The organism is Andreprevotia lacus DSM 23236 (assembly GCF_900176275.1).
Taxonomy (GTDB): Bacteria; Pseudomonadota; Gammaproteobacteria; order Burkholderiales; family Chitinibacteraceae; genus Andreprevotia; species Andreprevotia lacus.
In genome coordinates this window covers 1-112,508 of the sequence record NZ_FWXD01000004.1, presented here as the reverse complement: position 1 = coordinate 112,508, position 112,508 = coordinate 1, and the positions used below count along the sequence as shown (strand labels likewise).

114 protein-coding genes are annotated in these 112,508 nt (G+C 63.4%); 65 read left to right on the top strand and 49 right to left on the bottom strand.

Annotated features, from left to right (window positions below):
* Positions 1-499: 499 nt before the first annotated feature.
* Together B9A19_RS04705 and B9A19_RS04700 are read left to right on the top strand one after the other, a co-directional pair.
* Complete coding sequence (locus B9A19_RS04705) at positions 500-4,003, top strand: Dyp-type peroxidase (RefSeq protein ID WP_084089408.1); 3,504 nt, start codon at positions 500-502, stop codon at positions 4,001-4,003.
* 135 nt (positions 4,004-4,138) lie between these two features.
* Positions 4,139-5,392 carry a hypothetical protein gene (locus tag B9A19_RS04700; RefSeq protein ID WP_139798657.1) on the top strand — a complete coding sequence of 418 codons (1,254 nt, stop codon included), beginning with the start codon at positions 4,139-4,141 and terminating at the stop codon, positions 5,390-5,392.
* 176 nt (positions 5,393-5,568) lie between these two features.
* On the opposite strand, the gene B9A19_RS04695 is transcribed toward B9A19_RS04700, so the two are convergent.
* Positions 5,569-6,882, bottom strand: a complete 1,314-nt coding sequence (locus B9A19_RS04695) for an ABC transporter ATP-binding protein (RefSeq protein ID WP_084089406.1) — start codon at positions 6,880-6,882, stop codon at positions 5,569-5,571.
* A gap of 138 nt (positions 6,883-7,020) precedes the next feature.
* Entirely contained in the window at positions 7,021-8,748 is a 1,728-nt protein-coding gene (locus B9A19_RS04690; RefSeq protein ID WP_084089405.1) for an ABC transporter permease, read from the bottom strand.
* Between the two features lie 437 nt (positions 8,749-9,185).
* On the opposite strand from B9A19_RS04690, the gene B9A19_RS04685 reads away from it, so the two are divergent.
* Positions 9,186-9,638: a hypothetical protein gene (locus B9A19_RS04685; RefSeq protein ID WP_084089404.1), complete on the top strand. Its 453-nt coding sequence runs from the start codon at positions 9,186-9,188 to the stop codon at positions 9,636-9,638.
* Positions 9,639-9,657: 19 nt separating this feature from the next.
* Here B9A19_RS04685 and B9A19_RS04680 read toward each other — a convergent pair whose 3' ends face one another.
* Positions 9,658-11,367 (bottom strand): ankyrin repeat domain-containing protein, encoded by a 1,710-nt coding sequence (locus tag B9A19_RS04680; protein WP_084089402.1) that lies wholly within the window; start codon positions 11,365-11,367, stop codon positions 9,658-9,660.
* A gap of 198 nt (positions 11,368-11,565) precedes the next feature.
* Here B9A19_RS04680 and B9A19_RS22465 point away from each other — a divergent pair, with 198 nt between their 5' ends.
* The 10 genes from B9A19_RS22465 to B9A19_RS04635 all read left to right on the top strand — a co-directional run bounded on the left by B9A19_RS22465 (position 11,566) and on the right by B9A19_RS04635 (position 20,961).
* Positions 11,566-11,709 carry a hypothetical protein gene (locus B9A19_RS22465; protein WP_176216774.1) on the top strand — a complete coding sequence of 48 codons (144 nt, stop codon included), beginning with the start codon at positions 11,566-11,568 and terminating at the stop codon, positions 11,707-11,709.
* A 58-nt stretch (positions 11,710-11,767) separates the two neighbouring features.
* Positions 11,768-12,043, top strand: a complete 276-nt coding sequence (locus tag B9A19_RS04675; RefSeq protein ID WP_084089400.1) for a hypothetical protein — start codon at positions 11,768-11,770, stop codon at positions 12,041-12,043.
* 79 nt (positions 12,044-12,122) lie between these two features.
* Positions 12,123-12,992, top strand: a complete 870-nt coding sequence (locus B9A19_RS04670) for a hypothetical protein (RefSeq protein WP_084089398.1) — start codon at positions 12,123-12,125, stop codon at positions 12,990-12,992.
* Between the two features lie 5 nt (positions 12,993-12,997).
* Positions 12,998-13,534: a 2'-5' RNA ligase family protein gene (locus tag B9A19_RS04665; RefSeq protein ID WP_176216773.1), complete on the top strand. Its 537-nt coding sequence runs from the start codon at positions 12,998-13,000 to the stop codon at positions 13,532-13,534.
* Entirely contained in the window at positions 13,531-14,073 is a 543-nt protein-coding gene (locus tag B9A19_RS04660; RefSeq protein ID WP_084089394.1) for a DUF4240 domain-containing protein, read from the top strand. Before B9A19_RS04665 ends, B9A19_RS04660 begins: the two co-directional genes overlap by 4 nt.
* Positions 14,070-14,933, top strand: a complete 864-nt coding sequence (locus B9A19_RS04655) for a hypothetical protein (protein ID WP_084089392.1) — start codon at positions 14,070-14,072, stop codon at positions 14,931-14,933. The genes B9A19_RS04660 and B9A19_RS04655 overlap by 4 nt, the downstream gene beginning before the upstream one ends.
* Before the next feature lie 9 nt (positions 14,934-14,942).
* A complete protein-coding gene (locus B9A19_RS04650) occupies positions 14,943-15,416 on the top strand; it encodes a DUF4188 domain-containing protein (RefSeq protein WP_084089390.1) in 474 nt (157 codons plus the stop codon).
* A gap of 18 nt (positions 15,417-15,434) precedes the next feature.
* Complete coding sequence (locus tag B9A19_RS04645; protein WP_084089388.1) at positions 15,435-16,214, top strand: hypothetical protein; 780 nt, start codon at positions 15,435-15,437, stop codon at positions 16,212-16,214.
* Positions 16,215-16,237: 23 nt separating this feature from the next.
* Entirely contained in the window at positions 16,238-17,059 is an 822-nt protein-coding gene (locus tag B9A19_RS04640; RefSeq protein ID WP_084089386.1) for a hypothetical protein, read from the top strand.
* 329 nt (positions 17,060-17,388) lie between these two features.
* Positions 17,389-20,961, top strand: coding sequence for an EAL domain-containing protein (locus tag B9A19_RS04635; protein ID WP_176216772.1), 3,573 nt, complete (start codon positions 17,389-17,391; stop codon positions 20,959-20,961).
* On the opposite strand, the gene B9A19_RS04630 is transcribed toward B9A19_RS04635, so the two are convergent.
* Positions 20,868-21,383 carry a cyclic di-GMP-binding domain-containing protein, MshE-related gene (locus B9A19_RS04630; RefSeq protein ID WP_084089382.1) on the bottom strand — a complete coding sequence of 172 codons (516 nt, stop codon included), beginning with the start codon at positions 21,381-21,383 and terminating at the stop codon, positions 20,868-20,870. The two genes, B9A19_RS04635 and B9A19_RS04630, sit on opposite strands and share 94 nt — an antisense overlap.
* Positions 21,384-21,714: 331 nt before the next feature.
* Between B9A19_RS04630 and B9A19_RS23245 the strand changes: the two genes are divergently transcribed.
* Together B9A19_RS23245 and B9A19_RS04620 are read left to right on the top strand one after the other, a co-directional pair.
* Positions 21,715-23,418, top strand: a complete 1,704-nt coding sequence (locus B9A19_RS23245) for a methyl-accepting chemotaxis protein (protein WP_084089380.1) — start codon at positions 21,715-21,717, stop codon at positions 23,416-23,418.
* 42 nt (positions 23,419-23,460) lie between these two features.
* Positions 23,461-24,060 carry a hypothetical protein gene (locus B9A19_RS04620; protein ID WP_084089378.1) on the top strand — a complete coding sequence of 200 codons (600 nt, stop codon included), beginning with the start codon at positions 23,461-23,463 and terminating at the stop codon, positions 24,058-24,060.
* A gap of 126 nt (positions 24,061-24,186) precedes the next feature.
* Here the strand turns inward: B9A19_RS04620 and B9A19_RS04615 are convergent, their stop codons facing one another.
* A complete protein-coding gene (locus B9A19_RS04615) occupies positions 24,187-25,608 on the bottom strand; it encodes a glycerophosphodiester phosphodiesterase family protein (protein ID WP_084089376.1) in 1,422 nt (473 codons plus the stop codon).
* Between the two features lie 333 nt (positions 25,609-25,941).
* Between B9A19_RS04615 and B9A19_RS04610 the strand changes: the two genes are divergently transcribed.
* From B9A19_RS04610 to B9A19_RS04600, 3 genes are all read left to right on the top strand, one after another.
* Positions 25,942-26,397 carry an SgcJ/EcaC family oxidoreductase gene (locus B9A19_RS04610; RefSeq protein ID WP_084089374.1) on the top strand — a complete coding sequence of 152 codons (456 nt, stop codon included), beginning with the start codon at positions 25,942-25,944 and terminating at the stop codon, positions 26,395-26,397.
* Positions 26,398-26,876: 479 nt separating this feature from the next.
* Entirely contained in the window at positions 26,877-28,814 is a 1,938-nt protein-coding gene (locus B9A19_RS04605) for a methyl-accepting chemotaxis protein (protein WP_084089372.1), read from the top strand.
* Between the two features lie 8 nt (positions 28,815-28,822).
* Positions 28,823-29,659: a substrate-binding periplasmic protein gene (locus B9A19_RS04600; RefSeq protein ID WP_084089370.1), complete on the top strand. Its 837-nt coding sequence runs from the start codon at positions 28,823-28,825 to the stop codon at positions 29,657-29,659.
* Positions 29,660-29,666: 7 nt separating this feature from the next.
* Here the strand turns inward: B9A19_RS04600 and B9A19_RS04595 are convergent, their stop codons facing one another.
* The 6 genes from B9A19_RS04595 to B9A19_RS04570 all read right to left on the bottom strand — a co-directional run bounded on the left by B9A19_RS04595 (position 29,667) and on the right by B9A19_RS04570 (position 40,528).
* A complete protein-coding gene (locus B9A19_RS04595; RefSeq protein ID WP_084089368.1) occupies positions 29,667-30,548 on the bottom strand; it encodes a diguanylate cyclase domain-containing protein in 882 nt (293 codons plus the stop codon).
* Between the two features lie 44 nt (positions 30,549-30,592).
* Complete coding sequence (locus tag B9A19_RS04590; protein WP_084089367.1) at positions 30,593-35,482, bottom strand: PAS domain S-box protein; 4,890 nt, start codon at positions 35,480-35,482, stop codon at positions 30,593-30,595.
* Between the two features lie 12 nt (positions 35,483-35,494).
* Complete coding sequence (locus tag B9A19_RS04585; RefSeq protein ID WP_084089365.1) at positions 35,495-37,996, bottom strand: two-component system response regulator; 2,502 nt, start codon at positions 37,994-37,996, stop codon at positions 35,495-35,497.
* 260 nt (positions 37,997-38,256) lie between these two features.
* Positions 38,257-39,480, bottom strand: a complete 1,224-nt coding sequence (locus tag B9A19_RS04580; RefSeq protein WP_084089363.1) for an MFS transporter — start codon at positions 39,478-39,480, stop codon at positions 38,257-38,259.
* A gap of 15 nt (positions 39,481-39,495) precedes the next feature.
* A complete protein-coding gene (locus B9A19_RS04575; protein WP_084089361.1) occupies positions 39,496-40,068 on the bottom strand; it encodes an isochorismatase family protein in 573 nt (190 codons plus the stop codon).
* A gap of 4 nt (positions 40,069-40,072) precedes the next feature.
* Positions 40,073-40,528, bottom strand: a complete 456-nt coding sequence (locus B9A19_RS04570) for a MarR family winged helix-turn-helix transcriptional regulator (RefSeq protein WP_084089360.1) — start codon at positions 40,526-40,528, stop codon at positions 40,073-40,075.
* Positions 40,529-40,714: 186 nt separating this feature from the next.
* Between B9A19_RS04570 and B9A19_RS04565 the strand changes: the two genes are divergently transcribed.
* Positions 40,715-41,173: a GNAT family N-acetyltransferase gene (locus B9A19_RS04565; protein ID WP_084089359.1), complete on the top strand. Its 459-nt coding sequence runs from the start codon at positions 40,715-40,717 to the stop codon at positions 41,171-41,173.
* A 114-nt stretch (positions 41,174-41,287) separates the two neighbouring features.
* On the opposite strand, the gene B9A19_RS04560 is transcribed toward B9A19_RS04565, so the two are convergent.
* Positions 41,288-41,965 (bottom strand): hypothetical protein, encoded by a 678-nt coding sequence (locus tag B9A19_RS04560; RefSeq protein WP_139798656.1) that lies wholly within the window; start codon positions 41,963-41,965, stop codon positions 41,288-41,290.
* A 179-nt stretch (positions 41,966-42,144) separates the two neighbouring features.
* On the opposite strand from B9A19_RS04560, the gene B9A19_RS04555 reads away from it, so the two are divergent.
* From B9A19_RS04555 to B9A19_RS04535, 5 genes are all read left to right on the top strand, one after another.
* Positions 42,145-43,188 (top strand): alginate lyase family protein, encoded by a 1,044-nt coding sequence (locus B9A19_RS04555; RefSeq protein WP_084089357.1) that lies wholly within the window; start codon positions 42,145-42,147, stop codon positions 43,186-43,188.
* 334 nt (positions 43,189-43,522) lie between these two features.
* Positions 43,523-46,252, top strand: a complete 2,730-nt coding sequence (locus B9A19_RS04550) for a M16 family metallopeptidase (RefSeq protein ID WP_176216771.1) — start codon at positions 43,523-43,525, stop codon at positions 46,250-46,252.
* Positions 46,253-46,299: 47 nt separating this feature from the next.
* A complete protein-coding gene (locus tag B9A19_RS04545; protein ID WP_084089355.1) occupies positions 46,300-46,872 on the top strand; it encodes a DUF6817 domain-containing protein in 573 nt (190 codons plus the stop codon).
* On the top strand, positions 46,869-47,429 hold the full coding sequence (locus B9A19_RS04540; protein ID WP_084089354.1) for a GNAT family N-acetyltransferase: 561 nt from the start codon (positions 46,869-46,871) through the stop codon (positions 47,427-47,429). Before B9A19_RS04545 ends, B9A19_RS04540 begins: the two co-directional genes overlap by 4 nt.
* Positions 47,426-48,259 (top strand): DUF8616 domain-containing protein, encoded by an 834-nt coding sequence (locus tag B9A19_RS04535; protein ID WP_084089353.1) that lies wholly within the window; start codon positions 47,426-47,428, stop codon positions 48,257-48,259. The genes B9A19_RS04540 and B9A19_RS04535 overlap by 4 nt, the downstream gene beginning before the upstream one ends.
* A gap of 112 nt (positions 48,260-48,371) precedes the next feature.
* On the opposite strand, the gene B9A19_RS04530 is transcribed toward B9A19_RS04535, so the two are convergent.
* Both B9A19_RS04530 and B9A19_RS04525 read right to left on the bottom strand, forming a co-directional pair.
* On the bottom strand, positions 48,372-49,262 hold the full coding sequence (locus B9A19_RS04530) for a haloalkane dehalogenase (protein WP_084089352.1): 891 nt from the start codon (positions 49,260-49,262) through the stop codon (positions 48,372-48,374).
* The gene (locus tag B9A19_RS04525; protein ID WP_084089351.1) at positions 49,246-49,851 is read right to left on the bottom strand and encodes a TetR family transcriptional regulator C-terminal domain-containing protein; all 606 of its coding nucleotides are present in this window, start codon (positions 49,849-49,851) and stop codon (positions 49,246-49,248) included. The genes B9A19_RS04530 and B9A19_RS04525 overlap by 17 nt, the downstream gene beginning before the upstream one ends.
* A 207-nt stretch (positions 49,852-50,058) precedes the next feature.
* On the opposite strand from B9A19_RS04525, the gene B9A19_RS04520 reads away from it, so the two are divergent.
* The gene (locus B9A19_RS04520) at positions 50,059-50,511 is read left to right on the top strand and encodes a WapI family immunity protein (RefSeq protein ID WP_084089350.1); all 453 of its coding nucleotides are present in this window, start codon (positions 50,059-50,061) and stop codon (positions 50,509-50,511) included.
* On the opposite strand, the gene B9A19_RS04515 is transcribed toward B9A19_RS04520, so the two are convergent.
* The 5 genes from B9A19_RS04515 to B9A19_RS04495 all read right to left on the bottom strand — a co-directional run bounded on the left by B9A19_RS04515 (position 50,508) and on the right by B9A19_RS04495 (position 53,094).
* Positions 50,508-50,846 (bottom strand): hypothetical protein, encoded by a 339-nt coding sequence (locus B9A19_RS04515; protein WP_139798655.1) that lies wholly within the window; start codon positions 50,844-50,846, stop codon positions 50,508-50,510. The genes B9A19_RS04520 and B9A19_RS04515 overlap by 4 nt on opposite strands.
* 34 nt (positions 50,847-50,880) lie before the next feature.
* The gene (locus B9A19_RS04510) at positions 50,881-51,369 is read right to left on the bottom strand and encodes a hypothetical protein (protein ID WP_139798654.1); all 489 of its coding nucleotides are present in this window, start codon (positions 51,367-51,369) and stop codon (positions 50,881-50,883) included.
* A 38-nt stretch (positions 51,370-51,407) separates the two neighbouring features.
* Complete coding sequence (locus B9A19_RS04505) at positions 51,408-51,749, bottom strand: hypothetical protein (protein ID WP_139798653.1); 342 nt, start codon at positions 51,747-51,749, stop codon at positions 51,408-51,410.
* Positions 51,750-51,756: 7 nt separating this feature from the next.
* On the bottom strand, positions 51,757-52,059 hold the full coding sequence (locus tag B9A19_RS04500; RefSeq protein ID WP_139798652.1) for a hypothetical protein: 303 nt from the start codon (positions 52,057-52,059) through the stop codon (positions 51,757-51,759).
* Between the two features lie 81 nt (positions 52,060-52,140).
* Positions 52,141-53,094: a DUF4034 domain-containing protein gene (locus tag B9A19_RS04495; protein WP_176216770.1), complete on the bottom strand. Its 954-nt coding sequence runs from the start codon at positions 53,092-53,094 to the stop codon at positions 52,141-52,143.
* 23 nt (positions 53,095-53,117) lie between these two features.
* Here B9A19_RS04495 and B9A19_RS22460 point away from each other — a divergent pair, with 23 nt between their 5' ends.
* Together B9A19_RS22460 and B9A19_RS04490 are read left to right on the top strand one after the other, a co-directional pair.
* Complete coding sequence (locus tag B9A19_RS22460; RefSeq protein WP_176216769.1) at positions 53,118-53,270, top strand: hypothetical protein; 153 nt, start codon at positions 53,118-53,120, stop codon at positions 53,268-53,270.
* Positions 53,271-53,377: 107 nt separating this feature from the next.
* Positions 53,378-53,854: an ankyrin repeat domain-containing protein gene (locus B9A19_RS04490; RefSeq protein WP_084089344.1), complete on the top strand. Its 477-nt coding sequence runs from the start codon at positions 53,378-53,380 to the stop codon at positions 53,852-53,854.
* Positions 53,855-53,924: 70 nt separating this feature from the next.
* On the opposite strand, the gene B9A19_RS04485 is transcribed toward B9A19_RS04490, so the two are convergent.
* The gene (locus tag B9A19_RS04485) at positions 53,925-54,350 is read right to left on the bottom strand and encodes a winged helix-turn-helix transcriptional regulator (RefSeq protein ID WP_084089568.1); all 426 of its coding nucleotides are present in this window, start codon (positions 54,348-54,350) and stop codon (positions 53,925-53,927) included.
* 98 nt (positions 54,351-54,448) lie between these two features.
* Here B9A19_RS04485 and B9A19_RS04480 point away from each other — a divergent pair, with 98 nt between their 5' ends.
* The 11 genes from B9A19_RS04480 to B9A19_RS04380 all read left to right on the top strand — a co-directional run bounded on the left by B9A19_RS04480 (position 54,449) and on the right by B9A19_RS04380 (position 62,081).
* A complete protein-coding gene (locus tag B9A19_RS04480) occupies positions 54,449-55,036 on the top strand; it encodes a dihydrofolate reductase family protein (RefSeq protein WP_084089343.1) in 588 nt (195 codons plus the stop codon).
* 70 nt (positions 55,037-55,106) lie between these two features.
* Positions 55,107-55,628 carry a hypothetical protein gene (locus B9A19_RS04475; protein WP_084089342.1) on the top strand — a complete coding sequence of 174 codons (522 nt, stop codon included), beginning with the start codon at positions 55,107-55,109 and terminating at the stop codon, positions 55,626-55,628.
* Between the two features lie 19 nt (positions 55,629-55,647).
* Positions 55,648-56,085, top strand: coding sequence for a hypothetical protein (locus B9A19_RS04470; protein WP_084089341.1), 438 nt, complete (start codon positions 55,648-55,650; stop codon positions 56,083-56,085).
* 9 nt (positions 56,086-56,094) lie between these two features.
* Complete coding sequence (gene fosX / locus B9A19_RS04465; protein WP_084089340.1) at positions 56,095-56,508, top strand: FosX/FosE/FosI family fosfomycin resistance hydrolase; 414 nt, start codon at positions 56,095-56,097, stop codon at positions 56,506-56,508.
* Positions 56,509-56,606: 98 nt separating this feature from the next.
* Complete coding sequence (locus B9A19_RS22455) at positions 56,607-56,783, top strand: hypothetical protein (protein ID WP_176216768.1); 177 nt, start codon at positions 56,607-56,609, stop codon at positions 56,781-56,783.
* 27 nt (positions 56,784-56,810) lie between these two features.
* Positions 56,811-57,446, top strand: a complete 636-nt coding sequence (locus tag B9A19_RS04460; protein WP_084089339.1) for a CPBP family intramembrane glutamic endopeptidase — start codon at positions 56,811-56,813, stop codon at positions 57,444-57,446.
* A gap of 45 nt (positions 57,447-57,491) precedes the next feature.
* Entirely contained in the window at positions 57,492-57,920 is a 429-nt protein-coding gene (locus B9A19_RS04455) for a hypothetical protein (RefSeq protein WP_139798651.1), read from the top strand.
* A gap of 18 nt (positions 57,921-57,938) precedes the next feature.
* The gene (locus B9A19_RS04450; protein ID WP_084089337.1) at positions 57,939-58,577 is read left to right on the top strand and encodes an FMN-binding negative transcriptional regulator; all 639 of its coding nucleotides are present in this window, start codon (positions 57,939-57,941) and stop codon (positions 58,575-58,577) included.
* A gap of 94 nt (positions 58,578-58,671) precedes the next feature.
* The gene (locus B9A19_RS21990) at positions 58,672-61,134 is read left to right on the top strand and encodes an SEL1-like repeat protein (protein ID WP_139798650.1); all 2,463 of its coding nucleotides are present in this window, start codon (positions 58,672-58,674) and stop codon (positions 61,132-61,134) included.
* Positions 61,131-61,628 (top strand): YqhG/Tai3 family protein, encoded by a 498-nt coding sequence (locus B9A19_RS04385; protein WP_084089336.1) that lies wholly within the window; start codon positions 61,131-61,133, stop codon positions 61,626-61,628. The genes B9A19_RS21990 and B9A19_RS04385 overlap by 4 nt, the downstream gene beginning before the upstream one ends.
* 3 nt (positions 61,629-61,631) lie before the next feature.
* Positions 61,632-62,081 carry a GNAT family N-acetyltransferase gene (locus B9A19_RS04380; RefSeq protein ID WP_084089335.1) on the top strand — a complete coding sequence of 150 codons (450 nt, stop codon included), beginning with the start codon at positions 61,632-61,634 and terminating at the stop codon, positions 62,079-62,081.
* On the opposite strand, the gene B9A19_RS04375 is transcribed toward B9A19_RS04380, so the two are convergent.
* The 3 genes from B9A19_RS04375 to B9A19_RS04365 are packed head-to-tail and all read right to left on the bottom strand — an operon-like array spanning position 62,063 to position 64,022.
* Complete coding sequence (locus tag B9A19_RS04375; protein WP_084089334.1) at positions 62,063-62,344, bottom strand: hypothetical protein; 282 nt, start codon at positions 62,342-62,344, stop codon at positions 62,063-62,065. The two genes, B9A19_RS04380 and B9A19_RS04375, sit on opposite strands and share 19 nt — an antisense overlap.
* Before the next feature lies 1 nt (position 62,345).
* Positions 62,346-62,945: a GNAT family N-acetyltransferase gene (locus B9A19_RS04370; RefSeq protein ID WP_084089333.1), complete on the bottom strand. Its 600-nt coding sequence runs from the start codon at positions 62,943-62,945 to the stop codon at positions 62,346-62,348.
* 36 nt (positions 62,946-62,981) lie between these two features.
* On the bottom strand, positions 62,982-64,022 hold the full coding sequence (locus B9A19_RS04365; protein WP_084089332.1) for a phosphotransferase enzyme family protein: 1,041 nt from the start codon (positions 64,020-64,022) through the stop codon (positions 62,982-62,984).
* A gap of 239 nt (positions 64,023-64,261) precedes the next feature.
* On the opposite strand from B9A19_RS04365, the gene B9A19_RS04360 reads away from it, so the two are divergent.
* Entirely contained in the window at positions 64,262-65,536 is a 1,275-nt protein-coding gene (locus tag B9A19_RS04360; protein WP_176216767.1) for a PLAT/LH2 domain-containing protein, read from the top strand.
* A 33-nt stretch (positions 65,537-65,569) separates the two neighbouring features.
* Here the strand turns inward: B9A19_RS04360 and B9A19_RS04355 are convergent, their stop codons facing one another.
* The 5 genes from B9A19_RS04355 to B9A19_RS04335 form a co-directional block, all read right to left on the bottom strand.
* On the bottom strand, positions 65,570-66,154 hold the full coding sequence (locus tag B9A19_RS04355; protein ID WP_084089330.1) for a hypothetical protein: 585 nt from the start codon (positions 66,152-66,154) through the stop codon (positions 65,570-65,572).
* A gap of 1 nt (position 66,155) precedes the next feature.
* Positions 66,156-67,739, bottom strand: coding sequence for a phage tail sheath family protein (locus B9A19_RS04350; RefSeq protein WP_084089329.1), 1,584 nt, complete (start codon positions 67,737-67,739; stop codon positions 66,156-66,158).
* Between the two features lie 59 nt (positions 67,740-67,798).
* Complete coding sequence (locus tag B9A19_RS04345) at positions 67,799-68,668, bottom strand: ribonuclease T2 family protein (RefSeq protein ID WP_176216766.1); 870 nt, start codon at positions 68,666-68,668, stop codon at positions 67,799-67,801.
* Between the two features lie 180 nt (positions 68,669-68,848).
* Positions 68,849-70,207: a beta-1,3-glucanase family protein gene (locus B9A19_RS04340; RefSeq protein ID WP_084089327.1), complete on the bottom strand. Its 1,359-nt coding sequence runs from the start codon at positions 70,205-70,207 to the stop codon at positions 68,849-68,851.
* A gap of 85 nt (positions 70,208-70,292) precedes the next feature.
* Positions 70,293-71,024 (bottom strand): protein-tyrosine phosphatase family protein, encoded by a 732-nt coding sequence (locus tag B9A19_RS04335; protein WP_084089326.1) that lies wholly within the window; start codon positions 71,022-71,024, stop codon positions 70,293-70,295.
* Between the two features lie 186 nt (positions 71,025-71,210).
* Here B9A19_RS04335 and B9A19_RS04330 point away from each other — a divergent pair, with 186 nt between their 5' ends.
* From B9A19_RS04330 to B9A19_RS04285, 12 genes are all read left to right on the top strand, one after another.
* Positions 71,211-71,729 carry an SMI1/KNR4 family protein gene (locus tag B9A19_RS04330; RefSeq protein ID WP_084089325.1) on the top strand — a complete coding sequence of 173 codons (519 nt, stop codon included), beginning with the start codon at positions 71,211-71,213 and terminating at the stop codon, positions 71,727-71,729.
* Between the two features lie 46 nt (positions 71,730-71,775).
* A complete protein-coding gene (locus B9A19_RS04325) occupies positions 71,776-72,039 on the top strand; it encodes a hypothetical protein (RefSeq protein ID WP_084089324.1) in 264 nt (87 codons plus the stop codon).
* A 10-nt stretch (positions 72,040-72,049) separates the two neighbouring features.
* Complete coding sequence (locus B9A19_RS04320; RefSeq protein ID WP_176216765.1) at positions 72,050-72,574, top strand: GNAT family N-acetyltransferase; 525 nt, start codon at positions 72,050-72,052, stop codon at positions 72,572-72,574.
* A gap of 71 nt (positions 72,575-72,645) precedes the next feature.
* Positions 72,646-73,341, top strand: coding sequence for a hypothetical protein (locus B9A19_RS21985; RefSeq protein WP_139798649.1), 696 nt, complete (start codon positions 72,646-72,648; stop codon positions 73,339-73,341).
* A 113-nt stretch (positions 73,342-73,454) separates the two neighbouring features.
* Positions 73,455-73,772, top strand: a complete 318-nt coding sequence (locus B9A19_RS22450) for a hypothetical protein (RefSeq protein ID WP_176216764.1) — start codon at positions 73,455-73,457, stop codon at positions 73,770-73,772.
* Between the two features lie 167 nt (positions 73,773-73,939).
* Entirely contained in the window at positions 73,940-74,296 is a 357-nt protein-coding gene (locus B9A19_RS04315) for a GNAT family N-acetyltransferase (RefSeq protein WP_217806984.1), read from the top strand.
* A gap of 117 nt (positions 74,297-74,413) precedes the next feature.
* A complete protein-coding gene (locus B9A19_RS04310) occupies positions 74,414-74,785 on the top strand; it encodes a hypothetical protein (RefSeq protein WP_084089322.1) in 372 nt (123 codons plus the stop codon).
* A 165-nt stretch (positions 74,786-74,950) separates the two neighbouring features.
* Positions 74,951-75,976 (top strand): DUF6709 family protein, encoded by a 1,026-nt coding sequence (locus tag B9A19_RS04305; protein WP_084089321.1) that lies wholly within the window; start codon positions 74,951-74,953, stop codon positions 75,974-75,976.
* Between the two features lie 83 nt (positions 75,977-76,059).
* Positions 76,060-76,725 carry a DUF6709 family protein gene (locus tag B9A19_RS04300; protein WP_084089320.1) on the top strand — a complete coding sequence of 222 codons (666 nt, stop codon included), beginning with the start codon at positions 76,060-76,062 and terminating at the stop codon, positions 76,723-76,725.
* A gap of 85 nt (positions 76,726-76,810) precedes the next feature.
* A complete protein-coding gene (locus tag B9A19_RS04295) occupies positions 76,811-77,650 on the top strand; it encodes a PA3715 family protein (RefSeq protein WP_084089319.1) in 840 nt (279 codons plus the stop codon).
* Positions 77,651-77,751: 101 nt separating this feature from the next.
* On the top strand, positions 77,752-78,282 hold the full coding sequence (locus B9A19_RS04290; protein ID WP_084089318.1) for a DUF4337 domain-containing protein: 531 nt from the start codon (positions 77,752-77,754) through the stop codon (positions 78,280-78,282).
* Positions 78,283-78,403: 121 nt separating this feature from the next.
* Positions 78,404-78,823: a hypothetical protein gene (locus tag B9A19_RS04285; RefSeq protein WP_139798648.1), complete on the top strand. Its 420-nt coding sequence runs from the start codon at positions 78,404-78,406 to the stop codon at positions 78,821-78,823.
* Positions 78,824-78,830: 7 nt separating this feature from the next.
* Here the strand turns inward: B9A19_RS04285 and B9A19_RS04280 are convergent, their stop codons facing one another.
* Positions 78,831-79,436 carry a LysE family translocator gene (locus tag B9A19_RS04280; protein ID WP_084089563.1) on the bottom strand — a complete coding sequence of 202 codons (606 nt, stop codon included), beginning with the start codon at positions 79,434-79,436 and terminating at the stop codon, positions 78,831-78,833.
* A gap of 74 nt (positions 79,437-79,510) precedes the next feature.
* On the bottom strand, positions 79,511-80,212 hold the full coding sequence (locus B9A19_RS04275; RefSeq protein WP_176216763.1) for a substrate-binding periplasmic protein: 702 nt from the start codon (positions 80,210-80,212) through the stop codon (positions 79,511-79,513).
* Between the two features lie 294 nt (positions 80,213-80,506).
* Here B9A19_RS04275 and B9A19_RS04270 point away from each other — a divergent pair, with 294 nt between their 5' ends.
* Positions 80,507-82,531 carry a methyl-accepting chemotaxis protein gene (locus B9A19_RS04270; protein ID WP_084089315.1) on the top strand — a complete coding sequence of 675 codons (2,025 nt, stop codon included), beginning with the start codon at positions 80,507-80,509 and terminating at the stop codon, positions 82,529-82,531.
* Positions 82,532-82,578: 47 nt separating this feature from the next.
* Here the strand turns inward: B9A19_RS04270 and B9A19_RS04265 are convergent, their stop codons facing one another.
* The 6 genes from B9A19_RS04265 to B9A19_RS23425 all read right to left on the bottom strand — a co-directional run bounded on the left by B9A19_RS04265 (position 82,579) and on the right by B9A19_RS23425 (position 86,500).
* Positions 82,579-83,016, bottom strand: a complete 438-nt coding sequence (locus B9A19_RS04265; protein WP_084089314.1) for a DUF4304 domain-containing protein — start codon at positions 83,014-83,016, stop codon at positions 82,579-82,581.
* A gap of 39 nt (positions 83,017-83,055) precedes the next feature.
* Positions 83,056-85,062 carry a M48 family metallopeptidase gene (locus B9A19_RS04260; protein WP_084089313.1) on the bottom strand — a complete coding sequence of 669 codons (2,007 nt, stop codon included), beginning with the start codon at positions 85,060-85,062 and terminating at the stop codon, positions 83,056-83,058.
* Positions 85,063-85,246: 184 nt separating this feature from the next.
* Positions 85,247-85,396 (bottom strand): hypothetical protein, encoded by a 150-nt coding sequence (locus B9A19_RS22445; protein ID WP_176216762.1) that lies wholly within the window; start codon positions 85,394-85,396, stop codon positions 85,247-85,249.
* The gene (locus tag B9A19_RS04255) at positions 85,384-85,620 is read right to left on the bottom strand and encodes a hypothetical protein (protein ID WP_084089312.1); all 237 of its coding nucleotides are present in this window, start codon (positions 85,618-85,620) and stop codon (positions 85,384-85,386) included. The genes B9A19_RS22445 and B9A19_RS04255 overlap by 13 nt, the downstream gene beginning before the upstream one ends.
* Positions 85,617-85,838, bottom strand: coding sequence for a hypothetical protein (locus B9A19_RS04250; RefSeq protein WP_084089311.1), 222 nt, complete (start codon positions 85,836-85,838; stop codon positions 85,617-85,619). Before B9A19_RS04250 ends, B9A19_RS04255 begins: the two co-directional genes overlap by 4 nt.
* Positions 85,839-86,356: 518 nt before the next feature.
* Positions 86,357-86,500, bottom strand: a complete 144-nt coding sequence (locus B9A19_RS23425; protein ID WP_373277996.1) for a hypothetical protein — start codon at positions 86,498-86,500, stop codon at positions 86,357-86,359.
* 42 nt (positions 86,501-86,542) lie between these two features.
* Here B9A19_RS23425 and B9A19_RS23420 point away from each other — a divergent pair, with 42 nt between their 5' ends.
* Positions 86,543-87,004, top strand: a complete 462-nt coding sequence (locus tag B9A19_RS23420; RefSeq protein ID WP_373277995.1) for a hypothetical protein — start codon at positions 86,543-86,545, stop codon at positions 87,002-87,004.
* 15 nt (positions 87,005-87,019) lie between these two features.
* Here the strand turns inward: B9A19_RS23420 and B9A19_RS04240 are convergent, their stop codons facing one another.
* The 4 genes from B9A19_RS04240 to B9A19_RS04225 form a co-directional block, all read right to left on the bottom strand.
* Positions 87,020-90,484: a hypothetical protein gene (locus B9A19_RS04240; RefSeq protein ID WP_084089309.1), complete on the bottom strand. Its 3,465-nt coding sequence runs from the start codon at positions 90,482-90,484 to the stop codon at positions 87,020-87,022.
* On the bottom strand, positions 90,481-91,149 hold the full coding sequence (locus B9A19_RS04235) for a peptidoglycan-binding domain-containing protein (protein WP_084089308.1): 669 nt from the start codon (positions 91,147-91,149) through the stop codon (positions 90,481-90,483). The genes B9A19_RS04240 and B9A19_RS04235 overlap by 4 nt, the downstream gene beginning before the upstream one ends.
* A 103-nt stretch (positions 91,150-91,252) precedes the next feature.
* Positions 91,253-91,768, bottom strand: a complete 516-nt coding sequence (locus B9A19_RS04230) for a 6,7-dimethyl-8-ribityllumazine synthase (RefSeq protein ID WP_084089307.1) — start codon at positions 91,766-91,768, stop codon at positions 91,253-91,255.
* A 555-nt stretch (positions 91,769-92,323) separates the two neighbouring features.
* Positions 92,324-93,043 (bottom strand): helix-turn-helix domain-containing protein, encoded by a 720-nt coding sequence (locus B9A19_RS04225; RefSeq protein ID WP_084089306.1) that lies wholly within the window; start codon positions 93,041-93,043, stop codon positions 92,324-92,326.
* Between the two features lie 99 nt (positions 93,044-93,142).
* Between B9A19_RS04225 and B9A19_RS04220 the strand changes: the two genes are divergently transcribed.
* From B9A19_RS04220 to B9A19_RS21980, 4 genes are all read left to right on the top strand, one after another.
* A complete protein-coding gene (locus tag B9A19_RS04220; protein WP_084089305.1) occupies positions 93,143-93,394 on the top strand; it encodes a hypothetical protein in 252 nt (83 codons plus the stop codon).
* 65 nt (positions 93,395-93,459) lie between these two features.
* Complete coding sequence (gene nfi / locus B9A19_RS04215) at positions 93,460-94,155, top strand: deoxyribonuclease V (protein WP_084089304.1); 696 nt, start codon at positions 93,460-93,462, stop codon at positions 94,153-94,155.
* Between the two features lie 28 nt (positions 94,156-94,183).
* Positions 94,184-94,423 (top strand): hypothetical protein, encoded by a 240-nt coding sequence (locus tag B9A19_RS04210; RefSeq protein WP_139798646.1) that lies wholly within the window; start codon positions 94,184-94,186, stop codon positions 94,421-94,423.
* A 220-nt stretch (positions 94,424-94,643) separates the two neighbouring features.
* Positions 94,644-94,994 carry a hypothetical protein gene (locus B9A19_RS21980; RefSeq protein WP_139798645.1) on the top strand — a complete coding sequence of 117 codons (351 nt, stop codon included), beginning with the start codon at positions 94,644-94,646 and terminating at the stop codon, positions 94,992-94,994.
* A 105-nt stretch (positions 94,995-95,099) separates the two neighbouring features.
* Here the strand turns inward: B9A19_RS21980 and B9A19_RS04205 are convergent, their stop codons facing one another.
* Positions 95,100-95,597: a hypothetical protein gene (locus B9A19_RS04205; protein ID WP_084089302.1), complete on the bottom strand. Its 498-nt coding sequence runs from the start codon at positions 95,595-95,597 to the stop codon at positions 95,100-95,102.
* Positions 95,598-95,669: 72 nt separating this feature from the next.
* A complete protein-coding gene (locus B9A19_RS04200; protein WP_084089301.1) occupies positions 95,670-96,569 on the bottom strand; it encodes a LysR family transcriptional regulator in 900 nt (299 codons plus the stop codon).
* 125 nt (positions 96,570-96,694) lie between these two features.
* Between B9A19_RS04200 and B9A19_RS04195 the strand changes: the two genes are divergently transcribed.
* Positions 96,695-98,107 carry an MFS transporter gene (locus tag B9A19_RS04195; RefSeq protein WP_084089561.1) on the top strand — a complete coding sequence of 471 codons (1,413 nt, stop codon included), beginning with the start codon at positions 96,695-96,697 and terminating at the stop codon, positions 98,105-98,107.
* 174 nt (positions 98,108-98,281) lie between these two features.
* Here the strand turns inward: B9A19_RS04195 and B9A19_RS04190 are convergent, their stop codons facing one another.
* From B9A19_RS04190 to B9A19_RS04170, 5 genes are all read right to left on the bottom strand, one after another.
* Positions 98,282-101,920, bottom strand: coding sequence for a carboxypeptidase-like regulatory domain-containing protein (locus B9A19_RS04190; RefSeq protein WP_084089300.1), 3,639 nt, complete (start codon positions 101,918-101,920; stop codon positions 98,282-98,284).
* Between the two features lie 685 nt (positions 101,921-102,605).
* A complete protein-coding gene (locus B9A19_RS04185; RefSeq protein ID WP_084089299.1) occupies positions 102,606-103,028 on the bottom strand; it encodes a hypothetical protein in 423 nt (140 codons plus the stop codon).
* Positions 103,029-103,078: 50 nt separating this feature from the next.
* On the bottom strand, positions 103,079-103,783 hold the full coding sequence (locus B9A19_RS04180; RefSeq protein ID WP_084089298.1) for a hypothetical protein: 705 nt from the start codon (positions 103,781-103,783) through the stop codon (positions 103,079-103,081).
* A gap of 134 nt (positions 103,784-103,917) precedes the next feature.
* The gene (locus B9A19_RS04175) at positions 103,918-104,511 is read right to left on the bottom strand and encodes a hypothetical protein (protein WP_084089297.1); all 594 of its coding nucleotides are present in this window, start codon (positions 104,509-104,511) and stop codon (positions 103,918-103,920) included.
* A gap of 49 nt (positions 104,512-104,560) precedes the next feature.
* On the bottom strand, positions 104,561-104,827 hold the full coding sequence (locus B9A19_RS04170) for a hypothetical protein (RefSeq protein WP_176216761.1): 267 nt from the start codon (positions 104,825-104,827) through the stop codon (positions 104,561-104,563).
* Positions 104,828-105,078: 251 nt separating this feature from the next.
* Here B9A19_RS04170 and B9A19_RS22440 point away from each other — a divergent pair, with 251 nt between their 5' ends.
* Both B9A19_RS22440 and B9A19_RS04160 read left to right on the top strand, forming a co-directional pair.
* Positions 105,079-105,495 (top strand): T6SS amidase immunity protein Tai4 family protein, encoded by a 417-nt coding sequence (locus B9A19_RS22440; RefSeq protein ID WP_176216760.1) that lies wholly within the window; start codon positions 105,079-105,081, stop codon positions 105,493-105,495.
* A gap of 251 nt (positions 105,496-105,746) precedes the next feature.
* A complete protein-coding gene (locus tag B9A19_RS04160) occupies positions 105,747-106,181 on the top strand; it encodes a hypothetical protein (protein ID WP_084089294.1) in 435 nt (144 codons plus the stop codon).
* Positions 106,182-106,242: 61 nt separating this feature from the next.
* Here B9A19_RS04160 and B9A19_RS04155 read toward each other — a convergent pair whose 3' ends face one another.
* Positions 106,243-108,558, bottom strand: coding sequence for a BACON domain-containing protein (locus B9A19_RS04155; protein WP_084089293.1), 2,316 nt, complete (start codon positions 108,556-108,558; stop codon positions 106,243-106,245).
* A 244-nt stretch (positions 108,559-108,802) separates the two neighbouring features.
* On the opposite strand from B9A19_RS04155, the gene B9A19_RS04150 reads away from it, so the two are divergent.
* The 5 genes from B9A19_RS04150 to B9A19_RS04130 all read left to right on the top strand — a co-directional run bounded on the left by B9A19_RS04150 (position 108,803) and on the right by B9A19_RS04130 (position 111,815).
* On the top strand, positions 108,803-109,783 hold the full coding sequence (locus tag B9A19_RS04150; RefSeq protein ID WP_084089292.1) for a hypothetical protein: 981 nt from the start codon (positions 108,803-108,805) through the stop codon (positions 109,781-109,783).
* Positions 109,783-110,163: a hypothetical protein gene (locus B9A19_RS04145; RefSeq protein WP_084089291.1), complete on the top strand. Its 381-nt coding sequence runs from the start codon at positions 109,783-109,785 to the stop codon at positions 110,161-110,163. The genes B9A19_RS04150 and B9A19_RS04145 overlap by 1 nt, the downstream gene beginning before the upstream one ends.
* Before the next feature lie 122 nt (positions 110,164-110,285).
* Positions 110,286-110,693 (top strand): DUF2251 domain-containing protein, encoded by a 408-nt coding sequence (locus B9A19_RS04140; protein WP_084089290.1) that lies wholly within the window; start codon positions 110,286-110,288, stop codon positions 110,691-110,693.
* A gap of 68 nt (positions 110,694-110,761) precedes the next feature.
* Positions 110,762-111,190 carry a hypothetical protein gene (locus tag B9A19_RS04135; RefSeq protein ID WP_084089289.1) on the top strand — a complete coding sequence of 143 codons (429 nt, stop codon included), beginning with the start codon at positions 110,762-110,764 and terminating at the stop codon, positions 111,188-111,190.
* 148 nt (positions 111,191-111,338) lie between these two features.
* Positions 111,339-111,815: a polymorphic toxin-type HINT domain-containing protein gene (locus B9A19_RS04130; RefSeq protein WP_084089288.1), complete on the top strand. Its 477-nt coding sequence runs from the start codon at positions 111,339-111,341 to the stop codon at positions 111,813-111,815.
* Between the two features lie 504 nt (positions 111,816-112,319).
* Here B9A19_RS04130 and B9A19_RS22920 read toward each other — a convergent pair.
* Positions 112,320-112,508: transposase (locus tag B9A19_RS22920; RefSeq protein WP_139798643.1), on the bottom strand; the 189-nt coding region annotated here is incomplete at its 5' end.

Genomic DNA, 112,508 nt, shown 5'->3' with positions numbered 1-112,508 from the left:
AACCCAGCAGAATCAAGGCTTCCAGCGTTATATACCCTTGCCGTTGGCAAGACGGGTTCGCATTCCGCTCGCCCTTGCTGTGCGCTGCACCACGCTATTGAAGCCCGGCCGGCTCGCGCATGGCAGCGGCCAGACTTGTCATATAACGGTTACATTCTGCCGCTATGCTGCGCAGCATCCGTAACGGATGACTTGCGCAAGGCTGAGTCCGAAATGCCTTGCACCAATACCCAAGCCCCGCTTTTGCGGGGCTTTTGCTTGGGCGCCGCCCGCTGTTGTGCTGCCGGCGTCAAGCGCTGGCGTGCCCCGCCGTGAGCAGCTTCACGCTACCGCCGTATTCCTTTCGCATAAACGCAACCATTACAGCGATTGTCTTGCGTTTTAAACGCCACTGACTTACACCTAGCGCCAAGGGTTTTAGCCCCTCATCCAGCCTGCCGCAAGACAGCAGCGCGGACCTGCCTGCCCCTTTCCTCCACGTCCCCGTTCAGGAGTCACGATGTATACCGAGATTCTGCAAGGCGCCCAGCGCGGCCTGCTTGTTCCCGCCATTTTTGGCCAGGTCGTCACGCTGACCCTGCGCCACCATGACCCTGAAACCCACGCAGCACTGCTCAAGCTGGTGCGCGATCTGGCTGCAGCGGCCGATGCCGCCGGCGAGGGCTGTGGCCTGGTGGCTGCGTTCTCGCCCGAGCTGTGGGGCCGCTGGAATGATCGGCACATCCCCGTCAGCCGCAAGGTGCTGAATCACTCGCCCAAGCTGCGCGATACCGGCGGCGATGCACTGCTCTACCTCAAGGGCACCGACCCGGCCGTGGCTGCCGCGCTGATCGCCCCCTTCCGTGGCGAGCTGGAACGACTGGCCTCGCAGCTCGATATCCTGCCGGTGGGCAAGCGCCCGGATGGCCGCGTGATCGGTGGCCGCTATCTTGATGGCATCACCAACCCGAATGACCCGATCAGCCTGGCCGAAGACATCCTCGTCGATGGCGAATACCGTGGCGCGGCGTTCGGCTTTACGCAGAAATTTCTGTTCGACTGGACCAGCATCAGCGCCATGGCCCCGGATACCGAAGACGCCATGCTGGGCCGCGACACCACGGGCGCCATCCTGCCGCAGAACGCCACCAATGCACACATCCACCGCGCGCACGTGCTGGATGCCAATGGCGACAACCGCAAGTTGCTGCGCCAGGCGCTGCCGTTTGGCGAGCATGCCAGCAGCGCCGCGCGCGAAAACGGCCTGATGTTCGTCGCCTTCTGTAACGAGCAGGAACGCTTCGAGGTCATCCTGCATCATCTGATGGGCGACATGCCCGACCGCCCGGCCGACCGCCTGATGAGCGTGGTGCAAGGGATTGCCGGTGCCTACTGGTATGTGCCGGCCGCCAAGGAGCTGGCCGTGCCGGCCGTCGACCATCCGCGCGATGCCTACGAAGACCCGCACTGGCGCGTGCGCAGCCCCAATGGCTACATGTTCTACAACTCGCAGGACTATCTGCACCAGATGGCCGCCGGCAACTATGTGGCGGGCGATCCGCCCAATGCGCGCCTGCTGTCGCTCCTGGGCCGCGCCTTCTCGCACTGGAATGACGGCTGGCTGGACCGCAAGCCCTTCCCGCGCCTGCCGCAGCTCTCCACCTTGGTGCAGGGCGACGAGGTCAAGGCACTGAGCGGCTCGGCGGCGCTGCGCAAGGGCATGGCCAACAAGAAGACGCTGGACAGCCTGCTGTCCGGCCCCAATTCGCATATCGCGCACGAGAACGAACTGCTGCGCATTTACCCGGAAGAATTGATCGTTGGCATCATTCCCGACTTCACGCTCGGCCGTGGCAAGGAAGTGGTGCCCTACCTGAGCGAAGACGAAACCGTTGCTGCATGGCTGAAGGGTGAGCTGAACGAATGGTCGGCCATGGGCCATGTGGTGCCGCACTATGGCGTGCTGGTGCAGCAGGGCTTGGGTGGGCTGCTGGCCACCTTGCACAGCAAGCTGCAGGCAGCCAGCGGCAATGCCGCGCAGGCGGATTTCTATCAATCGGCCATCTGGTCGCTGGAGGGTGTGCAGGGCTATCTGCGCAACTGGGCCACGCTGGCCGATGCCGCAGCCGCCAAGGCCAAGCCTGCCGATCAGCAAAACATGCACGACGTGGCCGCGCGGCTGCGCCGGCTGGTCACTGAAAAACCGGCCAGCTTCCACGATGGCGTGCAGCTGATCTATTCCTTCCACTGCTGCCTGCATCTGGTGGGCGAGCTGACCGCGCTGGGCCGGCTGGACCAGATTCTGTGGCCGTTGCTGCAGCAATCGAACGAGGACGACGCACGCGCACAGGAAATCATCGACTGCCTGTGGCTGAAGATCGGCGAGAACGCCTTCGTCAACCGTGCCAACATCACCGACTACGTGAACTACGGCACCACAGCCGTGTGCGGCCTGGGCGGCAACTTCCCGCAGGGTGGCGGCATCAACCAGTGGGTGCAGCAGATCACCGTCGGCGGTTATCTGCCCAACGACAGCGCCGTGCCGCAAGGCGGCGCCAACCCGGTGACCTTGCTGTGCCTGAAGGCCGCGCGGCGCATTCCGGTGAACGCACCAACGCTGTCGCTGCGTGTATACAAGGACATGCCGGACGAGTACCTGGACGAGGCCGCACGCTCGCTGCTGGCCGGTGGCGCACACCCCATTCTGTATAACGATGATCGCCTGTGCGAAGCGCTGCATCGCTCGGGCAGCGAAGTCTCGCTGGCGTGGTCACGCGACTATGCCGCCGACGGCTGCTACGAACCCATGCTGGCCGGTGCCACCGAGTTCGCCTTCAACAACGTCACACCAATGACAGCGCTGGAGCAGGCGCTGAACCAGGGCGCCACCTATGGCTCGGCCGGCCCGGTGTACCTGCGCGGCCTGAAGCAGACCTTCCGCTCACCGCACGTCGAGGAGATCACCAGCTTCGAGCAACTGCAGGCGCAGTTCCTCAAGCAGCTGGAATGGCTGGTGATCCAGAGCTACAACGTCATCCTCGGTGCCTATGGCAATCTGGGCGGCATCTGCCCCAGCCCGCTGCTGTCCAACCTGATCGATGGCTGCGTCGATTCCGGCCGCGATCTGACCAATGCCGGCGCACGCTTCCACATGATTGCCCCGCTGTGCGTCGGTGCATCCAATGCCATTGATTCGCTGTTTGCGATCAAGAAGCTGGTGTTCGATCCGGCTACCGCCATCACCACCCTGCCCGAGTTGCTCGATTGCCTGATCAACGATTGGGGCTACACCATGATCGAGCCTTACCAGAACACGCTGATGGGCCCGGCCGATGCCGAAGAACGCGGCCGCCGCTATCAGGAATGGCGCAACACCGCACTGGCGCTGCCCAAGTGGGGCAGCGGCAATGCCGAGGTGAACGAGCTGGGCAACTGGCTGATGGAGAAGATGGTGGCGCTGTGCGTGGACGTGATCCGCAAGCCCAACCCGGCACTCAAGCCGGTGCTGGACGGCATTGCGAGCACCTACGGCCAGTTCGAGTTCGTGGTCACGCCGGGTATCGGTACCTTCGAGGGCTATGTGGGCGATGGCTTGCCCTGCGGTGCCTCGGCCGATGGTCGCCGCAACGGCATGCCGATTGCGTCCGACCTGTCGCCGGTACCGGCCCCGCAAGACCTGCCGGCCGCGCCTGCCTTCCGCAACATTTATCAGTCGCTGGAGAGCTATCGCAGCGAGGCCATCGAGTATGGGCTGTCCAACGCCTCGCCGGTGGACATGAACATCAGCGAAACCTTCCCGCTGGCTGATCTGCAACGCTTCGTGAAGGCGTATGCACGTGGCGAAACCGGCTCCAACCTGATCACGCTGACCTGCGCCGACCTCGGCACCTATCAGGCCGCATCGCAAGACCCGGAGCAGTACAACCTGGTACGCGTGCGCATGGGTGGCTGGACCGAGTTCTATGCAGCGATGTTCCCGGCCCATCAGGAACAGCATCAGCGCCGCCAGTACTTCACGCCGTAAACGTGGCCGACAAAACCCGGCCGGCAACATTGCACCGGGTTTTGTCATCCGCCACAGCTTCATTGCTATCCCCGGCAGCCATTCCCTTGCAGGCAATGGCTGCTGTTCCGCTCATTCGCTTCGGAATACATGCTCATGAAGATACGCATTCTGCTGCTGGCACTGTGCTGGCTGCTGGCCGGCACCGCCCTGGCGCAATCGCAACCGCCGCTCAATGCCAACGACTGGAATTTCGTGCTGATTCCGCAACTGGAAAGCCAGAGCGGCAAGGGCAACAACCTGTCGGTGACGGGCCTCAACCACGCGCTGCGCATCGGCCAGCAGCTCAACAGCCTGACCGCCGGCCGCATGAATCAGGTGCAGCAGGTGTACGCGCTCACCATGGCGGGCGACGCCAACAATATGGCCACGCTGGAGAGCATCGAGCCATATGCGCTGCTCAACAACCTGGGCGTCTCGGTGCAGAAGCTGCAGCCGGGCGATGCCTCGGCCTACAACTCGCCGGCGTGGTTTGCCCAGCAGATCGTCGCCAACCAGCCGCGCGGCACCTATATCCTGAGCATGCCGGCCGACGTGCTGCAACAGTTTGTCGGCAGCCTGAGCAACTCATCCGTCGACCTGCAGGGCGCGCATCAATACGTAGTGCTGTCCGGCCGCGATCAGCCATTTGCGCTCAGCAGCTATGACGACCAGACTCCCGACGCCAAGGAATACCCGCTGGCACCGCTGCGCCTGCGCAGCGCCTGCCCGCAAACCCCGGTGGAAATCCACGCCAAGGCACCGAAAGACCTGCGCCCGTACACCGCGCAATCGGTCTATCTGGTGCGCCACGTCGAGGCTCACCCGAGCGGCAATTTTGAAAACGGCAACTACGTCTGCCAGGGCCAGTGGCGTGCACTCGGCGCCAATGCACGCCTGCTGGAGAAAATGCGCGACCGCAAGCCGGACTACATTTTTACCTCCAACCCGGCCAACATCATCGGCTGCAGCGGCACTTGCTCGTATATTCGCCCGTCACTCACCGTGGCGCCGTTCGCCATCCAGCACGACCTGCCGCTGACCCTGGCCGAATTCCAGTGGAACGACGCTGCCGACCTCGCTCAATCGCTGTTCAACCGTGACTCGCCCTACTTCAGGCATGCTGCCAGCGGCAACAGCATCCTGGTGGGCTGGGAACACGCGCACATCGAGAAAGCAGTGAAATACCTGTTCACCACCATCTACCAGAACCCGCAAGCCGCCAGCCAGATCCCGGCCTGGAGCTTTGACGATTACGACACGGTGTGGGAGCTGAGCACCAGCAAGGACGGCGAATTGACCTTCAAGAACACTTGCGAGGGCATTGCCAGCGCCTCGCTGCCGAGTACTTGCCCGGCGTTTTTCCAGTAAGGCTGGACTGAGCTGGCAGCAGGGCTTGCTGCCAGCTCATATTACAAGTCGCATGCCACTCGGTGTGGCCTTGCCCTTGGGCAGCGGCAAAGCCCTGGCAAGGCGTGGGAACCGCGCGGCGCGAGTCGCAGGGCAAGTGAGCACAGCCAGCGGGGGTTTGCTGGCCGTTGCTGGCGTCAGCCCTGCCCTTCGTCCTCATCCTCACCCTCGGGCAGATGAATCATCCCGGTGTGGTAGTTGTACTCGAACACCTCGCCATAGCGGCCCCATTCGATGGCGACCTTGAGCACGCGTTCGGCTTCTTCGGCATCCAGCGATTCGCGCAGCAGCTTGAGGAACGGGCCTTCCGGCAGCTCGCCGGACGGTTCCTGCTCCAGGCTGTGGCGGATATGCGCGGCCAGCGGCACATGCGCCAGCAGTTGCTGGCCGAACACTTCCTGGCGCACGTCCTCGCCTTCCACATAACGCTTGCCCAGCGGGGTCATCACGATGTCGCCATGGGCCAGTTGCGCCAGCCCCAACAGGTGCAGCGCATCGGCGGCCGGCAGCAGCTCGTCGTCGGTAAGGTCGGTTTCTTCGGCCAGTTGCGGCAGGTCGGCGCGGCCGTGGAAGGGGTCGTCGGCCAGCAATTCCAGCAGGCCCTCGATCCGGCTGACGTCGGCTTCCGGCAGGCGGTACCCCAGGTGCAGGCTGACCGCTTCTTCGGTGGCCTTGCCGGCACGCGGGGCGCGGGCGGTCATCAAGGCATAGACCTGATCGATCAGCGCGCGGACTTCAACGCTGTCTGCATCGCGCGGGCGCGGCAGCGAGATGCGCAGCTCGGCGCGCACGCGGCCGGGGTCGCTGGCGAAGATCAGGATGCGGTCAGCCATCAGCACCGCTTCCTCGATATTGTGCGAGACGATGAGCATGCCGCGCATGGGTGTGTCCTTGCCGTCCCACAGTTCCAGCATGTCGTCGCGCAGCTGCTCGCCGGTCAGTACGTCCAGCGCCGAGAATGCTTCGTCCATCAGCAGCACGTCCGGCTCCATCACCAGCGCACGGGCGATGCCGACCCGCTGCTTCATGCCGCCGGAGAGCTCGCGCGGCAGCGCGCCTTCAAAGCCCGACAGGCCGATCAGCTCGATGGCGGCCTCGGCACGCTTGGCGCGTTCATCCTGGCTCACGCCGCGTGCTTCCAGCCCCAGCTCGACGTTCTGCTGCACCGTCAGCCACGGGAACAGCGCAAACGACTGGAACACCATGCTCACGCCGTTGGCCGGGCCATACAGCGGCTGCTGGCGGTATTTCACCTCGCCGCCATCGGCCGAAATCAGGCCGGCGATGATGCGCAGCAAAGTGGACTTGCCCGAGCCGGACTGGCCCAGCAGCGCCACGATTTCGCCATCAGCCAGCTCGAAGTCGACGCCTTCCAGCACCGAGCGGGCGCTGCCGTCGGCCGACTTGAAGCGCTTGGCGACATTTTTCAGTTCTATCAGTTTGGCGGTCATGGTGTTTCCAACTTCCATTCTTTTAAGTAAGGCGACTGCACCCCATTCCCGGAGGCAGACATTCGCTGGTCAGGCACAGACAGTACATTCGGTACGGCAAGCGCCTGCAACAACGCCAGCGGATGTCTGCGGGCAGGATCAGAAATGCATGCGGTCTTCGGCCAGGCTGTACAGCTTGCGCCAGACAAAGTGATTCAGCCCCATCACGAACACGCACATCACGCCGATGCCCAGCGCAATGCGCGGAAAGTCGCCGGCAGTAGTCATTTGCGCGATATAGCTGCCCAGGCCCTGCGCCTGCAACGTGGTATCGCCCCAGCTCACATATTCGGCCACGATGCTGGCGTTCCACGAGCCGCCGCTGGCGGTAATCGCGCCGGTGACAAAGCTGGGGAACACAGCCGGCAACAGATAGCGCTTCCAGCGCAACCAGCCCTTCAGGCCAAGATTGCGCGAGGCATAGCGCAGCTCGGTGGGAATATTGGAGGCGCCGGCAATCACGTTGAACAGGATGTACCACTGCGTGCCCAGCACCATCAGCGGCGACAGCCACAGATTGGGGCTGAGCTTGAAGTGGACGATGAACATCACCGCCAGCGGGAACATCAGGTTGGCCGGGAAGGCCGCCAGCAACTGCGCCAGCGCCTGCAGCCGCTCGGCCCAGCGCGGGTTCATGCCGATCCAGATGCCCACCGGCACCCACACCAGCGCCGCCAGTGCAATCAGCACCAGCACACGGATCAGGGTGTAGATGCCCAGCACGAATACATGCCCCACCTCGGCCAGCCCGACTTCGCCCAGGATGAAGTTCACCAGCCGCCAGCCGGCAAACAGCACCAGCGCGGCAATCACCGCATCCCACGCGCGCGACCACAGCTCGTTGGGCGGCTGCGGGCGGGCGCGGATGGATGTGCCATCGTATTCGCGGCGGAACAGGCTGAACGAGCGCTCCACCACACGCAGAGCGGCACGCACCAGCGTCTGCAGCTTGTCGGTGCGGCGCAGCAGGGTGAGCAGCCAGGACGACTGGCCGGCCTCGCTGCCATCGGCCTCGAAGCGGAACTTGTCGGCCCAGGCCAGCAATGGGCGGAAGAACAGCTGGTCATACAGCAGGATGCCGATGGCCATGGCGGCAATGGCCCAGCCGATGGCGCCCATGTCGCGCGCCTCGATGGCGGTAGCGATGTAGGAACCAATGCCCGGCAGCTTGATGTTCTGGTTGGAGACAGAAATCGCCTCGGACGCCACCACGAAGAACCAGCCGCCGGACATGGACATCATCATGTTCCACAGCAGCTGCGGCATGGCAAACGGCAGCTCCAGCCGCCAGAAACGCTGCCAGCCCGACAGCTGGAAGATGCGCGACGCCTCTTTCAGCTCGCCCGGCACGGTGCGCAGCGACTGGTACAGCGAGAACGCCATATTCCACGCCTGCGAGGTAAAGATGGCGAAAATCGCCGCGCATTCCACGCCTAGCAGATTGCCCGGAAACAGCGCGATGAAGCCGGTGACGGTAATCGACAGAAAGCCAAGAATGGGAATGGATTGCAGGATGTCCAGCAGCGGCACCAGCACCTTCTCGGCCGCACGGACTTTGGCCGCCAGCGCGGCAAACACACAGGCAAACACCAGTGATGCCGCCAGCGCAATGAACATGCGCAAGGTGGTACGCAGCAGGTAATACGGCAGATAGAGCGTATCGAGCGAGATGGGCAGCGGCGCCCCCACCTGATACGGATGCGCCATCTGGCGAGCGCCGAAGGCCATCAGCACCAGCACTGCCAGCACCAAGGGCAGCAGCGCCCAGTCCCAGCGGTTACCGCTGGATTCAACCACCTGACGGGGCAGATATTGGAATTTGATCATGCAAAAACTCAAGAAGACGTACGTTTGACGCCATCGGCAGCGCCCATGGCCTGATCCTGGGCAAGCCAAGCACACGCAACAATGCGTGGCAGGTTTGCGCGATAAGGCCAACGGTTTATCGATAACGCTTACAGCGTGTTTGGCCCTGTAACGCTTTATTGTCCCGCACGGTTGTCCAGCGGGCGTGACAGCGATGTGACGAAATGTTTTCGTAACAATTCTAGCGGGCTGGCTGCGGCATTGCTGTCCTTCATATGCCACTGCGCCGGACACCCCCTGCGTGGGGCCACGGCGATGGTGAGTGGCCGCATTGTCGTTTTTCGATCAGTGCGATACAGCTTGATTTGCCGGAATTCTTTCACAAATGGCAAGCTGTAGCGTATCCCATATCAGCGGCAAGGCCGTGCCTGCCCCACTCGCCAGAGGATCCTGGGCGCATGAGCAAGAAACTTGAATTCGGCAATCTCTATGTTGAAGTGCCCGACGACCACATCCTGGCCAGCCGGGCAGCCAGCAGCACGCCGGCCACGCGCGCAGCCGAAAAATCCGACACACCGGAGCCGCTGGAAGAACAACCCTATATCTTCCAGCCCAATGACCCGTTCCGCGCGTCAATCGACCGGGTGCAGGCGATATCCAGCCTGGAACGCACCGACAAAGCGTGGCTGCGCCACAGCGTACTGTTTTTTATGGTGCTGCTGCCGGTGGGCTCGCTGCTGGTGGGTGGACTGGTGCTGGAAGCAACCAGCACCAAGCCGCACGACATCCCCCTCTCCCTGTTCATGCCGCTCCTGGGGCTTGTACTGACCTCGCCCTGGCTCTATTTCTGGGTACGCGCTCATCGCAAAGCCAAGGCTGCCGCCAGGCAGAAGGCAGCCAAGGCGCGCTGAAGGGCTGCGGTCCTTCAACCTAACTGGTTGGCACTTGATCCGGCAGTCGCGTCCAGTGCAAACGCTCCAGATCGAGCCGGTAACGACGGCCGTGGTCAGCGCGGTAATCCATTTCGCCGTGCTCGTCGGCCAGCAAAAGTTCGCCCCCCATCAACTCTATGGCGCCATCATGCCAGCGGGCCCGATGCCTGATCAGTCGCCCGGGCGGTTCGCCACTGCAATCAAGCGCCTCTACCTGCAAGCTGTCGACATGCAGGCGGTAGACCGGGGTATGCCTGAAACTATCATCGCCGGCATACCCCTGCCCGCCGATGATGTAGATATGGTCACCGACCAGCGTGGCACTGTGCTGATCGCGGGGCGGAAACAGATCACGCGGATAGCCGTAGATCACGTGCCGGCCATCCGGATGGTGCACCACCACGTCATTGAAGATACAGAAATCGTGGTGGTAGTAGTCCTCATGCTCGCCAGCGATCTCGATGACCCGGCCATTCGGCAGCAGGGTGATCGAGCAGCCAAAGCGCCGCCACGTCCAGACCTCGCGCATCTCCTCCCGACGAACGAATTTCCGCGCGGTTTCCGCTGGCCAGCCGCAGGCCAGCATCGCCTGCCATCCCGGTTCTTCCATGATTTCCGGGTTGGCGCTGCCAAAGCGGCGTTGCAGGCCATCCTGCCGCCTGACATACAAGCCGTGCAGGCGTGGCACGCCAGTCAATGCGGCGCGCATTTTTACGCTGATTGCGTTCGGATTGGCCCCCAAGGCCAGCAAGTGTTGCACCACCTGCAGTGTGGACGCGGCTGCGATCGCCTCGTCACCGAGCACCGCAGGCGCGTGCAGATCAGCGCCAGCCGCCACCAGAAGGCTGATTGCCTGCAAGTGGCCTGCTTCGGCAGCCGTAGCGAGTGGTGAGCCGCCAACCGGGTGTTCTCCGTCCAGCGGCAAACCCAGGCCGATCAACCATTCCAGCAAGGGAAGATGGTTTGCTCGCACAGCCAGATTGAGCGCGTTCTGATTCATGTAATCGGGCACGGGGACAACGGCACCGGCAGCAAACAGCTTTTGTGCCATGGAAAACTCACCCGCCATCACCGCGACCAGAAAAGCGGTTTGCTTCCTGCGGTTGCGGGCTTCCAGATCGACACCGGCATCAAGCAAGGTTTCAAACTGAGCCATATCGCCATCAATGATGGCCCGCATCAGCGGCGTCCATTCGGCTGCAACCGGGTCAACGCCAGCGGCCAACAGCCAGCGCAGGGTGGCGATGTCCCCATCTGCACTGGCAGCAAGCAACGCATCGGGCCCGGCTGTCGCCATGTCCAGGCCACCGGCCGGGCCGAACAACAAGCGCAGCAGCGGCAGGTTTGCTGCATGGCCTGATCCTGGACGAAAACGTATGGCTTCTGCGGTATGGCTACGCCCCCAACCACTCAGCGCCGCAGCATTCGCCCCGGCCGCCAACAGCAGCGCAACCTTGGTTTGATCGCCCGCACGTAACGCATACCCCAAAGGCGTAGCACCATGGTCGTATTTCCGCGTGTTGCCTGCGTTGGGGTCTGCGCCAGCATCCAGCAACAGTTGCAACATGGCCGGGCTGGCCAGCTCGCGCTGGGCAGCGAGCATCAAGGGGGTCATTCCGTAAAAGCGGGCATCTACCGGCACGCCGGCGGCCAACTTGGCTGCCACGCCCGCCAGGCGGTCGTCAGCAGCGTAATGATGTATCCACATGGTTCAGGCCCGTGGGCGGGCGGGTTATGGCCGCACAGATGCATGCAACTGCTGCATTTGTGGGTTGGGTTCCGTGCAGTTTGCACTATAGCACGGCATGTTAACTTTCAAAAATACATCACTTTCTTTTGCAAAGTTGAAAGAAAAACCGTGTCTCAGTATGCTGACGCAGTTGGTCAATCCAGCAAAGCCTAAGCGATGAGCACGCCCGAACAAGACTTCGCGCAGACCCCCTCCGGCCCGCAGGCAGCCCCACCGCAAAAACGCCGCAAGACCTTCCTGGTCTATGCGCTGGCAGCGGTTGCCGCATACATCACCAGCCGGCTGTTCCTGCATCACTGAACGACATTCCACCGCTGCAGACCCGTGTGCCGCAGCCATGCCTGAAAGGACAAGATCAATGAAACGCATCCTTATTGCCGCCGCCACCGCCCTGCTGCTGGCCGCCTGTTCCAACCCGCATGATGTGGTGATTCCCAAGGACATGAGCCAATGGGACAGCACCCTCAAGTCGGCCACCGAGAAGCTGCCGGATGAGGAAAAGAAGCTGCTGGCTGGCTATCTGGTCCGCACCAAGCTGGCCGAGGCATTCAGCGGCAAGACGTCGGATGACAAGGTCACCATCGGCGAGGCGATTGAAGCGCAGCGCAAGTGGATGGATGCGCAAAAGAAATAGCGTAGTGCGCGGGGTCTCACAGATTAATGCCAAGACAGCTTGTCTGACTCTATTGGCTCCACCAGCCTGGAAATCTTGAATGGGAACCTGGGGAGCGAACCTGTATGACAGTGATGCCGCGCTGGACTTGAAGAATTGTATTGCGCAACTGTCCCGGTTCCCCTTTGACGGGGAACGCATTCTTGCGCTCGTATTGGCCCAATTCGGCGCTTTCTCGCTCGCAGACGAGGATGGTGCCGCCATGTGGCTGGTTCTCGCAGATCAATTCGAAAAACGCGGTCTGTTCAGCCAGCAAGTGCTCGACTTTGCGCTGCAAAGCATCAATGAAAAGTTGATTGAGAACGCATGGCCCCAACTCACCGCACGGCAAGCCGCCAAACAACGCGCCGAGCTGGACACGCTGTTGGCCCGCTTGCAGAGCCCGCGTCCGCTGCGTAAACAGCCCAGCAACGCCAAGCCACCGACACCAGTACTGCTTCAAGGAGAGGTTTACGCCTTTCCCACCTATGGCGGGCAGGTGCCTAACGCATGGGTCAAGGAAAACCCGCTTTGTTCTCCCGCCAGCGACGGTTGGGGCGCGCTGCTCGTGGTCGCTCATGGCCGAGCCTATGACTGGCTACCCTGGTGCGCGCTGGCCTCGATCACGGTTGCGCCGGACCGGCGCCCAACCCTCGACGATGTCAGGCACGCCAACTTGCTGCTGCACCTGCAAACCGAGGGTGCAACCATCTGTATACCCAAAGCTGTCCATGCAGCTAGGCTGCGGCTGGAGAAAATTGGCATATTGCAGCTGGATCAAACCCGGGCCAGCCAAGTGATAAGCACCTGGTGCAGCATCGAAAGTGCCGTTGCAATGGAGTGGTCCATCGGGACTGCTTGCTTTGGCATGCACTTCCCTACAATCGCCAAGCTGCCCGTAGGATGCCCAGTACAAGACTTGCTGGAATGATGACCATGCCACTGCGCTCCATCGCCATCTACCCCCGCCTGCCCGGCGATGCCGCCATCGAGGCCTTGCGCTGGAAATACGACCACCTTGCCGACAAGGTGGCCTATCACGTCACGCTGGTGTTTCCGTTCGCGTCTGATCTGGGTGTCGGCGAGTTGGGGGCGCATGTGCGCCAGGCATGCGCCGGCGTGGCGCCGTTTGCGCTGTCGCTGGGGCCGGCCATTGTGCAGGATGATGGCGTGGTGATGCTGCCAGTGGATGAGGGCGCAACGCAGATCGCGGCGCTGCATCAACGCTTGTACAGCGGGCCGCTGGCGGCGTTTCTGGATTTGCGCTTCAGCTACCGGCCGCACGTCACCATCGGCCGTTGCGCCGATGCCGCAGCCGTCGCCGCCTGCCTGCACGATGCCACACAACTGCCACCGCTGGCTGGTAACGTGGCGGGTATCGGCATCGAAGTCATCGCAGCCGATGCATCATCGCAACTGGAATTGATTGTGCCGTTTTCGTCCGTCCCTGCACCACTTGGAGCTTACGCATGAAACACTCGCAATTCTGGCAAATCATCGCACAAAGCCTGGCCGCCGCCGATGGCGATGCCGAAACCCAGCTCGACACGCTGCGCGACGCGCTGGATGCGCTGCCGGCGGACGACATCCTCGCTTTTGATCGCCTGTTTCACTTTTATCACCAGCGTGCCGATCGCGGCCTGCTGTGGGGTGCGGCCTATCTGATTGGTGGTGGTTGCTCGGACGACGGCTTCATGGATTTCCGTGGCTGGCTGGTGGCACGCGGGCAAGAGGTCTACGAGGCCGCGCTGGCCAACCCGGACAGCCTGGCCGATGTGCCCGCCGTGGTCGAAGGCGACGATGGCCAGATCGAGGGCTTTCTGTATCTGGCCGGCGATGCCTGGCTGGACAAGACCGACAGCGACAGCGAAACCTTCTACGAGCTGGTGAACCAGTTGCCGGCCGGCGACGACGCCCCGCCCCCGCTGCCGGACGACAACGGCCCGGAATGGGAAGACGACGATCTGGATGCGCTGTTCCCGCGTCTGGCCGCCTTGCTGGAGGAGGCTTGAGCGCAGCAGCCACACCAACAGGGCAGACCAGCCGGCGTGCGGCCTGCCCTTGCTGCGGCACCAGCCTGTATGGTGGGCGGGGGCTGCACGTCAGCTTTGCCGATGGCCGCAAGGCGCGCTGGTACCAGATCGGCCAACGGCATCTTTTTTGCAGCGCATGCGGCGCACAACTCGAGCGTGAAGCAGGCTGGATGTATCTGGTCTACCTGATGGCCGGATATGTGCTGATCTTCATTGTGCGGCACCAATTGAAACAACTGCATGTGCATTGGCTGTGGGAATTGCTGATTCCGCTCGCGGTTTTGGCACCCATTTTGCCTCTATTGCTGTACCAGTTCTGGTATCGCTGCGTACTGCAAGCCCCGGCACCAGATCAGTCGGACTTGCTCAAGCGCAAACACGCTGCGGCCCATGCTGCACAACTGCCACCACCCCGGCATACCGCGCCGGACAACGACGCACTAGCAGCGCTGACCGCGCAATTCGGCCCGCTGCCAGCCAGCTACCGTGACACCGTCACCACCGTGGGTATTGCAGAGTGGGCCACGCCGCAAGGTGGCATGCTGCAATTGCTGGCACCGTCGGCCATTGCGACCGAATACGCAGCGCTGCAGCAGCAGGTGGACAGGCTGGATGACCTGCGCGCCACCGTCCTGAGCGATGAGCGCATCGACTTTGCCCGCTTGCTGCCAGTGCTGGCGCGTGACGGCAGCGACTGGCGCGCCCTGCTAGATCTGGACAGCGGCCGGGTATATGGCTGGCAGCCGGCCGAGGCGGCCTATTTCGATGACGTATACCTGAGCCTGCCGCAGTGCATCTGCACACTGCTGGACACCACCGTGCCCGCCGAACAGGGCTGAGGAGACCCCATGCTGCACCGCCACCGCATGAGTGCCACGCTGGATGATGAATTTGTCGTGTTCCTGATCGGCATGCGCATCAACCAGTGGTGGCGCGTGCCGGACTGGTGGCAGGTTGGTACCGCCATGCCGCGCATGATCAGCGAGCTGATGCGCCAGCCTGAACTGGGCCTGCTGCACGCCGAGAGCTGGTTCGGCCGCACCACGCTGATGGTGCAATACTGGCGCTCGCTCGACCAGCTGCTGGCCTATGCCAAGAACCGCGAGGCCACCCACCTGCCCGCTTGGGCAGAATTCAACCGCAAGCTGGCCGCGCGCGCCTCGGTAGGCATCTGGCATGAAACCTATCTGGTGAAACCGGGCAGCTACGAGAACATTTACGTCAACATGCCTACCTTCGGCCTTGGTGCCGCCGGCACACTGCAGCAAGTCGGCACCGGCCGGCACGGCGCAGCAGAGCGCATGCAGTCAAACCAGTCATAAACACCCGGGAGTGTTCGCATGATCGATGGCAGCGCCACAGCAGCACGCAATATCGTCGAGATGATGAAGCGCAACTATGGCCGCCTGCAAACGCAGCGCCAGGTTGCATTGCGCGACTTCGGCCACCTTGATCTGGCTGCGTATCAACGATTTGCGGACAGAATGACCGACCTGGGGTTTGTTCAAGTGGCCGATTATGAGATTCCGGAGGTTTCCAACTCGCCCGGCAGCCTGATAATGCCCACGGTCGTGCGCTGTTTTGCCAGTGGCGACGGGCAGATCGTCGCCTATTACTACCAGATCAAACCGCATATGGGCCGGCGTTGGCGTACGCTGCTGCGCGGCCTGCTCAACCTGCGCTGGATCGATGCCCCGCTGGATTTTTTCGGCAATCTGGCCACACGCGAGATCGTGGAATTCGGCACCGAATTCAGCCAGGGTGACTGGGTGATGACCAGCACGGCCCAGCAGGCCGGCATGATCGGCCAGCCGGCCAGCTACGACCAGTGCTTTCTGCCCGCCAACACTACGCCGACAGCCTTGCTGGAGCGCCACCGCCAGCGCCTTGCCGCGCGCCTGCAGACCACGCCCACGCTGCAGTTCAAGCCGATCCGCAACTTTGCCGACGTGCAGGCACTGTCGGCCCGCCTGAACGCCATCAAGAACGCCCACCGCGCCGCCATCGGCTGGATCACGCGTGAGGAATTGCTGGCGTTTTGCAAGGGTAATGCCGAGCAGGCCGATGCCGTTTATGCCGAAGTATTGAAACTGCGCGTCGCCGACAACGCCGCCAGATAAGCACAGCAAGGCAAGGAGTGAAAATGCGCTCAGGCTGGAACCCGGGTCGTCGCAATCGCCACTGTGGCACCAAAGCCCATGGCCATGGCCAGGACAACCGCATGGTGGTGCCCATGTCATGGCATCGGGATTCGCTCTATATCGAGCAACTGGGCCCGCATGTCAGCCTGGAGCGGGATATCGGCACGCACCGGATGCGCTTTCTGGTGCAGCCCAGCAACCGGGGCTACTTTTACCCCTGCAGCATCGACGATATCGTGCAGGTCTTGCGGCATTGCAAACCCGAGCACCTGCAATATGTCGATGCCGTGGTGCTGCGGCAGCCTACGCGCAAGCAGTCCGTGCTGGTGCCTGTGTGGGGAAGAGCACAGTGGCTGTACGAGACGACCACATTTTCAGGCAGCGCCATCGTGCTGGAAGCACAGTCCTTGGCACCGTATCCCTGGCCGGCAAATCAGGGGCCGGAAGGGCAGCGCGAGCTGCAGCGATTGCGGCGTGACGGTCACCCCGTCGAGCGCACGCGCCGCAACATCATCCTGCACCCTACGGTGGCAAGCCTGCGCAACACCCAGCTGTATCGCACGCTGCTGCACGAGCTGGGCCATCATGTGGATTACCAGCGCAGCAGCAGTGAAGAATGGGCCGGCAAGACGCGCAGCACCAAGGAAGATTTTGCCCACCGCTACGCCGACGAAGCCCAGGCGGCAATACGCGCGCTCGGCCACATTCCTTTTGCCCCGCTGCAGGATCGTGAGGCGATGCTGACGCAGGGGCTGGACCCGGCCTGGTTCAGCCCGCCCGATGCAAGCACAGACCCGGAGCACATGCCATCGCTGGCCGGATAAGCCCCCTGCCAGGGCATGCCCAAGCTGCGAATACGCCCTCCTGACAAGGCGAAATGCTGCACTGCCACAATCTCCGCAGTGGCGCAGCACACTGTTATCCCGCCTGCGCTTGCCGTACGGAAAAAATCCCTGCTGCTGCCAGCAGAAATGCGTTCGACTTTGTTCTATATCAAACATACAAGTCAGCTTATTTAGCGGCGATTCATTACGGCATTTCCGGCCGATTACAGCAACGGAAAAAAACAAGCAATCGCCATTCAGGACAATTTTGCAGAAAGTCTGCGCGTTGCATGCCATGCCGCGCGTGCACATTCCGGAGGGGCGGGACGGTGCTACAGGGAGTCGACATTCTGGTGGTGGAGGACAGCGCCAGCCAGGCTGCATTGCTGTGCGGACAGCTGGAGGCGCACGGCTGCAGGGTGCGCGTGGCGGCCAACGGCCTGCAGGCGCTGGACCTGGTGGCCGAGCGGCGGCCCACGCTGATCGTCAGCGACATCATGATGCCGCGCATGGATGGCTACGAGCTGTGCCGGCACCTCAAGCTCGACCCGGCCACGCGGGATATCCCGGTCATCCTGGTCACCCATCTGTCCGATGCACGCGACGTGGTGCGCGGCCTGGCCTGCGGGGCCGATACCTTCATCCTCAAGCCGTATGAAGAAAAGTACCTGATCGCCCGCATACGTTATTTCCTGGCCAATCTGGCGCTGCGCCAGCAGGATCAAGCCAATAAGGGCGTCGAAGTCGTACTCAGTGGTGAGCGCCACTTCATTACGGCGGCACGCCAGCAAATTCTCGACCTGCTGATTTCCACCTACGAACAGGGCATACAGCTCAACTCGCAGCTGCGTAACAAGCATCAGGAGCTGACCCAGTCGCACCATCTGCTGGACAGCCTGTTTCATTTTTCTGCCAGCCTGACCGACCAGCAGAGCGAACGGCAGGTGATCGACAAGGCGCTGGCCACGCTGTTGCGCTTCCCCAATTTCCGCAGTGCGTGGCTGATGCTGGTCGAGGATGGCAATCCGCCGCAGCGCTTCCGCCTGGTTGGCAGTTGCGGCCAGATCAGCGAGCCCGATCTGGCCAGCAAGCTGGGCGCGCTCTGCCCGTGCCAGCATGCCGGCCTGAATGATCACCCGGTGGCGGCCTTCAACGTCGGCGAGTGCACGGCCCTGCCCGATACATGGGCACATGCCTGCGTGCCGATCCGCATCGGCAACGATCTGGCCGGGCTGCTGAATGTGGTACGCACCGACGGCGACGCCTGGCCGGAGGCCGAGCTCAATACCCTCACCGCGGTGGGGCACCAGCTGGCGGTGACCTTGGCGCGGGCGCGCTTCTTCCAACGGCTGGAAGAGCTGGTGAGCGAGCGCACGGCCGCATTGCGCATCGAGGTGACCGAGCGCGAGCGCGCCGAGCTGGCCTTGCGCCAGAGCGAAACCCTGCTGGTGCAGGTGCTCAATTCGCTGCCGATCGGCGTGTGGGTGACCGATCAGCGCGGCAATGTGTCGCTGCACAACCCGGAGGCACTGCGCATCTGGGGCGGGCCGGCCCCCTTTGCCAACGGCAAGGCTGCCAGCCCCGAGCAGGAAGCATCACCCGCCGAACGCAGCATACGCCAGGCCCTGCAGCGCGCGGTGACGCTGGGCAAGGTTTCGCCGCAGGAAGTGCTGCATATCGAGGCCCAAGACGGCGAGGGGCGCACTGCGCTCAATTCCGTGGTGCCGCTCACCGATGAGCGCCAGCACATCCACGGGGCAATCGTCGTCACGCAGGACATTACCTCGCAGCAGGTCATCGATATCGAGCTGCGCATCCGCGAACGGGCCATCGAGGCCAGCGTCAATGCCGTGGTGATCACCGATCACCGCCGCCCCGGCCACCCCATCGTCTACGTCAACCCGGCTTTCGAGCGCATCACCGGTTACAGCAGCGAGCAGGTCATTGGCCAGAATTGCCGGTTCCTGCAGGGCACCGACCTCGACCAGCCCGAGCTGATGGCCGTGCGCCGGGCGCTGGAGCAAGGCACCGACGGCCGCGCCCTGCTGCGCAACTACCGCAAGGACGGGTCGATGTTCTGGAACGACCTGCGCCTGTCGCCATCGCGCGATGCGGAGGGACGGATCAGCCACTTTGTCGGCGTGCTCAATGACATTACCGAGACCAAGCGTTATCAGGATGAACTGGAACACCAGGCCAACTTCGATACGCTGACCGGCTTGCCCAACCGCAATCTGGCACAAGACCGCATCCAGCAAGCGGCCGCGTGGGCGCAGCGCAACAAGCAGCGCTTTGCGCTGGCGCTGCTTGATCTGGACAATTTCAAGTATGTGAACGACAGCCTGGGGCACTCGGTGGGCGACGCGCTGCTGGTCGAGGTGGCCAAGCGCCTGCGTGCCTGCGTGGGCGACTACGACACGCTGGCGCGTGCCGGCGGCGACGAGTTCATGCTGCTGCTGCCCGAGGCACGCAGCAACGAGGATGTCGAAGCGGTGCTGCAGGTCATCAACCAGAGTCTGTCCGTGCCGGTGGAGCTGGCCGGAGAGGTCAAGCTGCACATTTCCGCCAGCATCGGCTACTGTTTTTACCCCACCGATGGCAGCCGCGCCGACGAGCTGATCCGCAATGCCGATACCGCGATGTACAAGGCCAAGGAGCGCGGCAAGAGCCAGAGCAGCCGCTTCGAGCTGACCATGAACGTGGTGATCCAGCGCCGGGTGGCGCTGGAGCGCAATCTGCGCCAGGCGCTGACGGCCGGCGCACTGGTCATGCATTACCAGCCGCAGCTGGAACTGGAAAGCTCTACGCTGTGCGGCTTTGAGGCACTGGTGCGCTGGCAGGTGGACGGCAGCTACATTCCCACGCCCGAGTTCATCCACGTGGCCGAGGAAACCGGCCTGATCAAGGAGCTGGACCACTATGTGATCGAGCAGGTGTTCATGCAGGTGGCCGCGTGGCTCAAGGCCGGCTATGACCCGGGCGAGGTGGCGATCAATGTATCGACCTACAGCCTGCAGGACTACAGCATCGTGGCGCACCTCGAATCCGCGCTGGCACGGCACGGCATTCCGCCGGCGCGCATCAAGCTGGAGGTGACCGAAGGGCTGCTGATGAAGAATGTCGATATCGCGCAGCGCATCATGCAGGCGCTGCGTGCCGTCGGCATCAAATGGTCTATCGATGACTTCGGCACCGGTTATTCGGCGCTGAGTTACCTGCGTCGCTACCCCTTCCAGCAGCTCAAGATCGACAAGGCTTTTGTCGATGACGTGCACATCAATATCGAGAATGCCTCGATGACGCGCGCCATCATCAGCATGGCGCATTCGCTCGGGATTGCCGTGGTGGCCGAGGGCGTGGAAACGGTCGAGCAGCTCAGTTTCCTGCTGCAAGCCGGGTGCGAGCAAATCCAGGGCTACTATTACTCGCCGCCGCTGCCAGCGGCCAGCTGCACCCAGTTGCTGGCCAACGACGGAGGGCTGCGCCTGCCCGAAGTGCTGCTGCACCGCAACCCGCGCACGCTGCTGATCGTCGATGAAGACCTGCGGGTGCACTCCTATCTGTTCCGCGAGCTGGCACAGCAGGGTTACCACATCCTGAATGTGGACAGCGCCGAGGCCGCGCTGAATGTGCTCGCCATCAATGCGGTCGGTGTGGTGCTTGCCGATACCGGCATCCACGGCCCGCAAGACGGCGACTTCATGCACACGCTCAAGACCCTCTACCCCCGGCTGGTACGCATCGCCATGAGCAGCTATCTCGATGTCGATACCGTGCTGCAGGCCATCAACGAGGGTGCGGTGTTCCGCTACCTGACCAAGCCCTGGCAACCGGAGCAGCTCAAGCACCAGGTCAGGGAAGCCTTCCACCAGCACGAGCTGAACCTGCTGCAGACCAACTGACCGCCACCCGGCAGGCGCTGCCGCTGCGCACTGCAGGGCTGGCCGGCACCCTGCCCTGCACTACTGCCGGGCAGCGGCGCCAAATTGCGACAGGCGCTCGGGTCGCACATGGCCACCAGCAGCTGCCCGTCGCGCTCCTCCAGCGGCAGCGCACGGGCGCGGCGGGCCAGCGGCTCGGGCAGGCGCCGGGCCAGCGGCGGGTCCAGCGTGAAATGCTGCAGGCTGATGAAGGGAATATTGAGCTGCACCGCCAGTGCCTGGCAGATGTCCTGCTCGGTGGCAAAGCCGCGCTCGGCCAGCACCTTGCCCAGCCGCCGGCCGGTGGCATGCTGCTCCTCCAGCGCCTGCTTGAGCTGCTCGGGCGAGATGACCCGATGCTGGACCAGCAGCTCACCCAGGCGCAGCTTGATCTTTCTGGCCACGTCGCCCCCTTGCCACCCGCAACGCGCGGCAAATACTTACGTCAAATCAACAAATTCAAACTGCTTCAATCATTTTCTATTAGCACTATCGTCATGGTTTGTCTCCCATGCTGAGGCTGCCGTAGCGTCGATGTTTGTGCCTCGCAGCCCCTGTGCATGCCAGCCGTCCATCCTGGCGCGCAAATTTGCCTGTTATCGGCGCAATGGCGAGCTATGTTGACAGAGCGCAATCGCGTACCTTCCACGCCATGAATGAAAGAAATCAGGGATGCGTATGAATGCAATGCACATTTCGCCAGCCATTTGCACCGCTTTCGCAGGATAGTCGGGCATGAAAAACAAGCTGACCGTTGCAGGCATGCTGGGAATGGGGTTCAGCCTGGTCATTGGCCTGCTGCTGACGCTGGTAGGGCTGGCCTACTACAACGTGCAACAGCTGTCGGAAAGTGTGCGCTGGAATACGCACACCTACGAGGTCATCAGCGAAGGGCGTGAAATCGTCACCGCCACGCTGCGAATGCAATCCAGCGTGCGCGGCTATCTGCTGAATCACAACGCCCGCTTTGCCGAAGGCTTTAGCCGTGGCCGGGACGACATGCTGACACATCTGGCCAAGGCCAGGACGCTTTCTGCCGACAACCCTGCTCAGCAGGACAGACTGGCGCTGCTGGCCACGCTGGAAAATCGTTTCGTGACCACACGTCAGGCCCTGATGGAGCGGCGCAACATCATCGGCAACGATGCGCGCAAGCTGCAGCAATTGACAGCCAGCATAGGCGAAGGTGAAGACCGCGAACTGCTCGACAACGTCTATCGCTCCGTGGATGACTTCATCAATGTCGAAATGCAATTGCTGGTAGTGCGGGCCGCAGAGGTCAGTACGCTGGAGCAGCGTACCAAGGGCTTCCTGTTGCTGGGCGGGCTGACAGCGGTATTGCTGGCCATGCTGATCGGTTTCATCATCACGCGCACACTTACCCGACAGCTTGGCGGTGAGCCGGCCTATGCCTCGACCGTAGTGCAACGTATTGCACTGGGTGATTTCAGCAGCACGATTGCATTGCAGCCAGGCGACAACAGCAGCCTGCTGGCCAATATGTCGCAAATGCAATCCGAGTTGGCGCAACTGATTGCGCAAATCAAACTGTCCGCCGAGACCATCAGTGTTGGCGCCCAGCAAATTGCCATGGGCAATAACGACCTCTCCCGCCGCACCGAGCAACAAGCGAGTGCGCTGGAAGAAACCGCTTCGTCGATGGAAGAACTCACCACCATGGTTCAGCAAAATGCCGAGAGCAGCCGCCAGGGGCGCACGGTGTCGGATCAGGCTTCGAGCGTGGCCGGTAATGGCGGCGAGATGATGCGCCAGGTGGTCAGCACCATGGCGACGATTACCGAAAGTTCGCGCAAGATCGTCGACATCATCGGTGTGATCGACACCATTGCCTTTCAGACCAATATCCTGGCGCTGAATGCAGCGGTAGAGGCTGCAAGAGCCGGTGAGCAAGGCCGTGGCTTTGCCGTGGTGGCCGGCGAAGTACGCACGCTGGCGCAGCGCTCGGCTGCCGCTGCCAAGGAAATCAAGGGGCTGATCGGCGCATCGGTCGAACGGGTGGAAGCAGGCAACAGGCAGGTAGATACCGCTGGCAAGACGATCGGTGACGTCGTTCGCTCCATCCATCAGGTCAACGAGTTGATGAGCGATATTTCGGATGCCTCGTACGAGCAGGCCAACGGCATTCAGCAGATCAATACTTCTGTAATCCAGATGGATGAAGTAACGCAGCAAAACGCCTCGCTGGTGGAGGAAATTGCGGCCGCCAGCGAATCACTGGCACAGCAGGCGCGCATGCTCACCGAATCGGTCAGCCGCTTTCACCTGCCGGATCTGAGGCCGGCCAGCCTGGCTCCGCCCGGCGATTTCACACCTGCGCCAGCACCCATCTATATCCGGCGTCCACCACCGCTGTTCTCGTCCGCAAGCCGCAGCAGCAACGATATGCGGCAATCGGCAGGCAATGAGCGACATGGCTAGCAACACAGGCAACGCTGCGCTGATTGTCGTGGCATACCCGCCATGACCATCCTTTACGGCAGGCAGCAGCGCCCGCAGCGCTATTTTGATGCTCATTTCCAGACCGATGCCATCAAGGTGTTGCCGGCGCAATACTGCGCCACCGATGAAGACCTGATGCTGGTAACGGTGTTGGGCTCCTGCGTTTCGGTCTGCCTGCATGACCCGCAGGCCGGAGTTGGCGGGATGAATCATTTCATCCTGCCCGGCAAGGGCCACGATACCCGTATGGAGCCAGCCCGCTTTGGCACCGGGGCAATGGCACTGCTGCTGAGCGCGCTGTTCGAGCTGGGTGCCCGGCGGCAACGACTGCAGGCCACGCTGTGCGGCGCCGGCAACGTCTTGAGCGGCTTGTCATCTGCGCGCATCGGCCAGGCCAATGCCGACTTTGTGCACACCTTTCTGCGCGATGAGCATATCCGCGTCATTGCACAGGACCTGCTGGGCCAGCACGCCCGCCGCCTGCATTTTTTTCCCGCTCGCGGCAACGCCTTGGTCTATCGCGTCGAGCCCCTGCCCGATGCCCCCAATGGCACCGATCTGCCCGCCGGACTATCGCACCCGGCACGGCGCAAATCAGACCGCAGGCCGGATTCGGCATGACGCGGCAACCCATTGGCCTGGGGTAATCAAGCGCTGCAGTTCAGCCGGCAACAAAAGGCCAGCACCCGGCGATGCCGGGCACTGGCCTTTTAGCCACGCATGACGTACCGAAGGTACAGCCGACGCTTAGCGGCCCAGTTCCTTCAGGTACGCAGTACGGGCAGCAAAGCCGGTGTTGGCGAAGTCGGTGAATACGCCATCGACGCCGGCACGGTAGAAGGTCAGGTATTCGTTGACCGGATCACCCTTGTAGACGCCAGCCAGGTACTTGGCTTCGTTGCGGAAGGTGTACACGTGCACGAAAAGGCCGGCCGCGTGGGCGTTGGCAATCACGCTGTTGGGCACCGCCGAGGTCACGTCGGCCAGTGCGCCGGGGTAGGCGGTACCGTCGGCGTTCTTGTCCTTCCACGGCGAGACGGTCAGCGTCATCACTTGCGGCTTCCACGGGCCGATGCCGTCGGCATAGGTCTTGATCTCGGCCAGACCAGCCGGGGTCAGCATGTCGCCGAAATAGCGGCCATCGCCAGCCAAGGTCCAGCTGTACGGGCGGCCGTCGACAAAGGTGTACTCGTCATTGGTCTGGTAAATCATTTCACCGGTTTTGTAGTTGACGTCGTTGCCGTCAATCAGCTGCACCACGCGGGCCTTCAGGCCGATGGAGCGCATGTACTTCAAGCTGGCCGGGTCAAAGCTCTGCACCAGAATCGGCGCGGTCTTGCTGTTCATGCCGTTGTCGTTGATCAGCTTGACGATGGCGTCTTCAAACGGATGGGTGCTGCCGCCGCCGCAACCGTTGGCAATCGCCTGTGCATTGTTCCAGTACGGGTTCTTGGCTTCCGGGTAGACCGTAATGGTACGGCCACTGGTGGCGCTGCGCGCCTTGGCGATGTTGATGATTTCCTGCATGGTCAGCACGGGGAACAGACCATTGAGGTTGCTCGGGCGCAGGGTGCGTGCGTCGTAGGTGGTACCGCCGATCCAGGCCTTGAGCTCGGCCACGGTGAAGTCGGTAATCGACCAATCCTTGGTATGGTCTTCACCATCCACCACCAGCGACTTCAGTACCGATTTCGGGTCTTTCGGATCGGTCAGGTCGCTCAGGTAGGTGGCCGGGCCACCATAGGTGGCCAGCGAATACTTCACCGGCACCTGCACACCCGGCACGGTGCGCATGCGCGCGGCCACGGTCGGGTTGGTCTTGGCCACATCCTGGATATTGGTGTTGTCGCTCAACCACGGGTTGTGACGCGCTACCAGCACGCAATCCTTGGTCAGGTGCAGGTCTTCTTCGAGCGAATCGGCGCCGGCATCGGCAGCACCTTCATAGGCCGGCTGGGTTTCCTCCGGGTACAGGCCCGGCAGGCCACGATGACCAATGACCAGTGGCTGCTTGCCGTCCAGTGTCTTGAACGGCGCCGGCGCAATGTTGTTGTTCGTCGACGTGCTGCTGTCGCTGCCACCGCCACAAGCGGCCAGCAGTACGGTGGTGGTCAGCAGGCCGATGGCCGCCAGCGGGCGCAGTTTGAAACCGGGGTGCGAAATGCTCATGACGGAACCTCATGGGAAAGAGGCCTGCATGATTGCCCAGTTGCATGACGCTGGCGTTAATACGTATACATTTGTGAATGCAACTTTTCAATCAGATGACAGATCAATGTGTTGCGTTTTTGTTACTCCAGGCTTGAATGCCTGTTGGTCCACCAGGCGCAACGATGCCCGGCACAAATACCGGAATCGACTAGATTGAATATGGAATTTGCGCAGTGCATCAGCGCCGCCCAAGCTCGGACAGGACATTCAGACAGGTTTTGACAGCCAGGCGGCAACGCACCCACCCCGCATGACGGGATGGGTCAACACAAAAGCAAACAGAGGGAATACATGAAACAAATCCTGATCACCGCCGTCATCGCTGCCGCAGCCGTGGCTGCAGCCCCGCAGGCCATGGCGCGTGGCACCAGCTGCCACAAGACCTCCGAGCGCGAGATCGCCGGCCTGTTCGACCGCTGGAATGCCTCGCTGCAAACCGGCGAGCCGGCCAAGGTCGTCGCCAACTATGCGGCCGATTCCATCCTGCTGCCCACCGTATCCAACCAGCCACGTGTAACGCGCGAGGAAAAGCTCGATTACTTCGAGCATTTCCTGCCCAAGAAGCCGGCCGGCAAGATCGATTTCCGCAAGGTCTTCATCGACTGCAACACCGCCGTCGATGCCGGCCTGTACACCTTTACCTTTGGGGATGGCAGCGTCGTCAAGGCGCGTTACACCTACACCTACAAGTGGAACGGCAAGCAGTGGCTGATTACCAGCCACCATTCCTCGCGCATGCCGGAGTAAGCGGCCACGCCGGTACGGCATGCCATCATGCCGTGCGGTCTAGGGCCTGTTAACACTTATTTCACGCTTGCGTTCGGGGTAGTTCGGGATGGAGCGCAAGGCGCAGAACGCGCCGCGGTACGGGTACCGCAAGCGGTTTGCAACGCAGCGAACCGCCCGAAATCCCCCGAACCCGCAGGGCTGGGCCGCAAAGAGGCCATCTACGGCGTTACGCGCCTTGGCAATAACCGGTTATTGCCTGCGTTGCGTGCCTTGTAGCTGACCTCTTTGCGGCCCAGCGCAAGCGCGAAATAAGTGTTAACAGGCCCTAACACAGCAAGAACCCGGCCCTGCCGGGTTCTTGTTTTTGGCGCCGCCAACCCAAGCCTGCCAGCGGCTCTTGGGGTAACCGATGCGTCCTTGCGCATCGTCAGGCAGCACCGCTGCAATGCGCTAGATTGAAGGTATTGCCACGGACAGGCCGCGCTGCGGGACACGCCATGTTCAATACCTGGTCGATACGACGGAAACTGCTGGTCAGCGTCGGGCTGATCCTGTTCATCTCGCAATTGATTGCCGCGCTGGTGCTGGGCGGGGTGCTGCGCGCCAGCATGACCGAGCGGCTGGAACAGGGCGAGCTGCGCCAGACCGTGGCGGCGATCCGCAATGATCTGGACCGGTCGATGTCGCGCCCGGTGCAGGTGGCAGCCGACATGGCGTCCAACACCTATCTGATGGACTGGCTGGCCGCCGGCGAGCCGGAAAGCGGCATTGCTGCCTGGCAGAAATACGCCAAGTCGATCAAGGCGGCCACCGGCTACCCCATCGTCTCCTTCGTCAGCGCCGGCACGCACAATTACTACGATGACGAGCGCGGCCTGCTGCGCAAGCTCGATCCCGCCCACGATGGCTGGTTTGATGCCTTCATGAACAGCGGAAAACGCTACGACTTCAACCTGGGCACCGAGCCCGGCAAGCCGGTGATGATGTTCATCAACCATGTGGTGGATGACGGCCAGGGCCACCGCGCCAATGCCAGCGTGGGGCTGGATGTAACCGCCATGGCCGACCGCATCCGCAAGATGACGGTAGGCAAGTCGGGCCAGGTGTTCGTGGTGAACCAGTCCGGGCAAATCCAGATCCACCGCGATGCATCGCTGGTGAAAGTGGACGACAAGGTGGGCCTGGCCGGCCTGCCCGGCATGGCCACCGTCGCGCCGGAATTGCTCAAGCAGGGCGACTTCAATCTGGCGCACTATGATGGCCCGCAAGGCGCCATGGTGGTGGCGTCCAGTTATCTGCCGCTGGCCGGCTGGTTTGTGCTGGTGGAAATGCCGCGCGCCGAGATCAACGCACTGGTGGACCGCAACCTGATGTGGCTGGCGGTGGTGGACGTGATTGCGCTGCTGGTCTCGCTGGCACTGGTGATTGCGCTGGTGGGCACCATCACCCGCCCGCTGGCGCGGCTGCGCGATGCCATGCAGGCGCTGACCAGCGGCCAGGGCGACCTGACCGTGCGACTGGACGAAAGCCGTGGTGACGAGATCGGCCATATCGGCCGCAGTTTCAACGCCTTCATGGCGCAGTTACGCACCATGTTCCTGACCGTGCGCGAGGAAACTGCGCAACTGACCGCCAGCGTGGCCAGCATCAACGACATGACTGCGCGGCTGGCCGACGATGCCCATGCCAACGCCGACATGGCCGGCACCACGGCAGCCACCATCGAAGAAATCACTGTCTCAATCGGCGTGATTGCCGACAACAGCCAGAACGCGTCGGACAGCGTGGCGCAGGCCAGCAGCGCATCGGCTACCAGTGCCCAATCGGTCGGCCGTGTGGCGGGCGAGATCGAGCAGGTGGCGCAATCAGTAGAAGAATTGTCCGGCGTGATGACCGGGCTGCAGGCGCGCAGTGAAACCATTGCCACCATTGCCGACGTGATCAAGGAGATTGCCGGCCAGACCAATCTGCTGGCGCTCAATGCCGCCATCGAGGCCGCGCGTGCCGGCGAGCAGGGGCGCGGCTTTGCCGTGGTGGCCGACGAGGTACGCAAGCTGGCCGAGCGCACCGGCCAGGCCACGGTGGAGATTGCCGACATGGTGCAGGCCATCCGCCAGGAATCGGGTGCGGCCGTCGCACATGCGCACCAGACCGACAGCGCGGTTAAAGCCGGCGTGCAGCAAATGGGCCAGGCGATCAGCGAGATCGAATCGATCCAGGGGCTGATGCAGCAGGTGGCGCGCACCACTGATGACATCCGCGATGCGGCGCTGGAGCAATCGCGCGCCACCGAGGCCATGGCCGGCGGGGCCGAGCAGCTGTCCAGCCGTGCAGCACAAGCCGACCAGCGCATTCACGCCATGCAGGATGTGGCATCCGAGCTGGGCCGGCTGGCCGACCAGTTGCGCGGGCTGGTGGCCCGTTTCCGTCTTTAGGTCATGCCATGGCTGCGCAGCCCGGTGTGCCTGTTTGCCTGCTGCTGGCCGGCCTGTGCCTGACAGGGCCGGCGCATGGCGGGGATTACAGCGTGGCGGTGGAGGCGCTCGACTATCAGCCGCTGTACGACGGCAGCCACCCGCCCGCCTACACCGGCTTTGCGCGTGATCTGCTCGACCTGTTCGGCCGGCATTACGGCCATACCTTCCACTATGTGCCACTGCCCATCAACCGGCTGTTTGCAGAGATGTACCGCAGCCAGCGCTACGACTTCAAGTTTCCCGACAGCCCGCGCTGGCAGGTCGAGCAAAAGCGTGGCGTGATCTACAGCGAGCCGGTACTGGCGCTGACCGAGGGGATATTCGTGCCGCAACGGCGCTTGACCCAGGCCGGCAAGCCGGTACGCTATATCGGCATCCTGGCCGGCTTTTCACCCACACCGTATCAGGCGCAGATCGCCAGCGGCCGCATGGTGGTCTACCCCAGCAACAACTTTGCCGAGCTGTTCCGCATGCGCACGGTGGAGCGGGTGGATGGCGTATATGCCAATGCCTTTGCGGTGCGGCACTTCCAGCCGCCCGGCACACCCCCGGAGGACCGGCTGGTGCTGGCGCGCAACCTGCCCTATGTCACCTCGCAATTTTGCCTGGCTACGCTGAAATACCCGGCGGTGATTGCGCAGTTCAACCGCTTTTTGCGCGAGCAGCGCGACGAAATCTCACGGCTGAAGCAGCGCTACGGGGTAGATGAAGTGTTGCAGCAAGACGCTACCATGCCGCAGCAAAACTGGAGCATTACATCAGCGACAAACGCTGCGTCGTCCGGAAAACCCGCAGAGAAATGACAGGCGCTCAGGCCGCGCTTTCCAGCCTTGCGCGCCCTTGCTGCTTGGCGCGGTAAAGGCGCTGGTCAGCCAGCGCAATCAGCAAGGCCGGGTCTTGCCCCGGCTCGGGCAGCACGCTGGCGCAGCCCGCGCTGACGGTGATCCACTCCGCCACATCCGACTGCGCATGAGGCAGGCGCAAGGCGCGGATTCGTTCCAGCATCAGCTCGCCGATATGCGCCGCGCCGTCGGCATCGGTATCGGGCAGCAGGCAGACGAATTCCTCGCCCCCATAGCGGGCCAGCAGATCGTGCGAGCGGTGCACGGCATCGGCCAGCGCGTGCGCCACCTGCCGCAAGCAGGTATCCCCCATCTGGTGGCCGTAGTGGTCGTTGTAGCGCTTGAAGAAATCGACATCGATCAGGATCAGCGACAGTGGCTCGCCCTGTCGTGCGCAGCGCAGCCACTCGGCACTGAGCATTTCATCAAAGCGGCGCCGGTTGGCAATGCCGGTCAGGCCATCCACCTGCGCCAGCACGCGCAACTGGTCTGCCTGGCGCTTGATGGTAAGCTGGGTGCGCACGCGGGCGCGCACGATGGCGGGCTTGATGGGCTTGGTGATGAAATCGACCGCCCCCAAGGCCAAGCCGGCCTCTTCATCCGCCTCTTCCTGGGTGGCGGTGACGAACACCACCGGGATGGTTCGCGTTGCGTCATCCTGCTGCAGCTGGCGCAGCACGGCATAGCCATCCATGTCCGGCATGACCAGATCGAGCAGGATCAGATCCGGCAGCAACTGCTGCGCCAGCGCCAGCGCCTGGGCGCCCGACGTGGCCATGTAGAGGTCGTAGTCACCCTGCAGCAACTCGTGCAGCACGCGGATATTCAACGGCTGGTCGTCCACCAGCATGATTCTTGCTCGTCGTTCGACTGGCTCGCGCAATGCAGTCCCCTTCAGCTACCCTGCAATTCAGTCATCAGTTTGCGTAATGTTTGCGCAGCCTGCCGAAAATCCAGCGACTCCACTTCGGCAATCAGCGGCTGCATGCTGGCCAGCCGGTCTTTGCCGCCGCGCTGCTGCAACTCTTTCAGGATATCGAGCGCGCGCATATTGCCACTATCGAGCAAATGCGCCAGTTCAACCAGTTTTTGCTGCCATTCTTCTTCGCCCAGCAGCGTGCCGGGCACATTGGCCGGCATGCCGATACCCAGCGAGCGCAGGGCAGTCTGCAGCAAGGCATGATCAGCCTGACCCTGCGCCAGCAAGGCGGCCTGCAGTTGCTCGCCAGCCAGATCGGCCAGTACGTCGCCCTCACCCGGCTGGCGCAGGCGCTTTTCTGCCGCCGCGCATTGCTGGCCCAGGCGCGCCGCGCCCAGCGTGGTCGCCACACCCTTGAGCGTATGCAGCGTTGCCGCTGCCCGGGTTGCATCATCGGCGGCAACGGCCTTGGCCAGCTCGCCCAGCAAGCGGGTGTATTCGCCTTCGAAGGTGGCCAGCATCTGCACATAGAGCTTGCTGTTGCCGCCAAAGCGCGCCAGGGTGCCACGCAGGTCGATCCGGGCCGATTCGCTGTCGGCGGCTGCGGCTGCGGCAGCCGCCAGTGCGGCCTGTGCGCTTTGCCGCTCGGTCAGCCGGTGCAGCAGCGGCACCACCTCCTGCATGTCGATGGGCTTGCCGATATGCTCGGACATGCCGGCGTCCAGGCAGGCCTGCCGGTCAGCCTTGGAGGCATTGGCAGTCATGGCCAGGATGGGCAGCGCGGCAAAACGCTTGTCAGCACGGATACGGCGGGTGGCTTCCAGACCATCGATGTCGGGCATCTGTACATCCATGATCACCACATCGAATTCGCTTGCGCCGTCGATCACGCAGGCCACGCCGGGCAGGCCGCCATCGGCCAGCGTCACCTGGGCGCCTTCGCCACTGAGCAGCTCGAACGCCACCTGGCGATTGAGCGCGTTGTCCTCCACCACCAGCAAGCGCATGCCCTCCAGCCGCAAGGGGCGTGGCGCGGCTGGCTGCGGTCTGGAGGAACCATTGAGTGCCCGCTCCAGCGTTTCGAGCAACTGGTTGGGCGTCACCGGCTTGGTGAGGAAATCGGCAAAGGGGGCATCGGCATTGCGCTGTGCACCGGCCAGCACCTCGCGCCCATAGGCGGTCACCATGATGATGAGCGGCGGCCGCCCGCCTTGCTGCAGCTGGTTGATGCGGCTTGCCGCGCTCAGCCCATCCAGCACCGGCATGCGCCAGTCCATCAACACGATGTCGTAGGGCTTGCCCATCTGCAGGGCGGCGTTGGCGGCTTCGCAAGCTTCATCACCGTCGACCACACGATCGGCCTGCCAACCAAAGGAGCGCACGGTTTCGCTCATCACCTGCGCGGCAATCGGATTGTCGTCGGCAATCAGGATGCGCAGCGGCTGATCGCGCAAGCTGGAGGGGCTGAGTATCGCTTGCGATTCGATCAGCGGCAGCGTGAGCGAGAAGGTAAAGCAACTGCCCTTGCCCGGCACGCTGCTGACAGTGATACGCCCGCCCATCAGCTCCACCAGCCTGCGGCTGATGGCCAGGCCCAGCCCGGTACCGCCGAAACGGCGCGTGGTCGATGCTTCGGCCTGGCTGAAACCATCGAAAATGCGCGAGAGCTGTTCGGGTGCAATGCCGATGCCGGTATCGCGCACCGAGATTTCCAGCGTCACCGTCGCCGCCGTGCTGCTGGCACGGCGCAGGCCGACCAGCACTTCGCCACTCTGGGTGAACTTGATGGCATTACCGGCCAGGTTGATCATGACCTGCTGGATGCGCAAGCGGTCGCCCACCAGGCTGCCGGGCAGGCTGGGGTCGATGGTGAACAGCAGCTCGATGTCCTTGGCGCCGACATTGCCCGACAGCACCACGGCCAGATCGCGCATCATGGCATCCAGCTCGAAAGGGTGCGGGTCCAGCTCCAGCTTGCCGGCATCGATCTTGGAGAAATCCAGGATATCGTTCAGCAAGCCCAGCAGCGCCCGGGCGGCCACTTCAGTCTTGGTGACATAGTCTTGCTGGCGTGCATCCAGCGTGGTGTGCTGCAGCAACTGCAGCAAGCCCAGCACCGCATTCATCGGCGTGCGGATTTCGTGGCTCATATTGGCCAGGAAGCTCGACTTGGCCGCGCTGGCGGCATCGGCATGCTCCTTGGCCTCGCGCAGCGTGGTTTCCACCTCCAGCTGCGTGGTGATGTCGCGGTTGATGCCGGTCACGCGCAGCGCCCTGCCCTGCGCATCGCGCTCGACCTGCGCGCCGGCCTGGATGTGCCGCACGCTGCCGTCCGCACGCACCACGCGGAAGACCGGATCATAAACACCGGTGCCGGCCACTGCGGCCATCAGGCTGGCCTCGGTCGCGGGCAGATCATCCGGGTGTACGCGGTCACGCCAGTGCAGATAGGACAAACCCGTTTCACGCAGCGACAGCGGCTGGTCGTAAAACTCGTACATGCGGTCGTTCCAGTCCAGCGCGTTGCTGTCCAGCTCCCAGGTCCAGATGCCCAGCTCGGCCACCTCGGCAGCCATCAGCAACTGGTCGCGCGCGGCCAGCAGCGATTCACGCTGTTGCTGCAGCTCGGTCAGATCGGTCACGATGCCGACATAGCGATAGCTCTGCCCGACCCGCATGGCGCCGATCGATATCTGCATCGGGAACAGGCTGCCATCCTTGCGGCGTGCATTGGCCTCGCGGAAGCCGCCCACCGGGCGGGCGCCAGTGCGCAGCGCCAGTGCGGCATGGCGCAAATAGCCGTCGTGCTCGCTCAACAGCGGCTCGGGCATCAGCATGCTGACGTTCTGGCCCTCCAGCTCGGCCTCGCTATAGCCGAACACGCGCTGGCAGGCCGGATTGGCTGACAGGATGCGGCCGACTTCATCAATGGCAATGATGGGGTTACCGGCAGTTTCCAGCACCGCGCGCGTGGTAGCCAGGCTGGTTTCCAGCCGCTCGAGCGTGGCCTTGCGTTCGGTGATGTCCACTGCAATGCCGAGGTAACCGACGATTTCGCCCTGCTCGTTGCGCATGGCGGTCACCGACAGCAATACCGGAAGGCGTGAGCCATCGCGGCGGATATACGTCCATTCGCGCGTTTCCGCCCCCTCGCGCTCCGGGCGATAGACAAAGACGCGGAATCCGTCGATCTGCTCGCCATAGGTTTCGCTCAGGTCGGCCCCGCGCGCGGCAACTTCATCGCGGTCATGGATCAAGGCCGGCGTCACCACACCGACGATATCTTGGGCACGGTATTGCAGCAGGCGTTCGGCGCCGCTGTTGAACACGCGGATCACCCCTTCGGCATCCGTCGCGATGATGGACACCTCGGAAGCCGCCTGCAGCACATTGCCCAGCAGCAGATTGGCCTCGCTCAGCTCCTGCGTGCGCTGTGCCACCTGTGCTTCAAGGCTGGCATTGAGTTCAAGGATGCGGGCGGCGGTAGCCTTTTGCTGGGTGATGTCGCGCAGGGTCTTGGAGGCCCCGATGACCGTGCCATCCGCATCGCGCACCGGCGACACGGTGACGGAGACATCCACCAGGCTGCCGTCGGCGCGCAGCCGCTGCGTTTCAAACGGCACCACGCGTTCGCCGCGTGCAACGCGCTGCAGGATGTCGTCCTCTTCGGCTTGCCGTCCGGGCGGCACCAGCAGCTTGGCCACGCGCCGGCCCATCACCTGTTCGGCGGTAAAGCCGAACAGGCGTTGCGCCCCGCCATTCCAGCTCGTGATCTCGCCCTGCGCCGTAAATCCGACAATGGCATCGTTGGACGATTCGACAATCGCCGCCAGGCGCGCCTGTCCCTCGCCAATCACGCGCTTGCGCACCTGCGCGGCCGCCAGTCCGCCCATCAGGCCGCTGGCCAGCAGGGAAATCAGCGCGCCGACAAGCAGGTAATCACGCGGCGGTGTCTGGCGCAGATCGTCGATGAAGGCTTGGCCGATGCCCATGTCGAGCTGCCAGCGCCGGCCAAAGAACTCGCGCTCCAGGCGCACCGGGTAAACCCACGGCGCTTGTGGGGCGGAATCGAAAAACGGAATGCCGCTGCCCCCGGTGGTAATGTCACGCAGGCTCAGATGCAAGCGCTGCCCGGCGCCGGTCAGGCCCTTGAGCGAATCGGCCATGACCAGCGGCGCATAGCTCCAGCCCAGCAGCGCGGTATTGCGCTCGGCCGGGGTGGCCGGCACCGTGCCGCTGCGATAGATGGGCAGCAGCAGCAGAAAGGACTGCTGGGGGGCACCACCAGCCTGCACCAGCGTGATCGGCGCGGTCAGCCTTGGCTCGCCGCTGAACATGGCCGATTCGGCCGCTGCGCGCCGCTCGGGGTTGGAGGCAATATCCAGCCCCACCGCCTGCATGTTGCCGGCCAGCGGTTCGACATACTGGATCACCCAGCGCTCGCCGGAATTGGGCGTCAACTGGCGGATGGCAAAGTCCGGCATGCCGTCGGCGCGGGCCGCCCGCAAGAATGCATCCACCTGATCCGGCGCCACGCGGCGGATGAAGCCAAAGCCGCGCGCGCCGGGGAATTCGAGCTCGACATCGCGCGTGCGGCTGTAGCGGGCAAAGGTCTCCCGCGTCAGCGCCTGCTCGCCGGTGCTGATCACCGCGCCGCGCGCACCGCGCAGGCCGTACTGGTACACCGTCAGGCGCTGGCTGATCTGATCCAGCAGCACGCCGGCCTGCTCGGTGGCGGCCTGCTGTATTTCTGCTTCGTTGCTGCGCATGCGCAGGCCCGCAATACCGGCGCTGATCAGCAAGCCGATCAGCAAGGTGGCCAGCGCGGCATAGATGGCGGGCTGTCTGTGCGACTGTATCTGCATCCGGGTACGGTCCTATGCGTCGGCCTGGCTGGGGGATGCGCTGGCACCAAGGCCGGAAACCAGCAAATGCGACATCTGCAAAAAGGGCACGGGCTGCGAATACAGGTAGCCCTGCATCACCTTGCACCCTTGTGCCAGCAGGCGGCGCGCCTGTTCCTCTTCCTCCACCCCTTCTGCCACCAGATCAAGGTGCAGGCTGTGCGCAAGATGGATGATGGCGGTAATGATGGCGGCGTCGCTGGCATCGGTCAGCATGTCGCGCACGAAGCCCTGATCGATCTTGAGCACATTGATGGGAAAGCGCTTGAGATAGGCAAGGCTGGAATAGCCGGTGCCAAAGTCGTCCACCGCGATGCCGACACCGATCTGCCTGAGCGCAATCAACGTATTGCGCGCCTGCACCTGATCCTTGGCCAGCACGCCCTCGGTGATTTCCAGCTCGATCTGTTGCGGCTCCACGCCAGTCTGCGCCAGCACGGCGGCCACGATGTCGGCAAAGCTTTCCACCTCGAACTGCTGGGCGGAAATATTGACGCTCACCACGATGGGGCTGCCCTGCTCGGCCCAGAAGCGCGCATGATCGCAAGCCTGGCGCAGCACCATCTCGCCGATCGGCACGATCAGGCCGGTTTCCTCGGCCAGCGGAATGAAGCGGATCGGCGGCACCAGCTCGCCGTCGGTATTGCGCCAGCGCACCAGGGCCTCGGCGCCGACGATGATGCCGGTCTCGGCATTGACCTTGGGCTGGTAGAACACCTCGTAGCGCCCTTTTTCCAGCGCCTCGCGCATATGGCGTTCCAGCAGCTGCTTGGCCAGCAGTTTTTCCTCGATATCGGCGGAAAAGAACTGGTAGCGGTTGCGCCCTTCCTGCTTGGCGCGATACATCGCAACGTCGGCATGGCGGTAGAGCGATTCCTGATCGCTGCAGTCATCCGGGTAGATGCTGATGCCCTGGCTGATGGACAGGGTGAAGCGCTCGCCCTGCAGCAGAATGGGGTCGGCGCAGGTGCGCTGCAGCTTGCGCGCCACTTCCTCGACCTGGGCCACATCGGGCAGATCGGGCAGCAGCACCAGAAATTCGTCGCCGCCCTGCCGGCTGACCGTGTCGGTGGCGCGCAGTGCGGCCTTGAGGCGGCGCGAGATCTCCTGCAGGATCTGATCGCCCACCGAATGGCCCAGCGAGTCATTGATGGTCTTGAAGTGATCGAGATCCAGCAAAATCATGCCGACGCGCCCACCGGTGCGATGGGCCGTCTGCAGCGCCTGCTCGGCCCGGTCCTGCCACAACATGCGGTTGGGCAGGTTGGTCAGCGCATCGTGGTGCGCCAGATGGGTCATCTTGATCGCCATCGCGCGGGCTTCGCTCACGTCGTGGAAGACGATGATGGCGCCGGTGATGTGATTGTCGTGATCGCGGATCGGCGCGGCAGAGTCCTCCACCTCGATCTGCCGCCCGTCGCGCGCGCGCAGCGCGCAATTGAGCGCCATGCCGACGATGCGCTTCTCGCGCAGCGCCAGCCGCACCGGGTTCTGCACCGGGTGGTTGTGCGCGCTGTCGAACAGCGGCATGACGGCTTCGATGGGCTGGCCGACCGCCTCGCTCCCGCTCCAGCCCGTCATGCTCTCGGCAATCGGGTTCAGGAAGCTCACGATGCCCAGGGCATCGGTAGCGATCACCGCATCGCCGATCGAATTGAGCGTGACGCGGATGCGCTCCTTCTCGTCAAACAAGGCCACTTCGGCGCGCTTGCGCTCGGTAACGTCGGTGATCAGCAGCAAAAAGCCATCCACGCCGTCGGCCCCTTCGTGCCCGACGCGGCATACCAGCGACGCCTGCCCGAACAGCGTATCGCCGTTATCGCGCAGCAGGGCCAGATCGAACGACGGGCTCATGCCCTGCTGGACTTCATCAATATGCCGGTCAACCGCGAAATAATTGTGCGGGCCCAGTACGTCACGCAGCTGCATGCCCAGCATCTCGCGCGCGGGAATGCCGAACCAGCGCCCATGCGTGTCGTTGCAATAGCAATTGCGCAAGCGCATGTCCCAATAGGCGATGAAGGCCGGCAGGTTTTCCACCACATCGGCCAGATCGCGCCGGGCATGCGCCAGCTCGCGCGTACGCTGGCGCAGCGCCAGCTGGGTATTCACCCGCGCCCGTGCCACCGGCACATTGAGCGGTTTTTGCAGGAAATCGACCCCGCCCTCGGTCAGCGCATGCAGCTCGTGCTCCAGCTGATCGTGCGCGGTGACAAAGATGATGGGGATATCGCTGATCTGCGGATCAGCCTTGACGCTGCGGCACACGTCATAGCCATTCATGCCCGGCATTTCGATATCGAGCAGCACCAGATCCGGCTTGCGCGCGCGGATGATCTGCAGCGCGCTGTCGCCATCCATCGCAAACAGCACTTCACCCAAGCCCCGCACGGCTTCGCGCAGCACATGGATATTGCTGGCGTTATCATCGACGATCAGGATGACCGGGGCTTGTATCAACGGTCCATTGAACATTGCATCCTCTCGTACGCCGGCCTGCAATCGAGCCACAGGCAGTACGCGAAAGACAACCGGGCAGGGCCGGGCGCATGGCCCGACTGGACATGCCATCATTCCCTGATATTAAGACAGCCAGCCGAAATTGCAGACGGTTTTTTGCGCAAAGCAGCAGAAAGGAAAATGCGGTGTGAGCAGCATTTCACCTGCCGCCTTGCTGCAGGCCGGCATTGCCGCGCGTTACGCCCCCAGCGACCCTTATCGGGTGCCGGCAGACGCTACCGGGCGTCGGACGGGCTGGATGGACGGCGCCACAGCAGCCAGACCGCCCCCACCAGCGCCCCGGCAAAGCCCGCCGCCGCCCCTACGCCCATGGCCCAGCGCGGGCCGAACTGATCGGCTACCCAGCCGACGATGGGCGCCCCGATGGGCGTACCGCCAAAGGCCACGGCAAACAAGATGGCCACCACGCGGCCGCGCATGGCCGGGTCGGTGCTGCCCTGGATCAGCGCATTGGCGCCGGTGGTGATGATCTGCGCGGTGGCACCGATCAGCACCAGCATCAGGCCATACAACCAGTAGTTGCCCATCAGCGCCGCCAGCGTAAAGCCGACACCGCACAGCGCGGCGGAGATGAACAGCATACCGGCCCGCAGCCGCGCACGACTGGCGGCAAACAGCGCACCCAGCACCGAACCGACGGCCAGCATCGAGGTCAGCAGTCCATAGCGATCGGCATCGGCATGGAACACCTTGACCGCCATGGCCGAAATGAAAATCGGGAAGTTGAGGCCGAACATGCCCATCACGCCCAGCATGAACAGCAGCACCTTCAGATCGGCCCGCCCCCAGATATAGCGGAAACCATCCAGCAGCCCGCTGTTGCCAGCACGGGCGCGATCCCCCGTGTGCAGCTCATCCAGCCGCAGATAACGCAGCGACAGCAGCACGGCGGCAAACGAGGCTGCATTGATCAAGAACACCCAGCCGCAGCTCACGCTGGCCGCCAGCACGCCCGCCACCGCCGGGCCGATCATGCGCGCGATATTGAACGAGGTGGAATTGAGCGCTACCGCATTGCCCAGCTCGGCCTCGCCCACCAGCTCGGACACGAAAGTCTGGCGGATGGGCGAATCAAACGCCACCACGCAGCCCAGCAGCAGCCCGCACGCATAGACATGCCACAGGTGCACCGCGCCGAACACGGTCAGCAGGCCCAGCACCAGCGCCAGCAGCCCCATGGCGGCCTGGGTAAGGAACAGCATGCGGCGGCGGTTGAGCTTGTCGGCCGCCAGCCCGGTCAGCGGCAACAGCAGCAGTTGCGGCGCAAACTGCAGCGCGGTCACCACCCCCACCGCGGTCACGTTGTGGTGGGTCAGCTGGGTGAGCACCAGCCAGTCCTGCGCGGTGCGCTGCATCCAGGTGCCGATATTGGACACGATGGCGCCCGCCGCCCACAGCCGGTAGTTGTGGCCCGCCAATGATCTGAATAGCGCCCGCATCGGCCCCGCCCCTGCCTATCGCCCGGCTGGCTGACGGGCCGCCAGCAAGGCCAGCAGGTCTGCGGTGCTGCCCGTCTCGCCCAGGCGGGGGAAGATGCGCGTAATGCTGTTGTGATGCGCATCGGCATGCATGTCCGTCACCGCATCGGTCACCACGCTGACGTGATAACCCAGCTCGAACGCCTGCCGCGCGGTCGATTCCACGCCGATGCTGGTGGCAATGCCCGCCAGCACCAGCTGCGTGATGCCCAGCGCCTGCAGCTGCTGGTGCAGATCGGTATGGAAGAAGGCGCCCCAGGTGCGCTTGGTGATGCGCAGGTCTTGCGGCTGCACAGCGAGCTCTGGCACCAGCTCGGCCCAGTTGGCCGGCCGCTCGCCTGTCGGGCGGGCCTGCTCGGTGCGGCCGGGCGCGGCGCCTGCCACGTTGACCAGCACCACCGGCAAGCCCTGCACGCGGAAGGCCGCCGCCAGTGCCGCGCCACGCTGCACGATTTCGCCCGCATCATGCACGACGGGCAAGGCCACCACGCCGTGCTGCAAATCAATCAGCAACAGTGCGGTATGGGGATCGAGTTGGGTAAAGGCCATGGTGCTACTCCTGGGGTGGCAGCAAGCGGCGCAGCAGCGCAATGGCCGCGCCAAGCTGTTGTTGTTCATCCGGCGCCAGCTGGCTGCGGATGCGCTGGAACAGCCAGTCCTCGCGTGCCGCACGGGCCGACGCCAGCCAGGTCAGGCACTCGGGCGTCAGCGACCAGATGGTGCGCCGCCCGTCAGCCGGGTCGGCCGTGCCGGCCACCAGCCCGGCGGCCTGCAGCGCAGCCACGGTCGCCCCCATCGATTGCGAACGCACGCCCTCGGCGCGTGCCAGCTCGGTCACCGAGGCCGGGCCATCGCGCTCCAGCCGCGTCAGCACCAGCTTTTGCGAGTGAGTGAACTCGCCGGGGTGCGCAGCCTCGCGCAGCCGGCGCAGGTATTGCCCCACCAGCTGGCGCAACTCGGTGGCCAGCGCGTGGGCCTGGGCTTCGTCATCGGAAATGGGCTGCGGCACGCCGGCGACCTCGTGGAATTGAAAGGCAAACTACAAAGTTTGCCTTCGTATATTGACGTGCGAAGGCACAGTAAACAATGGGACAAAACCCTTAGGTAGTCGCTGCCTGCAGAATCGAAGCTGCGCTTGCATTGCCGGTAAGCCGTGATTGGCTTACCGTAGCGCCACGCCAGAACAGGAAGTGATATGGAAATCCGCACCGATGACCTGAGCCACCCCGCCGTGCACGCGCTGCTGCGCGAGCATCTGGCCGGCATGCAGGCCAATTCGCCACCCGGCGCCGTCTACGCGCTTGATCTGGCCGCGCTGCGCGCGCCAGCCATCACCTTCTGGACCGCGTGGGACGGCGATGCACTGCTGGGCTGCGGCGCACTCAAAACGCTGGACGCCCGCCACGGCGAAATCAAATCCATGCGCACCGCCAGCCCCCATCTGCGCCGTGGCGTGGCACAAGCGCTGCTCGATACCGTCATCCGGCACGCCCGCACCAGCGGCCTGCAACGGCTCAGCCTGGAAACTGGCTCCGCCCCCGCCTTCCAGCCCGCCATCGCCCTCTACCAACGCAATGGCTTTGAGCGCAGCGGGCCATTTGGCGATTACCGCGACAATGGCTTCAGCGTGTTCATGACCCGCAGCCTGGCATGACGCCGATACCTGATTGCATATTGATTTGGCCGAATAATATCTGGCAGAAACGCAGTTCAAAGCCGATGCATGTATTACTTCATGCACCCATTCCAATTCAACACAATGAATTTGTCAAAATCCATATTCAAAGGCAGAAAATCCGTGAAATGAATCAGGAACCTTCAATTCATTCTGCAGCTCCGCCAGATACCTGCGCGCTCTGCTGAGCGGATGATCAGCAAACTGCGCATCATATTGCGCGTCGTCAGCCAGATTGGCCATGAAGTCGCCACGATAGTTTACGTCGTAGGGGTCTCGTTCCCAACCGATCAGCTTGCCGGTAGCTTCATCCGCTTGGGGCAGCTCAGGCAGCTGTATCATCACCATCGACTCGCGCATGCCCGTCGGGTTTCCTTCTGTGCATTGCACTTTGACCACGTACGAACAATCGGCAAACGGGAATGTGAAACTGCCCAGAAATGCAAAGCCACGCGGCTGCATTCTTCCTTTCAGCAGGGTACGGGCAGTTTGAATGCCGGCGACCTCGGCCACATCCACTTCCAGCATGGCCATGCCGACATCAGTTGTTTTCTCTCGATAGAATCCACGTAGCGCAGTCAAATCCGTCAAGTTTGCAGCGATATCCGGAACCAAGCCAAAATAGTTCAACGAGAGATAATCGCCGCATTCGTTTCTGTAGAGCGCAGTATTTTCTTCACGTTTAACAAATATCCATTGCTGGGGCAAAACAAAGCCAGCAAATGGATCAATATGCCTCTGTTTACGAAACAAGCGAGCCAGCAAGGACATCTGGGAACCCATCACGAATCAATGGACTCTAGCTTAGCATGCACGATTTCAGCCTTGCCAAGCCGGGCATGACGGCAATTCTCCTGCGGGCGCACAACATACCGTTACCTCGCCCCTTTCAACCCAGCAAGCGAGCCACGCGTTAAACGCATAGTCCATCATCACGCTTGGCCGCACCCATGCCTCATCTCTTGCCCCGCCTCGCCCTCGCCACCACCCTGCTCGCCCTGACCACCCTCGCCCACGCTGCCGATGGCCGCTGGTGTCCGGCGCTGCCCAATGTGGGCAACAAGCTGGCGGCCAGCCTGGCCAGCGAGGTGAACACGCATCGCGATGACCAGCCGCGTGCGCAGCCAAGGCTGCATACCGAGGGCACCTTGCCGCATCAGGGTATTTACGATCAGAGCGTGGCGGCCAAGCAGGATTTTCCGCGCATGCGCAATCTGGCGCTGTATGTGCGCCTGCATGCCGAGGACGGCGCAGCGCTCGATCAGCTGGAAAAACTGCTGCGCGCCTGGGCCAATCTCTACCAGCCCAGTTTCAACCCCATCGACGAAACTGATTTCGATGCCTATATCGACGCCTGGGCCATCAGCCGCGAGCGCTTCGGCATGGACACGCAATCGGTGCTGGACAATTTCTTCCGCAATATGGCGCAAGGCTATATCGCACAGATGCGCGCCAATGGCGGCAAGGGCACGTGGATCAACAACTGGCAGAGCCACCGCATCAAGCTGGTGACGCTGACGGCGGTGCTGCTGGATGACCCGGCCATGCTGGCCGAGGCCAAGCGGCTATTCCGCCAGCAGTTGCAGCAAAACCTGCATGACGATGGCTCGGTGCTCGATTACTACGAGCGCGATGCGCTGCACTACGTCACCTACGATCTGGAACCGTTGCTGCGCGCCGCGCTCGCCGCCCGTACGCGTGGCGAAGACTGGCTGCGCCTGCCCACCGCGCAAGGTGCCACGCTGGCCAGCGCGCTGGACTGGCTGCTGCCCTACACGCGCGGCGATATCGTGCACCAGGAATACCTGCGCACCACGGTGAAGTTCGATCTGGAACGGCGCGATGCCAAACTGCCAGGCTTTACCGGCGCGTGGGACCCGCACTCGGCGCGCAACCTGTACTGGCTGGCCGCCCTGCTCGACCCGCGCTACGCCAGCATCGCCGCCAGCCTGGGCAGCCCGCCGCCGTGGCAGGTAGCGTGCTGGATGAGCTGAGCCATCGGTTGTCCGTAGCAACGATCAGGCAGCCTGTGGCGCGCTAGCACCCGGCACCGCCAGCAACCCGCCCTGGCAAAAGCCGCAGCACCGCGGCATGACGGCCCCCGCAGCGCCAGAGTTCGCAGGCTGCGCACGTCGACGGTGCGAGCGCACCGCCGGCACCTGCCTCGGTACATCCCCAATCGCCCCGCCCTGAAAACTGTATAAAGAAGAAATAAAAAAGTAAGCAAATTACAAAAATCCCGTTGCAAACCCCATACAAATGCTTAGCATTCGTAACCCAACCTGCCCTTGCGCACAGTGCAAGTGCGGTTTGTTTACAGGAGCTCGAATGCTGCAGAAATACTGGGTTGCCGCGCTGCTGCTCTGTGCCGGTCTGGCGCAGGCAGACGAAGTGCGCAAGGGCCAGCTCGATAACGGGCTGAACTACGTGATCGAACACAATGCCAGCACCGCCGGGCGCGCCGAGCTGCGGCTGGTGGTCAAGGCCGGCTCGCGCGACGAGCTGGACGACGAACAAGGCATCGCCCACCTGCTGGAGCACATGGCCTTTCGCCGCAGCAAGCACTTCGGTCCGGGCGAAATCGGCAAGTTTTTCGACGGCCAGGGCATGCGCTGGGGTAACGACAGCAACGCCTGGACCGGCTGGGAAACGACGTCCTATCGCATGACCATCGGCAACGATGCCGTGCCGCGCGGCCTGCAGCTGATGGCCGACTGGGCCGGCGGCATCGAGTTCGACCCGGCCGAACTCAAGCTGGAACGGCAAGTGGTGCTGGATGAAATGCGCCTGCGCAGCGACGATATGCGTTTTTATCGCGACGCGGCAGATGTTTTCTATCCAGAGCGGGACTACAGCAGTCGTATGCCCATTGGCGAGGAAAAGGTGCTCAAGACCTTGCCGCTGGAACGCATCGCTGCCTTCTACCGCCGCAACTACGTGGCGCCACGCATGACCGTCATCGTGGTCGGTGATGTGGACGCAAGCAAAACCGAGCAATTGTTGCATCAGCAGTTTGCGACCACTCCCGCCGGGCCGGTACCCGCCCCATGGGTTACCGCCAAACCCATGCAGGGCACCGGTCTGTACACCAACTATCTGCTACGCAGCTTGCCCAAATCGCGCGTGATCTGGGGTTGGGTGGAATACTGGGATGGCGTCACCACCGATGACGGCCGCCGGCGTGATCATCAGTACTTCGCCATCATGAGCATCCTGCAACACCGTCTGCAACTGCGCAGCTCGGACAATTTCACCAATCCGCAATGGTCATGGGAAACCATGATCCCGCACGCGCAATATAGCGAGCTGTACGCAGATCCCAAGCCTGGCAAGACACTGGCTGCGCTGGAAGAACTGTATACCGAGCTGGAACGCGCCCGGCGCAACGGTTTCTCGGACAGCGAAGCCGATTTTGCGCGCAAAGCCGTCCTGCAACGGTATGAACAAGCGGCCAGCCAACCCTTGCTGCAAGCTGATCGCGCCAACTGGCTGGCCACCGTCGCCAGTGATGGCGGTCTTGCAGATACGCCGACCGAGGCCTTGGTGCGCCTCAAGCAATACCTGCCTGATCTGACCCCGGAAAAACTGCAGAAAACACTGGATGAAACCCTGCGCCAGCGCCCGCAACTAGCTGCGGCGCTGCGTTCGCCCAACGATAAAGCTGATGGCTTTGGCACGGTGACCGACAGCGACATTGCGGCCATTCAGACCAAGGTAGCCAAGCTGGTGCTCGATGACGGCCAGCAGCAGTTCAAGCAAATCCAACTACTGGATGCCCTGCCGCAACCGGGCAAGGTCGTGAGCAGCACGCCGCTGAAAGATGGCGGAATCTGGACCCTGAGCAACGGCATGCAGGTGCAATGGCGCAAGCAATTGGTGCCGAACGAACAGATCGGCATCGCCATCCACGGCACCGGCGGCCTGCATGCCTTGCCAGCATCGCTGCAGCTGGCTGGCCTCGCCTACGAGAGCTACATCAGCAGCGTCGGCATGGGCAAACTGAGCCTGCAGCAATTGCGCGATGCCCTGAATGGCAAATCCGTGCAGCTGAATCTGATGCTGGGCGTAGATCAGTACTTTGCTCAGGGCAGTAGCAGCCCGCAGGATATTGAGACCTTGCTGCAGCTGATCCATCTGGGCTTGCAGGGCCTGCCCGAGGACGAGCAGGCGCGCAACACGGCACTGGCCAGCGTACGAACGGCGCTGGAGGGCAAACGCAATGACTGGCCCGATCTGCAGGCCTATGGCCCGGCCTGGCCATGGGCATACCGGCATGATGCCGAGCTCAATGCCCTGCAGGCCGCAGACATCGTCAAGGTGCATCGCGCGCTGTATGGCAACCCGGCTGCACTCAAGGTCGTGATTACCGGCGTTGCCGATGCACAGGCAATCCGGCAATTGGTAGCGCGCTATCTGGCATCCTCCAGCGCCGATGCGCAGCGCCCCGCCCTGCTGCCACTACAGCAGCTGGCACTTGCTGATCGCCACACAGGGGTATTCAACTCGGATGCTGAGGGCAATTCCTTCTGGCGCTTTATCAGCCCGCAGCCTCCCACGCTGGCCGAGCGCTGGCAGAACTCCGCGCTGGCCGACATTTTGCGCCAGCGCCTGCAACCACTGCTGCGCTTCAACAGCGGCCAGAGCTATGGCGTGTGGAGCAATGCCGATGGTGGTGACAGCCGTGGCATACTCATCCGCCTGGGTTACACTGGCCCGACCGATCAGTGCGCAACCATGGCACGCACGGTACTGGCCACCACGCGTACCTTGAGCGAGGAAGGCCCAAGCGACGCAGAACTGAAAGCTGCCCACGAGTTGCTGGCCAAGTGGCGTGCGGATTGGCCGCACAACCCGGCGGCCTATGCCGCCAGCCTGGGCCGTGTATGGCAATACGGCCCGCCAGAGGGCCTGCCTGACCTGGATGCCATCCTGACCCGCCCGGCACTGCAGCAACTTGCCCAGCGCCTGTTCACCCTCGACCACAGCTACCTCGCCGTCGGCGGCTGCCAGCCCTTCTGGGGCGAGGATGGTCTGAAGTCGCTGGTCGCCAACCCCTGATCCACGGGGGCTGCCTGCAGGCCGCCCCCTTCATCGCGAGATTGAACATGTCATTGAACCAGGCACACCATGCCAGCCAGTTCGCTGCCTTGCAAGCACTGGGCGCGGGCGAATTCATCCACCTGAACGGTTCGCTGGCCGAGCACCTGCACGGCACGGCCAGCCTGCTGCATGCATGGGGTGCCGACACTACCCTGGTGCAGGCCGGTCTGTTCCACGCAGCCTATGGCACCGCGGGCTATGGCGAGGCACTGGCGCCACTGAGCCTGCGCAATGCCATTGCCGACCTGATCGGCACCGGGGCCGAAGCGCTGGTCTATCTCTACTGTGCCTGCAACCGCGCCCTGTACTACCCGCGTCTGGGCACGCCTGCGCAGTCGCGTTTGCCCGATCGCTTCAGCGATAGCGAGCGGCGCCTGTCCGACTGGCAGATTGCCGCGTTGTGCGAGCTGACCGCCGCCAACGAGACCGAGATCGCCCTGCACAGCAAAACCTTCCTGCAGCAATACGGCAGCGAGCTGCACGCACTGTTCCAGCACATGGCCCCGTGGCTGAGCGCAACCGCCCGCGCCGAAACCAGCCGCGTGTTCGCCCCCCATGCCGCAGCAGTCCCGGCATGACCCTCACCCTGCGCGCAGCCCGGGCCAGCGATGCCACCATGCTCTCTGCCCTGGCCTGCCAGGTGTGGCTGCACACCTATGCCAGCAGCGGCATCAGCCCCGCCATCGCAGCTTATCTGCACGATACCTTTGCAGCGCCACGCTTCATCGAACGGCTGGCCGATCCGCAGCAGCTGCTGACCGTGGCCATGCAGGAGGATCACTTGCTCGGCTACGCCCAGCTGCACACGGCCAGCCCCTGTCGCGCCGCGCCTGATTTGCCGGTCGAGCTGCAAACACTCTATATACTCAAGCACGCCAGCGGGCGTGGTATCGGCCGGCAATTGTTGCTGCTGGCCAGCACACAGGCGGGGCAACACAGCGCTACGCCACTCTGGCTCAGTGTCAACGCCGCCAACGCGCGCGCAATCACCTTCTACCAGCGCAACGGCCTGCAGCAGATCGGGGAATACGACTTCCTGCTGGGTGGCCAGCACTACCCCAACCTGCTGCTGGCAGGCAGTCCGGCAATGCCCGCCCACCCACAGCGGCCCACGCATACAGGATTCGAAGCATGAAGATCAGCACCATCGCCCCGTTGTTTGCACTGCTCGCCGCCAGCCAGCTTGTGCAGGCCAATTGCAACGTGGCGCTGAAGTTGCAAGGCTCGGTCAGCGTCAAGCGCTGCGACAAGCAAAGTACGGACTGCATCCCCGCCAGCGACGCCGTGTATCAATATACCCACGCACGCAAGGACGATGCCGACGACGAACTGGTGATCGCCCTGCACGGCAGCCCCTGGCATGTGTATGACCCTGATTACCACATCATCGACATGGCCGAACTGGCCGCACTGGTGCGCCAGCAGGGCAGCCAGATCAAGCATGTCACGCTGCTGTCATCCTGGAGCGGCATCGCCCCCACCCCCGACAGCAAATCGCTGGCGCAGCAGCTCTCCGCCGCACTCAAGGGCATGCCGGTCAGCGGTCAGGATGGCTTTGTCTGGTTTGCCAAGGATGGCAGCGTCAGCACCACGCACCAGGCGTTCACCCTGCGCGATGGCGGCGCCTACATGCTGGCCAGGGGCGACAAGGTCATGGCCTCGCTGGCCGCCGGCTGGCCGGCAGCGCTGGAAGAGCGTTTCGTCAAAGAGGGTGATGCCGGCGGGCTGATGCGTAGCGGCGTCGGGCACGACATGCTGACCCTGTGCCCGGCGCGGGCGCTGCAGACATTCGAGGCCAGTGCCGTACTCGGCAACCCGGTCGCCGCCTACAACGCTGCACTGATGCATCTGGAAGCCGGCGAATTTCATGACACCGCCAAAGCCCGCACCTTGCTGCGCCAGGCCGCCAAACTGGGCGATGCCAAGGCGAAGGCCAAGCTGGCGTCGCTCGATGCAGGACACTAGACGCCGCGCGCCAGCAGGCAGCGCTACGCTCACTTGCCATGCAACCATGGTTTTGCAGCGTATTGCCTGCCTTGCCCGCATCGTTACACCGGATTAGCCACCCCTCTTGCGTTCAGGCCTGCGCCAGCCAGTGCGCCAAGCGTTGCCCGATGGCATCGGCATGGTCTTCCTGCAGGTAGTGCGCGCCAGCGCCCAGTTGCACCAGCTCGCAATGCTGCAGGCCTGCAGCAAACTGCGCAGCGTATTCCGGCGAAACCAGCGCCCCCGGCGTGCCGGCAAACAGCAGCTTGGGATAGGTCGATGCCGCCAGCGCGGCATGCGCCTCGGTCAGCAGCGCGTGCACATCGGCCGGCTGGCCTTCGATGGGCAGCTCGTTGGGCAAGCGCCAGATCGGCTTGCGGCTGGCCGGCGTTGGGAATGGCGCGCGGTAGGCGTTCATCTCCGCATCACTCAAAGTACGCATGATGGCGGCGGGCACGATGCGTTCGATGAAGACATTGTGTTCCATGATCATCGCCTCGCCCTCGCCCGGCGTACGGAACTTGCGGAAGGCCTCGCGCGCGCTGTCGCGCTGATGAAAATCCGCCCAGCGCGCAAACGGGCGGATGAATTCCATGAAGGCCAGCCCGCGCATGCGCTCGGGGAAACGCGCCGCATGGTGAAAGGCCAGCGCCGTACCCCAGTCCTGCGCAACGATAAAGCAGTCACGAATACCCAGGGTATCGAGCAGCGCATCGAGGTAGCGCACGTGGTCGGCAAAGCGGTAATCGATATCCGGTTTGCCGGATTGGCCGTAGCCGATCAGATCGGGCGCGATGCAACGTGCCTGGGGCGCCACATGCGGGATGATGTTGCGCCAGATATAAGACGAAGTCGGGTTGCCATGCAAAAACAGCACCACCGGCCCATCCGCCTTGCCCAGATCACGATATGCCATATCGGCGCCCAATACCGTGGCGCGTTGCAGGCTGTGCTCGAACTGCAATTCATGCGGTGCGTTCATGCTGTCCTCCCGAGAAGACGGTTGCGAAAGCAATGCGCTTGAAGCGCTCGAGCGCAGCGGTGCTGCGCTCCACCTTCATGCGCAGGATGGCGCCCTGCCAGCTGGCCAACAGGAACTCGGCCAGCTCGTCGGGCGGGAAGTCGGTGGCAATCTCGCCGGCGGCTTGCGCATCAGCAATGCAGCGGGCAAACAGATCGCGCCATTCGCCAAAGATGCCGGCCAGTTGTTCACGCAGCAGCGCGCTGTGGCCGGGCGTTTCCAGGCTGAAGTCGCCAATCAGGCAGCCGCGCGTGCAGCCGTCGGCCGCCAGCTTGTCGGTAATCAGGTCCAGATAGCGCCGCAGACGATCGCGCGGCGGCAGGCTGGCATCGTCCAGCGCCTGGCGCACCAACCCCTTCACATAGTCGAAGTAACGTGCCAGCACCTCGGCGGCGAATGCCTCCTTGGAGCTGAAATGATTGGTAAACGACCCCAGCGGCGCACCCGCCGCCACGGTGATATCGCGCACGCTGGCGCCAACATAGCCATCGTGAAACATCACCTGCAGACCGGCCTGCAGCAAGGGTTCACGCAATGAGGGCTTGGCCATGAGATGGGCTCCGTGTTGTCTTGCTCAAAATAATACGTACGTACGTATTATTTTGCAATGCAAATCGCCCACGGAAACAAGCGAATCGACAATGCCCGAAAAATGCCAAGGAACCCCGGGACTGCCAATCGAGTGCGAAACACGCGCACTTGGTGGTCTGCAGACCAAGCGCTAAAGTAAGGCCCGACACCCCATCAGACCCACCCAATGCTTAGCCTGTACGCAGCAGATATCGAGGTACAACTGGATGTCGATGGCTACCAGTTTCCCTTCAGTCGCTTCGTTTGCGACGATGACCGCTGGCTGCAAATCCGTGGCAACATCCGGCACCCGCTGGGCCACTGGCAATTCCGCGACCCTTGCCTGACCAACGCCGAACTGGCCACGCTGGCCAAGTGGCTAAGCACCCTGCAGCCAGGCGGCGATGACGATGGTCTCGGCTTCTGGGAGCCCTGCCTTGACTTCGCGCTGACCAGCCAGCCCGAACCTGCCATCGTCCTTACCCTTGCCCACGAATGCGCCCCGCCATGGCTCAGCGGTGAGGAACGCTACGATGGCCTCACACTGCTGCTGCCGCTCGCCCTCAACCCACCTGCCGATCTCGCCATTGCTGCGGCCGCCATCCTGCGACGATTTCCGGTGCGCAGCACTCCGGACTAATTTTCAGCACTTACCCACTCTGAATTGCTGGATATCCACTCAATCCAACAGTCGCTCCGCCCAAGGTGCGTAATGAAGACCAGAAACATAGGCTGCAGCCAAAGCTGCACAAAAATAATAACTTGGTCTTCACCTTCCTGCAGATGAACCCGCAGCTGCAAAACCTCCTGATTAGGCAATGGCACCTCAATCCAGTCCGGCCGGCTCATGCTCTTCAGCGCGTCAAGACTGACTGAATGCCAGTCCACCTCCTGCCAACGCGTATCTACCCGCAAAGGGATGCACAGGAAGGCATCAGCTTCATCATCGTCAGGCCGGAAAAAATCGATCTCCAAAAAAGGCGGTCTGCTGCACATAACGGCGGCCACGCTATTTCACCCCCTCCACAATCCGCTCATCCTCCACCCGGAACATCACCTGCAGCGGCAAAGACGGACAGCAGCCTGGGTCCTTGTCCCCCCACGCCTGCCCCGCCAAGCGCACCGATCCCGGCGCGATCACCAGCTTGCGCGAATCAAACGTCCGCCAGCCCCGCCCACCGATCTTGCTCACCGCAACCAATCGATAGGGCTGCGTCGCCCGGCCCTCAAAGCGATCAGGCGGTACGGCAGCAAACAAGGCCAGATACTCCGCGTGGTAATTGCCGCCACCAAAGCCCTCGATGCTGAACAGCACCACCGCATCACGCGGCGACTCGAACACCTTGCCGTAGTGGATGGAACGAAACTCCGGATAACTCACCGCCATGCCATCGCTGAACGCAGCTATCAGACCGTCCACCCGCCGCTGCAGGGTGCGCTCGGCACCCGATCCAGCCTGTGCCTGCATGCCCGCGAGCAACATGAACACTGCGAGCAAGGAGCCCAAGCCCCATCGGAATCTCATCGCCTGTCTATTCAACACCCGAATGCCCCACCCTGCAGCAAGTGCAGGAACTGTTCCAGCCATTCCGCCAGGCTACTCGTGTCGAGCATCGCCAGCCCCGCAACCACGCCTGCGTCGTAAACAATGAACAGCAGCCCCAATGACAATGCCATGCGCAACCATGGTCTGGGCAGCCGCCAGAACCAGATCAGATGCAGCAGAGTTGCCGAAGCACAAAACAGCAAAGCAAGTGGAACGCCGTACCCCGGTGTACAAGACAGTCTACCCATCCGCACTGCAAAGAAGGCCACGATCAGCAGCAATAGCATTCCACTGATGCGGTAGCTGCGGACGCCGTTCAGTTTCCACGTCATCACCGCCTCAACACCCACCATGCAGCCCCTTAATGAAAGTCGGCCACCATGCCGCACCAGCTGGCTCAACAAACCCGATCCAGCCAAACGCCCCGCCCACGCACAACGCTGCATAACCCACCAACAGCAGCACCGCTGCGTGCGCCCAAGCCCAAGGCAAATTGCGGAACGCCCTGCAGCAGATCGCATATAAACCGATCAGCGCCAGCATCAACGGCGCATCCCAGCCCCCGAATCCACCGCATTGGTGAAACCCATAGGCATAGCCGCCCGCCGCCATGGCCAGCAACCAGACCAATGCAACGGCCAAGCGGCCGCCCCACTGGCCGGTTGCAAGGATCAGCCCACTGCGCACTCGCTTTCTCCACGATGCATTTCTTGCTGGCTCATCTCAAGTACGGGCCACGGCACTGACACAAAAATCATAAAAATTGGGGCCTGTTCTATCCCACTCTTTTTTATCCGGATTGTTGCCCACCTTCACCATGAGCTTGCGTAAAGTCGGCCAATCTGCGGCCTGGCAGGCATAGCGTGCATACACATTCAGATTGTATCGATCCGGGTAATCAGCCTGGATTCGCTCCAGCCCGGCTTTCATCCGCGGCCAATCCACTTCGCCGGATCTGAACATGTCGTCCGAGTACTCGAGATCATGCAGCTTTGCAAACAGCGTTTCGCCCAGCTTGGCGCGCGTACGGGCAACCGCATCATCCACAAACTGCTTGTATTTTGCATTTGATCCAAACCAGCGTTCAGTAAAGTAAATCGCCGCATTTTTGTAAATTGGGTAGTAATCCGGGTAGCGCTGCTGGCCTTCGTCATACACTGCCCTGAATTCCTTTTCGCTGACGCCCAAGCCAAGCTGCACTTTCAGCATGGTTACATACCATTCAGGGTTGCTGCGAGCTGCCGGGCTGGCTTCAAGCAGCATTTTTTGCGCAACAGTCATCTCATCGCGAAATGCCTGCCAAGCTTGATTGCTCACCGTATTGGCATAACCATATCCACGATAGCTCCAGGCAAGATTGCTGCGCAGCCTTGGGACTGCAATCTCCGCAAAAGGCGATTTTGGCATGCGCTTGCGCCACTCCAGCAAATACGGCAACTTTTTCCTCAATACTTCTGCATTCTTGATGCAATCGCAGCCTGAATGCAGATCTTTGGTCAATCCAGCCATGCCGGCATTCAGCACTGGCAAACCACCACTTAACCGTTCCTGCTGATCCAGCGCGCGTTGCAGAGCATTGTCGACAAGCTGATATTGTTTTTTTATCAGCAATGCTTCGTATCTCTCCGCCTCGCTATCGAACGAGGCCTCCCGCAACGCTGCATTCGCCAATGCCATGCTGCATAACAGCGGTATCGCCCATGACCATCTCAATCTCACCAGATTCACCATTCAATTCCTCAACAAATCAAGAGTCCAAATTTTCAGACATCCCGTATCACGCCAACCGCATGAAGGGCGCGGACCACATCGCTTTCGGCAAGCCGCTGCAAAACGGGCGCACTCCCGCATGATCTGCATCACACCAAATATTTCACATCTAGTAATCAACATGAAACCATAGCATAATGCCTCGCCTGCCCTTCGGCTGCAAATCACAAGACACCTCGCGAGAATCAGGATGCAAACCAAACTGCTCTGTACGCTGGCTCTGGCCGGCATGGTCATCAGCACTGCCAGCCTGGCTGCAGTCAATTGCGCCAAAATCAACCAGCGCGACGCAGCGGGTGAAACCCCCTTCACCATGGCCATTTCCGGTGGCAAAACCGCCCAGGTCAAGGACATGCTCAATCGCTGCCAGCCAGAGCTGGACAAAATGAGCAAGGAAGGCTGGTATCCGCTGCACGTGGCCGCCTACTACGGCTCGGTCGAAGTCATCGAACTGCTGGTCAAGAAGGGGGCCGACATCAACGCCCGCGGCACCTACGACGACATGACCCCGCTGCACATGGCGGTGTCCTACGGCAAGCCGGAATTCGTCAAGGCACTGCTGGCCAATGGCGCCGACAAATCGCTGAAATCGGCCTCCGGCAAAACGGCCTACGACATTGCCAAGGATGACAACAAGACCACGCTGCTGGCATTGCTCAAGCCCTGATCTCTGCCATTGTGCGCAAGCACGTGCGTGGCGCCATGCCATGCACGTTGCTGCCCATCCCACCCGGCAGCTACCAATCCCCATCCACCCCGTGCACCCGCGCCAGCTCGCCCTGCATCTGCGCCCATAGCTGCGGACCGCCTTCAGCCAGCTGCTGCGCCATGGCGGCCAGCCCGTCATCAGCCGTGCAATGGCGTGCGCCCCAGGCACCCAGTTGCACCAGCAACGGCAGCAGATTGATGCCGGCAGCGGTCAGGCTGTAGATCGCCTTTTGTTTATGACCAGGATCATCCGCACGCGTCAGGATGCCGCAGGCCACCAGCCGCGCCAGCCGCTCGGCCAGAATATTGGTCGAGATGCCCTCGGCCGATTGCAGAAATTCGCGGAAATGCCGCTTGCCGGCAAACATCATGTCGCGCAGCAGCAGCAGGCTCCAGCGGTCACCCAGCATATCCAGCGTCAGGCTGATCGGGCAGTACGATCGTGCGGTCGTCATCATCATGCACTCCAAAACCGCTTGCATTTTTGCACTGGTTTTTCCACACTACAACTGATTGCAAATTGCAATCAGTTATCCCGATCGAGCGCGCTGTCATGCACAAACTCATCCTGCAGATGCAAATGTCGGCCGATGGCCGCGTCGCCACCCAACGCCCCATAAACTGGACGCTCTGGGGCTGGGGTGACCACTGGCCGTGGGATGCCGCGCTGCGTGCCGACTTCAACGCCACGTTCGCCCGCGCCAGCGCCATCCTGCTCAGCCGCGCCATGGCAGCGGAAGGCTATCTCGATCACTGGCGCGGCATGGCCGAGCGCCACCGGGGCAACGCCGACTACGCCTTCGCCAGCCGCATCGGCACCCTGCCCAAACGCGTGTATGGCCGCACGCCGGTAAACGGTGAGTGGCCCAATACCCGCAGCGCACACGGCCCGCTGCACGAGGTCATCGCCCGGCTCAAACAAGACGGTGATGGCGATCTGCTCTGCTTCGGCGGTGCCAGCTTCGCCAGCGCCCTCGCCGCCACCGGCTTGATCGACGAGTTCCAGTTCTACCTCAACCCCAGCGCCATCGGCCCCGGCAGCTCGCCGTTCGATGCAATGCCCCATGGCAAGGCCCTCACCTTGCTGAGCAGCTGCGCCTACGCCTGCGGCATCGTGGTCAACCGTTACGCCCCAGCCTGACCCGGCAAACACGCAACATCCCCCACGGGGGCGCTTGCAGCGGCACCTGCAACCGTGCGCCAATTCACGCATGCATGCCGTCCTGCCAAGACTCACCGCCACCCTGGCCACGCTCGCCCGCCGCCACGCCCGCACCTTGCTGGGCTGCCTGCTGCTGGTCAGCCTCAATGCCTTGCTGGATGGCTTCCGCTTCATGTTCATGCTGGCCATGCTCAGCCTGCTGCTCATCATCCCCGTGCAACTCTGGTGGCTGTGGCGGCGCAGCGAGCGGCTGGACCGGCTGCTACGCATCGCGCTCTGGCTACTGGCCTGGGCCGCCGTGCTCTACACCGATCACCGCGTCGTACAACAACGCGAGGCCGACGCCGCACACGTTGCCCGGCAAATCGAGCAATACCAGCGCCTATACCAGCACCCGCCCCGCACCTTGGCCGAGGCTGGTATCGACCCCGCGCTGGCCACCAGCATGCACCTGCGCTACAGCATTGAAGGCGCATATGGTCCTTTATTGTTCTACCCCAGCGCCCTTAGCCCCTTTGACAGATACTTCTACGACTTCAAACAACACCGCTGGGATTTCCACCCTGACTGACGCTGCCCCATCTGCCCCTATGAGCCTGCTCGACGACCTCACCTCGCAAGACCCGCAGCGCATCCGGCGTGCATCCGGGGCGATCCGCGATTTGCGGGACCGCCCGCAACTACTCGCGCTCGCTGCGCATATCGATGCCATCCGCCACAGCACCGCTGATGTGGAACTCGGCGGCATGCTGCGCCCCAACCGCAGCCATCTCGATTTTGCGTTGCGCAAACTTGCGCTGGTGGCGCAAAGCGATGCCTGCCTGTGCGGCTGCTATCCGCTGGATGACCTCTACAGCCCCAACGAAGAAGCGCGCGACGGCCACATTGAAATCACCGCCATGGAAAAGGTAAACGGCAACTGGTTCGAGGACTACCTGTGCCGCTGCACCCACTGCGGCCAGCGCTTTCGCGTCGAGGAACAGGAATATCACTACATGTGGTGGCGCTGGCTGCCGCAGCAGGCCTAAAGGATCACCATGCACGGCATCAGCCACCTCACCTTCATCGTTCGCGATCTCGACCGCATGGCCCGCCTGCTGAGCGATGGTCTCGGTGCCGAGCAAGTCTATGACAGCGGCAATCAGCCGCACTCGCTGTCGGCCGAGCGCTTTTTCCTGCTCGGCGGCGTGTGGATCGCCGCCATGCAAGGCGATCCACCGGCCACGCGCAGCTATCAGCACGTCGCCTTCCACGTCGATGCCGCCGACCTGCCACACTACACCGCACGGCTGCAGGCACTCGGCGTCGATATCCACCCGCCGCGTCCGCGTATCGAGGGCGAAGGCGAATCGCTCTACTTTTACGATTTCGACAACCACCTGTTCGAACTGCATACCGGCACGCTGGCACAGCGCCTGGCCAGCTATGCCGCGTTGGCCACACCCGCCTGAGCACGCCGGCAAACGACGCACGGTCGCGGCCAAATGCGCCGGCGGCCACGCATCGTGCTACCCTGCGCGGCTCATTCCCCACCCGCCCCGGAGCCCCCATGTTTACCTGCCTGAACCAATCCTGCGGCGCGCAGTGGAAACCAGAAGAAGTCACCATCAAGAACGAAGGCCAGGGCGAGATGTTCCGCTGCCCGCACTGTGGCGCACGCAACTACGTCATCCGCAGCGTCAAGGCCAACGGCAAGGTCACCTACAAGCAGGTGCGCCCGCAGTAAGCACCCCAAGCCGTCCGCATCGCGCTCATGCTCACCCGCACCCAGTTCACCCTGTTGCTCGGCCTGTTGTGGGGCCCGTTCATCCTCGGCGGCCTGGCCACGCTGGCCGGTCCGGCCGGCCCGGTGCCCACACTGAATGACGCCCACTGCCTGGCCCTGCTCGGCCAGGAATTGCTGCAACTGGCCATCGGCTGCGGCTTTTTGCTGCTGGTGGGCTGGCCGCTGCCACCGCTGCAGCTCAATATCACCGTGCGCCAGTCGCTGGGCGGCCTGCTGCTGTTCGGGCTGGCTTACCTGCTCACCCTGCTCGGCCAGCAGCTCGCCGTCGCACTGGGCGCCGATGCCAGCGCACTGACCACGCTACTGGCGCAAATCAACGTCAGCTGGCCCGTCGCCACCTTGGTGTCGCTGGTCAACGGCAGCTTCGAAGAACTGGTGCTGGTCTGGCTCATCTTTGCCCGCCTCGGCCACCACGGCACCGGCTTCGCCGTCGGCATCAGCGTACTGCTGCGCGTGCTCGCCCACGTCTACCAGGGCCCCGTCGGCGTGACGGGTGTGTTCATCTTCGCCCTTCTCATGGCCCTCGCCTATGCCCGCTACCGGCGCATCTGGCCCCTCATCCTCGCCCACGCCCTCACCGATCTGCTGGCGCTGCTGCAATAGCCCCGGTACTGGTACGGCGGGCAGCACATCAGCTAACATCGCCGCATGCCTATCTCTCCCGCAATGCGCCGCGCCTGCCGGCCAGCTCTGCTCGCCTGCCTCGCCCTGCTGTGCAACGTGCCCGCCCGCGCCGAAGTCAAGCTCGCGCCTGATTTCTTCGAGCGCCTCAACGTCCGCTGGCGCATCGACCGCGCCATCAGCGATGCCCAGCATGATCTCGCCACCGGCAACGCCCAGATTTATGTCGTCGGCGGCTACAGCCCCGTAACCCCCGGCATAAGCGACGAAGAAAGGGCCCGCCTGTCCATGTTGCCCACCAATTCGGACGACGTGGGCTGCATGACCCCTCGTCCGGACAGCCCCGATTCCGGCAGCGAAGAATACGCCCGCCGCTACAACAGCTACATCGCCGCCCACTACGTTCCCCTGCCAGCCGCACCAGTGACGAGCGCTGGGCACAATGCAGCGCCCTGACCCCACGCGATCACCCCCATGTACCTCCCCAGCGCCTTTGCCGAAGCCCGCCCGGACCAGCTTGCCGCGCTGATCGCGCAACAGCCGCTCGCCACCCTCATCGTCCAGCATCAAGGCGGGCTGGATGCCGATCACGTGCCGCTGCTGCTGCGCCCCGGCGCGCCGCATGGCACGCTGGCCGGCCATATCGCCGCCGCCAACCCGCTGGTGGCGCGCATCGGTGACGGCATCGATTGCCTCGCGGTATTTCACGGCGTGCAGGGCTATATCTCGCCCAATGGCTATGCCAGCAAGGCACAGGGCGGCAAGGTGATGCCGACCTGGAATTATGAGGTGGTGCACGTGCACGGCCGGCTGCGCTGCGTGCGCGACCCGGCCTGGCTGCTGGCCCTGCTGCATGCACTGACCGACACCCAAGAGCAATCCCAAGCCAGCCCCTGGCGGGTGAACGACGCCCCGCCCGACTACATAGACCGCTTGCTGGGCGCCATCGTCGGCATCGAGATCGATATCGGCAGCATGCAGGGCAAAGCCAAACTCAGCCAGAACCAGCCCGCCGCCAACCAGCAATCGCTGCTGGCCGCGCTGCACGGCGCTGGTGATGCCACCTCACTGCAGATGGCGGCCGCGATAAAGGAAAGGGCAAAGCCGGGCTGATACCCGCATCGTATCCGCCCGCCAAAACCAGCTTTCTTGCAGCTTTCCAGCCCATCCGGGCACAATGGCAGCCTGATTTTCCTGCGGCCACACCATGCGTCACACCCTGCTTGCCCTGCTGCTCGGCACTCTCTGCGCCACATCGGCCTTTGCCGATCTGCAAGACGGCTTTGACGAGTACGAACTCGACAACTATGCCGGCGCGCTGAAGGAATTCCGCCCGCTGGCGGAAAAGGGTGACCCCCAGGCCCAGTTCGCGCTGGGCACCATGTACTGGCATGGCAAGGGCGTGCCCAAAGATGCCGCCGAAGCTGCCCGCTGGTATCAAAAAGCCGCCGACCAGGGCAACGTCGACGCCGCCAACAATCTGGGCCTACTCTACGACCAGGGCGATGGCGTACCGCATGATGCCAAGCGCGCCATCGCACTGTTCCGCAAGGCGGCCGACAGGGGCTCGGCGGGTGCGCAAAACATGCTGGGCCTGCATTACCTGGGTGGCGATGGCATCGCCAAAGACGTTGCCAAAGCCAGGCAGCTGCTGCAGCAAGCGGCCGAGGCCGGCCTTGCGACCGCGCAATACAATCTGGCCAGCTATCTTGAATTCAAGGCCAGCCCGCCCGATCCCGACGCTGCGCTGGCGTGGTATCGCAAGGCGGCCGCACAGGGCCATGCCCGCGCGCAACTCGGCCTTGCAACACTTTACCTCGAAGGCAAGGCCGTGCCACAAAGCGACCTGGAAGCGCTGGCCTGGGTACGCAAGGCTGCCGACGGCGGGCTGGGCGATGCGCAGTTCCAGCTTGGCTTGATGTACCGGCAAGGCAAGGGAGTACCCGCCGATGCGGTCGAGGCAGTCAGGTGGTACCGCAAAGCTGCCGAGCAGGGCAATATCGATGCGCAACACAATCTGGGCGTGCTTTATCTGAAAGGCATCGGCGTGCCCAAGGATGCGCAGCAAGCAGCAGTCTGGCTGGGCAAGGCGGCCGAACAAGGCAGCCCGGAGTCACAGCGCAGCCTCGGCTACCTGTATCTGGACGGCACCGGCGTGGCACAGAGCAACGCTGAAGCACTGCGCTGGCTGGGCAAAGCCGCCGCACAGGGCGATGCCATTGCCCAGCGCGAAATGGGCGTCAGCCATGAGCTGGGCCGTGGCGTGGTGCAGGACTATGGCACTGCCGCCGACTGGTACAGCAAAAGTGCCGAGCAAGGCCAAGCCAACGCGCAATACGAACTGGCCCGCATGTACTGGTTTGGCACCGGGCGCGACCGCGATCGTGAGCAAGCCATCGCGTGGTATCGCAAGAGTGCTGAGCAAGGTCTGCCCGAAGCGCAGGCTGCGCTCGGTCTTGCCTATCAGAAAGGCGACGGCGTCGCGAAAGACGTCGAGCAAGGACTGCAGTGGTTGCGCAAGGCCGCCGGGCAAGGCGACAGCGTCGGCCAGGTCGGGCTGGGCTACAGCTATCAGGCCGGGCTGGGCGTACCGGTCGACCCGGCCATGGCCGCCCGGTATTATCGCCTGGCAGCGGATCAGGACAATACGGAAGGCCACTACTATCTGGGTTGGCTCTATGCCAGCGGTCGTGGTGTCCACAAAGACCTGCAGCAGGCCCGCCAGCTGTATACCAAGGCAGCGCAGCGCGGCTACACCGATGCCCAGTACCAGTTGGGCTTCCTGCTGGCCAGTGGCAAGCCCAGCAATGCCGACCTAGCCAGCGCGGTCGACTGGTGGACCCGCGCGGCAGAACAGGGCCATGCGCAAGCACAGTTCGAGCTGGCCTACGCGCAGGAAAACGGCCGTGGCACTGCCCGGAACGAAGCCGCCGCCGCCGAGTGGTATGCCAAAAGCGCGGAACAGGGCAATACCGATGCCCAGGTTAACCTGGGCATGCTCTACCGTGACGGCCGCGGCGTAGCGCGCGATGACGAACGCGCCACCGCGCTGTTCCTTGAAGCCGCCAACGCAGGCAACGCCACCGCAGAAAACAATATGGGCATCGCCTTTCGCGAGGGCAGAGGCACCAGCAAAAACGACGTCATGGCGTTCAAGTGGTTTACCCGTGCGGCCAATCACGGCGATGACATGGGCCAGCTCAATCTGGGCTATGCCTACTCGCAAGGCCAAGGTGTCGCGACCGACGCCCATCAAGCCGCATTCTGGTATGGCAAGGCCGCAAACCAGGGCAATAGGGTGGCGCAGCACAACCTTGCCCTGCTGTATCAGGAAGGGCGTGGCCTGCCGCGCAACCTCAAGGAAGCGGCACAGTGGTATCGCAAGGCAGCCGCCCAAGGCCACCCGGCCGCCACCAACAACCTGGCCCTGCTCTACCAGCACGGCGACGGCGTGCCCAAAAACCCTGTTGCAGCCTATGCGCTCTACACACTGGCACAGCAAAAAAAAGCCCAGTTGAGCGTTGATCCCAACGTCAACCGCAGCGCGGTTGAAAGCAGCCTCACCCCGGCCGAACGCAAGCGCGCCGGCCAGCTGGCCGACAAACTCATCACCAGCACCAACCCCATCACCACACTGGATGACTTCCTGAAGGGCAGCCACAAACCATGACCCAGCCTGCCGCCCGCCCCGACCACAAGCTGCAACACCTCATCCCACTCTGCCTCGCGCTGTGCTGCCTGGCCCTGCCGGCCAGCCACGCCGTGGCAGCAACGGCAGCCAGCGCCAGTGCCACGGCCCCCGCCAATGACCCGGCGCTGCTGCTCACCCGCTTCTATGGCTGGTATCTGGACGAGTTTGACCACGGCCGCAGCCCGCTCACCGATCAGCCGCGCGCCATGCAAGCCTGGGTCAGCCGCGCCGCGCTCAAGCGCATCCGCGCCGGCTTCGCGAGTGGCCGCTATGACAGCGACTATTTCACGCGCACACAGGACATCCTGGAAGACTGGCCCGCGCACGTCGCCGTCAGCAAGCTGAGCCAGCAAGGCCACAAAGCCACCGCCATCGTCACGCTGGGCCGGCAATCGCCCTGGTCGCTGCGCGTCCAGCTCAGCCTGGGGGCGGAAGGCTGGCGCATCGAAACCGTCACCGCACTGCATCCCTGACCCATGCTCAGACCTGCCCGCCCCGCCGACGCCCAAGCCGTCGCCAGCCTGCTCATCGCCGCACGCCGCACCTGGCTGCCCTACGCCCCCTCACCGCACAGCGATGATGCCGTGCACGGCTGGGTGCAGCATGTGCTGCTGCCGGACGGGGGCGTCAGCGTGTGGGAGGCCGACGGGCAGATCGTCGGCGTGCTCGCCACCGCCCAGGACGAGGCTGGCGGCTGGATCGAGCAGCTCTACCTGCTGCCCGGCCACGCCGGCCAGGGCATAGGCAGCCAACTGCTGGCGCATGCCCACGCCACACTGCCGCGCCCCGTCCAGCTCTATACCTTCCAGCAAAACGACGGCGCACGGCGCTTCTACGAACGCCACGGCTATCAGGCCGTGCAGTTCCGCGACGGCAGCGACAACGAAGAGCACTGTCCGGACGTGCTTTACCGCTGGCCGGGCTGATCCGCCCGGATAAAGGCCAGCGCCTCGGCCAGCGTGGCAAAGGCGTGATCATGGCCGGAGCAATCCATCGCATATTCCGCTGGCCGAACCGGCGTCACCCCCACGCCATGCCCCGGTGTCAGTTCCAGCTGGTAAGCCGCGCCGGCCTCCTGCCACACGTGCAACCACAGTGCCATCCCGTGCGGATTCATGCTCAAGCGCCAGCCCGGCAGATCCTGTTGGACCGCCAGCAGCGTGGCCTGCCAATCCGGCGCAGCTTGCACGCTAGCGCCCGCCCAGCCGCGCCAGCAAGCCCTGCTCCACCGCCGGCCAATCCAGATCGGTGATGGCATACAACACGCTATCGCGCACATGGCCGGTCCAGGTGATGCGATCGCGCCGCAACACCCCCTCGCGCACCGCCCCCAGCTTGGCCAGCGCTGCCTGGCTGCGCAGGTTGCGCGCATCGGTCAGCAACTGCACCCGCCGCGCGCCACTGGCAAAGGCATGCTGCAACATCGCCAGCTTGGCGGCCGGATTGACCTGGCCACCGCGCATGTCCGGCCGCAGAAAGGTGCCGCCGATCTCCACCATCTGCTGCGCCGGGTTAATGTTCAGATAACAACTGGTGCCCACCACCTCGCCACTGGCGCGGTCGCGCAGCGCATAACCCACCCAGTTGCCCGCCGCCATCCGCGCCGTGACATGCGCCCACCAGCCATCGAAGCCATCCCCCTGCCCGTTGAAGGAAAACAACTGCCAGCCCGGCGCATCACAATCCAGCGCCGCCTGCACCCCGGCGCGGTTGGCATCGTTATACGGCTCCAGGTGCAGCCAGTCGTTGTGCAGCGGCTTAGGGGCAAGGGCAAAGCGATGATCAGTCATGATGAAAGCGCAAGAAAAAGGTTGTGTATGCGGGCACTACTGGCCCAGATAAGCGGCCCACTGCCCCGGCTGCGTTTCGGCCATCAGCTCGCGCCACAACGCCGATTGGCGGTCCCAGGCTGCGCTGTCCAGCCAGCCCAGCCCGTGGGCGCTGCCCATGTCGATCTGCAAGGCCAGCCACCACAGCTGGCGCACCACCACCAGCAACGGAATCGCGCCGATATCCGCATGGCTGAGCGAGCGCACCTTGAGATAAGCATCAATGAACGGCGGGCAGCGTGCGGCGACTTGGCGATACACCCGCGCCATCCAGCAAAACACCGCCAGGTCATACACACGCCAGCCGGCACCGCAGCAATCAAAGTCGAAAAACACCAGCTGCTGGCCCTGCAGATGCGCGTTCTGCCCATGCGTATCACCGTGGCAAAAACCGTAATCCAGCCGGGGGGCCAGCGCGGTCAACCGCTCGGCCAGTTCGCGCTCGATCTCCTGCAGCAAGGCCAGATCAGCCGGACGCTGCGTCAGCAAGAGCGCAATGCGCTGCACCGGCTGGTGCAGCAAATGGGCCAGATCCAGCTCGCGCGGCCACGGTCCCAGATAACCGACACTGGCCTGATGCAGCCGCGCCAGCGCCTCGCCATAGCAAGCAGCCTGTCCGGCAGCCAGCTCATCCTGATAGGTCGGCAATACGCCGTCGATATAGTCGAATACCGCGACGTAGCGCTCGCCCTCCGGCGCCTGCACCGCATACGACACGGGATTTTGCAGCTGCAGCTGCAGCTGCGGTGCCGCCACGGCAGCGCCTTGCTGCTGCAGGAAGTGCAGCAGCTGCAGCTCGCCGTAAACGTGGCGCCACGTGCGCCAGCCATGCCGGTAAACCCGCACCAGAAAATCACCCACATCGGTACGCAGGCGATAACTGTCATTCACGCCATGCGCCCAGAACTGCACGTCGCTCAGCGTGCCCAGCGGATATTGCGCCAGCACATAGCGCGCCACCGCACCAGCATCCAGCACGCTATGCGCGGGTGCCAGCAGGGGCAATTCGGGCCTATGCAACTTGGGAAGCGGGTTCATCGGTCTCCGGGTCAGGGGCTTGCAGGGGGGCGAATATGGCAGCACGGTGGCCAGCCTCACCCGCCCGCGTAATTGCTGCGGGCAATGCCATCGACATGTGCTATACGTCAGCAACACGCTAAATTTGTGCGGCGCAATAAATAGCCTCAAGAAATAACATACGTCATTTCATGAAAGCAAGGCCGATGCAAAGCGGCCTGCCTGCGCCGCCCTGCCCCTCACCTCACGGAGCACCACCCATGCGCAATTACTTTATCGAAGTCAAAACCGCCGATGAAAGCGATGCCGGCACCAATGCCAATATCCGCATCCGCATCATCGGCGCCAACGGCACCACCAGCCAGGCGCTGCTCGATACCAGCGGCCATGATGACTTCGAGCGCAACTGCCGCGATGTCTACCCGCTCAGTCTCGAAGACGTCGGCGCCCCGCAGGCCATCGAGGTGGCCCACACCGATGGCGGCTCGGCCTGGAAGCTGAGCTGGATCAAGGTCAGTGCCGAGAACACCTCCAACACCACCAGCAATGCCGGTACCTGGGGGGCGCAGTACAACGATTGGCTCAATGGCCAGACCGTGCAGCTCACCCTCGCCCCGGCCAACAGCCAGCAAACCTGGCTCAGCCTGATCCCCGACAGCACGCCGGTACACGACCTCAACATCCCCGGCACGCACGACAGCGCCACCTTCAAGCCCGCGCATGCCTACGACCAGTGCCAGACGCTGACCATCCGCCAGCAGCTCGACCTCGGCATCCGCTTTCTCGACCTGCGCCTGCGCTGCTTCATCAACCCCAGCGCCGCCAACCCGATCCTGCCGGCCGCGCAGCGCGAAAACTTCACCATCTATCACAGCAGCAACTGGCAAAACCTCTACTTCGACGCCGATTCGTGGGTCAATGACAAGAACATGAGCAACTTTCCGCTGCAGGATTGCCTCGCCTTCTTGCAAGCCTTCCCCAGCGAAACCATCCTGATCAGCATCAAGCAGGAGCACTACGACAACAGCACCGAGCAGAGCCGCTTTGCCCAGGCCTTCAAGGACCTGATCGCCCGCCACGACAACGGCAAGAATTTCTACACCGGCACCCAGGTGCCCACGCTGGAAGACGCGCGCGGCCGCATCGTCATCATCAACCGCGATCAAAGCATCGGCAGCGGCTACGGCATCGACTGGAGCTGGCCGGACGCCGACCGGGGCATCCAGCAGATCAACGGCCTGTATATCGAAGACAACTACATGGATACCACCACCAGCGCCAAGGAGGGCAACATCAAGCAGAACCTGCAGCAAGCCAACGCCAAGCAGGCCGGCCAGACCACCTGGTTCGGCACCTTCACCAGCTGCGCCCCCGGCAACGCCTCGCCCTACGCCTGGGCGAACACTATCAACCCCTACGTCGAAAGCTATATTGACGGTGTCGGCACCGGCGCCTTCTACGGCACGGTGATCATGGACTACCCGCCCAAATCGCTGGTGGACAAGCTGGTAGAGCGTTACATGGTTGCGTTCTGATCGGCTAGGCCCGGCCGCCCATGCGGGCGGCCCTTAGCGACCGATTGAAAGCGGCAGTACAAACCGGCAGCCCTCACGGGCCGCCGGTTCATCGTCCAACAACGCACCGAGCGGCAACTCGCCGTGCAGCTTGCCCACCCAGAAATCGAGCGTCGACGCCACCGGCTGCAACCAGTCAGCCATCACCGCAATATCGCTGCCTTTCAGTGAGGCCGCCTTGATCTGAAATACCGGCAGAAAGCGGCAGTCGAGCAACGTGGCTAGTGCACCCAGCATTTGCGGCAAGGCATCCAGCGCTGCCAGCGCTGGCCAGGCCGTGCGATGCCGATAGCGCATTGACTGTGCCTCGACTTCCAGCGCGTGCTCCGGGCGCCAGCACACCTTGAATGCCTCATCGCGCCGCTGCAATGTGGCCGTCCAGCCAAGCAGGCGCGAAAAGCCCAAGCCGAACCAGAGCGCATCCGGCGGCAGCTTCGAGCGCCGCACCAACCAGTCATCAAGCGGTACGGTGGAGGCCGCAAGCTGGAAACCCCAGTCGGGGTGCTCATCAGCCGGCGGCTGCATACCCTTGGCCTGCAACCACGCTTCGGCGTGCGGGTTGAATGGCAGACTCAACACATCACCCTTCCTGCGCCATCTGCTGCTTAAACGACATCACGATGAACTCCGCCGGATGGACGACTGCAACCTGCACCGTGGCCTGCATATAGCCATTGAGGATGTCATCGGCCGTCATGGTGCTACCCAGGCCAACCGCAACTGAAAAGGCATCAGTCGGCTTTGCCCCCTGCAACCCGCCCTGCTCCCACATAACGGTAAGATAGGAGTCGATCATGGATTTGACGGCGGCCCAGGTATTGGCGTCGTTGGGGCTGAACGCAAACGCGCGCAGCGACAGCTTGATCGACTGCTCCACCATGATGATGGTGCGGCGCACGCTCACATAGCGCCAGTCCTGGCTGTTGCCGTCCAGCGTGCGTGCGCCCCATACCAGAATGCCCTGCCCTGCGAAAGCGCGGATGGCATCGATCGATTTGCCGCTGACCGCATCCACGTTCAGCTCGGCATGCTGCGCATCGCTGAGCTTGACCGGCAGCGCTACCGCCCCCGCCAGGCCGACATTGGCCGGCGAATGCCACACGCCAACGTCGGCATCATTCACGGTGTAAACACCGGCCATGGCGCTGGCCGGCGGCAAGGTGTTGGCCACGGCCGTCACCTGCGTCAGGATTTGGGCGTAGACGGGGCTGGCAGCGACCAGCGCGTTGTTCAGCTGGCTATTGCTCTGCGTGCGCTGCGCAGCAGGCAGCTGCATTTGCGCCAGAATGCCGGCCGCATCGGCATTGGGGGCGGACGGCGGATTGAGCAAGGGCAACAGCTGGCTGGCATCGCCGCCAAACAGGTTGGTGAAGTCGATCTCGCCCGGCTGCATCACACTGGTGGTGACATAAGGATAATAGGCCGCGCCATAGTCCAGCCCCTGCTGGCCGGTATTGTGGCGGAAGGCGGCAATATCCAGCGCATAGCGCTGCGGCTCGGGCTGGTGCCCGCTCGGCACATCCAGCAGGCACATGCAGCTGCCCAGCGTACTGGCCTGCAGCAAGGCCGCCTGCATATAGGCGGCATTGTCGGCGTCAGACAGCTGCACCGCATCCGGGCACAGGTAGAGCGTGGGTTCTTCCTCACTGTTCAGCGCCTGCAGGCCACCCAGCAGATCGGCCAGCCGGATGTTGCCGTTGACGGCCCGCTGCACCGGGTGGGTCAGCGGCAGGCCCGATGGCGGGCCATACGGCCCCACCGCCACGATATAGGCCGTGCCGCCGCCATTGGCGTAAAACCAGCGCACGGCGTTGTAGAGCTGGTAAATCGTATCCGGGTCGGGCAGCACCGATTGAAACTGCCCGTTGATCTGCAGATACTCGCCACACGCCGGCTGCGCCGCCTGCGGCAACAGATAGTACTGCGGGCTGTACTGCTGCACCGGATCGGCCGGTGCGGGCGGATCGGGCAGCAAGAAATACGCGGCAAACTCGGCCAGCGAGCTAATGCGCACCGGCTTGCCGTAATACGACTTACCGCCGTAATCGGCGCGCGGCAGATAACCGATGAAGGCCGGCACCGCCGTCGCCACCGGGACGACGCTATCCGGAAAGCCGTTGATTTCGTTGATGTAGGTACCGGGGGTATTCAGGCTAAGGGGCATTGGGGGTCCACTCTCGTGCGGGAATCAAACAACAGGCGCAGTCGTGCCATGTGCCATGCTCATTGCTCGCGCAGCGGCGCCGGCTTGGCCTCGCCCTCGCTGCGCGGAAAATCATTGCTGTTCAGCTGGAAAATCGCGCCACACTCATTGGGCAGCGGTGCCGGGTCGGCCGAGCCGAATGCATCGGCCAGCAACGGGGTGTTGATCCTGTCGGCCAGGATGGGGATTTGCACCTCGGCCAGCACCTGCTCGCCCGGCTTGCCATTGCACAGCAGCCGCACCGCATTGCGCGCCTGAAAGCCGAACGACTGCCCCATGGCCGCCAGCAGATCATCCTTGCGCACCGCCATGCCATAGCGGCTGCCGATCAGCTTGCCCCAGCCGCTATCGCGGAACTGGCGCAGCAAATTGCTCATGGTGCGGAAGTAGCTGGCAGGCTCGAACTCGAAGCACACGCCGTGCTTCTGGTATTCATAATCCGCCAGGCACGATGCCATCGCGCCCGGCATGTCCACCGCCAGCGCCTGCGCCAGTTCGCCGTCGAACTGCAGCGGCTTCTTGGGGCATTTGTTGGCCGCATCCACCGCAGCAAAGGCCAGCGGCTGCGCCGCACAGCCAAAGCGATACCAGCGCGCCAGCTTCTGATAGTAATCGGCATCCTGCATCTTGCCGGCCAGGCTGGCGGGCAGATCGGGCCACAGGCCATGCACGGTGAGGTATTGCCGCGCGTCGGCATAGGCCGGGTCCTTGCGGCACTCGGCCGGCAGCGGGCCATCCTTCTTCTGCAGTTGCTGCTGGCAAAACGCCGGCTGCCACGACAGCGCCAGCACGTACTGGCGAAAATCACCCAGCGCCTTGGGCTGCAAGGGCGCCTCGGCAGCGGCGGCAGTGGCGCCAACCAGCAACAACAGGCATGCAATGCGTTTCACTTCGGGTTCTCCAAGGCAAACCGGCCTGCATCGCTGCAGGCCGGTCAAGATCGACAGCCCCCTCCCAGCACCGCTGACAAAACCCAGTGCAATGGTGCTGGCAAGGCGCGCGAAACGCAGACAGTACAAAACGTACGGCCAGTGAGCGCAACGCCGCCAGCAGGGTTTTATCTGCGGTGCTTACTGCGTGATGCTGTCCGGTTCCAATACCAGCGTCAGCGTATCCACATTGGCCGGATTCAGGCTGGCAAAGACCGGTGCAAAACGGTCAGAGTAAGCGAAATTATAGGCTTGCGACAGCGGTGCCAGCGTGGCAGCCCATTGGTTGTAATAGCTGGCGCCCGGCTGCAGGCCGGCAAAGAACAGGCTGGGTGACACCGTAAACCATTGCTGGCTGGGCAATGCCCCCACTGCGGTGCTGCCCGGGCCGTTGCTGGGCGTGCTGCTGCCCAGCGCGCCAATGTTCAGGCCCGAGAACAGATCGCCGCCGATCCAGCCATACACATCGTTGCCCGGATTGGTCGGCCCCACGCCATTCAGGTAATACGCCGCGTTGCCGCCATAAATGCCCGACGGGTTGGTCAGATCGGCATTCTTGTACACGATGGTCACCGTATCGTCCGACAGGCTGAGCTTGCCGGTAAGGGTGATATCCAGATTCACATCGATGGTGGCCTTGAAGCTGTACTGCTGCGGCGCGGTCGGCCCGGTGCTTGGCGCATTGGGGCCGACGCCGGCAAAGTTGCCGGCAATCAGCGCGATCACGCCATCGCCCAGCCCCGGCCCGAGCAGATTCGGATCGGTGCCAAAGCCCAGCGTGGCCTGCAGGTGGCCCAGATAGCCGTTGAACAGATCATACGGCGTGACCGGAATGGCACCCGGCGGCGGGTTGACCGGCGGATACGACGACGGGCCGATGATGCGCGCAAACGCCGTGCCCGGCACCGGGCCAGTGCCATACTGCTGGAACTGCCCCGGCACCAGCGCCGGCAGCGGCGTGCCATCCACCCCGCCCGGCCCGGCCAGGCCCGATACCGGCGGCGTGGTCAGCGCGTTCAGCGCGGTGAATACCTCTTGTGCGCTGGTCTGGCCCTGCAGGCCCACCACCGTCTGCACCGTATTGCCGTTCAGGCTGGTCTGCAACGTCAGCGGGATCGACCAGTAATCGATGCTGGTCAGATTGGCCACATCGGCCGGCGCACCGGTAAAGGTCATCTCGAACTTGTCATAGCGCAGATAGAAGTTCGGGTCGGTTACCGCCTGCGCGGGCTCATAGCCCGCACCCTGCACCGCCCACGTCGTGCCGTAGGCCACATACACCCGGCCGCTGAACGAGCTGATGCTCACGCCCTGGGCCAGCTCGGCCAGCGTATACCAGTTACCCGTGCCGGCCGCCGCATTCAGCGGCTGCAGCGCAGCGCCACCATTCAGATTGGTGATGGTGAATGCATCGCCATTCGAGCCCGGCACAAAACCGATCGATACTGTCGACGTGTCACTTGTACCGCGCAGGTCAGAAAATTGCAGAGTCAAAGCCATCCGGGACTACTCCTGAGCAAAGCCGGCACCATGCCGGCTGAAAAGTAAACGTGCCCCGGCGCCTCACAGCGCCAGGCAGGAAAAATCAGGCCGCAGCCGGACTGGGGGCTGGAGCCGGGCTGGGGGCCGGCGCAGTCGCGCTCACGTAGTAATTCACCAGCTGCAGATAGGTCGGCGCCCACTCATGCTTGAACGCCTTCGCGCCATGCGGCGGCGGCAGCGTCTTGGCCTGCTCGGGCGTAATGCCCAGATACTTGACCTGGTACGCCGCCGTGAGCGCGCTGGTGCGATCATGGCCATGCTCGCAGTGGTAATAGATCACCGTATTGCTGGCGGTGTTCATCAGATGGTTCAGGAACGTCACCTGCTCGACAAAGCGATAATCCCTGGGCTCGACCAACCGGCAATTGGCCGGGTCGGTGCAGCCCTGCACCGGATACCAGATGATGCTGCCCTTGTTGCCCGCCACACTGCTGCCATACTGCTTGGTCACATCCAGCCCGTTGGCCGCCGGCGGCCATTTGGTGGCCGGAAAAGTGCTGTCGAAATCCGTCGTGCTCATGCCATACGCCACGAACTCCGCCTCCAGCACCGGCCGCTCGCTGCCGGGGATGTTGTCGATCAGCGACATATCGATCAGCGTGTAATTGGTCAGATTGAAGTTGTTGCCGATCAGCGTCTGCAGCCGCGTGTTGAGCGCGTCATAGGCAAAGGTCTTGCCATCGGCCAGCAACGGCTCGTTGCCGCGCACCAGATAATTGCCATTCAGCTGTTGCACCACAAACGTGCGGTCGGGCAGGTAAACGGGGGCAGTCATCCAGCATTCTCCTCAGGGTCGATACGGCCGTTTCAAACAGCCAGATTCAGGGCAGCCCTATGGTGATAGGCAAAAACCGCCCGCAGTGCCAACACAATGCAGGCAATTTATGAAAGCTGTGTGCATGGGCTTGAAGTGTGTGGCGTCAGACGATAGGCTGGTGCGCTTGCCCAAGGAAGCCAACAGATGGCACAAATCGATGAGCTGGCGTTGCAGAAGCTACTGGAGCCAAGCGCCAATAAGGGCCGACCCCGTTTGATAAGACGTGCAGAAGTGTCTGATCTCGCTTTGCTGCAGGCCGCTAAACGCCTGGAGGTAGCCCTGCCGCATAGTTACTGCGCATTTGTAACGCGCATGGGTACCGTCGTTCTGGATGACGAATTGACGTTGCTGCCCCCAGAAGAGCTTTACGATCTCGATATCCCGGATACACCCTTCAACGGCTGGATCGTGATCGCCATCGACGGCACGGGAAATCTACTGGCGTTCGACCCTGATGACCCAATGGTCGAAGGTGAGCGGCACGTCAAATATGTCAGCCATGATCCGTTCGGTCATGGCGTGCTCGCGCCCACATTTGCGGCTCTGATTGAGCAACTGGCAGCAAGCTCGGCAAGCTATCTGGGTGCACTAGAGCGCCTAGCCAGAATCGAGGAAGTCGATGCGCCACCTCAGCTGCGTAAGCCATGGTGGAAACTGTGGTAGTCCCCACGACCCAATTTTGCCGAGGGAATCAAATACCGTGCACGAAATGGAGCAACAACTCATCGACCTGCTCGGCAACATCGCCATGTACAACGACAAGGGCTGGCAATGGACCGGCCACAGCCCGGCGCAGATTGCCAGCACACGCGATGGCTTCCAGCGCAGCCTGCTTGCGCTGCAGGCAAACATCCCCACTGCCCGCCTCGGCGCCGAGCTGGTTGCCGCGATTGAAAACGGCACGGCCGCCAATGACGACAGCGGGCGCTACCGCGCGCTGGCGCTAGCCCGCTTTGCATCGAATGAATGCTGAGTATGTGCGCTTGCACACACCACCCCACATCGCTCCCGCCCACCCCGACGACGCCCCTGCCATCGCCCGCATCCACGTCGCCGCGTGGCAGGCCGCCTATGCCGGGCTGCTGCCGGCCGACTGGCTGGCCGCGCTCGACGTGGCCGAGCGCACCCAGATGTGGCACGCCTGCATCACGCGCGGCCACCCGGCGCTGCGAGTGGCGCAGGTCAATGGTGAAATCGCCGGCTGGATCTGCCACGCCGCCGCGCACGACAGCGCCGACCCGCAACACGCCGAGCTGCGCGCGCTCTATGTCGCCCCCTCCCACTGGGCACGCGGCATCGGTCGGGCGCTGTGGCAACATGCGCGCCAGGAGCTGGCCACCGCCGGTTACACGTGCTGCCATGCGTGGGTGTTGGAGGGCAACACACGCGCGGCACGTTTCTATTATTCACAGGGGTATACCGAACACCCGCCAGCAAGTCGGGCGCTTCAAATTGGCGAACAGCAGGTTAATGAGTTGTTTTTCTGCACAGCGCTAAAAAAGAATTGACCAGCACAAAATTCGGCCCGCCAGATAAAAGGCCTCACACCTAATCATTCAGTACATAAAGCGAGTGCAACATGGAGCATGAAAATTCAGACTTCATTACGATTGTTGGATCGGCATACTATCAGCCAATTACTGATTTGATAGATCGCCTTTTACAAGAAAATGCGCATGACCCCCAGCGCACTTCGATCAGTACCACAGAAAACGGATACGCCTGCGCAACCATTATTTTACTCATCACACTATTGGAATCCTTCACGTCCAGAATATTTTTTCTCAATCATTTTTATTCCGGAAAATACAAAGGAAAATCATCTCCTTGCGAACTAATAATTGGTTGTTTTCCAGACATAGATAATAAAGAAAATCTGGAGGAAGTTTTATTACTTAGAAATATCATTACCCATAATCACGTATGGCACTTCGACCCTGTCGATATTGATCATTCATCACTAAAAACCTTGAAAACCGCAAAGAATATTGGGTTTAAACCCAACAAAAATTACGATACAATCGTAGAAGATGGTAAATGTGAAACTAAGCGACTACACCTGCCAGCCTACCCCACTGCCGTAGGCGTACGAGAGGTGGGTATCACATTCCATGTTGTCTGGGAAACCCTTTGCTTCATGAATAAGAAAAGTTCTAGCGACACGCCACTGGTTGGGCAGACCGTCGGATTCAGGGGAAAGCGCATCCAGTTTTCTCAATTGCTGTCGCTATTTCCAGCATTTGACATCGCTATAGAGCAATCTGCGGCAGGGTAGATAAAATTCCTCAATTTCAGTGATAGCGGCCATGTCCGCCGACCTGCAAATTGATTATGCCGCTTGCGCACCAAAGCACGGCAATATTCGCGACAACCAAGAAAACGATTCCAATGAGCTGGCTCTGCAAGCAATGCAACGCCGACAACGCGCGCGACGGTAGCCACTGCGCAGTCTGCGGTGCACCCACGCACCGGCGCTGGCCGGCAGCAGCCGAACTCCGTCCCCCAGCGCCACCGTTGGCCTGGTGGCAGCCGGGTCTGCTGCAGATGCTGCTCCCCGAGGGGCTGATCGCCCTGCTGCTGTGGCTGGCCACGCCGGTGTTTGCCGCCCGGCTCATCCTGCATCAGCAGCTGCTCAGCGCCATTGCGCTGGCGCTGGCAGGACTGATCGGCATGCCGGTTTTCCTGGTGCTCATGCACCATCGCTAGCGGCTGCTGGCCTGGCTGGTGCTGCTGGCTTACCTGTTCCTAGCCCTTGTCATCTTGTCTCAAGCCGGCTGATCCCCAATGCCACCATCCGCCCCGCCCAACCCGGCGACGCCCCCATCCTGCAACAGCTTTATACCGAGCTCACTGGCGATCCTGCCGTTTATGTAGTGCCGCAGCATCTGGCCGACCTCGCTGCAGACCCGCGCACCTGCCTGCTGGTGGCCGAGCAGGCTGGCGCCGTGGTTGGCAGCGTGCTGATCAATCTGTGCGCCGACGTGATGTACCGTGGCCAGCCCTTTGCGGTGCTGGAAAACATCATCGTCAGCGCTGCCGTACGCGGCCGGGGCGTGGGGGTGGCCCTGCTGGCAGTGGCCGAACGTCATTGCCGCGATGCCGATTGCAGCAAGATCATGCTATCCAGCAGCGCCAGCCGGGTGGATGCGCACCGCTTCTTCAGCCGTGCCGGCTTCAATGGCGATGCCAAGCGCGGCTTCGTCAAATATCGTCGCCATTTTGGCGAATAAGGCCGCATCCAGCACTCGCCTACGCCATCCGGCCGGTGTGCCTTGGCACCCGCCCGGCACATTGCTTGTATTCACCAGTGTATGTAACCTGCCAATCCCGTCCGCCCAGGTCATGCCATGCAATTCACCCTGCTGCCCCACGATATCGATGAAACCCGCGCGCTGATCTATCGCTGGGAAATCCATGACGCCGCCGGCACCTTGCTGGGCCGCTATGTCGGCAAGGCCGGGCGCGGATCAGGTCGCCCGCGCTATAACTACCGCCGCAATGTACGCCGCCTGCTGGCCGGCATTGCCTACCGCCCCGCCAAACCGGACGCCTACCGCAAAGTCCACCGCGCACTGGCCCAGGCCCATCTGCACGGCCACATCATCACGCTGGCCTTCCTGTGCAATATCGCCGAGGGCGAAAACATCAACGATGTCGAGCAGCACTACATTCGCACCCTCGACTGCAGCGGCGAAGCTGACTGGCAGTTGAACGGCTGACTTCGCCACAAATGCATCACATTTGTATGGAAATAATGTATCAGTTAGGTGTAAGAAATTGTGCGGGATTTTCGCGCCACAAAACTCTGCGATATCGTCGGCAGCATGACCGCACCCGCGTGCGGCAATAAAAATCTTACAAATGCGCAACGCCGAGGACGCACGATGGAATCCTGGATCTTCAAGAAAATCCGCAACACCAGCCGCACCCGCCTGGTGGCCTGTTGCGGGATCATCATCGTGGCCTTGCTGGCCTGCGTGGCCAACCGGGTTTACCTGGTCAACTTCTTTGCCGGCCCGCACCTGCAAAAGCCGGAAGAACTGGCCGCCATCAGCGATGTCACCGCCTATGACAAGCGCTTTGCGCGCATCGTCGGTACCGACGTCATCAACACCGGCATGCGCGAAGTCGTCACCAGCCGCAGCAAATCCGGCGTGGAAACCACCGAAGCCGAATACAGCATCTACGCCGTCAAGGTCGGTGATCGCTACCTGCCCATCATCAGCGACAGCGGCTCGCACCTGCAGTACAACGGCGAGCTGGTGACCATGCCGCGCGAACTCTCCGTCGAGCTGCCCACCACCGCCGCCGAAGGCAAGCCGGCCTTCTACCCCTTCGTGCTCGACAGCAGCAAGAACTACCGCACCCCCGGTTACTGGGGCCTCGGTGCGCTGGCCCTCGCACTGGCCGCTGCCGCCTACGGCATCAGCAAGGCGCGCGGCTATCTGCGTGACCCGTCCAGCCACCCGCTGATCCAGCGCATGAACGCGTGGGGCAAGCTGACCGACATCTCGCACCAGATCGAGCGCGAGCTGCGCAATCCGCGCATCAAGCTGAGCGGCGCCAAACTCACCGAAAACTATGTCATCAAGCAGTCGCTGTTCCACTTCGACGTCGCCCGGCATGAAGACCTGGTATGGGCCTACAAATCGGTCACCCGCCACAGCTACAACTTCATTCCCACCGGCAAGACTTATGCCGCCATCTTCCACTGGAACGACACCCACTTCACCCTCAGCGGCAAGGAAAAGCACGTCGATGCCGCGCTGGACCTCTGCGCCCAGCAAGCCCCATGGGCCATGTTCGGCTACGACGCCGATCTGGAAAAGGAATTCGGCAAGCGCAAGCACGAATTCACCAGCATGGTCTCGCAACGCCGCCAGGACACCCTGGCCAGCGCTGCAGCCTGAGGCCCTCCCGCCGGCAGGTCGTACCGCCTGCCGGCACACCTGCCCGCCCCGACCGGGGTGTCAACACACCTCACCAAGACGCCATGACGGCACCCTGGGTCATCAAAACCATACGTAGCGTCAGCCGCAACCGGCTCATCGGCTGGTCGGGTACGCTGGCGCTGCTCATCGTGTTCGTCATTGCCTATCCCCCAGGCACCCTGTTCGACCACAGGATCGAAGACTGGGCGGCCATACTGATGGCGCCGGCCTTTCTGCTCTTCCATGCCGCGTATGGTCTTAGTGAGGCCAGCCGCCACTATCTCGATCCATCCACGCATCCGCTGTCCAGGCGCATCCGCAACTGGGGAACGCTGGCCGACGTGTCACGCGATATCGAGCACGAACTACGCACGCCGCACTGCAAGCTGGACGGCGCCAGGTTCACCACGCGCTTCATCATCATGCGCACCTGGTTCAAGGTCGACATCCTCAGGCTGGAAGACCTGATCTGGGCCTACGAATACCAACAGCACGACAGTGATTCAAGCCGCCAATGCGTCAAGCTGCACTGGAGCCATACCAGCCGCGACCTGATCGTCGGCTGGGGCAACGCCAAAGCCGTGCTGGACCACTGCGCCCAGCAAGCCCCATGGGCCATTGCCGGCTTCAACCGCGAGCTGGCAACCGTCTTCGAACAGCGCAAGCCGGAAATCATTGCACTGGTCCAGCAACGCAAACAGCAAATCCTGGCCGACGCGGCGGCTTGACCACGCCATCCGACTGAGCCAGACCCGATCAGCCCCAGTCGGCAGCATCACGCCATCCACCCTCAACACACCCGGAGCTTCCGGCATGGCGCTGCGCTATCCGCACCTCATTGCCCTCTTCTGCAGCGTCCTGCTGCTGGTTTGCGGCATGACATCCGCAGCGGCAACGCAGCAATGTGGCCCGGCCACCATCGTGCTGATCGGCAAGACGCTGCAAGACCCGGACTTCGACGGGCCGGATGCGCCGGACAAGGCTGCCCCTGCCGGCATCGTCGCCACGGCCTGCCGGGCGGCGCCGCAGCGCGGGCTCACCCTGGCCGCCGTTGCCTACCAGAGCAGCGCCGGCTATGAAAAGAAGCTGGTCATTGCGTTGCTGGACCCGGCCAGACAGCAGGTCGTTGCCAGCTATCGCGGCAAGATCGACGAAGACGGCGCCACCCGGGTGCGCGATGACAGCCTGCATTTCGATGCACGGGCCTATGCACTGGCACCGGGCGTGTCGGCCTTCGGGCTGGAGATTGATGCGGATGCAGATGCGTGCATGCTGGAAGGTGGCCTTGGCCCGTTCAAAATCCTCTATATCCGCGACGGGCAACAAATCAGACCCGTTACCCCGTCCATTCATACCGGAGGCTGGCATCTGCTGCGGGGCCAACGCTGCACGGATGGCGGCGAAATTTTAATCCAGCAAATGCGCACGACCATCAGCACCAAGCCGGGCAAAGCGCGGGGCTGGCATGATCTGCAACTGGACACCCGCACGGCATTCATCCGCTTGCGCGAGCGTGAGCACGACCAGCGGATGCGCATCCTTCGCAGCACGCCTGGCCACCGCAAAACCACACAGCGCCTGCACTACGATGGCACGCAATATCCGCTGGCCGGTTGGGAAAAAGCCCGCGATGCGCTGTGGCGCCCGCGCTGATTCCCTCGCGGTCTGCCGTCAACCACACCGCAACGGCGGTCGTTACATCCCCATCGGCGCGGCACCATGCCGCCCCACGCTCAACTTTGACCAGGCCCATCATGTCCGAACCCGCCAAGGAAAGCTGGCTCAGCCAGCTTGCCCTCACCACCGTCCTCCTCGCCGTCTGCGCCACCTTGGCCACCTTCAAGGGCGGCGGTTATTCCACCAAAAGCGTGATCGCGCAGGCGCAAGCCTCGGATCAGTGGGCCTACTATCAGGCCAAGAGCACCAAGCAGAACCTGTACGAGCTGCAGGCAGTCCAGCTGGAATTGCAGGCGCAAGCCCTGCCAGCCGGCAACAGCGCGCAGGCTGCCTTCCAGGCCAAAGCCGCCGACTACCACGACAAGGCCACGCGCTACGAGCAGGACAAGAAAGCCATCGACGCCAAGGCGCGCGAGCTGGAGCAGGTGCGCGACGAAGCGCAGCGCCACAGCAAGCCCTTCGGGCTGGCGGTGATTTTTCTGCAGGTTGCCATCCTGCTGTGCTCGATCGCCGGGCTGATGAAACGCCGCCTGATCTGGCTGGGCGCGTTGCCGGTGGGCCTGATCGGCATCCTGCTGTTTGCCGACGGGTTTTTGCTGTTCTGGTAGGCACAATTAACTTCGCCCAGAACGCATGCAGCAGCGGGAAAGCACCACGCGTTGCTGTATGCGCACCACACCCTGCAGCAGCCCATAGCCCCCAGTCCGCAGCATGGCCCATGATGGCGCCATGCCCACCCTCCCCCGCCTGACCGCGCTGCTGCTGTGCTGCGCGTTATCGCTGTCGCTCGCTGCCGATGCCCCGCTCAACCTGCGCCTGCAAGGCGGTGGGCGGGCCTGCTCGGGCGGCTTGTTCGTGCGCGATCGCACGCTGGAGTGGCACAGCAGCTTCAGCACCTGCCGCAGCACACCCTACCGGGTGCTGGCGCGCACGCCGGTCGAGAGCAAGGCGCACTATGTGCTGGCCTTGCAGCGCCCCTCAGCGCATTGCTTCTACCGCTTGATCGAGCTGGAGCAGGTCGGTGAATTCCAGTGGAATGCCACCGGCTACCAGCACTACGCCGATTACGAACATCGTGACGACCCAGCCTGGCTGCAGGGCGACCCGGACGGGCGCAATACGCTGAGTTGCCCCATGCATACCCGCTAGCCGCAGCTCAACGCGCCAGCGGCAGCGCGCTCCAGGCCAGTGACGAAGCAAACAGCAGCAGCACCAGGGCCGCGCCGCGCTGCACGCGCAACGGTGATGCATGCCGCCCGGCGCGCTGCAGGCTGGCGCCCAGCGCCATCCAGCCCACACTGATCGGCAGCAATACCACGGCAAACACCAGCATGGCACTGGCGTAGTGACGGGCATCGGCAAACGCGCCGGCGGGGAAGATGCTGCTGGCAAACAGCAGCGCCTTGGGGTTGAGCAAGGTGGTGGTCAACAAGGCGCGCCAGCCCGGCGCGGCGGGGGCGCCATCGGCCAGATCGCGCGTGCTGCGCCACATGCGCCAGGCCAGCCAGAGCAGATAAGCCGCGCACAGCAGGCGCAACAGCCCCGGCAAGGCCGGCCAGCGCTGCGCCAACCGCGTCAGCCCCAGGCCCCACGCGCTGATCGCCACCGCATAGGCCAGCAGCTCTACCCCGGCCAGCGACAGGCTGGCACGCACGCCACGCCGCAGGCCCGCTGCCGCCAGCAAGGTATTAGTGGGGCCGGGCAAGGCCAGCAACAGCGCCACACTCAGCGCAAACCAGCCGGTGGCGGCAAACGTATCCATAAGCTGATATCGGGTGGTAAACCAGCCTTGTAGCACACGGGGCAGCTGCAGGCCAAGGCCGGCCACCGGCCGCCTCAGTCCAGGTATTGTTCAAGCAGCTTTTGATAGCGACCGCTGTGCCGCAGCTTGTCGAATGCTTGTTGCCAGCGCTGGTGCTCGGCATCCGGCACGCTGCTGGAAAGCGCGATATAGCCGCTGGCGCGATTGACCACGACCGGTGTTCTCGCCACCATCGCCGGGTCTATGCGCGCATTGTGCAGACGTTGCGGCAGGCCGAACTCCGCCGTGGCAACAAAATCGACCCGGCCCGCCGCCAGCATTCTCAGGCAGCTTTCATACGAAATATTGCGCACCAGCCGCGCAAAGCCCTGGCGGCTCAATGCCTTGTCGTTGACGTTGCCGTTGAGCACGCACACCGTCTTATCCTGCGCATCGGCCAGCACCTTGATGCCCGAGGGATGGCGGGCATTTTCGTAGAGATAATCGGTTTCGTCCGAAATCGGCCCCACCCAGCGCATGGTGCCCTCCCGTTCCTCGGTACGGCTGACATTGAAGAACGCGATGCCCTCCTCATGCTGGACGATGAACAGCCCGCGAGCAAACGGCACCTCGCGCACTTCGGCATGGATGCCCAATGCCTGCGCCAATGCGCGATACAGCTCCAGATAGAACGCGCGCTTGCCCGCATGCGCTCTGCCGCGCAGCACGCCATCCACCTCGTTCGCCTCCGTACCCAGGCTGTGGGTGTACACCTGCCATTCCGCGGCCCCGGCCATGCCGCACGCCGCAAGCAACACACAGGTCAAGGCTGCCCGCCATGCTCTGCCGGCACGCAGCGCCACACCCTGCGCCCCGAGACTGTTCCGCCCCTTGGTCATGCCTTCTCCTGTTCCCCTGCACAGACCCGCACCGTCATCGATGCAACGGACTGCCATTTGCACATGTTGCACTGCAACTCGTCAGTTCAACACCGGCAAAACCCCACTTTACACCCTCATTTCCTATCGCAGTCGCTAAGCTGAAACGAGAGCACGCCGGCTTGCCCCGCCGGCTCGTCACTGGAGCACGCCATGTCCGATCTGCTGTTCGCCCCTGCGGCCCGCCTGTCTGCCCGCCTGCCGTTCCGGCGCAAGTTCCAGTTGCTGCTGCTGGTGGCCATCGTGCCGATTGCACTGCTGCTGTGGAACAACGTCAGCTACCTGCTGGCCTCGATCCAGCACGACAAGATGGCCCAGCGCGGCGCGGTCTATCTGGAAACGCTGGTGCCGCTGACCTCGGGCCTGGCCACGCATCGCGGGCTGGCCGCGCGTGCGCTGGGTGGCGACGCCGCCGTGGCCGACAAGCTGGGCAAGGTCGAAACCGCACTCGATCAGCAGCTCGGCCTGATCGACGCCGCCGCCGTGCCGGTGGACGGCAAGCCCTGGCAGGGCGAGCTGGATGCCATCCGCAGCGACTGGCAAACCCTGCGCAGCCAGTGGCACGGCATGAAGCCACCGCAAAGCTTTGCTGCGCACAGCGCGCTGGTCGCCCGCGTGGCCGAACTGCGCCACCGCATTGCCGGCGACACCGGCCTGCTGCTTGAAACCGATCCGGATGCCTATTTCGTCAACGTCGCCGTCGTCGACAGTCTGCCGCAGGTGCACGAAGCACTGGCGCAAATGCGCGGCACCGTCGGCGGCATGGCCGCCGCAGGCAGTGCCGACGAACGCCGGCTGGGCCAGCTGGCCGTGCTCGACAACGGCCCGCTGGCACAGGCATTGCGCCGCATGGACAGCAATCTGGCGCAGGCACGCCAGCACGATGGCATTGCCGCACTGGTGCAGGAATGGCAAACGCTGCACACCGGCATCGACGCATTGCGCAGCCAGCTGGTCGCGCCGCTGCTGGGCAGTGGCCAGCTCAGCCAGAGCGCCGATGGCTACTTCAGCGCCTTTACCGGACGGCTGGAGGCACTGGACCAGTTCGGCCAGCACAGCCGCAGCCAGCTGCAGGCCGCCATGCAGCAGCGGCTGAATGCCAGCGTGCGCACCGCCGTGCTGGAAACCGGCGTGGCACTGGGCTTTACCCTGCTGGCGCTGTGGCTGATTGCCGGCTTCGCGCGCGACGTCAGCCAGCGCGCCAGCCAGGTGCGGCGCGGCATGCAGGCGCTGGCCAACGGTGACTTTGCCGCGCGCATCAACGCCGGCGGCGGTGACGAGCTGGGCCAGGTGGCGCAAAGCGCCGATCAGCTTGCCAACGAGCTCAGCAGCATCATCCGCGACATCCGCAGCGGCGCGCACGATCTCAAGCAGGCGTCGGACAGCATCTCGCAAGCCAGTGCCGAGGTAGCCGAATTCACCCATGCGCAAAGCAGCTCGGCATCGGCCATGGCGGCGGCGGTCGAGCAATTCACCGTCAGCATCAACCACATGGCCGCGCACGCGCTGGATGCCCACGCGCTGTCGGGCGAGGCCGGCCGCGCCTCCACCGAGGGCGGCAACACCATAGACCAGACCGTGGCCGGCATACGCGACATGGCACAGGCCATGCGCAGCGCTGCCAACGCCGTCGGCGCACTGGGCGAACGGGCCGGCGAAATCTCCGGCATTGCCGGCGTGATCAAGGAAATTGCCGGCCAGACCAATCTGCTGGCGCTCAACGCCGCCATCGAGGCCGCGCGTGCCGGTGAAAGCGGGCGCGGCTTTGCCGTGGTGGCCGACGAGGTACGCAAACTGGCCGAGCGCACCACCCAGGCCACGCAGCAGATCGACGCCACCATCGGCCATATCCAGATCGGCACCAACCAGGCCATCGACGGCATGGAGCTGGGCATGGCGCGCGTCGATCAGGGCGTCTCGCTGGCCAACCAGGCCGGCGATGCCATTGCGCAAATCCGCGATGGCTCGGGCCGGGTGCTGAGTGTGGTCACCGACATCAGCGACGGGCTGAAAGAGCAATCGGCCGTCGCCACCACCGTCGCCGGGCAGGTCGAGCACATCGCACAAATGTCCGAGAACAACAGCCGCGCCGCCGAATCATGCGCCGCCACGGCCGAGCAGGTGCGCGCACTGGCGGTGGCGCTGGAGAACAAGGTGGCGGTGTTTCAGGTGGCGTAGCACTACGGGGCAAGCCGCCTGCCGCGCAACGCCAGCGCCGCTCGCCGCTACACCGCCGGCCCATGGGCCTGGATGGCGCTGCCAGTGCCCTGGCCGGTCAGCCAGTCATCCAGCTGCGGCAGCAGGCCGGCCACCCGCTGCGCCACCGCATCGTACAAGGCCAGATCCTCGCCAAAACCGGCAAAGGCAAACCAGCCGAATTCAGATTGGTCGATCAAGCGCGCCCGCCGGTGCAGATAGGCCACCTCCAGCTCGGCCTCCGGCACCAGCGGCCCCCAGTGGGTCTGGAAATCACCGCGCCGGGTGCGGCCACACTCCAGCAGAAAGCTGCCGCCGTGGTGATGGAACTGGATAGTCAATAAATCCAGCCACAGCTCACTGCGGCGCTGAAAATGCGCCGTCTTGCCGACAAAGCCCATGCCCGCCAGCAGCGGCAACACGCGCTTGCGCAGCGCACGGCGCATCAGGTCGCCCTCACGCGACATGCAGCCCCCTGCGCTGACCGACGATGGACTGCACCGGCACTACGCCCCCAGCCGCGCCAGCTCGACCCGGGCATGCCCGGCCTGCCAGTATTCGATGAAGGCGTCATAGAACGCCTGGCTCTTCATACCGCGCAAGCCTTGGGCCGCGAGCAGCAGTTCATGCTCCTTTTTTCGATAGCGCACATTATTCAGACGGCGGGTTTTAGGCGCTACGTGCCCTTCTGCCAATGCCAGCTTCAGCAAGTGGTGTGTAGTCCCATAGACCTCGCGCACTTCCAGATCGAAATCCACGATGGCAGTCCAAGGCACCACGGCGGCCAAACCGCGACTGTGCAGGCCATCCTTGTCGAAAGTCATCACCGGCAACTTGCTGCGACGGTGAACCACAAACAGGAACCACAGCGGCAACACGCCCGCAACAAACAAGACGGCCACATAGATGAGACGGCTGCTCAACGCCAGGGATTCGCGCCCCCAGATCTGCGAAGCCCACCACCAGAAAAACGCGGTAAACATGACGAGCCCCAACCTGGCCAGCGCCATCCGCTCAAAGCACGGCAACGGCGTGGCGCCCTTGGCCGCCAGCTCGGTCAACTCGCGGCGGCGCCCCTCCAGCCCGGCATTGGCCGCGTCGGCATAGGCGCTTTCCACCGTTTGCGTGATGTCGCCACCGGCCTGCCCGGCCAGGCCCAGATCGTGCAGCGTGCTGCTGGGCTGTGCCGCACAAGCGCGCTGCAGTAGCGCGTCGTCGATGGCCACGCCCAGCGCATCCAGTCGCTGCTGCGTGGTGGGGTGGCTGTCGAACGGGTGGGCCAGCTCGGCCTCCAGTGCCGCGCGCGGGTCGCCCAGGCCGTGCAGGGCAATGCGTCGTTGCAGCAGGTCCAGCATGCCGCCCACCGCCTGATCGGGGCGGTCGTGATAGTCGGCCAGTGCAGCACCGACATGCGGCGCCAGCGTGCCGCTGCGCAGCAGCGCCGACGCGGCGGCCTGCGTATTCACCATTTGCGCGCCCAGCGCATCGGCGGCCAGCTCGCGCTCGCGGCTCCAGTGCTGTACGGCGGCGTGGAAGGCATCGAGGAAGTAGATGTTGAGCATGCGCACCGGCGCAGTCAGCCAGTAGGTCACGCCATCATCCTTGTCGCCCCCCATTTCCTCCACCACATCCAGCTGGTTGACGGCGCGGGTGTAGATGGGCGCAAAGTGCAGGCTGTATTCGGTATCGGCGCCGGTAAAGTGCGCCAGCTCGTGGCCGATGATGGCGGCCGTTTCATGCAGCGACAGCCAGGCCATATACGGCAGCGGCAGATACAGCACGCGGCGCGCCGCCAGCGGCTGGGCATCATCATTCAGCTGCACCGGCTGCTCGGTGACGAAAAAGCCCTCGTCCAGCCCGACCACGATGGCATCCGGCGCGGTGGCACCGGTCTTGGCCGCCAGCCCTTGCACCAGCCGCCACAGTGTGGGCGCCTGCGTGGCATCCACCGCCTTGCCGTGCAGCGACAGCGGCGTCGATGCATAAGCCCGGCGCGTGGCCTGGATGATGCCGACCACCGCATGGCCGGCCATCCACAACAGCATCGCCAGCACCAGCCCAGCCACCAACGCCAAGCGCGGATCGACATCTCCGCTGACCAGCAGCGGCGCCACCGGCAGCAGCTCGAAACTCAAGCCACAGGCCAGCGCCAGCAACGTGGTCAGCAGATGGCCCAGCAGCAACCACGGCAGCCAGCCCACCACGGCGCGGAAGTTGCTCAGCAGCAGCTCGCGCGATTGCTGCGCACGGCGGCCAGCAGCGCGGATGCGCACCAGCCCCAATATGCCAAACAGCAAGGCCAGCGCGCCCAGCAGCGCGGTCGCCCCGGCCAGCAGCGGCGGCAAGCTGTGCTGATAGAACTCACCCGTGGCCCATTCCTGCAATGGCACATCTTTGGTGTGCATCATGTTCAGCTGCGGGCGTGTCCACTGCCAGCCACCCCACAGCAGCAGCAGTAACGGTACGCCCAGCACCAGCGCCAACAGCTTCAGCCTGTCTTTCAATTGTTTCATGCCACGGTCCAGCCGGCCACGCCGGCAATGCAGTTATCCATGGCGTCTCTTATAACCGAATTATGACAGTCAGCTAAATTTCTCTTGTCTGCTGATGAAAAACTGACACAAAAACAAAGAATCATGCCGGAGCGCATGCAAAGCGGCACGTTGCCGACACGGGCACGCCGGCCCCGGTCACGCATCAGCCCGCTTTGCTGCGGCCCTGGCTGTTTTGCAGCGTATGTTCCCAATCCGCCAGCCTCTGCCGCCGCCGGCCCTGCGCGCGGCCGATCAGTGCGCCTGGCACCACCCCGATCAATACGCCAATCACCATGCCAATCAGAAACGGCATGTTCGGCACCCCGGTTCGCAGTTGCGCCAGCGCTGGCACAGATACGCGCTCACCGCCATGCTCAGCAACAGCCAGGCCATGCCCAGCCACGCCGGCAGCGGAACGGCGGCCGCCAGCAGTTGCCAGCAAACGCTCAGCAGCAGTTGCACCGTCAGGCTGCGCAGCACGGCCCAGCGTGTTGTCAGACCTGGCGGGGCCGGCGGCGAGGCCTGCGCGACACTCACTCCTCCCGCTCCGGCAATGCCTCAAACAGCAGGCGGAACAAGGTGGTGCAGATGGTCATCAGCCCGACGATGGCGCAGATCAGTACGATGCCGGGCGCAATGCCGCTGCGCAGCCAGGTCAGCGTCAAACCGGCGCGCACCAGCAAGGCGGGGGTGAGGATGGCGCCGGCGGCGGCACCAAACAGCGCCGGGTTGCGCCAGCGGTTCGCAAGGGCCATGGTCGGCTCCGGGGCAAGGTCATGCCCGCACGGTAGCAGAACTTGCCGCCGCGTTGCAGCCGGCCACAGCCCGTTGGCCGTCGTTGCCGACCAGTGCAAGCGGCAGCGGCGCGCCTGCCCCCGCAGCAGCCCCCTACCCCGACCCGCCCAGCTTGCCGCAGCCGCCAGCAGCAGCTAAGGTGAACGCCATCTTAGACCGCTGCATTCGTGTTCACATCATGCCCCCGGAACCTCAGCTCCGCCCGCCCCACCGTCTCAGCAACGCAACATTTGCCGTCGTGCTGCTGATGATCTGCGGCTGCGCCGGCATGACCGGCTACCTGCTGTTCCAACGCGGCGGGCTTGATGCCACCACGCTGAGCTTGCTGCTGCTACTCGTGGTCAGTGTGTTGTACTGGAGCTACGCGCAGCTCCACCTGCAGACCTGGCCGGACGGCGATGAACTCGTCATCAGCGGCCTGCACCGCACCCGGCGCATTGCCCGTTCGCAAATCCGCAGCTACCGCGCCCACCCGCATTTATTCCAGCTCTACCTGCACGGCCGGCACTGGCCAATCAACCTGCAACGCCTGACCGAACAGCCGGCGCTGCTGGCATGGCTGAATGGCCTGCCCGAGCAAAACGCGCTGGAGTTCGCTGCCGAGCAAGCGCGCATCGATCACGATCCGCGCCTGGGGCGCGACGCGGCACAGCGCCGCCGCCGGGTGCACAACGCCCGCTGGCTGGCGCGGCTGCTGTGGTTCAGTTGCTGTGCCCTGCTCTTCATGGCGGGCGGCCTGCCGCACGCACCCTGGCTGGTGGCCATCGCCCTGTTGCAACCGGCACTGATACTGCTGCTGTGCAGCTACTATGATGCCGCCTTCACGCTGGTGGCCCCCGATTATCAAACACGCAAAACCAGCCTGCGCCACGATCTGTCCAGGTGCTGGATATTGTCGGCAATGGCCGCCTTGAAACAGCAACACTGGTCGATGTTTCAGTCCGGCTTCTGGCAGCCCGGCCACCTGCTGCCGACCTTGCTCGTCACCGTGCTGCTCGGCCTGCTCGCACTGCGCATCACCCCCGAACTGCGCCGCGCGCCCGCGCAGGCCACCTTCTTCGGCATCGCGCTGCTGGCGTATGCGGCCGGGCTGGTGACGTGGGGGGCAACGCTGCCCGGCGGCTGACCCTGGCCACGACCATCAGGGATTCAGGTCAATCTCGATCAGCAAGGGCAAGTGATCGCTGACGACCTGGCCATAGGCGATCCACGGCCGCCGTGACGGATCGTCTTCCATTCCGAACAGTGCATCGATCAAGCCCGGCACGCTGCGCAGGCGCAGATAGGCCGGGCGCGGAGTGGCGGGCTTGTGCCCGGTTTCCGTCTCGTCCTCCTCCAGCTCGTTATCATCCAGCGCGAAATCAAGATCGGCCTCGTCTTCCGGCAGATCGTCCTGCGCCGGGGCAGAGGCGCTGCTGGCCGAGGCCGTCACCACCATGCGCACCGGTTCGGGCCGATTGGCGATGCGATCTTGCTCGATGGCCGGGCCCAGTTTTTTGATGTACTGCGCGACGATTTGCAGCCTCCCCGGAGCAAAGCTGGCCTGCTCGTCGGCCCCGATCACGCTGCTCAACCCACGCCCCATGACCACCCTGAAGGCCAGGTTACGCTGGAACAGCTCGTTGCAAACCCCGTCGATCATGGCCAGCAAGGCCTTTGCTTTTCCTGGCGCATCTTCCTGGTCCTCCCCGTCGTTCTCGTCGTCTTCCTCGCCTTCCTCGTCTTCCTCGCCCTCCCCTTCGTTCTCGTCTTCCTCTTCGTTCTCGTCTTCCTCTTCGTTCTCGTCGTCTTCCTCGCCGTTCTCGTCTTCCTCGCCTTGCTCTGCAAGCTGCTGTAACCACGCTTTTGCCTCAGCCAGCGTGGTGCCGATGGTCTTGATTGCGCCGCCATAGCAACGCAGCACCTGATCGCGCAGCACCTCGCCAACGGTCATGGTTCGCGGCGTGCGTTGCGGTGGCACTTCACCCTTGCGCGGTCGTGGCGCCCACGGCAGGCCAGTGACCTGCAACTGCAACAGATCATCGCTGAACAAGGCCTGTACGTCGTGCAGCAAAGCGCTGCGCACGTGCACCTGGCCCTGCAGATAATCGAAAGGCTGATAGAGCGCGTCATACGGCTGCGAACGCAATTCACCCGTTTTGGCCATGGTCAGGCCGCGCCGCAACGACGTCTTCGGAAATGGGCCACCCCCGTCCGTGCCCCCGCAATGGCGCAGATAGCCATGCGCCTGCATGCCGGTGCGCAGATCGCGGCACATTTGCCTGCGCTGCATGCGGCCCTTGCTGTCGCGGCCGGGCTCATGCTGCAGCAGCGTGAGCGGCAAGTTGAAATCGCCCACCAGCAGCGGCGGCTCTGCTTGTCCGGCCAGGAACTCGGCTTCGTCCAGCAAGGTATCCACCCGCGCACGCAAAGTATTGCTGTCCTTGGTACGGCCTGTCTTGGCGTCGCGGATGGCCTCGCTGGCGGTAAAGCGGTTGTGATGCATGAACACCGGCAAGGTAAAGTCACCGGCTGGAAAGCGCACCAGCAACCCGCCGCGCCCGCCCAGCAGATGGTCGGGGTCTTGCGCCGCCAACAGGCGGTTGGCGTCACCATGCAAGATGCCATACAGCCCCTCGGTGCCATAGCCCAGGTCCATGAAGCTTTGCTCGAAAAAATGCGCCAGGTGCCGATCATCAAACGGGCGATAGACCATGCCATAGGTTTCGAAGCGCGCCCGCGCGACTACCCGCAGCCGCACCAGCGCGCTGGTCAGCAGCTCGCCCTCGCCGGACACCTCATATGGTTCGCCACCATCGTGGGCCTGCAGCGTCAGCGTCTTGCCCATGGCCAGCAACAGCAAGGCAGGCAACCGCAGCGCTGGCTCGCCCGGCTGCTGGTTGAACCAGGTGGCACAAAGTAGATCAGGCACATCGGAAAAGCGCGTGTAGCCCGCATCGAGCAGCCCCTGGTACTGCTGCAGCAGCATCAGCACCTCAATGGCCTGCGCCAGCTTGGCATGCCGGCAGGTGCGCCCGTCGCACTGGCGGTGCAGCGCCCTGGCCGCCTGGATGGCCAGATCAAGGTCCTGCTCCGTCACCGGGCCCTGCTGGGTGCTTTCAAGCCGTACCTGCCAGCGCGCCGGCGACGTCAGCTCGGGAGCATCCAGCTCAGGCGAATGGTGGATGGATTCCGTATCGGTGGCCAGCGCGTGTTTGCGCTTCTTGAGCTGCGATTCGGGCAAGGCATCGTCGTGCGGCATGTCGCCTGGCAGGGCGTCTTCCTGCGTCTGGCTCTCCCCTTGCATGGCCAGGGGATTGCCGCCCTCCTCATCCTCCGCAACCGCCTCCCCGGTACCGTCTTCATCGCCCTGTTGTCGCTTGCGCTTCTTGCTGCCCTCGGGGTCTTCGACTTCTTCAACCCCCTCGCCTTGCGACAAGCGGGCCAACACGCCGATCACGCGCTGGGCATCCGCCGAGTTCATCGACCAGCCACAAGGGCAGGGCTGCTCATAGGCCGTGCCGTAGATGGCCAGTGCCAGTGGCAAGCGGCAATCCCGCAGGGCGCGCCCCACATGATCCCGACCCTGTAGCGGGGCCAGCAGCCGGGCGACATGCGGCAATTGGCCCTCCAGCATGCGATACACCCGATGCGGAATGCCGTTTCTGGCCAGCGCCATACTGTTGTCCATGCTGAAGCGATAACCCGTGCCTGCAAATACCAGCCGCCCCAGCATGTCGGCCGTCACGGGAAAAATCTGCTGGCGCGGCTTTTTCTTGCGCGGTTTGTCGACGTAGGTGACACGCAATTGTTGCGGCAGCACCGGCATGGCATGAGTGGCCGGGCTGGCAAGCGGCTCTACGCTGCGCGGCTTGCCACGCGGCGCGCTGGCTGACTCCTGCCCTCCCTGACCATCTGCACCCTGCTCGTCATCCTCCTGTTCGCCCTCTTCCTGTTCGCCCTCTTCCTGTTCGCCCTCTTCCTGCTCGTTCTCTGCTTGCTCGTGCGCCTGCCAGAGCTCGGCCAACTGGGTGGTGACGCTGCCGACGTCACTGCCGGTTTCCATCATCATCAGCACATCAATGCCCAGATTGAAGGCAATCCGGGCCACGATAGCCATGCGCGCCTGGCTGGTGAGCAAGGCCAGCTCGCCGGTGCCGCGCGGCCGAGGATCCTCGGTGAAATTCTCCAGATTCCATACCAGCAGACGGAAATAGCGCGGCGACGGCTGCTGCAAGACATTATGCTGCCCATGCGTCACTGGCGTCTGCGCGTCGGCCCCCTCACCCAAGACCACGGGCAAACACGCTTCAACACGGCTGGCCAGCGTTGGTGGCGGCGTGCCCGCGCTGCTGCTCGCCTCATCGGTGTCCATGTGCACGGGCCCGCCATCGCCCTCCTCGTCGCTGTCCTCGTCCTCCTCGCTGTCCTCGTACTCCTCCGCCTCATCGTCATCCGGATCGACAAACCCATCGTACGCATCGGCATATTCGGCCTCTTCCTCAGCGGGCCTGGTCAGCAGCATCCGGGCAAAAGCATGCGCCGCCTCGGGCGACGGCGGCCAGGTGTGCTCTTCCAGCAAGGCCGACTGCACTTCGAAAACGCTGAGGTACGGCCCCGGCCTCATGCCTGCACTCCGGCTTGCTGCTCCCGCCAGGCATTGGGCTCGCGATGATGGCGCGCCAGCGCATCCCGCGTCGCACCATCCAGCTTGCCCGTCTGCGCCAAACCGGCGCGCAACTGGAAACGTCGCAGGGCGGATCGTGTGGCCGGGCCCAGGGTGCCCGCCTCGTGCAGGCAGGCAAAGCCCAGATTGCTCAGGCGCTGCTGGGCACCCAGCAAGCCGTCATCCGGCTCCAGATGACCAAAGGCCAGCGGCCATTGCACGCCATCCACCGCCAGGGTGCCCCGGCGGGCAGCGGGGGGTACGAACACGCTCAGCATGCCATCGCCATCGGTATCGCCTTGCAGCGTCAGCGCGCCATCGATCACCAGCTTGTAGGGGCGGTTGGCCATGGCCTGGCCGGACATGTTCAGCAACTGCACCGAAAAGCGCACCGGCACGCCATGGCGGCGAAAGCGGTGGCGCTGGCCGGTGGCGCAGTCCACCTCTTTGGCCTCGCGCGCCGGCACCACCAGCGTATCGCCGGCGGCCAGCACGTCCATATGATCGCGCTGATCGCGCAGCCGCTGGTTATCGGCATGCTGCCAGACCGTATCGGGCGCCAGCCCGGCCTCGGCGGCAATGCTGCTGACACTGTCGCCCGGCACGATTTTCCTGCGTGTGCTCATCCTTGCCCCTCGCCACCAGGGCGCTACGACGCCCGACTACAGCTCAAGGATAAATTTTGCCAAACGACAGGATTAAGTCAATCCATACCAAGTAGCATGAAATCTAATCCACAGCCGGCAACGCCGCCAACCCGGCCAGCGTCTGCAGGCAGGTCTGCGCCACCTCGCTGCCCTTTTTCACGAAATGCGCGGTGAAAAACTGCAGATGGTCGGCATGCTCGTGGAAATCACGCGGGGTGAGCACGGCAGAGAACACCGGCACGTCGCACTCCAGCTGCACGCGCATCAGGCCGTCGATCACCGCGCTGCTGACGAACTCGTGGCGGTAAATGCCGCCATTGACGATCAGCCCGCAGGCAATCACCGCCGCATAACGGCCGCTGCGTGCCAGCCGCTGCACATGCAGCGGAATCTCGAACGCGCCGGGCACCTCGAATTGCTCCAGCAGCGGCGGCTGCGGCTGGGCAGCAAACTCGTCGGCCATCGCCGTCGTGGCCTGCTGCACGATCTCGCGGTGCCAGCCGGATGCCACCACCGCAATGCGCGGCACGGGCGGGGTGTGGACGGGGGACGGCGCATCCGCGCCGGGAATGGTAAACATGGGGGTGAACTGATTCATGGAAGTCCCGTAGTGATGGATTAGCCAGAATCAGGGCGACGCGACAACGCGGCCAGCGCGCAAGCGGTGGCCGTCCCGGTCGCGTTCTCTTTCATCCGGACTATCACCGTCGGCCCCGGAATCACACCGGATCTGCTGACCCTGTCGCGCCTGCCTGCACAGCATGCCCGTACCGTGATTGCCACGGCATCAAGCACCCGGCCAAGCCGGGCGCCCACCGCTTTTTGCAGGTGACACACCGGCGCTGGCCGCCCGATTCCACTCCCCCCGCCCTCGCCGCCGCAAGGGAGCCTCGCGGCTGCTCGTCATCGGCATGGATGAGGCTGAGCGCATCTTGCGCACAGAACACGCTTGCAACAGGCGCTCGCGGGCTTCTGCATGCGCAGTTACCGCCGGTAGGGACTTGCACCCTGCCCTGAGAACGCTGCAGCCCGGTTGGGTGGGCTGCAAGGGGGAGGATAGCATGCCCGGCGGCACCCGATCTGTGCCGCTAACGCATCCTGCAGTAAGAGCCAAGCGGCAAGCCCACCCTTGCGCCAATGCGTTCACACGCCATCATTGCTGCCCCCCCCGTACCACCTCCCCCGGCGTAGCCCCCAGGTATTTGCGCACCGCCTGACTGAAGGCGCTGGGGCTGCAATAGCCGGCCGAGAGCGCGGCGCGGGTGGCGCTGCTGCCGGCGGCCAGCTCGGTCAGCGCCAAGAGCAGCCGTGCTTGTTGGCGCCAGTCGGCGTAGCTCAAGCCTGTGTCGGCGCGGAACAGACGGCTGAAGCTGCGCCGCGCGCAATGGGCCAGCGCGGCGGCTTCGTCCAGATCGGGCGCTTGCTCGGGGCGGGCCAGCAGCGCAGCCAGCACCGGTTGCAGCCGGGGTGACAACGGCACCGGCACGCACAGCGGCAGTTGCGGCGCACGCTGCCAGGCCTCGGCCAGCACGGCCAGATGGCTGGCGGCATCGCGCACCGGCTGCTGCAGCGCATCGAGCAGCGCGGTCAACAAGGGCGTGGCGCGCACGATCTGCAAAGTGGCTGGCCACTGCGCTGCCTGCGCGGCAGCGAGATACAGGCTGCAGCCCTGCAGCGCGCCATGGCCGCTGGCCGCGTGGGCCAGATGCGGCGGCAGCCAGCCCAGATGCCCGGCCGGCAGCAAGGCGCGCACCGCCCCCGCCTGCAACGCCAGCGCCCCCTGCGTCACCTGAAACAACTGCCCGCCGGCATGCGCATGCAATGCAGTGGCCCGGCTGGCCGACGTGCCCAGCGGCACCATGCGGTATTCCATCCCTTTGGCCCGATTTTGCAATTGATTGGCATGATGACAAAAGCAGGCCAATGGTGCCAGCGTGATACTGGTGGCTCCTCATCCAACCGGAGCACCACCATGCAAGCCCAGCAATTGCTGTCCGATACACAGAACACCATCGAAGCCAACGGCATCACTGTCCGCAAGGGCAGCGTCGGCGCCTTCCTCATCAGCTGGCGCACGCTGCAGGACACCGCCAGCGACGCGGCCACGCGCCAGCAGGCCGAACAAGACCTGCACACGCTGCTGCCGGCGCTGCGCGCGCTGGGGCTGTTCGACGTGTTCAGCGCGCGCGACCCCGCACTACAAGCGCTGATCGACGCGGCATAACACCCGCCCTGCCGCCCCGCCGGCTATGGCAAGATGGCAGCCCCAGCCACCCACGCACACCCGCCATGCAACCACGCCTCCACCACCCCTGGCCCGAGGACGAAGCCGCCGCGCTGGCGCTGCAGCGGCAACTGGCCGGCCAGGTGGAGCGCCACGACCGACTGGACGACATCCGCCTGGTGGCCGGCCTGGACGTGGCTTATGACGAGCACAGCGACCGGCTGGTGGCCGCCGCCGTGGTGCTCGATGCCCACACGCTGGTCGTGGTCGAGCAGGCGGTAGCGGTCGATGTGGCACGCTTTCCCTACATCCCCGGCCTGTTCTCCTTCCGCGAGCTGCCGCCGTTGGTGCAGGCGCTAGGCCGGCTCAGCCTGCGGCCCGACCTCATCGTCTGCGACGGCCAGGGCATCGCCCACCCGCGCCGCTTTGGCCTCGCCTGCCACGTCGGCCTGCTGTTCGACGTACCCAGCATCGGCTGCGGCAAAACCCGGCTGCTGGGCCAGCACGACCAAGCCGGCCCGGAACGCGGCGATAGTACCCCGCTGCGCGACGGCGACGACATCATCGGCAGCGCCCTGCGCACCCAGCGCGGCATCAAGCCCGTCTACGTCTCCACCGGCCACCGCATCGCCCTGCCCACCGCCTGCCACTGGATCACCCGCCTGTGCAGCAAATACCGCCTGCCCGAAACCACCCGCATGGCCGATCAGCTGGTACGACGCGAGATGGCGGCGGGATTGGGGGGGCGGAAGGAGGATTGATGCGTACGAATTTATGGGGAGTGTATAGATGAAAAAAATTGTACTCGATGCCAATACTGGAATTTGCGCATCAAGCGGTTCGATGGTCGTTATAGAAGGCGTTCTTATTATCGAGGTCGAATTTGACGGCATGTACCTCATACCGAAAAACGCGCCCACCGAGGGGAGATTGTATTCACTAAAAAATGGAATTGAAATTGATAGTGAACCGCTACTGCATTATTTGACAGAAAATATCTACCCACGGGCTGGGTCATTTTACTACTAAGTAATTCTCTCAACAATTTTCGGCAAGCTAAACCGTCACCCTGATTCCCCTTGCGAATGGGTAATGTCGGACATCTCCGAAGCCGTATTGAATTACGACGTCGGTGAAACCTTTAATTTCAAATCGCTAGCATAGCCCTTGTAATCCGTTACTTGCAAATTTGGATTTTAGAGAAAATTCCATTCCACATGCCATCGCCACGCCATTAGAAAATCAATACATGTTTCAATCACCGGCAGATATAAGCCATGTACGCCTCGAGTGGGGCGAGCTGCTTGTAACACTGATATCAGGCGGAGACAGAAAGGTGGTCATTGCCAAATTTAAAGATGTTGCAGGCTTTAGAGTATTGGATGAAGGCAACCTGCTTGAATTTTGGCCCACTTGCTCGGCCCATAATGGCTGGCTATTTCAAATATTCGAACATGGCTGGCTTGATCTTGAGTCATCGCGCGCTGGATTTTTGCTTGACAAAAAAACAGGTGTTTCAGAATTCTTTATTGCCAGCCAGAACAGTTGCATAAATATCCTGTCAAGCCGCGAGCCTTCGATAGAAATCGTGCCAATATAATACTCAATACCTGAGCCAGAATTACCAAATAGGCGTACACACGACAGTGCAAATTTACCCTGTCAATCCCGCCCCTCAGGGAGGATTGATGCTATCAGGTTCGATTCAAGTAAATCCGCCCTTCAAAAACAGGGTGCGCTCAAGCAAAGTACTCACGTCTTTCACTGCCTCTTCGAGAACCACGGCTTCGTTTTCGTAATTTTCAGCGCACCATAATTCAGTAAGACGATCTTCCTTTTCATCCGGCAATTCCTTTAGCAACCAGTATTTTTCCTTGCCCAATGCTACATTCGGCAAATCATACATACCTTCCAGAAATTGCTCGTACTCCTCTTCAAAGGTGTCAAAGCTTTTCGCCACATTATATTCATCGGAGATGTGGGCAAAGATCGTAAACATCCCGAAACGCCACGGTTGCTGCGCGTGATGGAAATTCAAAATGACGTGTCGCCCGAAAACAGGGGATATACCCAAATAGAACGATGCGTTTTTGGGCAAAGAAGGATCGACAGCTACTTTTAAAGGCTGAACAAAGGGGTAGTACAGTTTGGCGTGCTTCTTGAACTCATCAATAAACTTCGAGAACACACTTTTTTGTGCCATGGGTTGCTATCCAGATTGATCCATCCCCGTTTTACGGGGCAGTGCCGTCATCGTCAAACCGATAATACTGATTCATTCCCGCCCGCACACAGCCCGCACACACCCGCGCAGCCAGCGTTGCGCCGGGTCGGCGTCCAGGCGGGGGTGCCAGCACATGGCGATGCTGAACGGCGGGGTGGCCAGCTGTGGCGGTAGCGTAAAGGTGTGCAGGCCACGGCGCAGTGCGCTGGTGTAGTGCTCGGGCACGGTGGCGATCAGGTCGGTGGCGCGCACCAGCGCCAGCGCGGCCGAGAAATCGCTGACGATGGTGACGATATCGCGCTGCAGGCCCAGCGTATCCAGCGTGTCGTCGATGGCGCCACGGGTTTGTGCGCGGCGCGAGATATACACGTGGCCGCAGGCGGCATAGCGCGCGGGGGTGATGTCGTCGCTGCACAGCGGGTGGCCCGGCCGCACCACGCCGACAAAGCGATCGCGGAACAAGCCTTGCACGCGCACCTCCGGCCCCATGCTGTCGCCGGGCACGCCCAGCTCCAGATCGACGCTGCCATCGCGCAGCGGCGTGCTGTCCTTGTCCGGCTTGGCAATAAAGCGCAGCCGCACGCGCGGCGCCTGCTGCGCGATGTGGGCCAGCAGCGCCGCGCCGTAGTTTTCGACGAAGCCATCGCGCACGCGCAGGGTGAACACCTGCTGCAAATGCGCCAGATCGAGCGCATCGGCCGGGCTGAGCACCACCTGCGCATCGTGCAGCAGCTGGCTTACTTGCTCGCGCAGCGCCAGTGCGCGCGGCGTGGGCACCAGGCCACGGCCGGCGCGCACCAATAACGGGTCACCGGTGGTGGCGCGCAGCCGCGCCAGTGCGCGGCTCATGGCCGAGGGGCTGAGTTGCAGCCGCTGCGCGGCGCGGGCGACATTGCCTTCGGCCAGCAGCACGTCCAGCGTCAGCAGCAGATTGAGGTCGGGTTTGCTCATGGTTTACCTTGGCAGATTCGATACATGGCGTCAAACGCACGAATAAACTGCAAATGCTGCACCTTCCGCCCAATGTGACGCAGGCCTACGCTGGGGGCATTGTTCATGCCTGCCCGGAGTCCATCATGCTGCCCACCTCCCCTCGCCCCGCTACGGGCCGCGCCGCACTGGCTGCGCTGGCGCTGGCGGTGCTGCCTGCCTCGCTGGGCACCAGCATTGCCAATATCGGCCTGCCGGCGCTGGCGACTGCCTTCCATGCCGATTTCCAGTCGGTGCAGTGGGTGGTGCTGGCCTATTTGCTGGCCATGACCTTGGCGGTGGTCAGCGCCGGCCGGCTGGGCGATCTGCTGGGCCGGCGCCGGCTGCTGCTGGCCGGCTGCGGCGTGTTCGGCCTGGCCTCGCTGCTGTGCGGCGCCGCGCCGCAATTGCCCTGGCTGTTGGCCGCCCGCGCGCTGCAGGGGCTGGGCGCGGCGGTAATGCTCACCTTGAGCATGGCCATGGTGGGCGAGGCCGTGCCCAAGGCGCGCACCGGCAGCGCCATGGGGCTGCTGGCCACCATGTCGGCCATCGGCACCGCGCTGGGGCCGGCGCTGGGCGGCGTGCTGCTGGCCGCGCTGGGCTGGCGCGCGCTGTTCTGGGTGAACGTGCCACTGGCCGCACTGGCCGCGCTGCTGGCCTGGCGCACCCTGCCGGCCGACGCCACACGCAGCCCCACCCGGCTGGGCTGGCCCGGCACCCTGCTGCTGGCCGCCACCCTCGCCGCCTATGCGCTGGCCATGACCTTGGGCCACGGCCGGCTGGATGCGCGCAACGGCGCGCTGCTGCTGGCTGCCGCGCTGGGCGGGCTGCTGCTGTGGCAAGTCGAGCGCCGCACCAGCGCCCCGCTGCTGCCGCTGGCCACGCTGCGCCAGCCACCGCTGCGCGCTGCGCTGCTGCTCAGCGCGCTGGTGATGACGGTGATGATGGCCACGCTGGTGGTCGGCCCCTTCTATCTGGCCGGCGCGCTGGGCCTGCCGCCAGCGCAGGTCGGCGCGGTAATGGCCGCCGGCCCGCTGCTGTCGGTACTCACCGGCCTGCTGGCCGGCAAGGTGGTCGACCGGCTGGGCAGCGCCGTGGTGATGCGCAGCGGCCTGCTGCTGATGCTGGCCGGCACACTGCTGCTGGCGCTGCAAGCAGCCACCTGGGGCGTGGCCGGCTATCTGGCCGCCATTGTCGTGCTCACCCCCGGCTATCAAGCCTTCCAGGCCGCCAACAACACCGCTGTAATGGCCGACGCCGCCGCCAGCCAGCGCGGTGTGCTGTCCGGCCTGCTCAACCTCGCCCGCAACCTCGGCCTGATCACCGGCGCCGCCTGCATGGGCGCGCTGTTCGCCCACACTACCGGCAGCCCCAACCCGGTTACCGCCCCCGCCGCCAGCATCGCGGCCGGCCTGCACGGCACCTTTGCGGTTGGCAGTGGTTTGTTGCTGATTGCGCTGCTGGTGGCGCAGGGGGGATGGCGGCGGGCCGCAACACCGGCGCAGGCGCCGGCTGCATGAGAAAGGCCCGCCAGCGGCGGGCCTTGCAGCGACCGGCAGCAAACGCTGCCACACCGCATCGAGCCGCTAATAAAACCCGGTGTAACGGTGCTGGCAAGGCGCGCGAAACGCAGACAGTACAATTCGTACGGCCAGTGAGCACAACGCCGCCAGCAGGGTTTTGGTTAGCGGCGCTTAGTTGGTATTGCGCACATTCTTCACCGACAAGCTCAGCACGCCGGCATCGCCCGCATCTTCATCGGTATTGGTGATGGTCAGCGTGGCGCCCGAGGTCTGGTTGACGCCAGTCTGGAAGCTCAGGCTGCCCTGGCCGTCCAGATCGTGCGTGTCCTCGCTGGTGCCCTCGAACAGCAAGCCCTGCACCTGGGTATCGATGGTGTTGTTCACCAGCAAACGCACGGTGATGGTGTACTCGACGCGCACCTCGCCACCCCAGTGATAAGTGCGCGTGGTGCTGTTGATCACCTTGTCCGGCCCCAGCTCCAGCTCGAAGTATTCCGGGCCCGGGTCCTTGATTTCGTCCGAGCCAAAGGTCTCTTCGTCACGCCCCCAAAAGTCGATGAACACCTGGGCAATGCGGAAGCGGTCTGCCGGCGGCTGCAGGTGCAGGTCCACCGCCAGCTCTGCCGTCTGCAGATTGATGCCCGATTGCACGGCGTAGAGCATGCCATCGATCTGCTTGCTGGCGCTGAGCTGATAGTGGCCCAGCGGCACATCCTTGAGCGTGTAGCTGCCATCGTTGCCGGTGAATACCGTCTTGCCCTCGTACACCTGCACCTGCACTGCGGCGGCCGGGCCATTCGGGCCGAATACCTTGCCGTGGATATTGCCGCGCTTGAGCACCTTCTTCCAGCGGCTGACGGTAAAGCTCTCCACGCGCGGTTCGCGGTACAGCGCCGGTTCGGCATAGCCATACAGCCCGCCCTTGGCCGGGCTGTCCCACCACAGCATGTTGTCGGGCGATACGGCATTGGCCGCCACCACGTTCTTCCATGCGTCGCTGTCCTTGCCGTCGGCATTGTCGTTGGCAAAGCAGTTGAGGAACTGGTTGGCCAGATCGTCAGCGCTGTCGGTCAGCAGGTTGCCGAACCAGCCGGCCTTCTCGTACGCCTGGTTGTAGATGTTGTCGTACAGCCATTGCGCGGCATCGCTGCGTTCCTGCGCGGTATACAGATACAGGCCGTCCTTGGTGGTGGGCTGCACGTCGGCGCCGCTGCTAACGTCGGCCGGCTCCAGATCGGTCGGCGTCACCAGTGCTTGCGAGGTTTCCAGATGTGCCGAGCGGCCCTTGGCATGCAACCAGATATACGACGAGCACACCGACGGTCGTGTACCGGCCGCCCAGCCGGCTGCCGGGCCTTCCGCTGCGCCCTGGCCCAGGGTCGGGTCGGTGTAGCAGAACCAGCGATAGTGGAACTTGGGCTTCACGCCCGGGCGGCCGGCATCGGCCTTGGCATCACCGGCAATGGCGTGCAGCGCGGTGCGCACGGCCGGGGTTTCCTGGCTGGGATCGGGCTTGAGCACCAGCGGCGGAATCATGGTGAACTGGTCGTTGTGCGTCACCCCTACCGCATGCGGGCCAAACGACGAGATCGAGTAAGTAGCGGCGAATTCCGGGTCAGGAAACGGTTCGCCCTCGATGGATGCCTGCACCGTCTGCGTCACCGCGCCTGGCCACACATACTTGAGCACGTGCGGGTCAAAGCCGTCCGACCCCGGCGAAATCCCGATCAGATGATCCATCAGCCGTTGCTGGCTGCCGGTGCTGTGGGTGATCTCATCGTAGTTGCGCGTCATGATGCCCGAGTGGCTATACCACTGCGCCGGCTTCACGTTGAGCATCAGCCCGCCGATGATGCCGTCGCCGCCCGGCGACAGGATGCAATCGCCCTTGCGTGCGTTCATCCAGCGCGCCGGCATCAGCACGTCTTCCTGCTCATCGGTCAGCTGGCATACCAGCTGCAGTTGATCCGCCTGCGCCAGTTGCTGCTCGGTCAGGTTGTCCGCTTCGCACACCTGCCCTTCGCCAACAAAACCCGGCAGCGGCGGCCCCTTGAGCGTGTGCAGCGTGCCACCGTTGAAATCCAGCGGCTGCAGCTGCAGGCCGCTGGCAGATACATGCAGCGTGTTGCTGGCAAGATTCAGCGCATTGGTGTTGGCAGCGATATTCGAGACGGTGGCGCTGCGCGCCACCACGGCGGCACGCTCGGGGCGCACGGCCAGGCGCTGGCTGTCGGCCGGTGCGTACACGGCCGACAGCACTTGATCGGCACGGACGCGGGCGGCGGCACGGCCTTGCAGATTGCGCGTAGCCCCCAGCGCAACCGCGATGGTGCCGGTGTTCTGGTCCAGCGTGACATCGCCCTTGTGGATCACATTGATGCCCGGGGCTGTCAGCGTTGCAAGCTGGTCTTCTACCAGCTGCCAGGGCCAGACATGGGTCTCGTTGGCGGGCACATTGGGCTTGGGCGGTGCTTCGGGCTTCTTGCTCCATTGCGCCACCGGCACGTCGAACACCGCGCTGCAGCGCACCGGTGTGCTGCCCGTCGTGCCGGCATACAGCACGGTGAAGCCGGTAATGTCGTAGCGTAGCTGGCCGTTCTGCGGCGTGCCGGTCACAAACGGCACGTTGACGTTGATCAGCGTGGAAGCACGCGCACCCACGGTGATTTTCTGACCGAGTGCAACAAACGGATTGGGCAGATTGATGGCATCGCCATCTTCGCTGATCGCAGTGATCGATACCCGATCAAGCACCAGCGGCTGGTCTTCGACGTTGTGCACGGTAAAGCTGGCGCTGAGCTGGTTGTAGCGCTTGTAGGCAAACAGGTCGGCATTCACATGCGGCACCACGCTGCCGGCGCGCTTGCAGATGGCATAAGCCGAATGCAGATTGAGCGTGCGGCGCACCGTCACCCCGCTATGCCTGGCAGTGCAGGTAATGTGGAACTGGCTCTGGCCGCGTGCATGATCGATGGCATCGAAATAATCATGCTGCACCACCGGCGTGCGGGTAGTGGCCTTGGTGCCGTCACCGAAATCCCACTCGAACGCCATCGGCGTCGTGCTGGCAGCGGCAAAGAAGCGGCTCATGTCCACCTGCGACAGATCGTAAACCGCGCTGACGGCCTGGCGCGCCGGTTTGCGCCGCTGCGGCGGCACGATGCCGATATTGCCTGCCGCGGCACGGGTCGCCAGCGGGCCGCTGCTTAGCGCGGCAACGCGGGCCAGATTGCTGCGCGACACCAGCGACGCCACGCTGCGCTCCTGCAGCGTATTCACCAGCCGCTGGCTCTCGCTGCGCAGCAAGGTCTGCGGGTTGGCTGCCATCGCCTGGGCCAGCGCACCACGCTGAATCAACTGCCCCACCGCACCGTGCGGATCAAATGCCACTGCCGGCAATGCGGATGCCTTGGGCGGCGTGCCCAGGGTCGGCGTAGCACGCGGATCCACCAGCGCGCCCAGAGTCAGCGTCGCCACATAAGCATCGCTGGCCGACTGCGTCACGCCGAGCATCGCCACATCCTTGCGATTGCGTCCGGCGACAAATTGCAGTGGATCGCCTGCCACCGGCAGATCCACGGTCTGGCGCTCTGCCTCGCCACTGCTGCTGCGCACCTGCACGCTCAAACGGCGTTTGCCGGGGCTGGCAAACTGCAGGAAATGCACTGCCCCTGCTACGCCATTGATGGTGACTTCGAATTTGGTGCCATCGTAGCTTTGATCATGCACATCGAAGACTTCTACGCGTACCGATTCACCCGGGCGCACCGACTGCGGTTCGAGCGCGATCCGCCCGATCAACTTGGCCATTTTGATTCTCCTCAAGATATGTTCACCACGCCGGCCAACGCCTTTGCCACCCCATGGCGACATGGCTGCGACGATGGCGCAGAAACTGACAAACCGGATACACGACCAAGCCCCAAGCCGTTCAGCCAGCCCGCAAGCTGCCTATCGAAAAATGGCCATCAGCACCTGGCATCACATGGCCAGCAGCATCTCTCACATGCAAATCGAAGCAGTTGCTGCACGATGTGTGCTGCCAACGCATGGCCGTGCCAAATACGATAGCCCACGCACCATGCACGGCACCACAAAAACTTTCTTATAATTTAAGTTAAAACAATGTTAATTTTTATATTAATTACTTAAATTGTAATTGTTTTTAAAAACAAATGCGCACGCCATGCCGCTGGCATTCACACCACCCATTCCGGCCAGACAGCAAAAGCCCTCCGTGCGCCGGCCAGCCACGGGCAAGGGGGGCGTGCTTGCAGCGCAAGCCGACAAACGGCGGGAATGAAATGCCTGAAGATGCAGGGGCGGGTGCGGGTGCGGGTGCGGGTGCGGGTGCGGGTGCGGGTGCGGGGAATTGGATTGCCTGCAGACAATGCCGACAATTTACTCAGGCACTGGGCGCGGTGACAGGCATGCTGCGTAGTAGCAGCGCTGAATCTTTGCTACCAAGCGCCTGAGCGCGCCGGTAGTCCCTCACTCAGCGGCGCGGCGGCGCCTCGCGGGCATTGCGCGGCAAGAAGGCACGCACCAGATTGATGGGTGCCAGATGCACATCCGGCACCGGGCACAGGCCATTGATGACCGGCTGGTTGAAATGAATGTCACGCGGGTCGTCCAGCGGCAACACCCAGCGCCCGCCATGGCAAATACAGGTAATCTCGCCCAGATAGCGGCCCAGATACACACTCAATGCCCCGATGGCCTCCCGACCGTGCTGCGCCAGCAATTGCAGCGCCAGCTGCTCCAGCTGCGGCAGGCCATCCATGCTGCGCGTCAGCGTGATGCCCAGCACCTCCGCCTCGTCTTCCAGTGCCTCAAGCTGGTCATCCATGATGCACAGGAAATCATCGAACGTCGCCAAGGCGGCGGCGTGGTCCAGCTGCAGTCGGGTTTGGGTCATGCTTTGCCTCGTGGTCATGGGGGATAACGCTGCACGCCGCAGCGGCCACGTCAGGCCGCTGCCGCCGTGCTGCGCCGCCGGGCCAGCGCGCCACCGAGCGGAAAGCCCGTCGCACTGAGCAAGCCAGCCAGCATGAAGGGCTGGCGAAACATGATGGCAATATACGCCGCCAGCAACCAGACGGCAGCCACGGCCAGGTGCAGCAGTAGCCCGTTCGCCTTCGCATCGGGCGCCGCCTGATAGCCGCCGATGGTGCAACCGGGCAAGCCGGCCAGCGCAAACAGGCTGCAGAACAACAGCTCGCTGCGTTGATTGGTCACCACCACTGCCACGCCCACCAGCGCGAGGAACAGCGCGCCCGTCATGCTGCCGCCAATCAGCAGGCCGCGCAGCCAGCCCGGCAACGGCACAGGCGGTGCCACCGGCGCAGCCGCCGCCACTTGCAAGACCACCAACGGCACCCCGGGTGGGGCATTGTTCAAGCTGGCCGGCGAGTCCTGCACGGCTGATGCAGCCTGCTCGTGCCCGGCTTGATCTGGCGCCGCATCGTCGGCAGAAGGTTGGGCCGGCTGGGTCGAGGGCAGCATGGCGCCAATGACCGTGGCCAACAACAGCACCAGCCCACCCAGCACGGCATAGAACACCATGCCGGCGAATGCCCAAGGGTTGGCTTGCAAGCCCCACAAGATGCCGAAGAACGCCAGCAGCGCCCAGATGCCCCAGGCGCTTAACCATGATGAAGCGGGTGAACTCATGAATCGCCTTGCTTGAACAAGCACCGCCGGCACAGCCCGGCGCAACGGTATGGATATGAGGGGCGCAACGCCGGCAGCATCGCAGGCAGTGAGTAGCGGCAGCAGCGAATGTCTGCCGACGCCCACATCACCCGCTACGCCACCACCTCGCCCGCCTCAGCCAGCTGCGCGCGCAGGCTGGGATCGAGGAAGAGGCGCGCGTTCGGCCAGTCGCCCTCGCCCACTTCGGCGTAATAGCGGTCGCACACGTCGAAGAAATGGCGCATGGCATCGTCCCACAGTGCCTGCATCGCAGCGTCGGGCACCGTGGCCGGGTCTTGTGGCTGCCAGCCAGCCGAGGTGATGGCGTAGGCGGCCCAGCGGGCGTCGTACAGCAGATTGGGCATGCTGGCCGAGAACACCGCGTAATCCTCGCCCGGCAGGTCCTTGTAGGCGCTGATGCGCTGCAGCACCGCCAGCGATGGCACCTGCAACATCGCCTCCAGACTGCGCAACTCCAGCAGATAGAGATAGAACAGCCGCTGTGCCGTGGCATCGTACTGCACCACCAGCGCGTTGCCCTTGTTGTGGTAATAACCGTCGGGCGAGATCACGTCATCGGGATAACTGCGCTGGTTGGCGGCGATATAGCGCACATCGTCGATCAACGCGGCGCCGTGCTCGGCGCGAAAACGGTCAAACGCCTGCGGCGACAGCCGCACGTGGGCAAAGATACCAACGGGTTCCATAGCACTCCATCATCAAGGGAAGATGGCCGGGCAGGCGCCGGGCCACAGCTCAGCGGCGCGGCGGCGCCTCGCGGGCATTGCGCGGCGGTGGTATGTATTGCGGCGGGGCCTCGCGCGCGGCGCGGCGCTCTACCTGCTGGATGATGACCAGCAGCATGCCGACAGCAGCCAGCGCCCCCGCCCCCAGCGCCGACAGGTAAATCACCAGCGGCAAGGCATACGGGGTATAGCCATACACGCTGCCCAGCAAGGCCAGCACGATCAATGCGCCAAACACGGCACAGACCACCCAATAGAGCTTGTACACACGCTTCATGCCACTGCCCGCACCTGAAATGGCCACATGAATGCAGCCGGCCACAAAATATTCTTTCACAGCATGCAACATTAATATTACAAATCAGCAAGGAAAATCACAACAGAAAATCAGCGAGGCTGCAAAAACAGGCAGCATGCCGAAAGATGTGGCGCATCCCGGCCTGCCGGTGCCAGCACTCAAGCCGGTGCGACGCAGCCAGGCATGCGCCAGCCCCGCCACTGCGCGGCACCACACCACAGGAAGCCATCATGAAGCTCACCCCACCCGGCAGCCTGCTTGCCGCGCTCTTGCTGCTGCCCGCGCTGGCCCACGCCGCCAGCGCCAGCGCCGAGCGCGACTACGGCATGCCGCTGACCGACCGCTACAGCCAGACCGAGCTGCTGAAGAACTACGCGCTGGCACATTGCATCGGCCGGATCACCACCGACCCGCACCTGCAGGCAGAAGCCGGCCACGCCATGTGGGCCTTTCTGGACTATGGCAACCAGGGGCTGGAGGCCTACGCCCGCCTGCGCCGCGAAACCGCCCGCGCACTCAGCGTCCAGGCCAGTGGCTCCATCCCGGGCGATTTCACCGTCAACCAGTGCATCGACTACTACCACAGCAAGGCGCTGGCCCGGCTGGTGCACCGGCTGGTCTACCCGCCGCGCCGGCTCCGGCGCTAAGCGCCTGCCATGCATTTAAACGCTTGATTTTCAAAGCCCTGCCGCCTGCCACTGACGAGCGCAGCGAGGCCCCCTCGCGGCGGCGAGGGCGGGGGGATGAAATCAATCAGAAAGCGCCGTGGTTTCACCCTCACAAACCCGTGCGCGCCCGGCTGTGCCGGGTGCAGGATGCCGGCTCACCCGCAGATGACGGTAGCGGGTACATAACAGGCGATGATGGCATCATCACGGCAACAGACCGGGAGACCGCATTGAACATCGCGCAACACATCCAGCTGCGCTGGCAACGCAGCAGCTACTGGCAGCGCTGCTTGATCGCCCCCGCCTTGCTGGCGTTACTGCTGGGTGCGAGCTGGTGCGCCGACTGGCTGGGCAACCCCAACAAACCGTGGCTGGATGAGCCCGGCGAAGGCCCGGTCGCTACGCAAGCGCTGCACGTGCTGGCAGGCGTGCCGCAGGCGTTGGCGCAATACCGCCAGCAACACGGCCGCTACCCCGCTACGCTGGCGCAACTGGTGCCGGGCAGTCTGGCCCGCCTGCCGCAGATGCCAGCCGGCGTCGGGCTCCGTTATACGTCCGCCGCCGATGGCCAGCAATTCAACCTGGCCTTCGACTATAGCGGCCCGGGCTTGAATGACTGCAGCTACACCCTGCACAGCAGCTGGCAATGCAGCCGCGACTGGTAGCCGGCAACAAAAAACCCCGGCACCTTGCGGTTGCCGGGGTTGTGCTGCTGCGTGGCCGTGCTTACGGGGTCACGCTCAGGTTCAGGCTGTATGCACCGGTCTTGCCGGTGGAATAGCTGGTCACCTGGATGCTGTAGCTGCCCGCTGCGCCGGCCGGCAGCGTAAAGGTGCCGCTGTTGGCCGGAATGCGCGAGTTGGTGCTGCCGCCGCTGTCATCGTTGAAGGTGAGCTGCTTGCCGCTCGGGTCGAGCAGGAACACATAGGTGTCAAACGCCGATGAATTGAGCGTGATCGTCACCTTGTTGCCCGGCGTGGCGTTAAAGCTGTAGCGGTCGGTGTAATAACCGCTGCCGCGCAGGCCATAGCTGCAGGCGTTGGCCAGCAGATTGCCATTCACCGGCACGCCGCTGTTGATCGGCTGCGCAGCAGGCGTGGTGCAGCCGCTGCCGCTGGCCGCCTGGTTGACGTTGAAGGTCGACGCCACGCCCGGCCCCTGCACGCTGCCGCTGCCGCTGCGTGTGCTGGTGGTGGTGTTGGCCGGCACGCTGAAGGTGAAGCTGCCATTGCCGGTGCCGCTGCTGGCCGAGGTGATGGCGGCCCAGCTCGGCACGCTGGCTGTCCAGGTGCAGGTGGCTGCCGCGCTCACGCTGATGGTGGTACTGCCACCGGCCGCAGCCAGGCTGACATTGGTCGGGCTGAGTACCGGGGCAGTCGGGCAACTGGCCGGTGCGCTCTGGGTGAGGGTGTAGCTGTTGCTGACACCCTGTGCAACCACGGCGATGCCGCCAGTGCGTGCCGCGCCGGTATTGACCGCCACGTTGTAGTTCACCGCCGCACTGCCAGTGCCGCTCGCGCTGCTGAGCGTGAACCACGCCGGCATGCCGGTCAGCGTCCACGGGCAGGCCGCGCTGGCGTTCACGTTCAGCGTGCCGCTGCTGGCCGTTGCAGCGTAAGAGAACGTGCCCGACAGCGTGGGCTGGCTGGTGCAGGAGGTCGAGGCCGCCTGCGTCACCGTCACCAGGTTGTTGCCCACATAGAAAGTGGCGCTGCGCGGGGTCAGCGAGTTGTTGCCGCTGGTGGTGGCAAAGCCGACTGCCGCATAGCCGCTGGGCGGCACCTGCTGCGGGTTGGGCGCGCCGGCTTGCAGCCAGCCAGGCCAGGTGCCCGCCACTTCAAAGTGGCAACCGGCGGCGCCGCTCAACGTCAGGCTGGCGCTGCCGCCATCGCTGGGCAGATTGATCACGCCGGGGATGGCTTCCAGGCTTTGCGTCTGGCAGGCCGGTTCGAACAGCTCGGCATAGTTCGACGCCGCATTCTGCTCGGTGCCACCGGCCAGCAGCAGGGTGCCGTCATTCAGCACCGTCGCCGTGCCTTCGCGCGATTTCAGGCGCTTGGGGCCGGCCACGCTCCAGTTGCCCGCCTGCGCGTTGTAACGTATCAGGCCGTTATAAAACGTGCCGGACAACAGCACATCGCCGCCGGGCAGCCCCACCGCATAATCCACCGGGCTGATTGCCGCCGGCATGGCCGGCGCAGCCGAGAAGGTGCCGGTGGCCGGGTCATAGATTTCCGCACTGGCCAGCGACGACTGGTTGCGCCCGCCCGCCACCAGCACGCGGCCATCGGCCAGCAGCACCGGTTTGACCTCCTGCCGCGCCTCGATCAGGTTGCCGGTGGCCGTCCACTGATTGGTGACCGGGCTCCACACCTCGGCCTTGTTCAGATAGCCATACACGCCGCCACCGGTATCGCCATAGCCACCCAGCTTCAGCACCCGGCCATCGGCCAGCACCACCAGGCCATGCCAGCCCGACAGCGTCAACATATTGCCGGTCTTGGTAAAAGTGCCGGTCTGCGGGTCATACACCTCGGCAAAGGCCGGCTCGCCAGTGCCATCCTTGGCAATCACGAATACCCGGCCATCCGGCAACAACCGCGCCAGCACGCGCCAGCGCGGCGCATTCATGCTGCCCGTCGCCGTCCACTGGCCGGTGGCCATGTCGAAGATTTCCGCACTGGCCGTGCCCACCAGCGCCGGGTTGTTGGCAATCGAGCCCCCCACCACCAGCACGCGGCCATCGGCCAGGGTCACCGCGCCGTGCTCGGCGCGCGCCTGCAGCATGGGGGTGAATGGCACGAAGATGCCCATGTTCGGGTCATACATATCCACGCTGTTGTACACCGGCGTACCCGGCTGCGCCTCGCCCCCGGTCAGCATCACCCGGCCATCGGCCATCTTGTTCGCCTGACCGAACATGCGCGGCACGCTCATCGTGCCCGTGCTCACCGCCGCCTGCGCGCCACTCGCCGCCAGCAGGCCAGCCAGCAACATGCCTGCCACACCAGCGCGTGCAGACAATTGAAAACAGTTTTGCATGTAAATGCCTCCAAAATGAGGAAAAATGCAATTAAAAATCAGCAATCTGCTAGCAACCGTATGGCAGTGCGTCAGTATACCGGTGTAAAAATGTCAAAAGCATGCTGTAACGCTTTACCGTGATGTACAGAGAACACACTCACACCCCAACCGCTGAGCGGACGCAGCCGCCTTGGCGCGCCAAACAACACCCCGCCCCACTACCAGTGGCACAAGCACGAACACGAGCGCTAAAGTGCAATACATGCACACCCCGCCCTCACCCTACCCGCTGCGCTATGCCTCGCCCTCTGCCCGGCTGACGCGCTGGCTGGCGTTGCCGCCGCTGGCGCTGCTATGGGCATGGCTCATGTGGTATCTGGCCGACGAAGGCGCCCTGCTGCGCGACCCGCGCGCGCTATTGATCACAGCGCTGCTCGGCGGCGGCATGCTATGGATCGAATCGCTGCTGGGGCAGATCGTGCTGGATGAACACACACTCGACCTGCAGTGCGCCTGGCGCCGCCGTCGCATACGGCGTGACGACTTGCGCGGCTACCGGCTGCAGCAGGACGGCTATGGCGGCACCATGCTGCAACTGCAGTACCGCGCGCACGACTGGGTACGCAACATCCGCTGGCCCTGGCCAGTGGACGACGGCCTGCGCCACTGGCTGGCACCACTGCCCGACCTGACCACCGGCGAGCGCCACCTGCTCGATACCCCGCCGCCGCTGGAGCCATGGGACGAAGCCTGGGCCACCCCGGCCGAGCGCCGCCAGCAACATCGCTGGTTTGCCACCCGCCTGCTGGCCGGCCTGCTATCGCTGACGGGCCTGCTGATGTTCTTCTTGCAGTACCTGCCCCTGCCTGGCCTGCAGCGCGTGCTGGCCCTGGTGGCGTTGCCCTTGCTGCCGCTGGTACTGCTGTTGCGCTGGCGCGGCGCAAACGACTTCCGCATCGGCACCGACCAGCGCGGTGGCGACTGGATTTACCATGACCTCAGCCTGCCGCTGTGGGTCACCGCCATGGCTGCAGCCCGCCCAAAGCTGCAACATGCCAACAGCCAAGCCCTGCTCGCCTGCTGGCCTAGCGCCCTGCTGCTGACTGCCCTGGCCGGGCTGGCGCTGTACGCCATCGCCCCCGAAACCCGTCGCGTCAATGGGCACAGCCTGCTTTGCCACGCCACCCTCGCCTTCTACGCCTGCGCGCTGGCGCTGCAGTTCCCCATCCCGGCGGCCGGCTGATGCAGCGCCGGCCCATCCACCTGCTGTTCTGCCTGTCTGATTGCTGCGCCTGGCTGCTGGTCGGGGTTGGCGTAATCGGCGCATTCGACTTTGCGCTGGTGCCGCCCGAGATCCTGTTCAGGAATTCACCACCGTCCGCCATCGTCAACCCGGCCTGCTACTGCACCAGCTTGCTGCTGGGGGCCAAGGGTGCCTTCATGCTGAGCGAACGCAAACCACTCGGCCTGCTGTTGCTGCAAGCCATTGGCCTACTCTACGCTTGGCAGGGCCAATACGCCATTGCCGCCCTCTGGCTGGGCAGCACCCTGCTGCTGTTCGGCCTGCCGCTGCTGCTGGTGTGGCAGGAAGTGCGCCGCCAGGCTGCCGCGCTGGTCGAGTAACCCAACCGGAAGCACCTCGGCGAAGACATTTGCGCAACACCCCCTCGCCTGACCAAATTCAGCACTGCGTAAGCCAGCCAGCGCGTATACCATGGGCACAACGCCAACGCGCCAGGATTGCCATGCCCATCCACGTCACCGCCGTCGAAACCCTGCAAGTGGGCGAACCCACCGTGGTGGAAGCCCCCGCCCCGGCCGGCCCCTATTCCGCCGTGTTTGAAGACGATGCCGAAACCGGTTACTTCTACGCCCTCGACACCAGCCGCAACGACGGCCCGATCGAAGACGCGCTGCACATCTACAACGTCGCCAACGTCAGCGACCGCAACCTGCCGTCTGAAGTGAAAATCGGCTGGTCCACCTGTCACAGCAAGGCCGTGCTGCTCATCAACGGCTACCCGCACGCCGTGTTCGACTTTGCCGCCCAGCGCGGCTACTGCCGCAGCGGCTTCCCCCCGCCCGACGCCGACAGCCCGTGGGGCCGCCACCCGCACGACTGGGACGAAGCCGCTACCGACCTGTTTGCGTGAACAAAAGCCCGGGGCAGGTTTTGACTGAAAACGATGCACGCTGGATCGTAGCCGGATTGAGTGGCTACATGAGCGCAATGGCCGCTATTGATGGCGCAGCATGGGGAGCCGTTCTGGCCTCGGCCTTCCTCGACCAGCTGGATGAGCAAGACATATTGGCAAGCCTGCGGGCACGCGATGAGGAAGGCTATTTTCTGTATGAACGATGCAGCCCGATGGAGGGCCGCTGGAGCAAGACCTTATCCGATGCACTGAATGGGTTTTTCCTGAAAACCCCCTTTGGCGCGACACGGAATCATCACGCATTCGATCTGGCACGCCATAACATGGTGGTGATCATCATGGATAGACTGCGCATGCTGACCGATGAGTTCACCGGCTCAGCACACCGCATCGAGGTTTCAAGCGCCGAAGGCCATCAAGGCTGCTTCTTCGCCATCAAGACGGAACAAGGCCACGTGGTTTTACAGGTGATGAGAAGGGACAAGCCCAAATAACAGGAATGGGCATCAAATTAGGGGCAAATCTTGTTTTTTGCATCTTCCTCTCCACTAGATGCTTGCAAAATACAAGGTCCGCCCTTGGACTCCCGATTAGCAGTACCTGCCATTTAACGTCTGCAACAACCGGCAAGAGAAAACAACCATGAGCAACCCGGATTTTGGCTTTGCAACAGGCACGCTGATTCGCACCAAAGAAGGCCTTAAACCCATCGAGACCGTCACTGTCGGCGACTGGGTGCTGTCCTTCCCCGACAACCAGACCCCGCCCGGCCACAAACGGGAAGAAAGCGAATACACCTTCGCCAGGGTGGCCGAAGTATGCCAGACCCACGACAGGCCCTTTTCCCGGCTGCTGGTCGATCACCTGGCCAGCAACCAACGCGATGAAATCTTCGTCACCGCCAACCAGCCCATCTACCTCGCCGGCACTGGCTGGGTAAAAACCGAACGCTTGCGCGCCACCAGCACACTGGAAAACTACTACTTCGGCAATCTGATGGTAGGGAGAAACTACCCGGAAGCGCAGCGCGGCATCGCCTACAACCTCGCGCTGGAGAGCCTGCACACCTTCTACGTCGGCACGCATGGCGTGTGGGTGCATGCTTGCAGTATTGATTGAGGAAGGAAATCGGGGACAGGTTTCAATACTGTTTGGTTAGGCCAAACATGCGGATCCAAATGATCGTCAGTAGCCGGTTTTTTTGAACCAAACCATCTAAATCAAACAGTATTGGGGCAGGTTTTTTATTTCCGTGCTGCTCGACTTACGCAAAATAAAAGACTTGGCACAACACTGTTTGGTTAGGCCAAAAATGCTGATCAAAAGGCTCATCATCGGCTAACTTCCCATGAAAAAACCATCTAACCAAACAGTATTGAGACCTGACCCTAAAATATCTTACACTCAGGCAGGTCAAGCGACGGAAATCGCCATATGCGGCGCATGATCATTGCTACCCAAAAAGGCGACAGGGGGACTAGCAGGCTGGTGAGAAACTCCCCACTTCCTGCGAATTATGTTCTTCCCCTTATTTTTTTCGGCGCCGGAAGCACGCCAAGGCCAATCTTGCCGGGTATTTCACCCCCTCCCTCTGCAACGGCCAACTGGCAGACGGACTGATCCCTATGCCACCGCTGGCCGCATCAGATTCAGCAACCGTGTCAGGTTGTAGGCCGCAAAGGTGAACAAGGCCTGCCCGGAGAGCTTCTCCAGCCCCTTGTGTCGCGTTTTGCGCAAGCCACCCACCGTCTTGATCCAACCAAACGCCTCTTCGATCATCTTCCGACGGCGCAAACTCAGGGCATACCCCTT

Excerpts from the sequence above, each read along its gene's own strand:
- B9A19_RS04560 (WP_139798656.1), bottom strand. The coding sequence starts at position 41,965 with ATGTCCTTGCTGGCTCGCTTGTTTCGTAAACAGAGGCATATTGATCCA.
- B9A19_RS04675 (WP_084089400.1), top strand. The coding sequence starts at position 11,768 with ATGAAACGCATCCTTATTGCCGCCGCCACCGCCCTGCTGCTGGCCGCC.
- B9A19_RS04470 (WP_084089341.1), top strand. The coding sequence starts at position 55,648 with ATGAGCCTGCTCGACGACCTCACCTCGCAAGACCCGCAGCGCATCCGG.
- B9A19_RS22440 (WP_176216760.1), top strand. The coding sequence starts at position 105,079 with ATGAAGCTCACCCCACCCGGCAGCCTGCTTGCCGCGCTCTTGCTGCTG.
- B9A19_RS04565 (WP_084089359.1), top strand. The coding sequence starts at position 40,715 with ATGGAAATCCGCACCGATGACCTGAGCCACCCCGCCGTGCACGCGCTG.
- B9A19_RS04190 (WP_084089300.1), bottom strand. The coding sequence starts at position 101,920 with ATGGCCAAGTTGATCGGGCGGATCGCGCTCGAACCGCAGTCGGTGCGC.
- B9A19_RS22465 (WP_176216774.1), top strand. The coding sequence starts at position 11,566 with ATGAGCACGCCCGAACAAGACTTCGCGCAGACCCCCTCCGGCCCGCAG.
- B9A19_RS21990 (WP_139798650.1), top strand. The coding sequence starts at position 58,672 with ATGCGTCACACCCTGCTTGCCCTGCTGCTCGGCACTCTCTGCGCCACA.
- B9A19_RS04275 (WP_176216763.1), bottom strand. The coding sequence starts at position 80,212 with ATGGCCGGGGCCGCGGAATGGCAGGTGTACACCCACAGCCTGGGTACG.
- B9A19_RS04665 (WP_176216773.1), top strand. The coding sequence starts at position 12,998 with ATGCCACTGCGCTCCATCGCCATCTACCCCCGCCTGCCCGGCGATGCC.
- B9A19_RS04380 (WP_084089335.1), top strand. The coding sequence starts at position 61,632 with ATGCTCAGACCTGCCCGCCCCGCCGACGCCCAAGCCGTCGCCAGCCTG.
- B9A19_RS04705 (WP_084089408.1), top strand. The coding sequence starts at position 500 with ATGTATACCGAGATTCTGCAAGGCGCCCAGCGCGGCCTGCTTGTTCCC.
- B9A19_RS04340 (WP_084089327.1), bottom strand. The coding sequence starts at position 70,207 with ATGGCTTTGACTCTGCAATTTTCTGACCTGCGCGGTACAAGTGACACG.
- B9A19_RS04225 (WP_084089306.1), bottom strand. The coding sequence starts at position 93,043 with ATGGAATACCGCATGGTGCCGCTGGGCACGTCGGCCAGCCGGGCCACT.
- B9A19_RS04575 (WP_084089361.1), bottom strand. The coding sequence starts at position 40,068 with ATGGCCTTTACCCAACTCGATCCCCATACCGCACTGTTGCTGATTGAT.
- B9A19_RS04210 (WP_139798646.1), top strand. The coding sequence starts at position 94,184 with ATGAAAAAAATTGTACTCGATGCCAATACTGGAATTTGCGCATCAAGC.
- B9A19_RS04480 (WP_084089343.1), top strand. The coding sequence starts at position 54,449 with ATGCACAAACTCATCCTGCAGATGCAAATGTCGGCCGATGGCCGCGTC.
- B9A19_RS04385 (WP_084089336.1), top strand. The coding sequence starts at position 61,131 with ATGACCCAGCCTGCCGCCCGCCCCGACCACAAGCTGCAACACCTCATC.
- B9A19_RS23245 (WP_084089380.1), top strand. The coding sequence starts at position 21,715 with ATGAAAAACAAGCTGACCGTTGCAGGCATGCTGGGAATGGGGTTCAGC.
- B9A19_RS04690 (WP_084089405.1), bottom strand. The coding sequence starts at position 8,748 with ATGATCAAATTCCAATATCTGCCCCGTCAGGTGGTTGAATCCAGCGGT.
- B9A19_RS04330 (WP_084089325.1), top strand. The coding sequence starts at position 71,211 with ATGGCACAAATCGATGAGCTGGCGTTGCAGAAGCTACTGGAGCCAAGC.
- B9A19_RS04685 (WP_084089404.1), top strand. The coding sequence starts at position 9,186 with ATGAGCAAGAAACTTGAATTCGGCAATCTCTATGTTGAAGTGCCCGAC.
- B9A19_RS04230 (WP_084089307.1), bottom strand. The coding sequence starts at position 91,768 with ATGAATCAGTTCACCCCCATGTTTACCATTCCCGGCGCGGATGCGCCG.
- B9A19_RS04530 (WP_084089352.1), bottom strand. The coding sequence starts at position 49,262 with ATGAACGCACCGCATGAATTGCAGTTCGAGCACAGCCTGCAACGCGCC.
- B9A19_RS04185 (WP_084089299.1), bottom strand. The coding sequence starts at position 103,028 with ATGACCCAAACCCGACTGCAGCTGGACCACGCCGCCGCCTTGGCGACG.
- B9A19_RS04250 (WP_084089311.1), bottom strand. The coding sequence starts at position 85,838 with ATGGCCCTTGCGAACCGCTGGCGCAACCCGGCGCTGTTTGGTGCCGCC.
- B9A19_RS04600 (WP_084089370.1), top strand. The coding sequence starts at position 28,823 with ATGGCTGCGCAGCCCGGTGTGCCTGTTTGCCTGCTGCTGGCCGGCCTG.
- B9A19_RS04495 (WP_176216770.1), bottom strand. The coding sequence starts at position 53,094 with ATGGCATTGGCGAATGCAGCGTTGCGGGAGGCCTCGTTCGATAGCGAG.
- B9A19_RS04265 (WP_084089314.1), bottom strand. The coding sequence starts at position 83,016 with ATGTCGCGTGAGGGCGACCTGATGCGCCGTGCGCTGCGCAAGCGCGTG.
- B9A19_RS04240 (WP_084089309.1), bottom strand. The coding sequence starts at position 90,484 with ATGAGGCCGGGGCCGTACCTCAGCGTTTTCGAAGTGCAGTCGGCCTTG.
- B9A19_RS22455 (WP_176216768.1), top strand. The coding sequence starts at position 56,607 with ATGTTTACCTGCCTGAACCAATCCTGCGGCGCGCAGTGGAAACCAGAA.
- B9A19_RS04195 (WP_084089561.1), top strand. The coding sequence starts at position 96,695 with ATGCTGCCCACCTCCCCTCGCCCCGCTACGGGCCGCGCCGCACTGGCT.
- B9A19_RS04505 (WP_139798653.1), bottom strand. The coding sequence starts at position 51,749 with ATGACGTGGAAACTGAACGGCGTCCGCAGCTACCGCATCAGTGGAATG.
- B9A19_RS04485 (WP_084089568.1), bottom strand. The coding sequence starts at position 54,350 with ATGACGACCGCACGATCGTACTGCCCGATCAGCCTGACGCTGGATATG.
- B9A19_RS04305 (WP_084089321.1), top strand. The coding sequence starts at position 74,951 with ATGGAATCCTGGATCTTCAAGAAAATCCGCAACACCAGCCGCACCCGC.
- B9A19_RS21985 (WP_139798649.1), top strand. The coding sequence starts at position 72,646 with ATGGAGCATGAAAATTCAGACTTCATTACGATTGTTGGATCGGCATAC.
- B9A19_RS04670 (WP_084089398.1), top strand. The coding sequence starts at position 12,123 with ATGGGAACCTGGGGAGCGAACCTGTATGACAGTGATGCCGCGCTGGAC.
- B9A19_RS04525 (WP_084089351.1), bottom strand. The coding sequence starts at position 49,851 with ATGGCCAAGCCCTCATTGCGTGAACCCTTGCTGCAGGCCGGTCTGCAG.
- B9A19_RS04490 (WP_084089344.1), top strand. The coding sequence starts at position 53,378 with ATGCAAACCAAACTGCTCTGTACGCTGGCTCTGGCCGGCATGGTCATC.
- B9A19_RS04605 (WP_084089372.1), top strand. The coding sequence starts at position 26,877 with ATGTTCAATACCTGGTCGATACGACGGAAACTGCTGGTCAGCGTCGGG.
- B9A19_RS04300 (WP_084089320.1), top strand. The coding sequence starts at position 76,060 with ATGACGGCACCCTGGGTCATCAAAACCATACGTAGCGTCAGCCGCAAC.
- B9A19_RS04620 (WP_084089378.1), top strand. The coding sequence starts at position 23,461 with ATGACCATCCTTTACGGCAGGCAGCAGCGCCCGCAGCGCTATTTTGAT.
- B9A19_RS04170 (WP_176216761.1), bottom strand. The coding sequence starts at position 104,827 with ATGAAGCGTGTGTACAAGCTCTATTGGGTGGTCTGTGCCGTGTTTGGC.
- B9A19_RS04140 (WP_084089290.1), top strand. The coding sequence starts at position 110,286 with ATGCCCATCCACGTCACCGCCGTCGAAACCCTGCAAGTGGGCGAACCC.
- B9A19_RS04555 (WP_084089357.1), top strand. The coding sequence starts at position 42,145 with ATGCCTCATCTCTTGCCCCGCCTCGCCCTCGCCACCACCCTGCTCGCC.
- B9A19_RS04295 (WP_084089319.1), top strand. The coding sequence starts at position 76,811 with ATGGCGCTGCGCTATCCGCACCTCATTGCCCTCTTCTGCAGCGTCCTG.
- B9A19_RS04220 (WP_084089305.1), top strand. The coding sequence starts at position 93,143 with ATGCAAGCCCAGCAATTGCTGTCCGATACACAGAACACCATCGAAGCC.
- B9A19_RS04205 (WP_084089302.1), bottom strand. The coding sequence starts at position 95,597 with ATGGCACAAAAAAGTGTGTTCTCGAAGTTTATTGATGAGTTCAAGAAG.
- B9A19_RS04595 (WP_084089368.1), bottom strand. The coding sequence starts at position 30,548 with ATGCTGGTGGACGACCAGCCGTTGAATATCCGCGTGCTGCACGAGTTG.
- B9A19_RS04460 (WP_084089339.1), top strand. The coding sequence starts at position 56,811 with ATGCTCACCCGCACCCAGTTCACCCTGTTGCTCGGCCTGTTGTGGGGC.
- B9A19_RS21980 (WP_139798645.1), top strand. The coding sequence starts at position 94,644 with ATGTTTCAATCACCGGCAGATATAAGCCATGTACGCCTCGAGTGGGGC.
- B9A19_RS04325 (WP_084089324.1), top strand. The coding sequence starts at position 71,776 with ATGGAGCAACAACTCATCGACCTGCTCGGCAACATCGCCATGTACAAC.
- B9A19_RS04270 (WP_084089315.1), top strand. The coding sequence starts at position 80,507 with ATGTCCGATCTGCTGTTCGCCCCTGCGGCCCGCCTGTCTGCCCGCCTG.
- B9A19_RS04610 (WP_084089374.1), top strand. The coding sequence starts at position 25,942 with ATGAAACAAATCCTGATCACCGCCGTCATCGCTGCCGCAGCCGTGGCT.
- B9A19_RS04475 (WP_084089342.1), top strand. The coding sequence starts at position 55,107 with ATGCATGCCGTCCTGCCAAGACTCACCGCCACCCTGGCCACGCTCGCC.
- B9A19_RS22460 (WP_176216769.1), top strand. The coding sequence starts at position 53,118 with ATGACCATCTCAATCTCACCAGATTCACCATTCAATTCCTCAACAAAT.
- B9A19_RS04280 (WP_084089563.1), bottom strand. The coding sequence starts at position 79,436 with ATGGATACGTTTGCCGCCACCGGCTGGTTTGCGCTGAGTGTGGCGCTG.
- B9A19_RS04360 (WP_176216767.1), top strand. The coding sequence starts at position 64,262 with ATGCGCAATTACTTTATCGAAGTCAAAACCGCCGATGAAAGCGATGCC.
- B9A19_RS04590 (WP_084089367.1), bottom strand. The coding sequence starts at position 35,482 with ATGCAGATACAGTCGCACAGACAGCCCGCCATCTATGCCGCGCTGGCC.
- B9A19_RS04155 (WP_084089293.1), bottom strand. The coding sequence starts at position 108,558 with ATGCAAAACTGTTTTCAATTGTCTGCACGCGCTGGTGTGGCAGGCATG.
- B9A19_RS04695 (WP_084089406.1), bottom strand. The coding sequence starts at position 6,882 with ATGACCGCCAAACTGATAGAACTGAAAAATGTCGCCAAGCGCTTCAAG.
- B9A19_RS04310 (WP_084089322.1), top strand. The coding sequence starts at position 74,414 with ATGCAATTCACCCTGCTGCCCCACGATATCGATGAAACCCGCGCGCTG.
- B9A19_RS04615 (WP_084089376.1), bottom strand. The coding sequence starts at position 25,608 with ATGAGCATTTCGCACCCCGGTTTCAAACTGCGCCCGCTGGCGGCCATC.
- B9A19_RS04535 (WP_084089353.1), top strand. The coding sequence starts at position 47,426 with ATGAAGATCAGCACCATCGCCCCGTTGTTTGCACTGCTCGCCGCCAGC.
- B9A19_RS04335 (WP_084089326.1), bottom strand. The coding sequence starts at position 71,024 with ATGACTGCCCCCGTTTACCTGCCCGACCGCACGTTTGTGGTGCAACAG.
- B9A19_RS04450 (WP_084089337.1), top strand. The coding sequence starts at position 57,939 with ATGTACCTCCCCAGCGCCTTTGCCGAAGCCCGCCCGGACCAGCTTGCC.
- B9A19_RS04520 (WP_084089350.1), top strand. The coding sequence starts at position 50,059 with ATGCTTAGCCTGTACGCAGCAGATATCGAGGTACAACTGGATGTCGAT.
- B9A19_RS04550 (WP_176216771.1), top strand. The coding sequence starts at position 43,523 with ATGCTGCAGAAATACTGGGTTGCCGCGCTGCTGCTCTGTGCCGGTCTG.
- B9A19_RS04260 (WP_084089313.1), bottom strand. The coding sequence starts at position 85,062 with ATGAAACAATTGAAAGACAGGCTGAAGCTGTTGGCGCTGGTGCTGGGC.
- B9A19_RS04175 (WP_084089297.1), bottom strand. The coding sequence starts at position 104,511 with ATGGAACCCGTTGGTATCTTTGCCCACGTGCGGCTGTCGCCGCAGGCG.
- fosX (WP_084089340.1), top strand. The coding sequence starts at position 56,095 with ATGCACGGCATCAGCCACCTCACCTTCATCGTTCGCGATCTCGACCGC.
- B9A19_RS04150 (WP_084089292.1), top strand. The coding sequence starts at position 108,803 with ATGCACACCCCGCCCTCACCCTACCCGCTGCGCTATGCCTCGCCCTCT.
- B9A19_RS22450 (WP_176216764.1), top strand. The coding sequence starts at position 73,455 with ATGAGCTGGCTCTGCAAGCAATGCAACGCCGACAACGCGCGCGACGGT.
- B9A19_RS04540 (WP_084089354.1), top strand. The coding sequence starts at position 46,869 with ATGACCCTCACCCTGCGCGCAGCCCGGGCCAGCGATGCCACCATGCTC.
- B9A19_RS04130 (WP_084089288.1), top strand. The coding sequence starts at position 111,339 with ATGAGCAACCCGGATTTTGGCTTTGCAACAGGCACGCTGATTCGCACC.
- B9A19_RS04660 (WP_084089394.1), top strand. The coding sequence starts at position 13,531 with ATGAAACACTCGCAATTCTGGCAAATCATCGCACAAAGCCTGGCCGCC.
- B9A19_RS04180 (WP_084089298.1), bottom strand. The coding sequence starts at position 103,783 with ATGAGTTCACCCGCTTCATCATGGTTAAGCGCCTGGGGCATCTGGGCG.
- B9A19_RS04285 (WP_139798648.1), top strand. The coding sequence starts at position 78,404 with ATGCCCACCCTCCCCCGCCTGACCGCGCTGCTGCTGTGCTGCGCGTTA.
- B9A19_RS04145 (WP_084089291.1), top strand. The coding sequence starts at position 109,783 with ATGCAGCGCCGGCCCATCCACCTGCTGTTCTGCCTGTCTGATTGCTGC.
- B9A19_RS04200 (WP_084089301.1), bottom strand. The coding sequence starts at position 96,569 with ATGAGCAAACCCGACCTCAATCTGCTGCTGACGCTGGACGTGCTGCTG.
- B9A19_RS04545 (WP_084089355.1), top strand. The coding sequence starts at position 46,300 with ATGTCATTGAACCAGGCACACCATGCCAGCCAGTTCGCTGCCTTGCAA.
- B9A19_RS04365 (WP_084089332.1), bottom strand. The coding sequence starts at position 64,022 with ATGAACCCGCTTCCCAAGTTGCATAGGCCCGAATTGCCCCTGCTGGCA.
- B9A19_RS22445 (WP_176216762.1), bottom strand. The coding sequence starts at position 85,396 with ATGCCGTTTCTGATTGGCATGGTGATTGGCGTATTGATCGGGGTGGTG.
- nfi (WP_084089304.1), top strand. The coding sequence starts at position 93,460 with ATGCAACCACGCCTCCACCACCCCTGGCCCGAGGACGAAGCCGCCGCG.
- B9A19_RS04645 (WP_084089388.1), top strand. The coding sequence starts at position 15,435 with ATGATCGATGGCAGCGCCACAGCAGCACGCAATATCGTCGAGATGATG.
- B9A19_RS04235 (WP_084089308.1), bottom strand. The coding sequence starts at position 91,149 with ATGAGCACACGCAGGAAAATCGTGCCGGGCGACAGTGTCAGCAGCATT.
- B9A19_RS04580 (WP_084089363.1), bottom strand. The coding sequence starts at position 39,480 with ATGCGGGCGCTATTCAGATCATTGGCGGGCCACAACTACCGGCTGTGG.
- B9A19_RS04350 (WP_084089329.1), bottom strand. The coding sequence starts at position 67,739 with ATGCCCCTTAGCCTGAATACCCCCGGTACCTACATCAACGAAATCAAC.
- B9A19_RS04640 (WP_084089386.1), top strand. The coding sequence starts at position 16,238 with ATGCGCTCAGGCTGGAACCCGGGTCGTCGCAATCGCCACTGTGGCACC.
- B9A19_RS04455 (WP_139798651.1), top strand. The coding sequence starts at position 57,492 with ATGCCTATCTCTCCCGCAATGCGCCGCGCCTGCCGGCCAGCTCTGCTC.
- B9A19_RS04135 (WP_084089289.1), top strand. The coding sequence starts at position 110,762 with ATGAGCGCAATGGCCGCTATTGATGGCGCAGCATGGGGAGCCGTTCTG.
- B9A19_RS04585 (WP_084089365.1), bottom strand. The coding sequence starts at position 37,996 with ATGTTCAATGGACCGTTGATACAAGCCCCGGTCATCCTGATCGTCGAT.
- B9A19_RS04650 (WP_084089390.1), top strand. The coding sequence starts at position 14,943 with ATGCTGCACCGCCACCGCATGAGTGCCACGCTGGATGATGAATTTGTC.
- B9A19_RS04680 (WP_084089402.1), bottom strand. The coding sequence starts at position 11,367 with ATGTGGATACATCATTACGCTGCTGACGACCGCCTGGCGGGCGTGGCA.
- B9A19_RS04370 (WP_084089333.1), bottom strand. The coding sequence starts at position 62,945 with ATGACTGATCATCGCTTTGCCCTTGCCCCTAAGCCGCTGCACAACGAC.
- B9A19_RS04290 (WP_084089318.1), top strand. The coding sequence starts at position 77,752 with ATGTCCGAACCCGCCAAGGAAAGCTGGCTCAGCCAGCTTGCCCTCACC.
- B9A19_RS04700 (WP_139798657.1), top strand. The coding sequence starts at position 4,139 with ATGAAGATACGCATTCTGCTGCTGGCACTGTGCTGGCTGCTGGCCGGC.